Raw genomic sequence first — 115,343 nt, forward strand, 5'->3', positions numbered from 1 at the left:
CCTCAGTCCAGCTCTGCTGTACGGCGTTGAAAGAGGGCGTCAGCCCGTGGTGATGTTGCAGCAGGCAGTATTGCAGATAGAGCCGCAGGAAATGCAGGTCGCGGCACTCGAACTGCCGGTGCAGACCGCGTGCGCAACGGTTGATAAGCGCCTGTAAATTGGTGTCGTCGTAGAGCGTCCGGGCGATGCCCGCCTGTTTCAACTGTGATTTCAGCGCAGGCGTATAGTGATGGCTGATAAACGCCGGGCATAAACGCAGCGCACGGCGCAGCCAGTGCAGCAGACACAGGCGCTGGTCGAGTGGGGTGCCTTCAATCCGGTAGCAGCCGTTTTCATGTGTGGCAATGGTAAGCCGGTGATAGCGCTGGAGTTCATTATCGATGTCAGCGATATCCAGTCTGGCGGTGTCGCCATCTACATGATTCACATTGCTGATGTATTGATGGGTAATTTCCTGCCCCGGAAGCGATAACATCAGCAGCGTCTGGCAGCGGCGCTGCGGACTGGAAAGCGCAGATGGTGTATCAATCTCACTCATCATCTGTCAGATTCCAGTTAGGGTTTTTGATAAGAATAGCTAAAGGATCGACAGACGAAAGCGCAGCCGCCGGGGTTTGCGCAAGGATTGCAGGCACAGTTCACAGAATTTTTGCCGTACCAGGAGGGGAAGCCCGGCGAACAGAACGCCGCCGGGCGGAGCGATTAGCGCTTCAGCGCCTCGCTTAATTCTTCACGCATATTTGCCAGCATCGCTTTCACCACACGCGGGTTGCCTGCGACGATGTTGCCGGTGGTCATGTAGTTGTGGCCGCCGGTGAAATCACTGACGATGCCGCCCGCTTCACGCACCAGTAGTTCGCCTGCGGCAAAATCCCACGGGCGCAGACCGATTTCAAAGAAACCGTCAACACGACCGGCAGCGACGTAGGCCAGATCCAGCGCGGCGGAACCGGTGCGACGGAAATCCGCGCATTCAGTGAACAGTTTACCGACGATGTTGATGTAAGCGGGGGCGTGCTGTTTGGCTTTGAACGGGAAACCGGTCGCCAGAATGGTGCCATCCAGATCGCGGGCAGTGCTGCCGCGCAGACGGTAACCGTTCAGCTGTGCGCCCTGACCGCGGGTAGCGGTGAACAGTTCGTTACGCATTGGATCGTAAACCACCGCGACTTCGGTACGGCCTTTGATGCGTACGGCGATGGAAACTGAGAAGTGCGGCAGACGTTTGATGAAGTTGGTGGTGCCATCCAGTGGATCAATAACCCATTGCACATCCTGATCTTCGCCTGCGTGCTCACCGCTTTCTTCGGTGATAATGGTGTGTTGCGGGTAGGATTTGCGGATCGTTTCGATAATTACCGCTTCGGCGGATTTATCAACGTTGGTCACGAAATCGTTGCTGCCTTTCTGGCTCGCTTCTACAGCGTCCGGGGTTTCGTAGTTCTTGGCAATTAAATTACCCGCCTTGCGCGCAGCGCGTACGGCGATGTTCAGCATCGGATGCATCGGTTACTCTCACTGGATGTTAAAGAACGGAAAAACGGCGCACATCATAGCAGCGAATTCGGAATCTGTCTCCGCTTTATGATAATATGGACGAATAATCTTTTATCGAAGAAAACTAATGCTGCAAAATATTCGAATCGTGCTGGTTGAAACTTCCCACACCGGCAATATGGGTTCCGTCGCCCGTGCAATGAAGACGATGGGCCTCACCAATCTCTGGCTGGTCAACCCCCTTGTAAAACCCGATTCCCAGGCCATCGCGCTGGCGGCAGGGGCCAGTGATGTGATTGGCAACGCACAAATCGTCGATACGCTTGACGAGGCGCTCGCAGGTTGTAGTCTGGTCGTCGGCACCAGCGCACGTTCCCGTACGCTGCCGTGGCCGATGCTCGACCCGCGCGAATGTGGGCTGAAAAGCATCAGTGAAGCAGCGCATGCGCCAGTGGCGCTGGTGTTTGGCCGTGAACGCGTTGGCCTGACCAACGACGAGCTGCAGAAGTGTCATTATCACGTCGCTATCGCCGCGAACCCGGAATACAGCTCGCTGAATCTGGCGATGGCGGTGCAGGTGATTGCCTATGAAGTCCGGATGGCCTGGCTGGCGACGCAAGAGAGTGACCAGCCTGAACAGGCGCATGACGAGACGCCGTATCCCCTGGTGGACGATCTCGAACGCTTTTATGAGCATCTGGAAAAAACCTTGCTGGCAACCGGGTTTATCCGTGAAAGCCATCCAGGACAGGTCATGAATAAACTGCGCCGCTTGTTTACGCGCGCACGTCCTGAAAGCCAGGAACTGAACATCCTGCGCGGGATTCTGGCGTCGATTGAGCAGCAAAATCAAAATAAAGAACAGTGATGTCTGTCTGCCGGGTGACGCTGCGCTTACCCGGCCTACAAAACCGTAGGCCCGTGCAAGCACAGCGCCGCCGGGCAAAGTGGAATACGGCACAGAACGCTAAATACTTGACTAAATTAGTCAGGTAAATAGTTGACCAATTTACTCGGGAATGTCAGACTTGGCCCTGCTATGCACTATCCCCATATTAATAAAAACCCCGGGCAGGGGCGAGTTTGAGGTGAAGTAAGACATGAGACTGACATCTAAAGGGCGTTATGCCGTGACCGCGATGCTGGACGTTGCGCTCAACTCCGAAGCGGGCCCGGTTCCGTTGGCAGATATTTCAGAACGACAGGGAATTTCACTTTCCTATCTGGAGCAGTTGTTCTCCCGTTTACGTAAAAATGGTCTGGTGTCCAGCGTACGTGGACCCGGCGGCGGCTATCTGCTCGGTAAAGACGCGGGCAGCATCGCCGTAGGCGAAGTGATCAGCGCCGTTGATGAATCTGTGGATGCCACCCGTTGTCAGGGTAAAGGCGGCTGCCAGGGCGGCGATAAGTGCCTGACCCACGCGCTGTGGCGCGATCTGAGCGATCGCCTGACCGGCTTCCTGAACAATATTACTCTTGGCGAACTGGTTAACAATCAGGAAATCCTGGATGTTTCCGGCCGCCAGCAGACGCAAGAAACCCAACGCAGCAACCGCACGCAGGATTCAATCAACGTTAAACTGCGCGCCTGAAAATAATAAAGCTTTCTGAACCAGGCCGGAGCGCCATGCGCTCCGCTAACACGGTCGTACATCCAGCCGGTTGCCTGGTTCCTTGCATTGAGTGATGTACGGAGTTTAAGAGCAATGAAATTACCGATTTATCTCGACTACTCCGCAACCACGCCGGTGGACCCGCGTGTTGCCGAGAAAATGATGCAGTTTTTGACCCTGGACGGGACTTTTGGTAACCCCGCTTCCCGTTCACACCGTTTTGGCTGGCAGGCTGAAGAGGCGGTAGATATCGCCCGTAATCAGATTGCTGAGCTGGTCGGCGCTGACCCGCGTGAAATTGTTTTCACCTCCGGTGCGACCGAATCCGATAACCTGGCGATCAAAGGCGCTGCCAACTTCTATCAGAAAAAAGGCAAGCACATCATCACCAGCAAAACCGAACACAAAGCTGTGCTGGACACCTGTCGCCAGCTGGAGCGCGAAGGTTTCGAAGTGACGTACCTGGCGCCGCAGCGCAACGGGATCATCGACCTGAAAGAGCTCGAAGCGGCGATGCGTGACGACACCATCCTTGTTTCCATCATGCACGTGAATAACGAAATCGGCGTGGTGCAGGATATCGCGACCATCGGCGAAATGTGCCGTGCGCGCGGCATCATCTATCACGTGGATGCGACCCAGAGCGTCGGCAAACTGCCTATCGACCTCAGCCAACTGAAAGTTGACCTGATGTCCTTCTCTGGTCACAAAATTTATGGCCCGAAAGGCATCGGCGCGCTGTACGTGCGTCGTAAACCGCGTATCCGCATCGAAGCGCAAATGCACGGCGGCGGTCACGAGCGCGGCATGCGTTCCGGGACGTTGCCGGTGCACCAGATCGTTGGCATGGGTGAAGCATACCGTATCGCCAAAGAAGAGATGGAAACCGAGATGGCGCGTCTGCGCGGTCTGCGTAACCGTCTGTGGAACGGCATCAACGATATCGAAGAAGTTTACCTGAACGGCGATCTTGAGCAGGGCGCGCCAAACATTCTCAACGTCAGCTTTAACTACGTTGAAGGCGAGTCGCTGATCATGGCGCTGAAAGATCTGGCTGTCTCTTCCGGTTCTGCGTGTACTTCCGCAAGCCTGGAACCGTCCTACGTGCTGCGCGCGCTGGGCATGAATGACGAGCTGGCCCATAGCTCTATCCGTTTCTCTTTAGGTCGTTTTACTACCGAAGAAGAGATTGACTACACCATCGAACTGGTTCGCAAATCCATCGGTCGTCTGCGCGAGCTGTCTCCACTGTGGGACATGTTTAAGCAGGGCGTGGATCTGAACACCATCGAATGGTCACATCACTAATCGGTATCTGATAAGGAGAATTCATCATGGCATACAGCGAAAAAGTCATCGATCATTACGAGAATCCACGTAACGTGGGCTCTTTCGACAACAGCGACGAGAACGTCGGCAGCGGTATGGTGGGTGCACCGGCCTGTGGCGATGTGATGAAGTTGCAGATCAAAGTCAACAATGAAGGTATCATTGAAGACGCGCGTTTCAAGACCTATGGCTGCGGTTCCGCCATCGCGTCCAGCTCCCTCGTGACCGAATGGGTAAAAGGGAAATCTCTGGACGAAGCGCAGGCGATTAAAAACACCGATATCGCAGACGAACTGGAACTGCCGCCGGTGAAAATTCACTGCTCTATTCTGGCAGAAGACGCGATTAAAGCCGCGATTGCGGATTACAAAAGCAAACGTGAAGCCAAATAATTAGTTGAGGTCGTTGTATGTCGATTACCCTTAGCGACAGTGCTGCAGCACGAGTAAATTCCTTCCTGGCCAACCGTGGTAAAGGCTTTGGCCTGCGCTTAGGCGTGCGTACCTCCGGCTGCTCGGGCATGGCCTATGTGCTGGAGTTTGTTGACGAACCTTCGGCAGAAGATACCGTGTTCGAAGACAAGGGCGTGAAGGTTGTTATCGATGGCAAAAGCCTGCAATTCCTCAACGGCACTCAGCTGGACTTCGTCAAAGAAGGCCTCAACGAAGGGTTTAAATTCACCAACCCGAACGTGAAAGATGAGTGCGGTTGCGGCGAAAGCTTCAACGTTTAACAGCATGTCCCGATAACCCCACCGCGCCTGCGTGAGTGGGGTTTGCTTTACCACGTTAACCCTGAGATTGTTATGGATTATTTCACCCTCTTTGGGTTGCCAGCCCGCTACCAGCTCGACGCGCAACAGCTCTCCACCCGGTTTCAGGATTTGCAACGCCAGTTCCACCCGGACAAATTCGCCAGCCACTCCCAGTCTGAACAGCTTGCCGCTGTACAGCAATCCGCCACCATTAATCAGGCCTGGCAGACGCTGCGCCATCCGCTGACGCGCGCTGAATATCTGCTCTCCCTGCACGGCTTTGATCTGGCGAGTGAGCAGCATACCGTGCGCGACACGGCGTTTCTGATGGAACAACTCGAACTGCGCGAAGAGCTTGACGACATTGAGCAGGCAAAAGACGAGCGCCGTCTTGAGGCGTTTATCAAACGGGTGAAAGGCATGTTTGACACCCGCCACCAGCTGATGGTGGAGCAACTCGATAGCGAGGCGTGGGACGCGGCGGCGGATACCGTGCGTAAACTCCGCTTTCTCGATAAACTGCGAAGCAGTGCTGAACAACTCGAAGAAAAGCTGCTCGATTTTTAATTTCGGAAGCAATTATGGCCTTATTACAAATTAGTGAGCCTGGTCTGAGTGCTGCGCCGCACCAGCGTCGTCTGGCGGCGGGCATCGATTTAGGCACCACCAATTCCCTGGTGGCCACCGTACGTAGCGGTCAGGCGGAAACGCTGGCCGACGACAACGGCCGCCATCTGCTGCCGTCGGTGGTCCGGTACCAGCCAGACGCGCACCTTGTTGGCTATGAAGCCCGCGCTACTGCCGCGCAGGATCCCGCTAACACCATAAGCTCCGTCAAACGCATGATGGGCCGCTCCCTTGCCGACATTCAGGCGCGTTACCCGCACCTGCCGTACCAGTTGCAGGCGAGCGAAAACGGCCTGCCGATGATCCACACCGCGTCGGGGATGGTTAACCCGGTTCGCGTCTCCGCTGATATTCTCAAAGCGCTGGCGATGCGTGCCACTGCCACACTTGAAGGCGAACTGGACGGCGTGGTCATCACCGTTCCTGCCTATTTCGATGATGCGCAGCGCCAGGGCACCAAAGACGCCGCGCGTCTGGCCGGGCTGCACGTGTTGCGTCTGCTCAACGAACCGACCGCGGCGGCGATTGCCTATGGCCTGGATTCCGGTCAGGAAGGGGTGATTGCGGTTTACGATCTCGGCGGTGGCACGTTTGATATCTCCATTCTGCGCCTGAGCCGCGGTGTGTTCGAAGTGCTGGCGACTGGCGGTGATTCCGCGCTCGGCGGCGATGATTTCGATCACCTGCTGGCGGATCACCTGCGCGAGCAGGCGGGGATGCGTGATCGCAGTGACGCCCGTGTTGAGCGTGAATTCCTTGATGCGGCAACCGCCGCGAAAATCGCCCTCAGCGATGCCGACGAAACCACCGTGACGGTGGCGGGCTGGACGGGCACCGTCACCCGCGAACAGTTCAATGAACTCATTGCTTCCCTCGTCAAGCGCACGCTGCTGGCCTGTCGCCGCGCCCTGAAAGATGCCGGTGTTGAGGCTGACGAGGTGCTGGAAGTGGTGATGGTGGGCGGTTCGACGCGTGTGCCGCTGGTGCGTGAGCGCGTAGGCGAATTCTTTGGTCGCCAGCCGTTAACCACGATTGACCCGGATAAAGTGGTCGCCATTGGTGCGGCCATTCAGGCCGACATTCTGGTGGGTAACAAACCGGACAGCGAAATGCTGCTTCTGGACGTTATCCCGCTTTCCCTCGGCCTTGAAACGATGGGCGGTCTGGTGGAAAAAGTGATCCCGCGTAACACCACTATTCCGGTGGCGCGCGCGCAGGAATTCACCACTTTTAAAGACGGGCAGACGGCGATGTCTATCCACGTCATGCAGGGCGAGCGCGAGCTGGTGCAGGATTGCCGTTCGCTGGCGCGTTTTGCATTGCGTGGGATCCCGGCATTACCGGCGGGCGGTGCGCATATTCGCGTCACTTTCCAGGTGGACGCCGACGGTCTGCTGAGCGTCTCGGCGATGGAGAAATCCACTGGCGTCGAAGCCGCGATTCAGGTGAAACCGTCCTACGGTCTGACCGACAGCGAAATCGCCTCAATGATTCAGGATTCCATGAGCTTTGCCGGGCAGGACGTGAAAGCACGCATGCTGGTTGAGCAAAAAGTGGAGGCTGCACGCGTGCTGGAAAGCCTGCATGGCGCGCTTGCTGCCGATGCCGCGCTGTTAAGCGCCGCAGAACGTCAGATTATCGACGATGCCTCTGCGCACCTGCGCGCGGTGGCGGAGAGTGATGACACTGACGCTATCGAACAAGCCATTAAAAACGTAGACAAACAAACCCAGGAATTCGCTGCTCGCCGGATGGACAAATCTGTTCGTACCGCGCTGAAAGGCCATTCCGTGGACGAGGTTTAATATGCCAAAGATTGTTTTTCTGCCTCATCAGGACCTCTGTCCGGATGGCGCAGTTGTGGAAGCTGAGACCGGTGAATCTATCCTTGATGCGGCCCTGCGTAGCGGCATTGAGATTGAACACGCCTGCGAAAAATCCTGCGCCTGCACGACCTGCCACTGCGTTGTCCGTGAAGGTTTTGACTCCCTGGCGGAAAGCACCGAAGACGAAGACGACATGCTGGATAAAGCCTGGGGTCTGGAGCCGGAAAGCCGCTTAGGCTGCCAGGCGCGCGTTGCCGATGAAGACCTGGTGGTCGAAATCCCGCGTTATACTATCAACCACGCACGCGAGCACTAATATGGGACTGAAATGGACCGACAGCCGTGAAATCGGCGAGGCGCTGTACGATGCCAACCCGGATCTCGACCCGAAAACCGTTCGCTTCACCGACATGCATCAGTGGATTTGCGACCTGGAAGATTTCGACGACGATCCCAACGCATCCAATGAAAAAATTCTGGAAGCGATTCTGTTAGTCTGGTTAGACGAAGCAGAATGAAAATAGTGTGGGCTGCCTTTGGGCGGCCCGCTTGCTAAAGAAGGATACAACAATGACAGAAGCGATGAAGATTACGCTGTCGACCCAGCCTGCCGATGCGCGCTGGGGTGACAAAGCCAGCTACAGCATCAACAACGATGGCATTACCCTGCACCTGAATGGCAAAGATGATACCGGATTGATCCAGCGCGCAGCGCGCAAAATCGACGGCATGGGCATCAAACATGTTGCGTTGACCGGCGAAGGCTGGGACACCGATCGTTGCTGGGCGTTCTGGGCCGGGTACAAAGGGCCGAAAGGCACCCGTCAGATTGACTGGGCTGATCTCGACGACGCACAGCGTCAGGAGCTGGACAACCGTCTGCTGATTATCGACTGGGTACGCGACACCATTAACGCACCGGCCGAAGAATTAGGGCCGTCGCAACTGGCGCAGCGCGCGGTGGATCTGCTGTGCAACGTGGCCTGCGACAACGTTCATTACCGCATCACCAAAGGTGAAGATCTGCGCGAACAGAAATACATGGGGATCCACACCGTCGGACGCGGTTCCGAGCGTGCTCCGGTATTGCTGGCGCTCGATTACAACCCGACCGGCGATGAAAACGCCCCGGTGTTTGCCTGCCTCGTGGGTAAAGGCATCACCTTTGATTCCGGTGGTTACAGCCTCAAACAAAGCGCGTTCATGGATTCGATGAAATCCGACATGGGCGGCGCAGCGCTGGTGACCGGCGCGCTGGCGTTTGCCATTACCCGTGGCCTCAACAAACGCGTCAAACTCTACCTCTGCTGCGCAGACAACATGGTCAGCGGCAACGCCTTCAAACTTGGCGACATCATTCATTACCGTAACGGTAAAAACGTCGAAGTGATGAACACCGACGCCGAAGGCCGTCTGGTGCTGGCGGACGGGCTGATCGACGCGTCTGCCCAGAAACCAGAACTGCTGATCGACGCCGCGACGCTGACCGGGGCGGCGAAAACCGCGCTGGGCAACGATTATCACGCGCTGTTCAGCTTTGATGACGCGCTGGCGAACCGCCTGATGGCGAGCGCTGCGCAAGAGAACGAACCGTTCTGGCGCCTGCCGCTGGCGGAGTTCCACCGCAATCAGCTGCCGTCCAATTTTGCTGAGCTGAACAACACCGCCAGCGCGGCGTTCCCGGCTGGCGCCAGCACTGCCGCCGGTTTCCTGTCGCACTTCGTGGAGAACTATCAGCAAGGCTGGCTGCACATTGACTGCTCGGCGACCTATCGTAAAGCGGCGGTAGAGCAATGGGCGGCGGGCGCGACCGGTCTCGGCGTGCGCACCATTGCGAACCTGTTGACGGCGTAGGCCGGATAAGCGCAGGTTTTGTAGGCCGGGTAAGCGTAGCGCCACCCGGCATTTTCTGAATAGCGAAACTATGTCCGAAACCAAAAACGAATTAGAAACCCTGCTGGAACAAGCGGCCACCGAACCGGCGCATCGCCCGGCATTTTTCCGTACGCTGCTGGAATCTACTGTCTGGGTGCCTGGCACTGCGGCAGAAGGCGACGCCGTGGTGGAAGACAGCGCGCTGGATTTACAGCACTGGGAAAAAGACGATGGCGCGACGGTGATCCCGTTCTTCACCTCGCTCGACGCCTTACAACAGGCGGTAGAAGAGGAACAGGCTTTTGTTGTCATGCCGGTGCGTACTCTGTTTGAAATGACGCTTGGCGAAACCCTGTTTCTCAACGCTAAACTGCCAACCGGGAAAGAGTTCACGCCGCGGGAAATCAGCCTGTTAATTGGCGACGAAGGTCATCCGCTGCACACGCAGGAAGTGCGGGAAGGGGGAGCGTCGTTACTGTTGTCGGAAGTGGCTGAACCGCCGGCGCAGATGATCGACTCACTGACCACGCTGTTTAAAACCATCAAGCCGGTAAAACGCGCGTTTCTGTGTTCCCTCAGAGAGACTGCGGACGAGCAGCCGGTGCTGTTGATTGGCATTGAAGCAGACGGTGATATCGAAGAGATCATTCATGCCGCAGGCAGTGTGGCAACTGACACATTGCCGGGTGATGAGCCGATTGATATCTGCCAGGTGGTGAAAGGTGAGAAGGGCATCAGCCACTTTATTACCGAACACATCACACCGTTCTATGAACGCCGCTGGGGCGGCTTCCTGCGTGATTTCAAAACCAATCGCATCATCTGACGTGGATGGCGCTACGCTTATCCGGCCTGCAAAACTCGCAGGCCCGTGCAAGCGTAGCGCCGCCGGGTAAATCACTTCGCCGGTTCAACCGGGAGATCCGCCCGCGCCCCCCACTCACACCAGGAGCCGTCATACAGCGCGACTTCATCGGCTTCCAGTGTCGCCAGCGCCAGCGCTACCACGGCGGCGGTCACACCGGAACCACAACTGGTAATGATCGGACGGTGCAAATCCACACCCTGACGGGCGAAAATCGCTTCCAGCTCGTCAGTCGTTTTCAGTTCACCGTTAATCACCAGATCGCCCCACGGCACGTTTTTCGCGCCAGGAACGTGCCCGCGACGCAGCCCCGGACGAGGCTCATCTGCCTGCCCGTTGAAACGAGGTGCTGGTCGCGCATCAACAATCTGCGCAGAGCCTTCGTGGCTTGCCAGCAACACATCGGTCAACCGCATCACTTCATCGCCGGTAAAGGCGACTTCAAAATCACCTTCCGGCAGGGTAACGTCGCCTTTATCGAGCAGCAGATCATCGCGCTGCCAGCCCGCGAGCCCGCCTGCCAGAATCGACACGCGCTCAACGCCAAAAGTGCGCAGCATCCACCACGCGCGCGGCGCAGAGAAGAGATTGCCTTCGTCATACACCACCAGATGTTTGTCGTTGCTGATGCCCAGCTCGCGCATGGCGACGGCAAACGCCTCCGGGCGCGGCAGCATATGAGGAAGAGGATTGGTTCGATCGGAAAGGGCTTCAATATTGAAAAAAACCGCCCCCGGAAGATGACCCGCCCGGTACTCTGCGGCCATGTCACGGTGCTCCTGGCCCGGAGGGGCCAGACGGGCGTCAAGGATCTGAATATCTGAATCGTTAATATGCTCGGCCAGCCAGTCGGCTGCGACAAAGTATGAAGTCGTCATGGTTGCCTCCCGCAAAATATCACCCCCGAATTGTCGATGTTTTTCTGAATATCGACAAGCCTGCAACCCGCTAATTCGCTATGCGGTCACACAGATGACGTCGCCAGACTGAAAAAAGGCCGGAAATTGACAGGATTGCTGCTACTGGTAAAAGCGGGATTCACGCATAATACTGAGTTAAAACATCAAACCGGCTCAATAACCCGAGGTTACAGGATGAAACCGTTACGTTTAGCGGCGCTCTCGCTGGCGCTGATTGCCGTATTCTCTCTTTCCGGGTGTGACAACGATGATGCGCCGAAAGCGACACCATCGTCTTCGGACACGCCTGCCGCCACGCCAGCCCCGGCAGCGGAAAAACCCGCAGCGCAAACGCCCGCGAAACCCGACAGCGCGACGCTGGCGAAACTGACCGCGCAAAGTCAGGGGAAATCGCTCACCATGCTGGACGCCTCCGAAGTGCAGATGGATGGTGCCGCGACGCTGGTGCTGACCTTCTCGGTGCCGCTACAGCCGGAGCAGGATTTCTCCCGCAATGTGCATCTGGTCGATAAAACCAGCGGTAAGGTAGATGGCGCATGGGAGCTGTCGCCGAACCTGAAAGAGCTGCGTCTGCGTCACCTTGAACCGAAACGTAAGCTGTTATTGACTGTCGATCCCGGGCTGGTGGCGCTGAACAACGCCACGCTCGGCACTAGTATCGAAAAAACCATCAACACCCGGGATGTGCAACCGAGTGTGGGGTTTGCCAGCCGCGGCTCGCTGCTGCCAGGAAAAGTGGTGGAGGGGTTGCCGGTCATGGCGCTCAACGTCAATAACGTTGATGTGAATTTCTTCCGTATCAAGCCGGAGTTGCTCGCCTCGTTTATCAGCCAGTGGGAATACCGCAACGCGCTGACCAACTGGGAGTCTGATGAGCTTCTGAAAATGGCGGACCTGGTTTATACCGGCCGTTTTGACCTCAACCCGCAGCGCAATACGCGGGAAAAACTGCTGCTGCCGCTGCGTGATATCAAGCCGCTGCAACAGGCTGGCGTGTATGTCGCGGTGATGAATCAGGCCGGGCATTACAACTACAGCAATGCCGCGACGCTGTTTACGCTGAGCGATCTTGGCGTGTCGGCGCATCGCTACCATGATCGCCTCGATGTGTTTACCCAGAGCCTGGAAAACGGCGCGGCGCAGCCCGGTATTGATGTGCAGTTGCTGAACACCCGCGGTCAGACGATATCGCAGGCCACCAGCGACGCGCAGGGGCATGTCACGCTGAAGGTCGATCAGGACGCCGCTCTGCTGCTGGCCCGCAAAGACGGCCAGACCACGATGCTCGATCTCAAACTTCCGGCACTGGATCTCGCCGAGTTTTCCATCGCGGGCGCGCCGGGTTACAGCAAGCAATTCTTCATGTTTGGTCCGCGCGATCTCTACCGTCCCGGTGAAACGGTGATCCTCAACGGGTTGCTGCGTGACAGCGACGGCAAACCGCTGGCGGAACAGCCGGTCAGACTGGAAGTGGTGAAGCCGGACGGACAGGTGATCCGCACGGTAGTCAGCAAACCGGTTAATGGTCTTTATCAGTTTACGTATCCTCTCGACAGTGGGGCCGCCACGGGCATGTGGCAGATCCGTGCCAACACGGGCGATAACCGTTCACGGGCGTGGGATTTCCACGTCGAAGACTTCATGCCGGAGCGAATGGCGCTCAACCTGACGCCGCAGAAAACCCCGCTGTCTCCGGCCGATGACGTGAAATTTGAGGTCGCCGGTTACTACCTCTACGGCGCGCCCGCCAACGGCAACGCGTTGCAGGGCAAGCTGTTCCTGCGCCCGCTGCGTGAGGCCGTGCCTGCGCTGCCTGGGTTCCAGTTTGGTGATATCGCCGAGGAAAACCTCTCCCGTACGCTGGATGAAATTCAACTGAAGCTGGATGACACCGGGCGTGGCGAAGTCAGCACCGAAAGCCAGTGGAAAGAAAGCCATTCGCCGTTGCAGGTGGTACTGCAGGCGAGTCTGCTGGAGTCTGGCGGGCGTCCGGTGACGCGACGCGCTGAACAGCCCATCTGGCCGGCAACGGCGCTGCCAGGGATCCGCCCTGAATTTGCGGCCAAAGCGGTCTATGACTATCGCACCGACACCACCGTGAATCAGCCCATCGTGGATGAAGACAGCAACGCCGCGTTCGACATTGTTTATGTTGATGCGCAGGGGAAAAAGCTGGCGGTTTCGGGCCTGCAGGTGCGCCTGATTCGCGAGCGCCGTGATTACTACTGGAACTGGTCTGACAGTGACGGCTGGCAGTCGCAGTTCGATCAAAAAGATCTGGTGGAAGGCGAGCAGGCGCTGGATCTGCAAGCCGATGAAACCGGCAAAGTTTCGTTCCCGGTGGAGTGGGGGTCTTACCGTCTGGAAGTGAAAGCGCCTGACGATACTATTAGCAGCGTGCGTTTCTGGGCCGGGTACAGCTGGCAGGATAACAGCGATGGCACCGGCGCCGCCCGCCCGGATCGCGTGACCATGAAGCTCGATAAACCCGCCTATAAACCTGGCGATACCATCAAACTGAACATCGCGGCACCGGCTGCCGGTAAGGGTTACGCGATGGTGGAATCAAGCGAAGGTCCGCTGTGGTGGAAGGAGATTGACGTCCCTCAGGGGGGCATGGATCTTTCCATTCCGGTCGATAAGCGCTGGAATCGCCATGATATTTACCTCAGTACGCTGGTGATCCGCCCGGGCGACAAGTCAAAATCCGCGACGCCAAAACGCGCGGTGGGCCTGCTGCATCTGCCGCTGGGCGATGAAAACCGCCGCCTGAACATCGCGCTGGAAAGCCCGACCAAAATGCGTCCGAATCAGCCGCTGACGGTGAAAGTGAAAGCCACGGTAAAAGAGGGTGTCACGCCGAAGCAGGTTAACGTGCTGCTCTCCGCGGTGGACAGCGGGGTACTGAATATTACCGACTACGTCACGCCGGATCCGTGGAACGCTTTCTTTGGGCAGAAACGTTATGGGGCTGATATCTATGATATCTACGGTCAGGTCATCGAAGGGCAGGGGCGTCTTGCCAGCCTGCGCTTTGGTGGTGATGGCGACGAACTCAAACGTGGCGGTAAACCGCCGGTGAACCACGTGAATATCGTCGCGCAACAGGCGCAGCCGGTGATGCTTGACGACAACGGCGAAGGCACCGTAACGCTACCGATTGGCGATTTCAACGGTGAACTGCGCGTCATGGCGCAGGCGTGGAACGACGACGACTTTGGCAGCACGGAAAGCAAAGTGGTGGTTGCCGCGCCGGTGATTGCCGAGGTCAGTATGCCGCGTTTCATCGCCAGTGGCGATACGACGCGACTGGTGCTTGATATCACAAACCTTACCGATGCGCCGCAGACACTCAACGTACAGCTTACCGCTTCGGGGCTGATCGATATGGAAGGCGCGCAGCCGCAGCCAGTCGACCTGGCACCGGGCGTGCGTACCACGCTGTTTGTGCCGGTGCGGGCAAAAGAGGGTTTTGGCGACGGGGTACTCAGTGCGGTGATCACCGGCCTGAATCTGCCGGGTGAAACACTGGCACCGGTCAATAAAACGTGGAAACTGGGCGTGCGTCCGGCGTTCCCGGCTGAAACCGTCAGTTCGTGGGGCGCGCTGCAACCGGGTGAAAGCTGGACTGCGCCGCCTAACCATCTTGAGGGTTTTTCACCCACGACGCTCGAAGGACAGTTGTTATTGAGCGGTAAGCCACCGCTCAACATTGCGCGTTATATTCGTGAACTGAAGGCCTATCCTTACGGCTGTCTGGAGCAGACCACCAGCGGGCTGTTCCCGTCGCTGTACACCAACGCGGCACAACTGAAAAATCTCGGCATTGTCGGCGACAGCGACGAAAAACGTCGCGCAGCGGTGGATATCGGTATCTCGCGCTTGCTGCAAATGCAGCGTGACGACGGCGGGTTTGCCCTGTGGGACAAAGAAGGCCCGGAAGAGTACTGGCTGACGGCCTATGTGATGGATTTCCTGGTACGCGCGGGTGAGCAGGGGTACAGCGTACCCGCAGAGGCGCTGACGCAGGGCAATAACCGCCTGCTGCGCTATCTGCAGGAGCCGGGTCTGATGACCATTCGCTACAGCGACGATGTTCCGGCAAGCCGCTTTGCCGTGCAGGCCTATGCCGCGCTGGTGCTGGCGCGTCAGCAGAAAGCGCCGCTCGGCGCACTGCGTGAAATCTGGGAGCGTCACAACCAGGCGCACGCCGGTCTCCCGCTGATGCAGCTCGGTCTGGCGCTGAAAGCGATGGGTGACGGACCGCGCAGCGAAGGGGCGATCGCGCAGGCGTTAACCACCACGCGGCAGGACAAACAACACTGGATGGCCGATTACGGTAGCGCGCTGCGCGACAATGCGCTGATGCTCAATCTGCTGGAGGAAAACAAGGTCCGGCCTGACGCGCAAAATGCGTTGCTCGTGACGCTTTCCGAACAGGCCTTCGGCCAGCGCTGGCTCTCAACGCAGGAGATGAACGCCCTGTTCCTGGCGGCGAAAGGGTTGCAGGATTTCCCGGGCCACTGGCAGGCGAAAACGTCTCTTGATGCGCAGCCGCTGAGCGGTGAGAAAGCGCAAATGCGCAATCTGACCAGCGATCAACTGGCGGCACTGCAGGTGGCTAATGCTGGTACACAGCCGCTGTGGGTGCGCCTCGACAGTACCGGTTATCCGGAAAACGCGCCGCAACCTTACAGCAACGTCCTGCAGATTGAACGCCAGTTCCTCGGCACCGACGGGCAGCCGAAAACGATAGCCTCGCTGCGTAGCGGTGATCTGGTACTGGTGCATCTGCAGGTGACGGCAAACCAGAACGTGCCGGATGCGCTGGTGGTGGATTTACTGCCCGCCGGACTGGAGCTGGAAAACCAGAATCTGGCGAACAGCAGCGCCAGCCTGGAGGATAACGGTGCCGAGGTGCAGAACCTGCTTAACCAGATGCAACAGGCTGATATTCAGCATATCGAGTTCCGCGATGACCGCTTTGTCGCGGCCGTCGCCGTGAATGAAGGACAGCCTGTGACGCTGGTTTACCTGGCGCGCGCCGTTACGCCGGGCACGTATCAGGTTCCCGCCCCGCAGGTGGAATCAATGTATGTTCCGCAGTGGCGGGCGAACGGTCAGAGCAGTGGACCACTGATCGTCGCACCATAACATGCGTTTTTTGCCCGTGAAAAAGACCCGCTGGCTCTGGCTGGCGGGATTTTTGTTGATGGCCTGGCTGCTGATCGTTGCCGCCGATCGCCTGTGGCCGCTGCCGCTTAACGAAGTGGCGCCCGCGCGCGTGGTGGTAGCGGAAGACGGCACGCCGATGTGGCGTTTTGCCGACGCCGACGGGATCTGGCGTTATCCGGTCACCCTCAACGATGTCTCTCCCCGTTATCTTGACGCGCTGATCCAGTATGAAGATCGCTGGTTCTGGGATCATCCCGGCGTCAATCCGTTCGCCATTGCCCGCGCGGCCTGGCAGGATCTCACCGCCCGACGGGTGATCTCCGGTGGCAGTACGCTGACCATGCAGGTGGCGCGGCTACTCGACCCGCATCCCCGCACTTTCAGCGGTAAATTCCGCCAGTTGTGGCGCGCCCTGCAACTTGAATGGCACCTGTCGAAACCGCAGATCCTCACCCTGTACCTCAACCGCGCGCCGTTTGGCGGCACGTTGCAGGGGATCGGCGCGGCAAGCTGGTCCTATCTGGGTAAACCGCCGTCGCAGCTCAGTTATTCCGACGCAGCGCTGCTGGCGGTTCTGCCGCAGGCACCCAGCCGCTTGCGTCCTGATCGCTGGCCGCAACGCGCACAGGCGGCGCGTAACAAAGTGCTCGACCGCATGCTGACGCAGGGCGTGTGGTCAGCCACCGTGGTTAAAGAAGCGCGTGAGGAGCCGGTATGGCTCGCGCCCCGGCAGATGCCGCAGCTGGCGCCACTGTTTTCCCGCCGTGTGCTGACGAAAAGCCAGGGCACGAAAATCGTCACCACCCTCGATGCCAGTCTGCAACGCCAGCTGGAAGAGATCGCGCTGAATCAGGAAAGTCGCCTGCCGCCGCGCAGCTCGCTGGCGATTATCGTCGTTGATCATACCAGCATGAAAGTCAGGGGTTGGGTGGGCTCGGTGGATATCAACGACAACAACCGTTTTGGGCATATCGACATGGTGTCGGCGGTGCGTTCGCCAGGGTCGGTGCTGAAACCCTTTATTTACGGGCTGGCGATGGATGACGGGTTGATCCACCCGGCCTCGCTGTTGCAGGACGTGCCGCGCCGTTTCAGCGACTATCGCCCCGGCAATTTTGACAGCGGTTTTCATGGCCCGGTGAGCATGAGCGATGCGCTGGTACGTTCGTTGAATCTGCCCGCCGTGCAGGTACTGGAAGCCTACGGCCCGAAACAGTTTGCTGGTCGCCTGCGGAATGCGGGACTGCCGCTGATCCTGCCCGCCGGGGCTGAGCCGAATCTGTCGCTGATTTTAGGCGGTGCGGGCGCGCGGCTGGAAAATATCGTCGCCGCTTACAGCGCCTTTGCCCGGCACGGAAAAGCAGGGCAGCTACGCCTGCTCGCCAGCGATCCGCTGCGTGAGCGTCCGCTGCTTTCCCCCGGCTCCGCGTGGATTATTCGCCGCATTCTCGCCGGAGAAGAGCAGCCGCTGCCGGATGCCTCGCTACCAAAAACGGTTCCGCTGGCGTGGAAAACCGGTACCAGCTACGGCTACCGTGATGCGTGGGCGATTGGCGTCAATGCGCGTTATGTGATTGGCATCTGGACCGGGCGCCCGGACGGCACACCTGTCGTCGGGCAGTTCGGTTTCGCCAGCGCGGTGCCGCTACTGAATCAGGTCAATAACCTGCTGCTTTCCCGCGCGTCGGTCATCAAAGGCGGATTGCCGGAAGATCCGCGACCGTCGACCGTAAGCGCGGCCACGGTGTGCTGGCCGGGCGGGCAAACGCTGCCGGATGGCGACAGTAACTGTCGGCGTCGGTTATCCACCTGGCTGGTGGACAACAGCCAGCCACCGACGCTGTTGTTGCCGGGGCAGGAAGGAATGCGCGGGATCCATTTCCCGGTGTGGGTGAACGCGAAAGGTGAGCGGGTAGCGGCGGACTGCCCGGACGCGACAGAAAAAATGTTGCAAGTCTGGCCGTTACCGTTAGAGCCCTGGCTACCTGCGAGTGAACGGCGTGCGGCGCGATTACCTGCACCGTCGGCGGATTGCCCGCCATTGCAGCAACAAAACGTCGCGCCGCTGGTGCTGTCGGGCGTACGCAACGGCGCAGTTATCAAACGCCTGCCGGGAGCAAGCCGCGTGTCGCTGGTATTGCAGACCAGCGGCGGCGAGGGGCGACGCTGGTGGTTTGTCAACGGCGAACCGCTGGAAGAGACGGGCGTCAGTACCACGTTATTACTTGAAAACCCGGGTGATTATCAGCTGCTGGTGATGGACGAGGCGGGGCAAACTGTCACCGCCACGTTCACGCTGCAATAGACCATTTTTTGCTCTCGCGGTGTGATCTGTTGCTGAAACTCGTCTCATTTTAAAAAAATGTTATCTTAATCCATAGGCAAGGACATTTTTGCTCTTTATAATTCGCGCCAGATTTATACCGCGTCATGCGTAAAACAACAGAACATCACCAGAGGTTATCAATGGCTATTGAACGTACTTTTTCCATCATCAAACCAAACGCGGTAGCAAAAAACGTAATTGGTAATATCTTCTCTCGCTTTGAAGCAGCGGGCTTTAAAATCGTCGGCACCAAAATGCTGCACCTGAGCGTTGAGCAGGCTCGCGGTTTCTACGCTGAGCACGACGGCAAGCCGTTCTTCGACGGCCTGGTTGAGTTCATGACCTCCGGCCCGATCGTGGTTTCCGTGCTGGAAAGCGAAAACGCGGTACAGCGTCACCGTGACCTGATGGGCGCCACCAACCCGGCGAATGCCCTGGCTGGTACCCTGCGCGCGGACTACGCTGACAGCTTCACCGAAAACGGCACCCACGGTTCTGATTCTGTTGAATCTGCCGCGCGCGAAATCGCCTTCTTCTTTGGCGAAGGCGAAGTGTGCCCGCGCACTCGCTAATGTTTTTCATGATTGCCGCGTGCAGACGTGGCATTCATGCGCCATAATTTGTACAATACAGCGCCCCGAATTTTGCGGGGCGTTTCTTTTTAACCCTCCAGGGGCCATAACGTGTAATAACGAGGCCGGAATACATTATGTCTGAACAAATTGTCACGCCTGATTCTGCCGCTCTGACGGTGCCTTCCCAGGACGCCAAAATTAACCTGCTGGATTTAAACCGTCAGGAAATGCGTGAGTTTTTCAAAAATTTAGGTGAAAAACCTTTCCGCGCCGATCAGGTGATGAAATGGATTTACCATTATTGCTGCGATAACTTTGATGAAATGACTGACATCAACAAAGTGCTGCGCGGCAAACTGAAAGAGGTCGCGGAAATTCGCGCCCCGGACGTCGTCGAAGAACAGCGCTCCTCTGATGGCACCATCAAATGGGCCATCGCCGTGGGCGATCAACGCGTTGAAACGGTTTATATTCCTGAAGACGATCGCGCCACCCTGTGCGTTTCTTCACAGGTTGGTTGTGCGCTGGAGTGTAAATTCTGCTCTACGGCACAGCAGGGCTTTAACCGTAACCTGCGCGTTTCTGAAATTATTGGTCAGGTATGGCGTGCGGCGAAAATCATCGGCGCCGCCAAAGTGACGGGGACACGTCCGATTACCAACGTGGTAATGATGGGGATGGGCGAACCGCTGCTTAACCTGACGAACGTCGTACCGGCAATGGAAATCATGCTCGACGATTTCGGCTTTGGCTTGTCCAAACGCCGCGTCACGCTGTCCACCTCTGGCGTGGTTCCGGCGCTGGACAAACTCGGCGACATGATTGACGTCGCGCTGGCAATCTCCCTGCATGCGCCGAACGACGAGATCCGTGACGAAATCGTCCCGATCAACAGAAAGTATAATATTGAAACGTTCCTGGCCGCCGTGCGTCGTTATCTGGAGAAATCCAACGCCAATCAGGGCCGCGTGACCATCGAGTATGTGATGCTCGACCACGTGAATGACGGCACCGAGCATGCGCATCAACTGGCGGAACTGCTGAAAGACACGCCGTGCAAGATCAATCTGATCCCGTGGAACCCGTTCCCCGGCGCACCGTATGGCCGCAGCTCCAACAGCCGCATCGACCGTTTCTCGAAAGTATTGATGGAATATGGTTTTACCACCATCGTACGTAAAACGCGCGGCGATGACATTGATGCCGCCTGCGGTCAGCTGGCCGGAGACGTGATTGATCGTACCAAACGCACGCTGCGAAAACGCATGCAAGGTGAACCTATTGCGGTGAAAGCCGTCTGAGATCCTGAGCCGCGTGTTTCAGGATGAGGCGCGCGGTATTCGTTAAGGTGACGGATGAGGTAAATTGCATCATTAGCATTAATAATTACGGTGCGTTTCCGTCGGGATTGAGGCAGTATGTAGCGGTTCAACAACAGCTTAGGCTTGTTTAGTAATCGGGTAGATATTTCGCGGTGCGGGTTTACCGGCACCTGACTCTTAAATTTCACGTACCAGCAGTTGTAGCGAATGAATACTGAAGCCACTCACGACCAACATGAAGCACAAACCACGGGTACACGTCTGCGCAACGCCCGTGAACAACTCGGACTCAGTCAACAAGCCGTCGCGGAACGCTTGTGTCTGAAGGTTTCCACGGTTCGCGATCTTGAAGACGATAAGGCTCCTGCCGATCTGGCTTCAACATTCCTGCGTGGGTACATCCGTTCTTATGCCCGACTGGTGCATATCCCGGAAGAAGAACTGCTTCCGATCAAAGAGACGCCAGTCCGAATGACGAAAGTCGCGCCGATGCAAGGCATGACGATAGGTAAGCGCCGCAAAAGACGTGACGGCTGGCTGATGAGCTTTACCTGGCTGGTGCTGTTTGTGGTGATTGGCCTGACGGGCGCCTGGTGGTGGCAAAACCACAAAGCGCAGCAGGAAGAGATCTCCAGCATGGCCGATCAGTCCTCCGCTGAGCTGAACGCTGCCGACACCAGTTCGCAGCAGAGTATTCCGCTGGATACCAGTGCTGCGCAAACGCCGGACGCGACCGCGCAGAATACGCCTGTTGAGCAGCCAGCCCCGACGACCTCCGCTCCGGCAACCCCGGCGCCGACCACGACTGCTCCGGCGGATAACGCCCAGGCGAATGCGGTGGTGCCGCCATCACAGGCCAACGTCGACAGCACAGCCAACACTACCGCACCGGCTGCCACGGACGGCGCGCCATTGCCGACCAGTCCGGCGGATACTGCCGCGCCGACCGCAGGTACTGGCGCCATTGTGATGAATTTCAATGCCGATTGCTGGCTGGAAGTCTCTGACGCAACGGGCAAAAAACTGTTCAGCGGCCTGCAACGCAAAGATGGCACGCTTAACTTAACCGGGCAGGCGCCTTATAAGCTTAAAATTGGCGCTCCGGCAGCGGTACAGATCCAGTATCAGGGAAAACCTGTCGATCTCAGTCGCTTTATCAGAACTAACCAGGTTGCGCGTTTGACCCTCAATGCCGAACAATCAATGGCACAGTAACAGACGGGCAATGCGGGAGATTTTTCATGCATAACCAGGCTCCAATTCAACGTAGGAAGTCCACACGCATTTACGTTGGTAACGTGCCGATCGGCGATGGAGCCCCCATCGCCGTGCAGTCAATGACCAACACGCGTACGACGGATGTCGAAGCGACGGTCAATCAAATCAAAGCGCTGGAGCGCGTTGGCGCGGACATCGTCCGCGTCTCTGTTCCGACCATGGATGCCGCAGAAGCCTTCCGACTCATCAAACAGCAGGTCAATGTTCCGCTGGTGGCTGATATCCACTTCGATTACCGCATTGCGCTGAAAGTCGCCGAGTACGGCGTTGACTGCCTGCGCATCAACCCGGGCAACATTGGTAACGAAGAGCGCATCCGTCAGGTGGTGGATTGCGCGCGTGATAAAAACATCCCAATCCGTATCGGCGTTAACGCCGGTTCGCTGGAAAAAGATCTCCAGGAAAAATACGGTGAGCCAACGCCGCAGGCGCTGCTCGAATCCGCCATGCGCCACGTTGATCACCTCGATCGTCTCAATTTCGATCAATTCAAAGTCAGCGTGAAAGCTTCTGACGTGTTCCTGGCGGTGGAATCTTATCGCCTGCTGGCGAAGCAAATCGACCAACCGCTGCATCTTGGGATCACCGAAGCGGGCGGCGCTCGCAGCGGCGCGGTGAAATCAGCGATCGGCCTCGGTTTGCTGCTCTCCGAAGGGATCGGCGATACCCTGCGTGTGTCGCTGGCGGCCGATCCGGTTGAAGAGATCAAAGTCGGCTTCGACATTCTGAAATCGCTGCGTATTCGTGCGCGCGGTATCAACTTCATCGCCTGCCCGACCTGCTCGCGTCAGGAGTTTGACGTGATTGGTACGGTTAACGCGCTCGAACAGCGTCTGGAAGACATCATCACGCCGATGGACGTGTCGATTATCGGTTGCGTGGTGAACGGCCCTGGCGAAGCACTGGTGTCCACACTCGGCGTTACCGGCGGCAACCGTAAAAGCGGTCTGTACGAAGACGGCGTGCGTAAAGATCGTCTGGACAACGACGACATGATTGCGCAGCTTGAAGCGCGGATCCGTGCGAAAGCCAGCATGCTCGACGAAGCCCAACGCATCGACGTCCAGCAGGTCGACGTAAAATAATAACGTGATGGGAAGCGACGCGCTTCCCGTGTATGATTGAACCCGCGGGCGCAACAGCGCTAAGGGTTCATTTTTGTATATAGAAAGAGAATAAACGTGGCAAAGAACATTCAAGCCATTCGCGGCATGAACGATTACCTGCCGGGCGAAACCGCCATCTGGCAGCGCATTGAAGGCACACTGAAAGAGGTGCTCGGCAGCTACGGTTACAGTGAAATCCGTTTGCCGATTGTAGAGCAGACCCCGTTATTCAAACGCGCGATCGGTGAAGTCACCGACGTCGTCGAAAAAGAGATGTATACCTTCGAAGATCGTAACGGCGACAGCCTGACGCTACGCCCGGAAGGTACTGCGGGCTGTGTACGCGCCGGCATCGAACATGGTCTTCTGTACAATCAGGAACAACGTTTGTGGTACATCGGGCCGATGTTCCGCCACGAGCGTCCGCAGAAAGGGCGCTATCGCCAGTTCCATCAGATCGGTTGCGAAGTGTTTGGCCTGCAGGGTCCGGATATCGACGCCGAACTGATTATGCTGACCGCACGCTGGTGGCGCGCGCTGGGGATCTCCAATGATGTCAGCCTGGAGCTGAACTCCATCGGCTCACTGGAAGCCCGCGCGAACTACCGTGACGCGCTGGTCGCGTTTCTGGAGCAGCACACCGATAAGCTTGATGAAGACAGCAAACGCCGCATGTACAGCAACCCGCTGCGTGTACTGGATTCAAAAAGCCCTGACGTTCAGGCGCTGCTGAACGACGCGCCTGCGCTGGGCGATTACCTGGACGACGAATCGAAAGAACACTTTGCCGGGCTGTGTAAATTCCTCGACGATGCCGGTATTGCCTATACCGTGAATCAGCGTCTGGTGCGCGGCCTGGATTACTACAATCGTACGGTTTTTGAGTGGGTCACCAATAGCCTGGGTTCCCAGGGCACCGTTTGCGCCGGTGGGCGTTATGATGGTCTGGTTGAGCAGTTAGGCGGGCGCGCCACCCCAGGCGTCGGTTTTGCGATGGGGCTTGAGCGATTAGTTTTACTGGTTCAGGCCGTTAATCCGGAATTTAAAGCCGATCCTGTTGTCGATATATACCTGATCGCCTCCGGAGAAAATACTCAGTCAGCCGCTATGCGTCTGGCAGAGCAGATCCGCGATGCGAACAAAGGCGTTAAACTGATGACTAACCACGGTGGCGGTAACTTCAAGAAGCAGTTTGCCCGTGCAGACAAGTGGGGCGCTCGCGTCGCGCTGGTGCTGGGTGAATCTGAGATGGCGGAACGCAACGTTGTGGTGAAAGATTTACGCTCAGGTGAGCAAACGACTGTCGCGCAGGATAGCGTTGCGGCGTATTTGCGCACACTACTGGGCTAATCTCCCGGGAAATATCATTCAGGAGAAGGACTGCGTGGAAATTTACAATAACGAAAACGACCAGGTCGATGCACTTAAACGGTTCTTTGCGGAGAACGGTAAGGCACTGGCGGTTGGGGTGATACTCGGGGTAGGCGCGCTGGTCGGCTGGCGCTACTGGACCTCCCATCAGATCGAAACGGCCAGAGGCGCATCGCTGGCCTATGAAAATGCGGTCTCTTCGCTGAATTCCGGCAAGCCGGAAGCTATCGCGTCAGCGGAAAAATTTGCGGCTGAAACGAAAAATACTTACGGCGCGTTTGCTTCTCTGGAGCTGGCGCAACAGTATGTCGATGCAAACCAGCTCGATAAAGCAGAAAAACAGTTGCAGCAGGGTCTGGCTGCCGCCAGTGATGATAACCTTAAATCGGTTATCAACATGCGTCTTGCTCGTCTTCAGCTTCAGCTGAAACAGCCGGATGCTGCGCTGAAAACCCTTGATGGCATCAAAGGCGAAGGCTGGACGGCTATCGTCGCGGATCTGCGCGGTGAAATTCTGCTGAGCAAAGGCGATAAGCAAGGCGCGCGTACCGCGTGGGAAGCGGGCGTTAAGAGCGATGCTTCACCCGCGCTTAGCGAAATGATGCGCATGAAAATAAATAATTTGTCCATCTGAGAGGGACGCGATGCAATTGCGTAAATTACTTTTGCCAGGACTGCTTTCAGTGACTCTGCTGAGTGGTTGCTCGTTATTTAACAGCGAAGAAGACGTTGTCAAAATGTCTCCGCTGCCAACGGTTGAAAACCAGTTTACTCCGTCCACTGCCTGGGACACGTCAGTCGGCAGCGGGATTGGCGAATATTACTCCAACCTCCATCCGACCTATGCGGACAACGTGGTCTATGCCGCTGATCGCAAAGGCACCGCGAAAGCGGTGAATATGGATGATGGTCGTGAAGTCTGGTCGGTGAACCTGGCAGAAAAAGATGGCTGGTTCTCGCATGCGCCAGCACTGCTCTCCGGTGGTCTGACCGTTTCCGGCGGCCATGTGTATGTCGGCAGTGAAAAAGCGAAAGTGTATGCCCTGAATACCGGCGATGGCACCGTAGCATGGGAAACGGTAGTCGCGGGTGAAGCGCTTTCTCGTCCGGTCGTCAGCGATGGCATGGTGCTGGTACACACCAGCAACGGCCAGCTGCAGGCGCTGAACGAAAGCGACGGTGCGGTGAAATGGACCGTGAACCTTGATATGCCGTCCCTGTCTCTGCGTGGTGAATCTGCGCCTGCGACCGCGTACGGCGCCGCCATTGTGGGCGGTGATAACGGCCGCGTCAGCGCTGTGCTGATGCAGCAGGGCCAGATCATCTGGCAACAACGTATTTCCCAGGCCACTGGCGCGACCGAAATCGATCGCCTGAGCGACGTCGACACCACCCCGGTTGTGGTTGAAGGCGTGGTTTATACGCTGGCCTATAACGGCAACCTGACTGCGCTGGATCTGCGCAGCGGTCAGATCATGTGGAAACGTGAGCTGGGCTCGGTCAATGATTTTATCGTTGATGGCGACCGTATCTATATGGTCGATCAGAACGACCGCCTGCTGGCGCTGACCACTGATGGCGGCGTGACGCTGTGGACGCAGAGCGATCTGCTGCACCGTCTGCTGACCGCGCCAGTGCTGTATAATGGCAGCCTGGTCGTCGGCGACAGCGAAGGCTATATGCACTGGATCAACCCGCAGGATGGCCGCTTTGTGGCGCAACAGAAGGTCGACAGCTCCGGCTTCCTGACCGATCCTGTTGTGGCAGACGGCAAACTGTTAATCCAGGCGAAAGACGGCACGCTGTACGCAATTACGCGTTAAGTCAGTCGTAGTGAGATGTAATAAACGGCTCCTGTTCAGTCAGGGGCCGTTTTACTGTTTTTAGAATTGAAGAGGCATTTAACATGGTACCTGTGGTCGCGCTTGTCGGGCGCCCTAACGTAGGAAAATCCACGCTTTTTAACCGCCTGACGCGTACTCGTGACGCGCTGGTTGCGGATTTTCCGGGTCTGACTCGTGACCGTAAATACGGTCGTGCTGAAGTGGAAGGCCGTGAGTTTATCTGTATCGATACCGGCGGTATTGATGGCAACGAAGAGGGCGTGGAAACCCGTATGGCGGAACAGTCGCTGCTGGCGATTGAAGAAGCTGATGTGGTGCTGTTTATGGTCGATGCCCGCGCGGGCCTGATGCCTGCGGACGAAGCGATTGCCAAACACCTGCGTTCCCGCGAAAAACCCACCTTCCTCGTGGCGAATAAAACCGACGGTATCGACCCGGATCAGGCCGTTGCGGATTTCTGGTCGCTGGGGCTTGGCGAAATCCACCCGATTGCCGCGTCTCATGGTCGTGGCGTCGCCAGCCTGCTGGAGCACGTCCTGCTGCCGTGGATGGAAGATGTCGAGTCTGCGGAAGAAGTCGACGAAGACGCCGCTTACTGGGCGCAGTTCGAAGCAGAACAAAACGGCGAAGAAGCAGAAGAGCCGGAAGATGATTTTAACCCGCAGGATCTGCCGATTAAGCTGGCGATTGTGGGCCGTCCGAACGTCGGTAAGTCAACACTGACTAACCGCATTCTTGGTGAAGAACGTGTGGTGGTTTTCGACATGCCGGGCACCACCCGCGACAGCATCTATATCCCGATGGAGCGCGATGAGCGCGAATATGTGCTTATCGACACCGCCGGGGTGCGCAAGCGTGGCAAAATCACTGATGCCGTAGAAAAATTCTCGGTGATTAAAACGTTACAGGCAATCGAAGACGCCAACGTGGTGATGCTGGTGATTGACGCCCGTGAAGGCATCTCTGATCAGGATCTCTCGCTGCTGGGCTTTATCCTCAATAGTGGGCGCTCACTGGTGATTGTGGTTAACAAGTGGGACGGTCTGAGCCTGGAAGTGAAAGAGCAGGTCAAAGAGACGCTTGATTTCCGTCTGGGCTTTATTGATTTCGCCCGCGTGCACTTTATCTCCGCTCTGCACGGCAGTGGTGTGGGTAACCTGTTTGAGTCAGTGCGTGAAGCCTATGACAGCTCCACGCGTCGCGTCAGCACCGCCATGCTGACCCGCATCATGAACATGGCGGCAGACGATCACCAGCCGCCGCTGGTGCGTGGTCGTCGCGTGAAGCTGAAATACGCGCACGCGGGGGGCTATAACCCGCCGATTGTGGTGATCCACGGCAACCAGGTCAAAGATCTGCCGGATTCCTACAAGCGCTATCTGATGAACTATTTCCGTAAATCGCTGGACGTGATGGGCACGCCTATCCGCATTCAGTTCAAGGAAGGGGATAACCCGTTTGCCAACAAGCGCAACACGCTGACCCCGAATCAGATGCGTAAGCGTAAGCGTCTGATTAAGCACATCAAGAAAAGTAAGTAACCACACCCTGCCAGCCTTCTCCGTCAGGAGAGGGCTGGTGTCCAGGGAAAAGTGAGGAGTAACGATGGAACTCAACTGCCCGACCTGCCACAACCCGCTTGAGCTGAACAACGGCGCGGCGCACTGTGCCACCTGCGATAAAGACATCCCGCTCGAAGCGCGCTGCCCGGAATGCCACAAACCACTGGACGTGCTGAAAGCCTGCGGCGCGGTGGATTACTTCTGCCAGAACGGTCACGGTCTCATTTCAAAAAAACGCGTTGAATTCGTGCCGTTGAGCGCTTAATCGCACACGCAATCTTCCCCTTTTTGCCAGAGGTCCACCAGCGACGGCGGGGCCTCCTGTTCCGGAACCAGAATAATAATATCGGCGTATTGCGCCTGATTATGCTGCGTCCAGATGATCTGAATACGGAAATAACGCTGATCGCCACGCCCCGGTGATTCCGGCTGCCCCGGTGGCATGCCGCGCGGCACCGACTGCTGAAGAATATCAATTACCCGCTGGCGCTGAGCAGGCGCCAGTGAGGCGAGGGTGATCCGGCGCTGACCGCTGAGCCGGGGAATAAACGCCACGCCGCCTTCACGCGCCAGTTCTATGACCGCATCATCGGTCAGATCCGGTATCTGCATTTACATCACCCCCACGGTTTTCCACGCCTGTTCGATGGCGTCGGCTGTTTCCTTCCCGGAGCGCTTCTCGCCGTGGCTGATGGTCAGCTTCGCGAAATCGATGAAATCGGCATCCTGGGCGAGGGCGAGATCGCAGACGGTGTCGTACCAGGCGTATCCCGCTTTTTCCCATGCATAACCGCCCAGCGCGGTAGCTGCCAGGTAAAATGCCCGATTAGGAATACCGGAATTAAGATGCACGCCGCCGTTATCTTCGCGGGTTTTCACAAAGTCTTTCATATGAGCAGGCTGCGGATCTTTACCCAACAGCGGGTCATCATAGGCGGTGCCCGGCGCCGACATGGAGCGCAACCCTTTGCCGTTGATGCCTTTCGCCAGCAGCCCTTCACCGATGATCCAGTCAGCCTCGTCGGCACGCTGTTTAAGATGATACTGCTTCACCAGCGAACCGAACACGTCGGACAGCGATTCGTTCAGTGCGCCGGATTGCTCGAAATAGATCAGTCCGGCTTCGGTTTCCGTCACGCCATGACTGAGTTCATGCGCCACCACATCAATCGCGATGGTGAAGCGGTTGAAAATCTCGCCGTCACCATCGCCAAAGACCATCTGTTGCCCGTTCCAGAATGCGTTCTGGTATTCACGCCCGTAATGGACGGTACCGGTCAGAATGAGCCCTTTGTTGTCGAGTGAATCGCGCTTGTACTGTTGCCAGAAAAATTCGTGGGTGATGCCGAGGTAATTGTACGCCTCATCAACGGCAACATCGCCATTAGACGGATGCCCTTCGCTGCGCACCGGTGTGCCGGGCAGATCCTGGGTGTTTTTGGCATCGTAAATATCGCGCTCAAGTTGACCCGCCTTGCTGACGTGTGGCGCGGCAGGTTTTCCCGGCATATGCGCCATTAACGTCTGGACGTGCGTCAGGGTCTGACGTGCGCACTGCTGTTGCGGCGCGGAACCATGATCGATAATACGGCGCAGAATGTAGGGGGGAATAACGCTGTAATGATGGGTCGCTTTCATGCTGCTCTCCTTCGTTCTGGCAATGCCGAAATAAAAAAGAAACAGTGTTCAGTGTAAGCGAGTTTTACGCTTTCTTCCGCTGACGCGGTTTTGGTGCTGCTTCAACCGTGGTGACTTCGCTTTTCACCCAGCCATCGGACACGCGGGTAGTCAGTTGATCGCCGGCTTTGACTTGTTTCGTCTGCTTGATGGCTTTGCCATCCGGCGCAGTGGTCACGCTGTAGCCGCGCGCCAGCGTGGAGAGCGGGCTGACCGCTTCCAGATGTGTGACCGCATTACCAAAGCGTTCGCGTGTGGTGCTGAGGCGAGCGCGGATGTTTTCCGCCAGCCGGTATTCCAGTTGCCGGACGCGCGCCTGCGCACGGAAAATGCGCGGCTGCGGATCCTGCTGGTTCAGCCGTTGCAGCATGCGCTGTTGCTGTTGACTGGCGCGTTTCAACTGCGTTTCCAGAGCGAAATTCATGCGCTGACGCATGCGATCCAGCACTGTCTGCTGGCGTGCGAGACGCAACTGCGGATGCTGCTGTTGCAGGCGATGGTGCAGTTGGGTGAAACGACGATGACGATGGGCCAGATAGTAGTCCATCGCCATTTCCAGCCGTTGCTGGCCGGACTGGATCTGGCGCAGCAGTTCCTGCTGATTACGGCTGACGATCTCTGCGGCGGCGGACGGCGTGGGCGCGCGCAGGTCAGCGACAAAATCCGCAATGGTGACATCGGTTTCATGGCCGACGGCGCTGACGACCGGGATCAGGCTGGCGAAAATGGCGCGCGCGACGCGTTCGTCGTTGAAGCTCCACAAATCTTCCAGCGAACCGCCCCCGCGCCCGACAATCAGCACATCGCACTCCTGACGGCGATTCGCCAGTTCAATCGCGCGAACGATTTGCGCAGGCGCGTCGTCTCCCTGCACCGCGGTCGGGTAGATGATGACCGGCAGCGACGGATCGCGGCGCTGGAGGACGTGCAAAATATCATGCAACGCCGCACCGGTTCTGGAGGTGATCACCCCGACGCAGTGAGCGGGTGAGGGCAGCGCTTTTTTGAACTGCTGATCGAACAGCCCTTCGGCACTGAGCGCCGCTTTCAACTGTTCATATTTCTGCTGAAGCAAACCTTCCCCGGCGGGCTGCATGCTCTCAACAATGATTTGGTAATCGCCGCGGGGCTCGTACAGCGTAATATTCGCGCGCACCAGCACCTGCTGACCATGTTGAGGGCGAAACGTCACCCGGCGGTTGCTGTTGCGGAACATCGCACAGCGCACCTGGGCGTTGTCATCTTTTAGCGTGAAATACCAGTGACCGGAGGCGGGCTGGGTAAAATTGGAGATTTCGCCGCTGATCCACACTTGCCCCATCTCTTTTTCCAGCAGCATTCTCACCGACTGATTCAGGCGGCTGACGGTATAAATGGAGGGGGATTGAGAGGGTAACATGTGAGCGAGATCAAATTCTAAATCAGCAGGTTATTCAGTCGATAGTAACCCGCTGACAGGGGAGCGCAAGCTTTATTTGCAAAAAAGTGTGGATGCAATCGGTTACGCTCTGTATAATGCCACGGCAATATTTAATATCACCCAGGTAGAGATATTGCCCATGCTACGTATCGCCAAAGAAGCACTGACGTTTGACGACGTCCTCCTCGTTCCCGCTCACTCCACCGTTTTGCCGAATACTGCCGACCTCAGCACGCAGTTGACGAAGACGATTCGTCTGAACATCCCTATGCTTTCTGCCGCGATGGATACCGTCACGGAAGCGCGCCTGGCTATCGCGCTGGCGCAGGAAGGCGGCATCGGCTTTATCCACAAAAACATGTCCATCGAACGCCAGGCGGAAGAAGTTCGCCGCGTGAAAAAACATGAATCCGGCATCGTGACCGATCCGCAAACGGTTCTGCCAACCACCACACTACGTGAAGTGAAAGAGCTGACCGAGATTAACGGCTTCGCAGGCTATCCGGTTGTCACCGAAGATAACGAACTGGTCGGTATCATCACTGGCCGTGACGTGCGTTTCGTGACCGACCTGACACAGCCTGTCAGCGTCTACATGACGCCGAAAGAGCGTCTGGTGACGGTGCGTGAAGGCGAGACCCGCGAAGTGGTACTGGCGAAAATGCATGAGCGCCGCATCGAAAAAGCGCTGGTGGTTGATGATAACTTCCACCTGCTCGGCATGATCACCGTAAAAGATTTCCAGAAAGCAGAACGTAAACCTAACGCCTGTAAAGACGAGCATGGTCGTCTGCGCGTTGGCGCGGCGGTCGGTGCTGGTGCCGGTAACGAAGAGCGTGTTGACGCGCTGGTGGCGGCAGGCGTTGACGTGCTGCTCATCGACTCTTCACACGGTCACTCCGAAGGCGTTCTGCAACGCATCCGCGAAACCCGCGCGAAATACCCTGATCTGCAAATCATCGGCGGCAACGTTGCCACCGGCGCTGGCGCACGTGCGCTGGCTGAAGCGGGTGTGAGCGCCGTGAAAGTCGGTATCGGCCCGGGCTCCATCTGTACTACCCGCATCGTTACCGGCGTGGGCGTTCCGCAGATCACCGCCGTTTCTGACGCGGTTGAAGCGCTGGAAGGCACCGGCATTCCGGTTATCGCCGACGGTGGTATCCGTTTCTCCGGCGACATCGCCAAAGCGATTGCCGCAGGCGCCGCAGCCGTGATGGTCGGCTCCATGCTGGCGGGTACGGAAGAATCCCCGGGTGAGATCGAACTGTATCAGGGCCGCTCTTACAAATCCTACCGCGGGATGGGGTCACTCGGCGCGATGTCCAAAGGCTCTTCCGACCGTTATTTCCAGACCGACAACGCGGCTGACAAACTGGTCCCGGAAGGCATCGAAGGTCGCGTGGCCTACAAAGGTCGCCTGAAAGAGATTATTCACCAGCAGATGGGCGGTCTGCGCTCCTGTATGGGGCTGACCGGTTGTGGTACTATCGACGCGCTGCGTACCAAAGCGGAATTTGTACGCATCAGCGGAGCGGGTATCCAGGAAAGCCACGTTCACGACGTGACCATCACCAAGGAATCCCCGAACTACCGCCTCGGTTCTTAATGATTTCTGCGCCCGGTGCTTTCACCGGGCGCTTACTTTCACTCATTGCCATTTGCCCGGAACAACCGTCAATGACCGACAATATTCATAAACATCGCATTCTTATCCTCGACTTTGGCTCTCAATACACTCAGCTGGTTGCCCGCCGCGTACGCGAATTAGGCGTTTACTGCGAACTGTGGGCATGGGATGTCACCGAAGCGCAAATCCGCGACTTCAACCCCAGCGGCATCATTCTTTCCGGCGGCCCGGAAAGCACCACCGAACACAACAGCCCGCGCGCACCGGAATACGTATTCAACGCAGGCGTTCCGGTTCTCGGCGTGTGCTACGGCATGCAGACCATGGCAATGCAACTGGGCGGCCATGTTGAAGCCTCTAACGAGCGTGAATTTGGTTACGCGCAGGTTGAAGTAAAAACCGACAGTGCGTTTATCCACGGCATCGAAGACTCACTGACCGCCGAAGGCCGACCGCTGCTGGATGTATGGATGAGCCACGGCGATAAAGTCACCGCCATCCCGTCTGATTTCGTGACTGTTGCCAGCACCGAAACCTGCCCGTTCGCCATTATGGCTAACGAAGAAAAACGCTTCTACGGCGTACAGTTCCACCCGGAAGTGACCCACACCCGTCAGGGGCTGCGCATGCTGGAGCGTTTTGTTCGCGATATCTGCCAGTGTGAAGCGCTGTGGACGCCAGCAAAAATCATCGACGACGCGGTAGAACGCATTCGTCAGCAGGTGGGTGACGATAAAGTGATCCTCGGCCTGTCTGGTGGCGTGGACTCCTCCGTGACCGCCATGCTGCTGCATCGCGCCATCGGTAAAAACCTGACCTGTGTTTTCGTTGATAACGGTCTGCTGCGTCTGAACGAAGCCGAGCAGGTGATGGACATGTTTGGCGATCGTTTTGGTCTCAACATCGTTCACGTTCCGGCGGAAGAGCGTTTCCTGAGCGCGCTGGCGGGCATTGATGATCCGGAAGCGAAACGTAAAACTATCGGCCGCGTCTTTGTTGAAGTCTTCGATGAAGAAGCCTTCAGACTGGAAGACGTGAAATGGCTGGCGCAGGGCACTATCTACCCTGACGTGATTGAATCCGCCGCGTCTGCCACCGGCAAAGCGCACGTGATCAAATCTCACCACAACGTTGGCGGCCTGCCGAAAGAGATGAAGATGGGCCTTGTCGAACCGCTGAAAGAGCTGTTCAAAGACGAAGTGCGTAAAATCGGTCTGGAGCTGGGTCTGCCGTACGACATGCTGTATCGTCACCCGTTCCCGGGACCAGGCCTCGGCGTTCGCGTGCTGGGCGAAGTGAAGAAAGAGTTCTGCGACCTGCTGCGTCGCGCGGACGCCATCTTCATCGAAGAACTGCGTAAAGCGGATTTGTACGACAAAGTCAGCCAGGCGTTCACCGTCTTCCTGCCAGTCCGTTCCGTTGGCGTGATGGGCGATGGCCGTAAATACGACTGGGTCGTCTCGCTGCGCGCAGTTGAAACCATCGACTTCATGACCGCCCACTGGGCACACCTGCCGTACGATTTCCTCGGCCGCGTGTCCAACCGAATCATCAACGAAGTGAATGGTATTTCACGTGTCGTTTATGATATCAGCGGCAAGCCGCCAGCGACGATTGAGTGGGAATAAACCCGCTATTAGTTGCCTGAAATACAAAGCTCGCGTTATCGCGGGCTTTATTACTTTCAGGCCAGGTGCGACAGAATGTTCACCACCTTACCCAACGGATCGCGCACAAAGAAGCGACGCACATTCCAGGGTTCGTTAGTGATGGGATACACAATATCAAAGCCTTCGGCCTGCGCGCGTTCGTAGAGTTCATCCACGTTATCGACTTCGACGGATATTTCAGGAACCGGGGTTCCCGAACCGCCTTCACAGGCCACGCTGACTTGCGTCCGAGCCTTTGCGTCGCTGGCAAACGTCAGGATCCAGCCATGATCCATAACCATATCCATTCCCAGCAATCGTTCATAGAACGACCGCGCAATCTGAGGATCCGCAGTAGCGAGATTGGCGACGATGCGTAATACAGCCATCTTCTTTCCTTTAGTCGAGGATGATGAAAACGGGGGTATCAGAGATTTTAGTGCATCGGTAACAAAGGGGCGGCAATTAGCGCTGTTGCTGGGCTGGGGCTTCGGTAGTCAGGCTGGTTTGCTGCGCTTCTTTTTTGTCCTGATGATGATACCAGGCGCCGATGGAGGAGTAGACGAAGCGGCCAAAAAAGAAGAGGAAACTGATAAGGAGTACGATCCGCGTCATTCGACCGTTAAATCGATGTCGTTTTCGCATACTGGTGACCTGGCTGCTCACAAAGGGTTCCTTCAGATATACCCACAATTTGGGCGGTGAATATATTAAGGCACAGCGTGGCGCGAGGGTCAATCGAGGGAAGTGTAAAATTGCGTCAGCTCAAACATTAATCAATATTATATAAAATAAAAATGTATTCGCATCACCAATGGTGAGTCGGGGCCAGCGCAAGAAAAAGTCTAATAAGTGATCCCGTGCCGATAATTATTTGATTTAAGTCAACCTCCATGTCCGGTAGCTCACTAAACTCTTTCCCTCGGTCCCGCGCTGACAGTGGCTTCGCGGTAGTTATGGCCTGGTTGGATGCCGGTCTGAATATCCCTTCAGGAATATGGGTACTCTTTCGAGCATCAATGAGCTTGTATACACGCTACAAAAAATACCGGGATAAATGGTGGGCGTTGCCGCTGTTTATCCCCGTCCTGTTACTTCCAGTCATTAATATCGCTAATACATTTGCCTTACTGGATGGCCGCGACGTCGCACTTTATTATCTGCCGCTGGCGTTAATGTTAAGCCTGATGCTGTTTTTCGGCTGGGCGGCATTGCCGGGCATGATCCTCGCGCTCTGGTTGCATCTCGCCAGAAACATGCCGCCTGTCGAGTCGGTGGGGCTGATCGCCAACTTCCTGATCCCGATAATCCTCAGCTGGGGCGGTTATCGCGCCTGCGTTCCCCGGCGCCATATGGTGTCGCACGGCACGGTGCGGCTGATGGCGCCACGGATTTTCTGGCAGATGTTTTTTCCGGCGACGCTCTTTCTGGTGCTGTTTCAGTTTTCCGTTTACCTCGGCCTGCAAACGAGTCGGCTTGAGATGGAAGGCGTCAGTCCACTGAGTTTGCGGACGATCATTAACTATCAGGCGCTGCTGGTGGGCTGCTTAACCGGCGTACCGCTGTGCTATCTGCTCATTCGCCTTATTCGTCATCCGCGTCATATTCGCAGCTATGCCTCGCAACTGCGACGTCAGATAGACCCCAAAATCAGATGGCCGGAAGGCATTGTGTGGTGGGTTGCGCTGGTGGCGTTACTGTTGATGCTGCTGCGGCCGATGAACGACAACGGTTCAATATTCAGCACCAACTATACACTGTCGTTATTGTTACCGGTGATGCTCTGGGGTTCGATGCGTTTTGGTTATCGCTTCATGTCACTCATCTGGACGCCGGTGCTGATCGTCGCCATTCATTTTCATTATCGCTATTTGCCGGTCTATCCGGGTTACAGTAATCAGCTGGCGATTACGTCATCGAGCTATCTCGTCTTCACATTTATCGTCGTTTATATGGCGATGCTCTCCACGCGCCAGCGGCTGATCCATCAGCGCGCCCGCCGGATGGCTTATCTGGATCCGGTGGTGCATATGCCCAATCTTCGCGCCCTGAACCGGGCGCTGATGGCAACTCCCTGGTCCGTGCTCTGTTTCTTGCGGGTGCCTGAGCTGGAGGTGCTTGGGCGTCACTACGGCGTGATGATGCGGATCCAGTACAAGCAAAAAATCGCTGAGTGGCTGAAGGACGTTCTGCTCGCCGACGAAGTGGTGTATCAACTCTCCGGTCACGATCTCGTGGTGCGTCTGAATACCGAAGGCTATCAGCGTCGTGTTGAGGAGCTGGATGCGCGGGTAAAACAGTTCCGTTTCAACTGGGATGGCATTCCTCTCTCGCCGCCGGTTGGTATCAGCTACTGCTACGTTCGTTCGCCGGTGGCGCATCTCTCGTTGCTGTTAGGCGAGCTGGGTACGATTGCCGATCTGTCGCTGAGCACGTCGCATCCCGAAAGTCTGCAACGTCGTGGCGCGATGCATCTGCAGCAGGGGCTGAAAGATAAAGTCGCGATGATGAATCAGATCCAGCAGGCGCTGGAGCGCAATCTTTTCCGCCTGATGGTGCAGCCGATTATCGGCGTGCGTGGCGACAACTACTACGAAATCCTGTTACGCATGGAAAACGCGGACGGTCAGTTGATCGGCCCTGACGCTTTCCTGCCGGTGGCTCAGGAGTTTGGACTGTCATCGCGTATCGACTTATGGGTGCTGGAGAAAGCGCTCGATTTCATGAATGGCAATCGCATGACGCTGCCGGGTCTGCGCTTTTCGCTGAATATCACGCCTTCCACTGCCTGCGGTGCTAACTTTCCCGACGCGGTGATGAAACTGCTGGAAAAATACGCCATCGAACCGTGGCAGTTGATTTTTGAGCTGACGGAGCGCCAGCCCATTCCGCTTCCCGAACAGGCGCGACAGACGATGTGCTATCTGCGACAGCTGGGGTGTCGGGTGGCGATTGATGATTTTGGTACCGGCTACGCCAGCTATACGCGATTAAAAGATGTCGATGCCGACATGCTCAAAATCGATGGCAGTTTTATTCGCAACATCGTTGCCAGCAGCCTGGATTATCAGATCGTGGCGTCGATTTGCCAGCTGGCGCGGATGAAGAAAATGCAGGTGGTGGCTGAATTTGTGGAGAGCGATGAGATCCGCAACGCGGCGCTATCACTGGGAATTGATTATCTGCAAGGGTATGGCATTGGCAAACCAGAACGGCTGGAGGATCTGGTTGCCAGTGCGCAGAAACAGGCGGTCGCTTAAGCGGCGACCTCCGGCGAATCTTCCTCGGTGATTTTCAGCAGCCAGCCGTTGACCGCTTCCCAGTATTGCTGTTCTTTTTCAAGATCAAGCAGCACCAGCGCGTTCTGGCTGAACCAGTCGTGCGGGAAGCACAGCGTCCAGTGATGGGCTTCGGTTTTTAGCGTCAGAACCGGCGGTGTGGTCGTCGCCTGACGCTGATTATTCAGCAGCACGCCAAGACGCAACAACTGGATCATCGGCAGGAACTGTTTCTTTTTGAACAGCGTAAAGCGCGGCAGTTCGTCGAGCTTAATGGCTTTGCGGCAGCAGCGTACCAGCGTCGCCATTAACGTCTGTTGTTCCTGGTTAAAGCCGGGCAGATCGCTGTTCTGCAGGATGTAGGCCGAGTGGCGTTGCATGCCGCTGTGGTTGATGTTCAGCCCCACTTCATGGAGCATCACCGCCCACTTCAGCAGCGCGGCCAACTGCGGATTCGCCAGCTTTGGGTTTTGCGCTTCCCACTGATGGTACATATGCATGGTGGTGTCGAGTACGCGCCCGACCTGATCGCGGTCGATGTTGTACTGATTCGCCAGGCTTTGTGCTGTGCGGCTGCGAATATCCTGATGACGGAAGCGGCCTTCCATTTCATACAGTACGCCTTCACGCAGGGCGCCGTCAGAGAGGCGCAGCTCTTTGATCGCCAGTGAATCAAATACGCCGCAAAGAATCGCCAGACCCGGCACAAACACCGCTTTACGTTCGTCGGAGAGGCCCGGCAGGCTGAGTGCATCGAAGCTCTTGTACTTCAGCAACTCGTTCACCAGCATGTCCAGACGTTCCGGGGTGATAAAACCGTCTTTTTCACCCATCGCCAGAAGCACTTCGTGCGCGGCTTTAATGGTGCCGGACGCGCCCAGCGCGACATTCCAGCCGTGAATGCGGAACTGCCAGGAGAGCGTTTCCAGCTTCTGAATGGCGGAGAGGCGCGCACGCTGGAAATTCTCTTTGCTGATGACATTACCCGGGAAGTACATCTGCGCGAAACTGACGCAACCCATACGGCGACTTTCCACCAGTCGTGGCTCAAAGTCTTCGCCAATCACCAGTTCCGTCGAGCCGCCGCCGATATCGATCACCAGTTTGCGGCCTTTTTCCGGCTGCGTGTGCTCAACGCCCATAAAAATCAGTCGGGCTTCTTCGTTGCCGGGGATGATTTCAATCGGGTAGGGGATCACTTTTTCCGCGCGTTTCAGGAACTCTGCCGCATTCTGCGCCTGGCGCAGCGTATGGGTACCAACGATACAAACGCTGGAAGCAGAGAAACCCTGCAGGCGTTCAGCAAACAGCGACAGGCAGTTTAGCCCGCGCTCAATCGCTTCTTCGCTCAACATGTTATTTTCATCGAGGCCATCCGCCAGATGCACGCGCTGCTTCAGGCGGCCAATGATCTGCATTGCGCCGTCGACAACGCGGGCGATCACCATATGAAAACTGTTTGAGCCGAGGTCGACCGCAGCAAATTCCTGCGGCCGTGAGGTTTGGTCTTGTATGGACATAGATTAATCGGGTTGCTCTAGTGATTTGAGATAATCATAGATCGCCTGTTGCGCGCGAACCTTACGACGATTGCCGCGCGGCACATAGCAATTACTCAGTTCTTTATCAATATACCGCGCCTTCACCGTATCGCTGAACAGAATATCGATAATATCGAGGATCCGTTGTTTCAGTCGCGGGTCGAGAAGCGGCGCGGCAACCTCAATACGGTAATCGATGTTGCGCGTCATCCAGTCGGCGGAAGAAAGATACACGTTTTTGTCGCCGCCGTTTTCAAAAATATAGATGCGATCGTGTTCCAGGTAACGGTCGACGATACTGATCACGCGAATATTGTCACTGATGCCTTCCAGTTCCGGGATCAGCGAGCACATCCCGCGGATCAGCAGATTGACCGGTACGCCTGAGCTGGACGCCGCGTAGAGTCTGTCGACCAGCCCTTTATCCACGAGGTTATTGAGCTTCAGCGTGATGCCCGACGGCAGACCATTCTGCGCGTTGGCAATTTCTTTATCGATCATCTCATACAGCAGGCGACGCGAGTTTTGCGGCGACACCAGCAGATAATCAAAGTTAACAGGGCGATAAGGGTTCTCGATAAAGTTGAAGACCCGGCGCACTTCGTTGGTAATCCGCGCGTCAGCGGTCAGCAGCGAGTAGTCGGTATAAATCCGCGCTGTTTTCTCGTTGAAGTTACCGGTGCCGATGTGCGCGTAGCGCACCACCTCTTCGCCCTCTTTGCGGGAGACCAGGAACAGCTTGGCGTGAATTTTTAACCCTGGCGCGGAGAAAATAACGTGCACGCCAGCGGCAGTCAGACGCTTCGCCCAGAGAATGTTGGCTTCTTCGTCGAAGCGCGCCTGCAGTTCGACCACCACGGTCACTTTCTTGCCGTTGTGGGCGGCGTGGATCATCGCATCGATAATGCGCGAGTCTTTCGCCACGCGGTAGATGTTGATTTTGATCGCCAGCACGCTCGGGTCAAACGAGGCCTGACGCAGCAATTCCAGCACATGCTCGAACGTGTGATACGGGTAGTAGAGCAGTACGTCGCGTTCGCGGATGGCATCAAAGCCGTTGCGGAATTTGTCGAACCACAGATGGCGCAGACGCGGCAACGGTCGGTTGACCAGATTGGCTTTGCCGACATTCGGGAAGCCAATAAAGTCTTTAAAGTTGTGGTAACGGCCACCCGGCACAATGGAGTCGTAGCGGGAGATGGACAGTTTTTCGCGCAGCATTTCCACCATCGCGTCCGGCATGTCGCGCTGATAGACGAAACGTACCGGCTCAGCAGTCAGACGCTGTTTCAGGCTCGATGACATCAGCTCCATCAGGCTGGATTCCATCTCGTGCACCAGATCGTACTCGGAATCACGGGTCATTTTCATCGAGTAGGCGTTCAGCGCGTCGTAATCGAAGAAGCCTTTGAAAATGTCATCCAGGCAGTAACGCAGAATGTTGTCGAGCAGGATCATCGGCTTGCGGCGGCGCGGTGTTTCCGGCGGCAGGTTGACGAAGCGCGGCACTTTATCAGACGGAATTTCCAGCAACGCGTAGCGAATGGTTTCGCCGCGAATGATCTCCACGGCCAGATAGGTGTAGTCATCTTTCAGGAACTGCACCAGATTGGTTTCGCGGTTGATCAGAATAGGGGAGATGTGCTGGCGCAGATACTGCTTAAAGTAGTGACGCAGCCACTCCTGCTGGTTGACCGACAACTGACGTTCGTTGATCAGGAAGATCTGATTACGCGCCATTTCCAGCAGCAGTTCGTTGTAGAGGTTGTCGAATTCCTGATCGTCTTTCAGTACCCGGGCCTGAATTTTACCCAGCAGATGGCGTGAATGGGCGGTAATGCCTTGTTCTTCGCTGATGATGATGCGACGTTTGAGTTCCGCAAAACGGACTTTATAGAATTCATCAAGGTTATTGGAATAGATACCCAGAAAGCGCATGCGCTCGATCAGCGGGTTGCTTTTGTCGGCCGCCTCCTGGAGTACACGTTCGTTGAAGGATAACCAACTTAATTCTTTCTCGATATATAGCTTTTCCTGGCCCATTACTACTCACACTCCGGTTCATTCACGGGACGCGGCAAATCCGTCTCAACGCGTATATTGCTAGCTTTACTGTAGGATGTCCAATGTGCCAGATAAGTATGACAGTTTTCCGGCGGGACGTAGTGGCGCGGTAAAAAAAGAGAAGGTATTCAGGAAGGTAATTACAAAAAAACGCCTCCTGCCGCACCTGCGCAAGAGGCAATATCATGTTTATTCGTCTGACGCGTAACCCTGCCGGGGCAGCTTAGCGCCATCCAGCCAGGCGGCGTTGTCACGCATCTGCAGGCGACCGTCAACAAACCAGCTTACCACCAGCGGGTAGATGGCGTGCTCCTGGGCCTGAACGCGTGCTGTCACATCCGCTTCGTCATCACCGGCAAAGACCGGCACTTTGGCCTGCAAAATAACCGGGCCGCCATCCAGTTCATCGGTGACAAAATGCACGGAGGTGCCGTGCTCTTCATCGCCGTTTTCCAGTACCTGACGATGGGTATATAACCCCGGATATTTTGGCAGAAGGGAAGGGTGAATATTAAGCAAGCGGCCCTGATAATGGGCGACAAAGGCCGGGCTGAGAATGCGCATATAGCCCGCCAACACCACGACGTCCGGCGCGTAAATATCGATTTCGCGGATCAGTTCACGATCGAACGCTTCCCGGCTGGCGAACTGGCTGGCTTCCAGCGCATGGGCAGGGATGTCAGCCTCGCGGGCGCGTTCAAGGCCGAACGCATCGGCCTTATTGCTGAACACGGCACGGAGCGTGCCATTGATTTTTCCCTGCTGACAACCGTCAATGATGGCCTGCAAATTACTTCCGTTGCCGGAAATAAGGACAACGATGTTCTTCATTACTCAATGACCACACGCTGTTCTGAATCGGACTTTTTGATATACCCGATTTTCCACGCGTTTTCACCTTTCTCATTTAACAGCGTTACGGCGTTGTCAGCCTGATCCGCAGGCAGCGCAATCACCATGCCCACGCCGCAGTTGAAGGTACGGTACATTTCGTGACGGCTGACGTTGCCGCTCGTCTGCAACCAGTGGAACACTTCCGGCCACTGCCATGAGGATTCGTCGATCACCGCCTGGGTGTTATCCGGCAGTACGCGCGGGATGTTTTCCCAGAAACCGCCGCCGGTCAGGTGGGCGATGGCATGAACGTCAACCTGCTCAATCAGTTCCAGCACCGGTTTAACATAGATGCGGGTCGGCGCCAGCAGATGATCGGCCAGCGGTTTGCCGTCGAGCTGCGTGGTCTGCGGATTGCTGCCGCTCACTTCAAGAATTTTACGTACCAGCGAGTAGCCATTCGAGTGCGGCCCGCTGGAGGCCAGCGCTACTAACACATCGCCATCGGCGACTTTTGAACCGTCAATGATTTCTGATTTTTCCACCACGCCGACGCAGAAACCGGCCACGTCGTAATCATCGCCATGATACATGCCCGGCATTTCAGCAGTTTCGCCGCCGACCAGCGCACAACCGGACTGCAGACAACCTTCGGCGATGCCGTTAATCACGCTGGCGGCAGTGTCGACGTCCAGTTTGCCGGTGGCGTAGTAGTCGAGGAAAAACAACGGCTCTGCGCCCTGCACAACCAGGTCATTTACACACATCGCGACCAGATCAATGCCGATGGTGTCGTGACGTTTCAGATCCATCGCCAGACGCAGTTTGGTGCCCACGCCGTCAGTGCCGGAAACCAGTACCGGTTCGCGGTATTTCTGCGGCAGCGCACAGAGCGCGCCAAAGCCGCCGAGCCCTCCCATGACCTCCGGGCGGCGGGTTTTCTTTACCGTGCCCTTAATTCGGTCGACCAGTGCGTTACCTGCGTCAATATCAACACCGGCATCTTTGTAGCTAAGAGAGGTTTTGTCGGTCACAGCGAAATCTCCGCGCGTTTGCTTGCGATAGAAGTAAAAAACGGCGCCATTCTACCAGTCAAAGCAAACGTTTGCGAGCCTGCTTTACGTTCATTTTTTCTCAGGCGATATTTCCGCCGTTGCAGTGGCTTAACTTGATACCGTTCACGAAAATGAAACCGGGTACATTCTTATTCTTGCAACAACATAGCGGCTTGCACATCATCACTGAAACCGGTTTCTGTGATGTGAAAATGAGGGAAAGCGAATGTCTGGATTTAAAGCAGGATTCTTATGGGGTGGCGCGGTCGCGGCGCATCAACTGGAAGGTGGCTGGCAGGAAGGGGGTAAAGGCGTCAGCGTGGCGGATGTGATGACCGCAGGCGCGCATGGGGTGCCGCGCGAGATCACCAGCGGCGTGTTGCCGGGCAAAAATTACCCGAACCATGAGGCGATCGACTTTTATCATCGCTATAAAGACGACATCAAACTCTTCGCTGAACTGGGCTTCAAATGCTTCCGCACCTCCATCGCCTGGACGCGTATTTTCCCCAACGGCGACGAGCAGACGCCGAATGAAGCGGGTCTGCAATATTATGATGATCTGTTCGATGAATGCCTGAAATATGGCATCGAACCGGTCGTGACGTTATCGCACTTCGAAATGCCGTATCACCTGGTCACAGAGTACGGCGGCTGGCGCAACCGCAAAATGATCGACTTCTTTGTACGTTTTGCGAAAGTGGCGTTTGAACGCTACCAGCACAAAGTGAAGTACTGGATGACGTTCAACGAAATTAATAATCAGGCTAACTTCCACGAAGATTTCGCCCCGTTCACCAACTCCGGGCTTAAGTATCAGCCGGGTGAAGATCGCGAGCCGGTCATGTATCAGGCCGCGCATTATGAACTGGTCGCCAGTGCCCTGGCGGTGAAAGTGGCACGGGAAATTAACCCGTCATTGCAGGTTGGCTGCATGATCGCCATGTGCCCGGTTTATCCGCTGACCTGCGCGCCGGATGACATGATGATGGCAATGAATGCCATGCATCGCCGCTACTGGTTTACCGATGTGCACGTACGCGGAAAATACCCGCAGCATCTGCTGAACTACTTTGCGCGTCGTGGTTTTTCGCTGGACATCACCGATGCTGATCGCGCGGCGCTGGCGCAGGGTTGTGTGGATTACATCGGCTTCAGCTATTACATGTCTTTCGCCACCAAAGCCACGGCCGATAACCCGCGTTTCGACTATGACGAAACCACCAGTCTGGTCTCCAATCCGTACGTGCAGAAATCCGACTGGGGCTGGCAGATTGACCCGGTGGGCCTGCGCTACTCGCTGAACTGGTTCTGGGATCACTATCAATTGCCGCTGTTTATTGTCGAAAACGGCTTCGGCGCTATTGATGTGCAGGAAAGCGACGGCTCGGTGAATGACCAGTACCGTATTGATTATCTGGCCGCCCATATCCGCGAAATGAAAAAAGCGGTGGAAGAGGATGGCGTGGATCTGATGGGCTATACGCCATGGGGCTGCATCGACCTGGTTTCTGCGGGCACCGGTGAGATGAAAAAACGCTACGGCTTTATTTATGTCGATAAAGACAACGAAGGGAAGGGCACGCTGGCACGCAGTAAGAAAAAATCCTTCGCCTGGTACCAGAAGGTGATCGCCAGCAACGGCGAAACCCTCTGACTTCACCGTTAACCTTTAGAGCCTCGCAATAGCGGGGCTTATTTTTTTCTTTAATTTATAATCAGTAACAACCTGTTAAACCTTTTGCTTGATCGTCGTCAAGCATTGTGGGTATGGCATTAACGGCAAAAAGCGTTATAATCCCGCGATTTTTTTTGCGGCTGCCACTTCAGAGGAGAATGAGAATGAAGATTGTGGAAGTGAAACATCCACTCGTCAAACACAAACTGGGCCTGATGCGAGAGCATGACATCAGCACTAAGCGCTTTCGTGAACTGGCCTCTGAAGTCGGCAGCTTACTGACTTATGAAGCGACCTCCGATCTGGCAACCGAAAAAGTGACTATCGAAGGCTGGAACGGCCCGGTAGAAGTTGAGCAGATCAAAGGTAAGAAAATCACCGTTGTGCCTATCCTGCGTGCGGGTCTGGGCATGATGGAAGGCGTTCTGGAACACGTTCCGAGCGCGCGCATCAGCGTGGTAGGTATCTACCGTAATGAAGAGACGCTGGAGCCGGTACCGTACTTCCAGAAGCTGGTTTCCAACATCAACGAGCGCATGGCGCTGGTGGTTGACCCGATGCTGGCGACCGGCGGTTCGATGATCGCTACTATCGACCTGCTGAAAAAAGCAGGCTGCACCAGCATCAAGGTGCTGGTTCTGGTGGCGGCGCCGGAAGGTCTGGCCGCGCTGGAAAAAGCGCACCCGGACGTGGAGCTGTACACCGCATCGATTGACAAGGGACTTAACGAGCACGGATACATCATTCCGGGGCTCGGCGATGCCGGCGATAAGATTTTTGGTACGAAATGATGAGATAGCGATAATAAAGCCGACTTTGATAGTCGGCTTTTTTTTGAATACAACAACACATGACCTATAACAACACTCGAGGAAAACACTATGACGCGCCGTGCTATCGGGGTTAGTGAAAGACCACCGCTTTTACAGACCATCCCGCTTAGTTTGCAGCACTTGTTCGCGATGTTTGGCGCAACCGTGCTGGTGCCAATCCTGTTCCACATCAACCCGGCCACCGTGCTGCTGTTTAACGGTATCGGGACGCTGCTGTATCTCTTTATCTGTAAGGGTAAAATTCCGGCCTATCTGGGTTCGAGCTTCGCCTTTATTTCACCGGTTCTGCTGCTGTTGCCGCTGGGCTACGAAGTGGCGCTGGGCGGCTTTATTATGTGCGGCGTGCTGTTCTGCATCGTCTCTTTTATCGTTAAAAAAGCCGGTACCGGCTGGCTGGATGTGATGTTCCCACCGGCGGCGATGGGGGCGATTGTCGCGGTTATCGGTCTGGAGCTGGCGGGGGTTGCGGCGAACATGGCCGGGCTGCTACCTGCAGAAGGGCAAGCGCCGGATTCAACAACCATTATTATTTCGCTGGTAACGCTGGCGGTCACGGTGTTTGGCTCGGTACTGTTCCGTGGTTTCCTGGCGATTATCCCGATCCTCATCGGCGTGCTGGCGGGTTACGCGCTCTCCTTCGCGATGGGCGTGGTGGATACGACCCCGATTGCCCAGGCGCACTGGTTCGCGCTGCCGACGTTCTACACACCGCGTTTCGAGTGGTTCGCGATTTTCACCATTCTGCCTGCGGCGCTGGTGGTGATTGCAGAACACGTCGGTCACCTGGTGGTGACGGCGAATATCGTTAAGCGTGACCTGATCCGCGACCCGGGTCTACATCGCTCGATGTTTGCCAACGGTCTGTCGACGGTGATTTCCGGTTTCTTCGGCTCGACGCCAAACACCACGTACGGCGAAAACATCGGCGTGATGGCGATTACCCGCGTGTACAGCACCTGGGTTATCGGCGGGGCGGCGATCATTGCGATTCTGCTTTCCTGTGTTGGCAAGCTGGCGGCGGCGATCCAGATTATCCCTGTGCCGGTGATGGGCGGTGTGTCGCTGCTGCTGTACGGGGTGATCGGCGCTTCCGGTATTCGCGTACTGATTGAATCGAAAGTGGATTACAGCAAAGCGCAGAACCTGATCCTGACCTCCGTCATTCTGATCATCGGCGTCAGCGGCGCGAAAGTGCACATTGGCGCCGCTGAGCTGAAAGGCATGGCGCTGGCGACGATCGTCGGTATCTGTCTGAGCCTGATCTTCAAGCTTATCAGCGTACTGCGACCCGAAGAGGTGGTACTGGATGCGGCGGACAGCGAAGACGTGAAATCGTGATCCTGCTACCGGGCGGAGGATCCGCCCGGTTCTCTCCGTTCCGGTTACGTGCTAAACTCGTTACCGATTTTAGGTAGTATTTTGTTGAGGTCTCTCTGAACGCACCGGCACAGCTCTCTTTGCCACTCTATCTTCCTGACGATGAAACTTTTGCGAGTTTCTGGCCGGGTGATAACCCTTCTTTTCTCGCGGCGTTGCAGAACGTTTTGCGCCAGGATCACAGCGGATATCTCTATTTCTGGTCACGCGAAGGCGCGGGACGCAGCCATTTGCTGCATGCCGCCTGTGCGGAGCTCTCCCAGCGTGGCGAAGCGGTAGGTTATGTGCCGCTGGATAAGCGCACCTGGTTTGTGCCGGAAGTGCTGGAGGGAATGGAGCATTTGTCGCTGGTCTGTATCGACAACATTGAATGTGCCGCCGGGGATGAGCCCTGGGAGATGGCGATCTTCAACCTCTACAATCGCATTCTTGAATCCGGTAAAACACGGTTGCTGATCACCGGTGATCGCCCGCCGCGCCAGTTGAATCTGGGTCTGCCGGATCTCGCCTCCCGCCTCGACTGGGGGCAAATCTATAAGCTGCAGCCGTTGTCCGATGAAGACAAACTGCAGGCCTTACAGCTTCGCGCCCGCCTGCGCGGCTTTGAACTGCCGGAAGATGTGTGCCGTTTTCTGCTCAAGCGGCTGGATCGCGAAATGCGCACGCTGTTTATGACGCTGGATCAGCTCGACCGCGCGTCGATCACCGCGCAGCGCAAGCTGACCATTCCGTTCGTCAAAGAGATCCTGAAGCTGTAACTTTTGTAGGCCGGATAAGCAACGCGCCATCCGGCAATATTGCCCGGCGGCGCTTCGCTTGCACGGGCCTACCTCTGCAGGTCATTCAGTAGATGCTGTATCAGCAGCGGGATCGGCCTTCCCGATGCCACGCTTTTTCCCCCTTCACGCCACAACGCGGTACCGCTGACATCCAGATGCGCCCATGGGATGTCTGGCGCGCAGAAGTGATGCAGCAGCCATGCTGCTGAAACGCTTATCGCTGCGTTATTGGTAGGAGTATTACACAGATCGGCAATCGCGCTTTCGGTTTGTTTTTTCAGCCGTGCGTCGAGCGGCAGCGACCAGACTTCATCACCGGACTGTTTCCCGGCCGCTGTCAGCGCTGCGCGCAGCGGTTCATCCTGGGTCATCAGGCCGCTTAACTCATAACCCAGCGCTTTCACCACCGCACCCGTCAGCGTTGCCATGTCGATGATATAGCGCGTCTGCGGATGACGCTGGCTGGCCCAGGCAATAGCGTCCGCCAGTACCAGCCTGCCTTCGGCATCGGTGTTGTTAATCTCAACGGTCAGGCCATTGCAGGCGCGCGCCACGCTGCCCGGTTGCATGGCGTTGGGGCCAATGGCGTTTTCCGCCAGCGCCAGCACGCCCATCACTCTGACCGGTAATGCCAGCGCCGCGATGCTCAGCATCAGTCCGAGGACGTTTGCCGCGCCACACATGTCATATTTCATGGTGTACATGCCCGCGCCTTCTTTCAGCCACAACCCGCCGGTATCAAAAGTAATACCTTTGCCGACATAGCTGCGCACCGGGCCGGTTTCCACACCGTCATAATGGATCGCCAGCAGGCGGGGCGGGCGTTCCGAGCCTTTACCGACGGCATGCAGCAACCCCAACCCCTGTTCAGCGATGGCGTGTTCGTCCAGCACTTCACAGCGCAGGGCAGGGATGTTAGCGCACAGACGTTGCGCCTGTTCCACCACAAACTGCGGCGTACACTGCTCAGAAGGCAGGTCTGCCAGCCTGCGGGCGGCCACCATGCCGTGCGCAATGGCCTGTTGCTGGCGAAGCTGCGCTTTCAGTACAGCGGTTTGTTCCGGCTGGCACCAGATGTCGATCTGACGCAGGCGAACGGCATCCGGCTGCGGTTTGCGCAGGCCCAGATCCGTCAGGGTATGTTCAAGATTAAACAGATAACGCAGCGCAGAAGATAACCCCGGCACGTTTACCGACGCATCCAGCAGCACGCGTGTGCTGGCCGGCGCGGTGAACAGCGGACGCAGTGCCTGCGTCAGCGCATCGTGTTGTGCATCCTGCCAGACGTTCAGCGGGATCAGCGTAATACGGGCAAATGGCGCGCAGCCAAAGCAGGTGTCTGCGATGGCGTTTTCCGCGCGAGCCGCCATTTCACTCACCACAGGGCAGGCGTCAAAAAGCGGATCGGCGAGTAGCGGACTGCCGGGCCAGGTCACCAGGTGGCAGCCCACGGCGTGGTTATCCAGGTGATTGATGATGCGGTAATCCAGCATGGTTACTCCTCGATGGGGGCGCGAATGCGCGCGGCGTAGGCCTGCATCCATTCGTCGTCCACCGGTTGATAATGTGTCTTTTCACGTAGGCGCTCAGCGCGAAAGACCGTCAGCGGCTGGCTGGCCGTGGCGACCACAAAAGAGAAGGTTTTGATGTTGGTGGCAGCGCCGAATTCGCCGTTGCGGTTCATACACACCACAGACAGGTCTCCGGCACGACCAAAGCGCGACATCAGCTTATCCTCCAGTTCGCACACCACCGAATCAGCGGCCTGCTGCGGGGTCATGCCCTGCGCCATCCGGCGGACAATTTCATAACTGGCGCAGCCTTTCATCAGATCTTCGCCAACGCCGGTGGCCGTCGCCGCGCCGGTCTCGCTGTCGCAGTAAAACCCGGAGCCGATGATCGGAGAATCACCCAGTCGCCCGCGTTTTTTCATAAACAGACCGCTGGTGGAAGTCGCAACGCTCATCGAATGGTGGCGGTCCAGGCCGATAATGCCGACGGTGTCATGCCCGTCATAAGGGCTTAATCCTTTATCGAGCGTTTCCCGGCAGCGTTTACGGTAATGCTGCATGGCGCGTTCGGTGAGCATCTCTTTTGCCGCAAAGCCCTGGCTGAGCGCCCATTCGCGGGCTCCCTGACCGACCAGTACGCTGTTATAGCGCTGGCGACTCAGGGCATGAGCGACTCTCACCGGGTTGGCGATATCGACCAGATTGCCCACCGCGCCAAACGCCAGCGTGTCGCCATCCATAAAGGCGGCGTCCAGTTCTACCTCACCGTTTTCGGTGGGCAACCCGCCGTAGCCCACCGATTTATAAAACGGAAAATCTTCTACCGCCGCAACGGCGTCAACAACGGCACCCGCGGCCGCTTTCCCTGCTGCCAGCGCGGTCGCCGAGGCGGCCACGCCTTCCAGTGCCATTCGCCAGGTGGCGATAATTCCCCACATCGTTTACTCCTGTTTTGCCAGTGCATTGTCCGCCTCTGCGGATGACGTCATTTCTGCGGCGCGATACTGCTTGTCGACAATACGCATGAACGGCAGATAAAGCATGGCACCGATCAGCAGATTGAGGATCTGCATCACGCTGCCACTCAGATGCCCGGTGACGATAAAACCACTGATCACCGGCGGCAGCGTCCAGGGGATGAACACCCCGGTGGTGACCGCCACTGCGCCAATTTTCATTGCTGCGTACTGGATGGTGACCAGCACCAGCGGCACGAGGTTAAACGGGATCAGCATGATCGGGTTCATGATCACCGGCAGACCAAACAGAATCGGCTCGTTGATGTTAAAGATGGAGGCACCCGCGCCGAGCCGTGCCACTTCGCGCATGTTTTTACTGCGGGCAAAAATCAGCATGGCGATGACCAGCGACAGCGTCGCCCCGGCACCACCCATCCAGATCATGTCGAAAAATTGTTCCGTGATGATATGCGGTGGAGTGACGCCCGCCTGGATCGCGGCGATATTGTCGGTCTGATTTTCCATCCACAGCGGGCGGATGATCCCGTTAATCATCGAGCCGGAGTTGATCCCCACCGACCACAGAATGGTAATACTAAAGACCGTCATCAGTGCGCCAAAATAGGAGGTGCCGTAATGGCGCACCGGTGTGGCGACCACTTCATAAATGAACTGGTGGATAGTGGTGTAGTGGGTGTTTTCAAACGCGATACGGATGATCAGCACCAGAATCATTACCACCAGCGCCGGAATTAACGCCGCGAAGGATTCCTGCACCGCGGGCGGAACACCTTCCGGCATTTTAATGACCAGTTTTTTCCGCTTCAGCCAGCAGAACAGCTCGGTCCAGATAAGCGAGCCGATCATCGCCACAAACAACCCTTTGGTGCCGATCCACTCCACCGGGATCACAGTGATCCCGCCGTTTTCCGCCACTTTGATAAACGGCGTCAGGATCAGAAAACAGACCAGCCCCAGAATGCCGCACGAGATGCGGTCTTCGTTGTAATGCTCCGCCAGACGGAAGGCGACCAGAAAACCGATAAATAGCGACATCGTTGAGAACACCGCGTTAAACGGGATCTCGATAATCGCGCTCCAGCTCTCACCAAAGGCCTGAGACATAAACTGCTGATAGGTCTGGTTGGGAAACGAGGAGATAACCAGCAGGATTGAACCGACAATAATAAACGGCATGAAGGAAACATAGGCGCCGCGGATGGCGCCAAGATGACGCTGTTGCGCGGTTTTTGCCGCCAGCGGCATCAGTTTTGCTTCAAGAAATCCCAGAACATTGTTCATTGTGAACTCCGTACAAGATCAAGAGACGTTGTGTGTGTTATGTAAAGGGATTATCGAAGAAAGCGGCGAGTGGAAAGGTGAAACCGCTCACAATGCATTCGCGTAATTAATATAAATCTCATATGATTGGTTATATTTTTGGCAGGAAACGCTAATGGAAATTAAACTGCACGCCAATGCCACCACTACGCCACGCACGCGCAAATATCTGCAGGAATCGAGCAAAAGCGACCGGGAACTGGCGCGTGAGCTGGGAATTTCAGTCACTACCGTGCGTCGCTGGCGCAACCGCAGCCAGATTGCCGATAATCACACCACACCGCATGTGATACACAAAGCACTGAGACAAGAACAGGAAGCGCTGATTAATGCGTTGCGGGACGTGCTGCGCGCGCCGCTGGATGAACTGTTGTTTATCGTTAACGACGGGCTGGGCATTCCGGTCTCCAGGGCAACGCTGAACCGCTATCTGCGCCCGGCGCATGAAGGGCGTAAAGAGGGCGTGTTACAGGGGAAAAAAGCGCTGAAAGCGGGCGTGAAGCCGGACACGCTGGTGTTGCATTACCGCCTGCTGGCGCTGCCGATGGACGATGGCGGCGATCATCACCTGCTGTGGGCGCAGGAGCCGGTCAGCGGCTGGTGCCATGCACGGCTGTTTTCGGGGATCTCTCCGGCACTGGTGAATCACTGGCTGGATGAAGTATTAACGGCGTGTCCGGCACAGATTCAATGTGTTGAGACAAATCTCGCGAAGTGCTTCACGCTGGAGCGAAACGATGTGCTGTGCAAAACCAGTGAGCAGGCTGAACCGCAGGCCATCCAGATTAGTGTTCCGCTGGCGGAATTGATCCCCGCGCTGGATGAACCTGACAGCACGGTGCAGCGGTTGTGTCAGTTATGGAATACCGGCAGGGCGCAGAAAAAGCTGGGAGAGAAAACGCCGCAGGCTTTTCTGGAAGCGCTGCGGCAGGGGGATTAGTCGAGGATTTCTAAAACCTGCTCCGGCGGACGGCCAATGCGCGCCTTGCCGTTATGCACCACAATCGGGCGCTCGATCAATTTGGGATGTTCGACCATCGCCAGAATCAGCGCCTCTTCCGGCAGAGCCGGATCCATCAGCGCCAGTGAGGTATAGAGATCTTCTTTCTGGCGTAACAGTTCACGGGCGCTGCGCATGCCGAGCATTTTCACCAGATTACGCAGTGTCGCCGCATCCGGCGGGTTTTCAAGATAGAGCACCACCTGCGGCTCCACGCCTTTCTCCTTCAGCAGATTCAGCGTCTCACGGCTTTTGGAACAACGCGGGTTGTGATAAATCGTGACGGCGTCAGACATCATTACTCCTTACATTTTGCTGTACGGACGGAAGCGTTCCTGCAACTGGCGGAACTGGTCGATACGCGCGTCGTAGCGTGCCTGTTGCAGACTTCCGAGTTTCACCTGCGAGCTGGCGCTGCTCAGCAGGGAAATGGCTTGATCAAGACGACCCACCAGCGCCATGTTTTCAGCGCGCGCGGCCAGTTCCTGATCACGATTGCCCAGCGCCGCTTCCGCCTGCGCCAGTAAATCCCAGCCGTTGGTGTCGTCTTTATTGTTAAAAGTATAGCGGTTGAGAAGGGTCACGGCTTCAGCCGGTTGACCGCCTTCCATATACGCGTTGGCCAGGTTCAGCTGCAATACCGGATTGTTGCGCAGGTCGCGCGCGTTTTTCAGACGGTTAATGGCTTCGCCGGTTCTTTTCTGCCCGAGATCGATATCGGTCGCCAGATCGAGATACCAGGGGTTTTGCCCGTCGGCGCTCAGCAGCGGCTGCAGCAGTTTGCTTGCTTCAGCATAATTACTGGTGCCCATCGCCTGTAACGCCCGGCCATACTGGGCGGCGCGCTGTTCGCGTATATTGCCTTTCGCCCAGTTGTCGAGGAGATCGCTGGTCAGCTGGTTTTTACCGGAATTGTACATGCCGAGGGTTCTCGCTTTCGCCATGTAGAAATCTTCAGAAGATTGCACGACAACCGGGCGCATCTGGTTGGCGCGGTTACGCGCATCCGCCAGACGGCTTTCCGGCAACGGGTGCGTCAGCAGCATTTCCGGTGGACGTGTCGAGTAACGGGACTGGTCGAGCAGTTTTTCCATGAACCCTGGCATCGCCTGGGGATCGAACCCGGAGCGTTGCAGCACCTGGATGCCGATGCGATCCGCTTCTTCTTCGTTCTGACGGGTGAAGCTGATCATCCCCTGTTGTGTGCCCGCCAGCGTCCCGGTCAGCGCCGCCATCCCGGCCTGCGGGTTAGCCATCGCCAGTAAAATCGAGCCCAGCGCACCGACCCAGGTCAGTGGCGCGTTGCGCTTCTGGTCTTCCATGGCGCGCGCCAGGTGACGCTGCGTAACGTGGGAAATTTCGTGCGCCATGACCGACGCCAGCTCGCTTTCGGTATCGGCATAGCGGAACAGGGCGGAGTGCAGCACCACGTTACCGCCGAAGAAGGCGAAGGCGTTCAGTTCGTCGTTGTTAATCAGAAAAAAATGGAACGGTGTGCGTACGGAATAGGCGTGCGATACCAGTCGTGTGCCGAGGCTATTGACGTATTGCGTTAACAGCGGGTCGTTAATCAGCGGCGCACTGCCGCGCAGCTGCCGCACATAATAATCTCCCATCTGCATCTCCTGACCAATGGAGAGCGTGCTTCCTGCGGAGGTGCCCATGTCCGGCAACGTATCTGCAGAGTCTGCAAAAGCGGGCAGACATTGACCCAGCGTCAGAGACGCTATCAGCGTCGCCGCCAGTGTCTTTCTCAACTGCGTGAACATAACCTCAATCCTGTAATGTGGGATGTGCCTTTTTGACCGGTGCAAAGCGTGAATGTTCCACCGTTACTCGTCATGGGAGTGTAGCTGTCTGTTAGACGGTTGGAAATCTTCTTTCTGTGACTTTTATTGTTTGTGGCGACGACATTAAAAAGCGGAGTCTTTTTTGTGACATTTCGATACAATTCACGATCTGCAATCCCGCAACGCGTCCTAAGAAGGATTTTATGCTTGAGTTGTTAATGCAGTGGTACCGCCGCCGCTTCAGCGATCCGGAGGCGATAGCGCTGCTGGTCATTCTGCTGGCAGGGTTTGTGATCCTGTTCTTCTTTAACGGTCTTTTAGCGCCGCTGCTGGTCGCCATTGTGCTGGCGTATCTGCTGGAATGGCCAACCATCAGACTTGAGCGTATCGGTTGCTCGCGGCGCTGGGCGACATCCATCGTGCTGGTGCTGTTTGTCGGCATTCTTCTCCTGCTGGCGCTGGTGGTGGTGCCGATCGTCTGGCAGCAGGGTATTAATCTTATTCGCGATATGCCGGGTATGCTCAATCAGCTCATGAGCTATGCCGCGACGCTGCCGCGTCGTTTCCCGGCGCTGATGGACGTCGGGATTGTCGATGTGGTGGCCGAGAATATGCGCAGCCGCATGCTGACCCTCGGCGACTCGGTGGTGAAATATTCGCTGGCGTCATTAGTTGGGTTGCTCACGATCTCCGTTTACCTGGTGCTGGTGCCGCTGATGGTCTTTTTCCTCGTCAAGGATAAAGAGCAGATGCTCAATGCCGTGCGTCGTGTGTTGCCGCGGAATCGCGGTCTGGCCGGGCAGGTGTGGAATGAGATGAACCAGCAGATCACCAACTACATTCGTGGCAAAGTGTTTGAGATGATCGTGGTCAGCATCGCCACCTGGATTGGCTTTGTGCTGTTCGGGCTCAATTATTCGCTGCTGCTGGCGGTACTGGTCGGTTTTTCAGTGCTTATTCCGTACATCGGTATTTTTGTCGTGACGTTCCCGGTTGTGGGCGTGGCGCTGTTCCAGTTTGGTCTCAGCACCGAATTCTGGAGCGTATTCGCGGTATATCTGATTATTCAGGCGCTGGATGGCAACCTGCTGGTCCCGGTCCTGTTCTCGGAAGCCGTTAACCTGCATCCGCTGGTGATTATTCTGTCGGTGGTGATTTTCGGCGGGTTATGGGGATTCTGGGGCGTGTTCTTTGCGATCCCGCTGGCGACGCTCATCAAAGCCGTGGTCCACGCCTGGCCGGATGGCCCGGTGGTTGAGGAATAAAGTAAAAGGCCCGGTACTGTTTACCGGGCCTTTTATCACGCGTTCTCTTTCAGCCAGTTCAGCACTACGTCGTGGTGGTTACTGGTTTTGAAGTCATCGAAAACGTGCTCAATTTTGCCGTCTGCATCAATCAGAAAACTGATGCGGTGGATGCCATCATAGGTTTTCCCCATGAAGGACTTTTCTCCCCACACGCCAAATTGTTCGCAGACCTGATGGTCTTCATCGGAGAGCAACGTAAAGTTCAGCAGCTCTTTTTCTGCAAAGCGGGAGAGTTTTTCAGGTTTATCGGTGCTGATGCCCAGCACTTCAACGCCTGACTTTTTCAAATCATCCATATTGTCGCGCAGACCACAGGCCTGAACCGTACAACCTGGGGTCATTGCTTTTGGGTAAAAATAGACCAGAACACGCTGTCCCTGGAAGTCGGTCAAATTTACTTGCTCACCGTCCTGATCGGGCAAGCTAAATTTCGGTGCGATGTCACCGGCTTTCAGTGGGTTCATTACTCAACTCCATCTTGTTCATCATGCTGTGAATAATTGACGATGCTTATACTGCCTTGTGCATTCAGTTCTGTACATAGTGCTTTAAACGCTTGCTCGATATTTGAGACTTCCTGCGACGCAGGGCTGTGCGCTGTGATTTGAATGAATAACTGCGCGGCGCTGGCGTTCTCGCCCGGTTGTGTGCGGGAAACCAGTTCCGCAATATTGGTGTTGTACGTATCGAACAATGCCGTAAAACGCTCGATGATGTGCGGCGAATCCGGCACCTCTACCTGCACCCAGACGGTGGATGGCAATGCCTGACGCGGACTTGCGGTAGTGCGTTTCATCACGATCAGCAGGTCCAGTTCCGCGCCCTTCAACGGTAATGTTGATTCGATCAGGGTAATGGCATTCCAGCTGCCGGAAAGCAGCATAATAAAGGTGAACTCATCGCCAAGCATCGCCAGACGGCTGTCTTCAATATTGCAGCCGCAGCTGCTGACATGGCGGGTGATTGTATTCACGATACCTGGGCGGTCGGCGCCCAGTGCAGTAATCACCAGATAGTGTTGTGATGAGGCTGTCAAACCTGTTCTTCCTGTAAAAGGTGCGGTAATCATAAGGAAAGCATAAAAAAAACCGGCATACAACATTCAGAACGGCTCTGGTCGCTTGCTTTTATTACGGGACCAAACGTACCATTGAAACTCTTGTCTGCACGTCTGCTCAGAGGATGGCCCATGTTCACGGGAAGTATAGTTGCGGTTATCACGCCGATGGATGAAAAAGGTAATGTCGATCGGCTTAGCCTGAAAAAATTGATTGATTACCATGTCGCCAATGGAACCACGGCGATCGTTTCGGTGGGCACCACCGGAGAATCCGCCACATTAAGCCACGAAGAACATGGCGATGTGGTCATGATGACGCTGGATCTGGCAGACGGGCGCATTCCCGTGATTGCCGGAACGGGAGCCAATGCAACCGCAGAGGCGATCAGCCTGACTCAGCGTTTCAATAACAGCGGCATCGTTGGCTGCCTGACGGTCACGCCGTACTACAACCGTCCGACGCAGGAAGGGCTGTTCCAGCACTTCAAAACCATCGCTGAACATACTGACCTGCCGCAAATTCTGTATAATGTGCCGTCGCGTACCGGCTGCGATATGCTGCCTGAGACCGTGGGTCGCCTGGCAGAAGTAAAAAATATTGTCGGTATTAAGGAAGCCACGGGGAACTTAAGTCGTGTTCACCAGATCAAAGAGCTGGTTTCAGATGACTTTATCCTGCTGAGCGGTGATGATGCCACGGCGCTGGACTTCATGCAGTTGGGCGGTCAGGGCGTTATTTCGGTAACGACCAACGTGGCAGCGCGTGACATGGCGGAAATGTGTAAACTGGCCGCTGAAGGTAAGTTTGCTGAAGCGCGTGTCATCAATCAGCGTCTGATGCCACTGCACAATAAATTATTTGTCGAACCCAATCCGATCCCGGTGAAATGGGCCTGTAAGGAATTGGGACTTGTAGCAACCGACACGCTGCGCCTGCCGATGACGCCGATTACCGACAACGGTCGTCACATCGTCGCCAGTGCGCTTAAGCACGCCGGTCTGCTGTAAAGTTTAGGGAGATTTGATGGCTTACTCAGTACAGAAGTCGCGCCTGGCGAAGGTTGCGGGTATTTCGCTTGTTCTGCTCCTCGCGGCCTGCAGCTCTGATTCGCGCTACAAGCGTCAGGTTAGCGGTGATGAATCCTATCTGGAAGCAACACCGCTTGCTGAACTTCATGCGCCTGCCGGTATGATCCTGCCGCTTCAGAACGGCGACTATAACATTCCTGTTGCCCGCGGTAATGGCGCAGTGGGTAAAGCGCTGGACATCCGTCCGCCGGCACAGCCGTTGGCGCTGGTAAGCGGTGCCCGTACCCAATTCACCGGCGACACGGCCACGCTGTTAGTGGAAAGCGGTCGTAGCGGTTCGCTGTGGCCTCAGGTGGTGAGCATTCTTCAGGCGAAGAACTACACCATCACCAAGCGTGATGACGCCTCGCAGACGTTGAGCACGGACTGGGTTGACTGGAACCGTCTTGATGAAGACGAGCAGTACCGTGGTCGCTATCAGGTCTCTGTCAAACCACAGGGTTATCAGCAGTCGGTTGTCGTCAAACTGCTCAACCTTGAACAGGCTGGCAAACCGGTTGCCGACGCTGCCTCCATGCAGCGCTACAGCACTGAAATGCTGAACGTGATCTCTTCGGGCCTCGATCAGAACGCGACTAACGCGCAGAACGCCGCTCAGGGCCGCGATGGCGCCGCCTTTGACGTGCAGAGCGCCGCCGATGACACCGGCTTGCCGATGCTGGTCGTTCGCGCGCCGTTTAATCAGGTATGGGACCGTCTCCCGGCAACGCTGAAGAAAGTGGGCATGGAAGTGACCGATCGCACCCGTTCTCAGGGTAGCATCGCAGTCACCTACAAACCGCTCTCCGACGGCAACTGGCAGGAACTGGGCGCCCGCGATCCGGGTCTCGTCTCCGGCGACTACAAGTTGCAGGTAGGTGACCTCGATAACCGCAGCAGCCTGCAGTTCATCGACCCGAAAGGCCACACGTTGACGCAGTCTCAGAATGACGCCCTGGTGTCCGTATTCCAGGCCGCATTCAGCAAGTAATACAACAGGGCTGGCGCAATCCAGCCCTTTTTTCTGTATAGTGACGCAAACGTGTGCGTCGGCAGAAAAACGCCATTTTTATCACTTTATTTGAGTGGAGTAACAAAAGATGCAAAAGAAAGCTGAGTTGTATCGCGGCAAAGCGAAAACCGTTTACAGCACGGAAAATCCGGATCTGTTGGTGCTCGAATTCCGTAACGATACGTCAGCAGGGGATGGCGCGCGCATTGAACAGTTTGACCGCAAAGGGATGGTGAATAACAAGTTCAACCATTTCATTATGACCAAACTCGAAGAGGCGGGCATCCCGACTCAGATGGAAGCTCTGTTGTCTGATACCGAATGTCTGGTGAAAAAACTCGAGATGGTACCGGTTGAGTGCGTGGTGCGTAACCGTGCCGCAGGCTCGCTGGTGAAGCGTCTGGGCATTGAAGAGGGCATCGCGCTGAACCCGCCGTTGTTCGATATGTTCCTGAAGAACGACGCCATGCATGATCCGATGGTCAACGAGTCTTACTGCGAAACCTTTGGCTGGGTGAGCAAAGAGAATCTGGCACAGATGAAAGCGCTGACTTACAAAGCCAACGATGTGCTGAAAAAACTGTTCGATGACGCGGGTCTTATCCTGGTCGACTTCAAACTGGAGTTTGGCCTGTTTAAAGGGAAAGTCGTGCTGGGCGACGAATTTTCACCGGATGGCAGCCGTCTGTGGGACAAAGAAACGCTGGATAAAATGGACAAAGACCGTTTCCGTCAGAGCCTCGGAGGCCTGATTGAAGCGTATGAAGAAGTCGCGCATCGTCTTGGTGTGAAGCTCGACTAACCCTTCCTGCCCGAAACTCAGAGGAGAATAATCCATCCTCTGAGTTTTCTCGTTTCGTTTCCTATGGTAATCCGCCGCCGAACCGCCTACGATCTCTCTATTATCAATAAAGAGTTTGAGGTTGTTATGCGCTGGCAAGGTCGTCGCGAAAGCGACAATGTTGAAGACAGACGAAGTGATTCCGGTCCACCGATGATGGGCGGGCGCGGGTTTCGCATTCCCACTGGCAAGGGCGGGATTATTCTGCTGGTGGTGGTGCTCGTCGCGGGTTATTACGGCGTGGATCTCACCGGTCTGCTGACCGGACAGCCGATTTCCCAGCAGTCGACGCAACCCTCTATCAGCCCGAACGATGATGAAGCGGCTAAATTTACCTCGGTCATTCTGGCAACCACCGAAGACACCTGGAGCCAGATCTTCGGACAGTCAGGTAAACAGTATCAGCAGCCGCGTCTGGTGATGTATCGCGGCGCGACCCGTACCGGCTGTGGCACGGGGCAATCGGTGATGGGGCCGTTCTACTGCCCGGCAGACAGCACCGTGTATATCGATCTCTCCTTTTACGATGACATGAAAAAGAAACTGGGCGCGGAAGGTGATTTCGCTCAGGGCTATGTCATCGCGCATGAAGTGGGACACCACGTCCAGAAACTGCTCGGCATTGAGCCGAAAGTGCGGCAGATGCAGCAGGGCGCGTCACAGGCGCAGGTGAACCAGTTGTCGGTGAGAATGGAACTGCAGGCGGACTGCTTCGCGGGCGTCTGGGGCCATAACATGCAGCAGCAGGGCGTGCTCGAAGCGGGCGATCTGGAAGAAGCGCTGAATGCCGCTGAGGCCATCGGTGATGATCGTCTGCAACAGCAGAGCCAGGGGCGCGTTGTGCCGGACAGCTTTACCCACGGTACCTCGCAACAGCGCTACACCTGGTTTAAACGCGGTTATGACGGCGGTGATCCGGCGCAATGTAATACCTTCGGCAAAGGGTTCTGATCCCGCTGATGGAAGCCATTTGCGCACTGACCGCGCGCATGAAACAGGAAGGCATTCGTCGCCTGCTGGTTATCAGTGGTGAGGCGGCGTGGAGCCTGCAACAGGCGATGGCGCTGCAACAACAACTGCCTGGCGACTGGTTGAAGGTCGGGCCGCAGGCGTTGCCTGAACCCTGGTGCCCGCAAGGCGCGCTGGCAAAGCTGCTCGGGCGCGAATTTCACCATGCCATTTTTGATGCCCGCCGCGGCTTTGACGCTTCGGCATTCGCCGCGCTCGCCGGGACGCTGAAGGCAGGAAGCTGGCTGGTGCTGCTGACGCCGCCCTTTGACGTCTGGCCGCAACAACCTGATGACGATGCGCGTCGCTGGAGCGAATCCTCACAACCGCTTCCCACTCCTCATTTTGTTCACCATTTCTGCCGCACGCTGACAGATGATCCGCAGACGCTTATCTGGCGTCAGTCGCGGCCGTTACCCATTCCGGACTACCCGGCGAGAGAAACGTGGCACCCGGCAAACGGTGAGCCGGAAGCTGAACAAGCGGCGATCCTCGCGCAACTGGCAGACTGCCCGCCGGGCGTGGTCGCCGTGACGGCGGAACGCGGGCGGGGGAAATCGGCGCTGGCGGGGATGCACATTCGCCAGCTTACGGGAACGGTCATCGTCACCGCACCCGCACGTGGGGCGACAGACGTCATGGCCGCCTTTGCCGGTGAGCGGTTCCGCTTTATCGCGCCGGATGCGCTACTGGCGTCGCAAGAGCACGCTGACTGGCTGATCGTCGATGAAGCGGCGGCTATCCCCTCGCCGGTGCTGCAAAAGCTGGTAGCGCGCTTCCCACGCACGCTGCTGACGACCACGGTGCAGGGTTATGAAGGCACCGGGCGGGGTTTTCTGCTGAAGTTCTGCGCGCGCTTTACTCATCTTCGCCAGTTGACCCTTTCCCGCCCGATTCGCTGGGCGCAGGGTTGCCCGCTGGAAGCGGTCATCAGCAATGCGCTGTTGTTCACCGATGACAGTCTCACCCATCTTCCGGCAGGCGAGCTGCGTTATGACAGCGTGGAGCCCGCAGCCTGGCAAACGCAACCGGCGCTACCTGCCGCCATGTATCAATTGCTTTCCAGCGCTCATTACCGGACCTCGCCGCTGGATTTACGCCGCATGATGGACGCTCCCGGGCAACATTTTGCCTGCGCCCGCAGCGACGCGGGGCTGGCGGGTGCGCTGTGGCTGGTTGATGAAGGCGGGCTGAGCGATGACCTCAGCCGCGCCGTCTGGGCCGGGTATCGTCGTCCGCGCGGCAACCTGGTGGCGCAGTCGCTGGCAGCGCATGGCGGAAGCCCACTGGCCGCGACGCTTATCGGACGACGCATTACGCGCATTGCGGTGCATCCGTCCCGCCAGCGTGAAGGTATCGGTCAGGCGCTGGTGGCGCGCGCCAGAGCGGCGGCGCAGGGCTGCGACTATCTCTCCGTCAGCTTTGGCTACACCACGGAGTTGTGGCGTTTCTGGCAACGCTGTGGTTTTACGCTGGTTCGCATGGGCGCGCATCGTGAAGCGAGCAGCGGCTGTTACACGGCAATGGCGCTCCTGCCACTCACGGAAGCAGGCGAACGGCTCACTACCCACGAACATCAGCGTTTGCGCCGCGACGGGCAGTGGCTCGCTCCCTGGATCGACGAAAAGCTGCCGCTGCCTGCGTCATCCGACACTATGCTTAGTGATAATGAGCTTAGTGATGATGACCGGGATGAGCTGGCGAGTTTCGCCTGGGCGCACCGGCCATTCATCTCTGCCGTCGGCAGTCTGCATCGCCTGGCGCTGGCGGTCGATTTGCCGATTCCGCTGTTGCGGGGGCGATTGCAGCGACAGAGCGAAGAGCAGCTGTGTTCCGCTGCCGGGCTGAGCGGACGTAAAGCGCTGCTGGTGCAGCTACGTCATGAAACAGCGCAGGCGCTGATGGCGCTTGATGCGCAGCGGGCCAGTCAGTTACAACGCCAGGTGCAGCAACTGCAATTTTTTTAACGAACTCATTCAGTTAAATGGCATGGTCATTTTTCGGCTGAGTTCTACAATGGCAGGCACTAAGGAGACCGTTATGAAACACGAACATTTTGTCGTCCAGAGTCCTGCTAAACCCGCGCAACAACTGCTGCTGTTGTTTCACGGCGTGGGTGATAACCCGGTTTCGATGGGCGAGATTGGCAGCTGGTTTGCGCCGTTATTCCCGGATGCGTTGATCGTCAGTATTGGCGGCGCAGAGCCGGGCGGCGTTGCGCCGGGGCGTCAGTGGTTTTCGGTACAGGGGATAACGGAAGAGAGTCGTCAGGCGCGCGTGGATGCCATCATGCCGACCTTTATCGATGTCGTGCGTTACTGGCAGAAACAGAGCGGCGTCGGGCCGCTGGCAACGGCGCTGATCGGCTTCTCACAAGGGGCGATCATGGCACTGGAAGGGGTGAAAGCCGAGCCGAATCTGGCCTCGCGGGTGATCGCCTTTAATGGCCGTTTCGCGACTCTGCCGACGGCTGCCACCACTGCCACGACGGTGCATTTGATCCACGGCGGTGAAGACCGGGTGATTGAGCTGTCACACGCGGTCGCGGCTCAGGACGCGTTGCTGAACGCCGGTGGCGACGTCACGCTGGATATCGTCGACGATCTTGGTCACGCCATTGATGATCGCAGCATGCAACTGGCGCTCGACCATCTGCGCTATACCGTGCCGAAGCACTATTTCGATGAAGCGCTGAGCGGCGGTAAGCCCAACGACGACGATATTATTGAACTGTTATGATTGTTTTGCCCGGCAGGCGAAGCGCCGCCGGGCAACATTCACTTCTTCGGCTGGTCTTTGTCCGGCCAGTCGTCGTCGTCATCCCACTTGTCGTTAAAATCACGATGCGGGGGAAGCTCCGGTTTGTTGGCAAGAAACTTCTTGTGGTCGACCCGGCTGAGATCTTTAATCACGTTAATGATGACCCCCACCAGAAACACCAGCACCAGTATCCACCAGTATTTTGCCAGCCATTCCATGTGCGTTACCTCTTAAGTCAAAATTATTAAGCGACGAGCTGTTCCATGATGCGCTGATACATGCGGGCAAGTAGCTGAAGATCGGCGGCGTTAACGCATTCATTAATTTTATGAATGGTCGCGTTCACCGGCCCAAGCTCAACCACCTGCGCGCCCATCCGCGCGATGAAACGTCCGTCGGATGTTCCGCCCGTGGTCAGCAACTGTGGCTTAATTTCATTATAGTGCTCAATGGCATTGACCACCGCATCCACCAGTTTTCCGCGTTCAGTCAGGAACGGTTGACCGGAAAGCCACCAGTCAACAGTGTAGCGCAGCTGATATTTTTCCAGCAGGGCGACGACCTGTGCTTTGATCATCTCATCGGTCAGCTCGGTACTGAAACGGAAGTTGAACTGGACGAACAGATCGCCAGGGATCACGTTGTTGCTGCCGGTACCGGCCTGAATATTAGCAATCTGCATGCTGGTCGGCGGGAAGAATTCATTACCATGATCCCACTCAATGCCCACCAGCTCGGTCAGCCACGGCGCGGCGCGGTGTACCGGGTTATCGGCGAGATGCGGATAGGCCACGTGACCCTGCACGCCGTGAATCGTCAGGTTACAGGTCAGAGAGCCGCGACGACCATTTTTGACCACATCGCCAACCACCGCAGTGCTGGACGGCTCGCCCACCAGGCAATAGTCAAGACGCTCGCGGCGCTCCATCAGTGCTTCAACCACTTTCACCGTGCCGTTTTTCGCCGAGGCTTCTTCATCAGAGGTGATAAGAAACGCCAGACGACCATTGTGGTTCGGATGCTGGGCGACGAAACGTTCGGCGGCAACCACCATCGCCGCCAGCGAACCTTTCATGTCAGCGGCGCCGCGGCCAAACAGCATGCCGTCGCGGATCGTCGGTTCAAACGGCGGGTTGATCCAACGGTCGGCATCACCCGCCGGGACGACATCAGTGTGACCGGCAAATGCCAGCGTTTCGCCTTTTCCGCGCCAGGCCCAGAAGTTCTGGGTATCGCCAAAGTCGAGATGTTCGACGGTAAAGCCAATATTACGCAGGCGTTCAATCAGTAACGCCTGACACCCCGCATCATCGGGGCTGAGAGAGGGGCGGCGAATAAGCTGTTGGGCCAGCTCGATGACCGGGCACGACATAGACTACACCTCATATAAAAAAGTCATCATTCTTCAGGAATGATTCTGAAAATGGGTCTGGTAACTGGAATCGCTGAAACCCAGCAGCATAGGCTGACCGGGCGCGCAGAGCAATGGGCGTTTGATGATTGCTGGCATTTCGAGCATTAACGCCGCGGCTGCATCGGCGTTGTCAATCCCGGCGCGTACGGATTCGTCCAGTTTTCGCCAGGTGGTGCCGCGAGTGTTCAGCAGCGCTTCCCAGCCTGATTCTGCGATAAAACTGCGTAATAATGCATCATCCAACCCGTCAACGCGGTAGTCGTGGAAGCGGTAATCTATCTGATGCGCTTCCAGCCAGCGGCGGGCTTTTTTTATGGTGTCGCAGTTTTTGATGCCGTACATGACGATCATGGTTAATCCTTTTGTGTTTAAGCAGGTGAATTTGTCAGATTATTCGAATAGTAAGGACGCGAAGAATAATACCTGAAAGTATTATCAGGGCATAATTTCTGATTAAGCGTTGCATGATAATGCAGCATTAAAAATAGGTACAAGTGTACGCTGAAAAAAGTCGGATATTTTGCCGGGACAGTATTTCAAAATATTGCTGCAAGTCACAACAAATTTAGCCTGCTCAGGTCATATTTAGCTCACACCAGCACCCGTCGCTGGTTTCGGTAATCACAGTGATTGGTTCAATGATCTTCACATTCACAATCAATTTACGTAGACTACTGAGAATTATAAGAGAGGTCGTTATGATTGAACGTGAACTGGGGAACTGGAAAGACTTTATTGAAGTTATGCTTCGTAAATGATTCCGGAAAGAAAAGCAATAGTACAGAATATGTAAAAAATTCTGACTTAAATCGAATTCGATAAAAGGCGACCCGTTAAAGGTCGCCTTTTTTGATATATATTCTGAATAATAAAAGAAGGCGACCCGAAAGTCGCCTGGTGTTTATTTTTGCCGTTCACGTAACGGGAAGCGTCGCCGTACCAGCACGAAGAACAACGGCACGAAGAAGATGGCCAGAATGGTCGCGGAAATCATCCCGCCCATTACGCCAGTGCCCACCGCATGCTGACTGCCGGAACCGGCGCCGGTACTGGTCGCCATTGGCAGCACGCCGAAGATAAAGGCCAGCGAGGTCATCAGAATCGGGCGCAGACGCTGACGGCAGGCTTCCAGCGTGGCGGTCAACAGATCTTCCCCTTTCTCATTCCTTTCGTTAGCGAATTCCACAATCAAAATGGCGTTCTTCGCCGACAGGCCGATAACCGTCAATAACCCAACCTGGAAATAGACGTCGTTTTCCAGCCCGCGCATCCAGGTCGCCAGCAGCGCACCGATAACCCCCAGCGGCACCACCAGCATGACGGAGAACGGTACCGACCAGCTCTCATACAGCGCCGCCAGGCAGAGAAAAACCACCAGCAGGGAAAGGGCATACAGCGCCGGTGCCTGTGCGCCGGACAAACGTTCCTGATAGGACATCGCAGTCCATTCGAGGCCGAAACCGCCCGGAAGCTGGCGAACCAGGTTTTCCATAATATCCATCGCGGTACCGGTACTGACGCCTGTCGCCGCTTCACCCACCACTTCGACCGCCGAATAACCGTTGTAACGCTCAAGACGCGGTGAGCCGGTTTCCCAGTGCGAGGTGGCAAAGGAAGAGAAGGGCACCATGGTGCCGCTGGCGTTACGCACATACCAGCGACCAATATCGTCAGGCAGCATGCGGTATTTGGCGGCAGACTGCACATAGACTTTCTTCACGCGACCGCGATCCATAAAGTCGTTCACATAGCTCGACCCCCACGCAGTTTGCAGTGTGTCGTTGATATCATCAATGGACACCCCAAGCGCCTGCGCTTTGCGCTGATCGATATCGATCTGCAACTGCGGGCTGTCATCCAGACCGTTGTGCCGCACGCGCGTCAGACGGTCATCTTTGGCGGCCAGTTCCAGAAGCTGGTCACGCGCGGCCATCAGCGCGTCATGCCCGGCTCCGGCATGATCCTGAAGCTCCATATCAAAGCCCGCCGAACTGCCCAGCCCGCTGATCGCCGGTGGGTTGTTGGCAAAGACGCGCGCTTCGTTGATCTGCGCGAAGGCTTTTGTTGCCCGTTCGATGATGGCAAACGAGGTGCCGGTTTTGCTGTCACGCTCGTCCCAGTCTTTCAGGCGGATAAACATACGTGCGACGTTCTGGCCGTTACCACCAGGGCCGGAACCGACGGTGGCGAAAATCGAGTTCACATTGTCTTTTTCATGGCTGAAGAAATAGTCCTCAACTTTTTCCACCACTTTCAGCGTCTGCTGCTGCGTCGAACCGCTTGGCAACTGAATAGAGGTGAGGAACATACCGCGGTCTTCCTGTGGCAGGAAAGAGGTCGGCAGGCGCAGGAACAGCACCACCATGGCGGCCAGCAGCAGAACGTAAATCAGCATCCAGCGCAGGCTACGGTGCAGAATTTTACCGACGTACGTTTCGTAACGGCGCGCGTTGGCGTTGAAATGGCGGTTGAACCAGCCGAAGAAACCGCGCTGACCGTGATGCTCGCCCTTGTGAAGCGGTTTGAGCAGCGTGGCGCAGAGCGCTGGCGTCAGGATCATCGCCACCAGCACCGACAGCACCATCGCGGAAACAATGGTGACCGAGAACTGGCGGTAAATTGCCCCGGTAGTGCCGCCAAAGAAAGCCATCGGAATGAATACCGCCGACAGCACCATCGCAATCCCCACCAGTGCGCCCTGGATCTGGCCCATCGATTTCCGCGTGGCATCGCGCGGCGACAGGCCTTCCTCACTCATAATACGTTCCACGTTTTCCACCACCACGATCGCGTCGTCCACCAGCAGGCCGATGGCGAGCACCGTGGCGAACATGGTGAGGGTGTTAATGCTGTAGCCGAAGGCATAGAGAATGGCGAACGTCCCCAGTAGCACCACCGGAACGGCGATGGTCGGGATAAGCGTGGCGCGGAAGTTTTGCAGGAACAGGTACATCACCAGGAAGACCAGCAAAATCGCTTCCAGTAGGGTTTTCACCACATCGGTAATCGACGCTTTGACGAACGAAGTGGTTTCATAGGCGATTTTGTATTCCAGCCCATGGGGGAAATACTCTGACAGCTCGTTAAGCCGCGAGATAACGCGCTCCGCCGTCGCCATTTCGTTGGCGCCGGAGGCGAGCTTAACCCCCAGCCCGGACGCCGCGTTGCGGTTGTAGCGGCTCAGGTAGTCATATTTCTCCGCCCCCATCTCGACAGTAGCGACATCGCCGAGCGTCACGACAGAGCCGTCCTGATTCACCCGCAGGGTGATGTCGCGGAACTGCTGCGGCGTCTGCAACAGCGACTGCGAGTTGATCGTCGCGTTCAGCGCCTGTTTGTCCACTGACGGCGTACCGCCTAACTGACCAACGGCGATCTGTGCATTCTGAGAAGAGATAGCGTCGGTGACGTCCTGTGTCGTCATCTGCACGCTGTTGAGTTTGGTTGGATCGAGCCAGATCCGCATGGAGTACTGCGAGCCATAAGCGTCGATGTCGCCGACGCCGTTAACGCGGCTCAGCGGATCCTGAATGTTACTGGCGACATAGTCGGCGATATCCTGCTTATCCATACTGCCGTCCGTCGACACGAAGGCGATGGTCAGGATGTTGGTATCACCGGTTTTACGTACGGTGACCCCTTGCGTCTGCACCGCCTGCGGGAGTTTACGCATCGCCGACTGCAACTGGTTTTGTACCTGCTGTACGGCCTCATCCGGATCGGTCCCTGCGGCGAAGTTCAGCGTAACACTCGCCTGACCCGTAGAGCTGCTCTGTGACGACATGTACATCAGGTTATCGAGACCGGTCATGTTCTGCTCGATCACCTGTGTCACGGTATTTTCCAGTGTCTGTGCGGAAGCGCCCGGGTAGTTGGCGTTGATGCGTACGTTAGGCGGCGCAAGGTCGGGATATTGCTCCACCGGTAACGAGAAAATGGCCAGCGTGCCGGTTAAGCACAACAGAATGGCCAGAACCCAGGCAAAAATGGGGCGATCAATAAAGAAATTCGCCATTGCAATCAGGACCTCATAATGCGTGTTTTATTGTTATCACGTTGGTCGTCACACTGTAGCCGCAAGGGCTGAAGCAATCGTGGAGAAAAAAAGGAGATAGTGTAAATAATCATGCGTCTTTACCGCGTGTCCATACAAAACTGATCTTCTCCACGAAAACCCCTTGTAGCATGGTGACTGAAACGTAGTTTCATTGAAGCGGAAATTTTTTGATCTGCCACAGGTAACCGGGAATTAATGCCCTTTTATGGGCAAATGAACATTGTCGGCCCTGCGATCGTCGGTTAATACAATAGCCTTATCAGGTGAAGGCTAAATGTCAGGGATACTATGAACCGATTTATTGTGGCAGACAGCCAGAAATGCATTGGATGCCGCGCATGTGAAGTGGCCTGCGTGATGGCGCATAACGGTGAAGCGCATGTTTTGACGCCAGCGCGTTTCCGGCCACGGATCACCGTGGTTAAAAATGAAACGCAGCGCAGTGCGGTCACCTGCCATCATTGTGAAGACGCGCCCTGCGCGCGTAGCTGCCCGAATGGCGCCATCAGTCTGCACAATGACAGCGTGCAGGTGAATCAGGAAAAGTGCATTGGCTGCAAATCCTGCGTGGTGGCCTGCCCGTTCGGCACGATGCAGGTGGTGGTGACGCCAGTCGCTGCCGGAAAAGTAAAAGCCAGCGCGCACAAGTGCGATCTCTGTATTGATCGCGAAAATGGCCCGGCCTGCGTGGAGAATTGCCCGGCGGATGCCCTGCAGGTATTCAGCCATGACGCCCTGACCACGCTCTCCCGCCAGCGCCGTTTGCGGACGGTGCGCCAGGAAACGCAGTCCTGGCATGCCGCGGCACCCGCTGTTGCTCCCATCACGCTCGCTGAAAAAATGGCGAAAACGGCTCCCCGTTTTGAGCCGGACAAGCTCGACCTGGCGTCGCGGAAAACCAGTTTTGCCGAGATTTATCTGCCGTTTCGCGATGAGCAGGCCCGGCAGGCGTCGCTGCGCTGCCTGAAATGCGGCGAACACAGCGTCTGCGAATGGACGTGCCCGCTGCATAACCATACTCCCCAGTGGGTTGAACGCGTGAAGGCCGGTGATATCGACGGCGCGGTGGTGCTCTCTCATCAGACCAACTGCCTGCCGGAGATTACCGGGCGCGTCTGCCCACAGGACCGGCTCTGCGAAGGCGCCTGTACGCTGCGCGATACGCATGGCGCGGTGTCGATCGGCAACATCGAACGTTACATTTCTGATCAGGCGCTGGCGAAAGGCTGGCGGCCCGATCTTTCGCACGTCACCGCGACAGGTAAACGGGTGGCGATTATTGGCGCGGGACCGGCGGGGCTGGCCTGTGCTGATTTGCTGGTGCGCCACGGTATCGAGCCGGTGGTGTTTGATCGCCACCCGGAAATCGGCGGGTTGCTGACTTTTGGCATTCCGGCCTTTAAACTCGACAAATCCCTGCTGGCGCGTCGTCGCGAGATTTTCAGCCAGATGGGTGTGCGCTTTGAGCTGAACTGCGAAATTGGCCGTGACATCCCGCTTCAGACGCTGCTGGACGACTACGACGCGGTGTTTGTCGGCACTGGTACCTATCGCTCGATGAAAGCGGATCTGCCGAACGAAGACGCGCCCGGTGTCTACGACGCGCTGCCGTTCCTGATCGCCAACACCAAACGGGTGATGGGGCTCGAGGCGCTGCCGGACGAACCGTACATCAACACTGCGGGTCTGAATGTGGTGGTGCTGGGCGGGGGCGATACGGCGATGGACTGCGTGCGTACCGCATTGCGTCACGGTGCCAGTAAAGTGACCTGCGCCTACCGCCGCGACGAAGCCAATATGCCTGGCTCGAAAAAAGAGGTGAAGAACGCCCGCGAAGAGGGGGCGGAATTTGAATTCAACGTGCAGCCCGTGACGCTCGAACTGGACGACGCCGGGCAGGTGTGTGGCGTGAAATTGCGGCGTACCCGCATGGGCGAGCCGGATGTAAAAGGGCGTCGTCGCCCGGTGCCCATCGACGGCAGCGAGTTTGTGATGCCAGCCGATGCGGTGATCATGGCGTTTGGTTTCCATCCTCACGGTATGCCGTGGCTGGAACGGCAGGGTGTGCAGGTTGATGACTGGGGGCGCATTGCGGCAAATGTCGAAAGTCGTTATCCCTATCAGACGACTAATCCGAAAATTTTCGCCGGTGGCGATGCGGTGCGCGGCGCGGATCTGGTCGTGACAGCCATGGCGGAGGGGCGTCACGCGGCGCACGGTATCCTCGACTGGCTGGAGGTGAAATTCTCTCACCTGCATTGACGACAAAGGGGTTCCACGGCGTAGTATGGTGATACCTGTTACTGCTGTGGAACCGTTATGTCGCTCACCATTAACGTCATCAAAGATAAAATCCTTTCTGAAAACTATTTCATCCTGCGCAATATCACCTATGAATTAACCCCGGCTTATGGCGAGACCGTACGTCATAAGCGCGAAGTGTACGATCGCGGCAACGGCGCCACTATCCTGCTCTATAACCGTGAAAAGCAAACCGTGGTGCTGGTGCGCCAGTTTCGTGTCGCCACCTGGGTAAACGGCAACGAAGACGGCATGTTGATTGAGACCTGCGCGGGCCTGCTGGACGATGACGAGCCGGAAGTCTGCATTCGCAAAGAGGCCATCGAAGAGACCGGTTTTGCCGTCGGCGAGGTACAGAAACTGTTTGAGCTGTATATGTCGCCCGGCGGCGTGACGGAACTCATCCATTTTTACATTGCGGAATATCACGATGGTCAGCGGGCGAATGCCGGTGGCGGTGTTGAAGACGAAGCCATCGAGGTGCTGGAAATCCCGTTTGCTCAGGCATTGCAGATGGTGAAGCACGGTGAAATCCGTGATGGCAAGGCCGTGATCTTGCTGCAATATTTGCAAAATTCATCATTAATGTCTTGATTTTGTTATAGAAAATAGCCCTGTTTTTATATGGATCTATCCGATAAATCTGATTGAGTGCCACCGCTTCGCCAGTGAAGATACCGTCTCAGTATGTTGATGCTTTTTTCTCCTGGGGTCGTGCCGTTCATGCGCCATCGCGTTTTCCTCTTTTTGCTTTTCGGTTTGCTGCCGACGTCATTGACGTGGGCGGCGCCAGCGCAGCAGGTCTTTACCGACTGGCTGGTGACCTGTAATAACCAGAATTTCTGCGTGGCGCGCAATATCGGATTACACCACGGGCTGGTCATGACCCTGAGCCGCAGCGCGGGAGCGCGCACCGACGCGGCGCTGCGTATCGAACTGGGCGGGCTCGATGAACCGCCCGCCAGTGTTTCTGCCATCGCTTCCCGGCTCATGCTGGACGGTAAACCGCTCAAACCGGGCGGCGAACACTGGCAAATGTCGCCCTGGCAACTCACCACTGGCGATAGCGCCACCATCAACGCCTTTCTTCAGCAGGTGCAGGACGGGCAGGCGATCACCTTAGACAAAGGCTTACAGGCCATTTCCCTGCAAGGGCTGAAGGCCGCGCTGTTGTTCATCGACAGTCAACAAAAGCGCGTGGGCAGCGAAACCGCCTGGATCCGCAAAGGTGATGATCCACCGCTCAGCGTCCCTCCTGCGCCCGCGCTGAAAAGCGTGGCGATAGTCAACCCCACGCCGACGCCGCTCACTCGCGAAGAGAGTAACGATCTGATGGATTACGGTAGCTGGCGGATGAACAACAGCCAGTGTTCGCTTGATCCGATGCGGCGCGAAGTGTGGGTGACGGCGCTGACCGATGACAAAGCGCTGATGATGCTAAGCTGCGAATCCGGCGCTTATAACACCATCTACCGCGCGTGGTTCGTCTCCCGCCAGAAACCCTTTGCGGCACAACCGGTCCGGCTGCGACTGCCGTTCCAGCCTGCCAGTGAGACGCGCGACGTTGAACTGGTCAACGCCTCGTTTGATATCAAAAGCCGTGAGCTGGTGACGCTGGATAAAGCACGCGGGCTGGGCGACTGCGGCGTGACGACACGCTGGCGCTATGATGGTCAGCGTTTCCGTCTGGTCCGCTATGCCGAACAGCCCGAGTGTGATGAGTGGCAGGGGCCAGATGCCTGGCCCACGTTGTGGATCACCCGTTAAGCACTTTTTTCGCTTTCGCGACCACGTTGTCCACGGTAAAGCCGAAGAAGGGGAAGAGCTTATCGGCAGGTGCCGATTCGCCATAACCCGTCATCCCGACAATCGCGCCTTTCAGGCCGACATATTTGTACCAGTAATCGACAATACCCGCCTCAACCGCGACACGTGCGCTGACGTTTGACGGCAATACCGACTCACGGTACGCCTCGTCCTGCGCATCAAACACATTGGTTGAGGGGAGCGATACCACGCGCACGTTCACCCCTTCCGCACGCAATTTTTCGGCCGCCAGCACGGTGATCTCCACTTCCGAACCGGTGGCAATCAGAATGATGTCCGGCTTGCCACCTGCGTCTTTCAGCACATAACCGCCTCGCGTAATCTCCTTCACCTGTTGCGGCGTGCGCTCCATCTGGGTGAGGTTTTGCCGCGACAGGATCAGCGCCGTAGGGCCGTCGTGCCGCTCCACTGCCGCTTTCCACGCCACTGCCGTTTCAACCTGATCGCAGGGGCGCCAGGTACTGAAATTCGGTGTCAGGCGCAGGCTGGCGAGCTGTTCTACCGCCTGGTGCGTCGGACCATCTTCGCCGAGCCCGATGGAATCATGGGTATACACCATAATCTGCCGCGCTTTCATCAGCGCTGCCATTCGGGCGGCGTTACGGGCGTATTCCACGAACATCAGGAACGTCGCGGTATAAGGGACAAAACCGCCGTGATGGGCGATACCGTTGGCGATGGCCGTCATCCCGAACTCGCGCACGCCATAGTGGATGTAGTTGCCCGCCGGATCGTCCTTCAGCGAGACGGAATTTTTCCAGATGGTCAGGTTGCTGGGCGCCAGATCCGCCGAGCCGCCAAGCAGTTCCGGCAACAGCGGGCCGTAGGTATTGAGGGCGTTTTGCGACGCTTTGCGGCTGGCGATTTTCGCCGGTTCCGACTGCATTTTCTCAATGTACGCCTGCACCGTCTGCGACCAGTTTTCCGGCAGACCGCCGCTCATGCGACGCGTAAATTCCGCAGCCAGTTCCGGGTGCGCTTTTTCGTAGGCCGCCAGTTTCTCTTTCCACGCCTGTTGGGCTTTTTCGCCTTTTTCCTGCGCGTTCCAGCCCTGATAAATCTCTTTTGGAATTTCAAACGCCGGGTGTTTCCAGCCCAGTTTCTGCCGTGCCAGTGCGACCTCTTCTTCACCGAGCGCCGCGCCGTGCGCCTCTTCCTTACCGGCTTTATTCGGCGCGCCAAAGCCGATGACGGTGCGGCAGATAATCAGCGAAGGCTTATCTTTCACGCTCTGCGCTTCCAGAATCGCTTTTTTCACCGCCTCCGGATCATGGCCGTCAACATCGTTGACTACATGCCAGTGATAAGCCTCAAAACGTTTTGCCGTGTCGTCGGTAAACCAGCCTTTGGTTTCGCCATCAATCGAAATACCGTTGCTGTCGTAAAAGCCGATGAGCTTACCCAACCCCAGCGTACCGGCGAGGGAACTGACTTCATGGGAAATGCCTTCCATCAGGCAACCATCGCCCATAAAGACCCAGGTGTAGTGATCGACAATGTCATGACCCGGACGGTTGAACTGCGCCGCCAGCGTACGTTCGGCGATAGCCAGCCCGACAGCGTTCGCCAGCCCCTGTCCGAGCGGACCGGTGGTGGTTTCGACGCCCGGGGTATAACCCAGTTCCGGGTGACCCGGCGTTTTTGAATGCAACTGGCGGAAGTTTTTCAGTTCTTCCATCGGCAGGTCATAGCCGGCCAGATGCAGCAGACTGTACAGCAGCATCGAGGCGTGGCCGTTGGAAAGAATAAAGCGGTCACGGTCGTACCAGTGGGGATCGGTGGGATTGTGTTTGAGAAAGTCGTTCCACAGGACTTCGGCGATATCTGCCATGCCCATCGGTGCGCCCGGGTGGCCGGAATTGGCTTTCTGGACGGCATCCATACTTAAGGCGCGAATCGCGTTTGCAAGCTCTCTTCGGGACATAATTCACTCCGTCGCGTTGGTTTAAATTAGCGGTAAACCAGACAAAAAGCATAGCAGACGGGGCTGGCAATGCGGCGAAGACCCGGTAACATAGATAATCAAAATTAATAACAAGCAAACGTTTCTTTCAACAAGTATGGCGGCCATCAAAGTTTACGAATCCGGCAGGAGAGATACTCGGACGTCAGTCGAGGAGACGTAACAGCGCATTTCCAACCAAGAAAACGATACGTGAAAGGAAAATCTAATGGATGACCAGTTGAAACAAAGTGCCCTTGATTTCCACGAGTTTCCGGTTCCGGGGAAAATTCAGGTCTCGCCGACCAAACCCCTCGCCACGCAGCGCGATCTGGCGCTGGCCTATTCGCCGGGTGTGGCAGCACCGTGTCTGGAAATCGAAAAAGATCCGCTGAAAGCTTACAAATATACAGCGCGCGGCAATCTGGTTGCGGTCGTGTCCAACGGCACGGCAGTCCTGGGTCTCGGTAACATCGGCGCGCTCGCGGGTAAGCCGGTCATGGAAGGAAAGGGTGTCCTGTTCAAGAAATTTGCCGGTATCGACGTCTTCGATATCGAAGTTGATGAACTGGATCCTGACAAGTTTATTAACGTTGTTGCTGCCCTCGAGCCAACCTTCGGCGGGATTAACCTCGAAGACATCAAAGCGCCAGAATGTTTTTACATTGAACAGAAGTTGCGCGAGCGCATGAATATTCCGGTGTTCCATGACGATCAGCATGGGACCGCGATCATCAGCACCGCCGCCATTCTTAACGGCCTGCGGGTGATTGAGAAAAAACTCTCCGACGTCCGTATGGTGGTGTCCGGCGCAGGTGCGGCGGCCATCGCCTGTATGAACCTGCTGGTGGCGCTGGGCATGCAGAAACACAACATTGTGGTCTGCGACTCCAAAGGCGTGATTTACAAGAACCGCGAACCGAATATGGCCGAAACCAAAGCGGCTTATGCGGTGGAAGATAACGGTAAACGTACCCTCGACGACGTTATCGAAAATGCGGACATCTTCCTCGGCTGCTCCGGCCCGCGCGTACTGACACCGGAAATGGTCAAGAAAATGGCCCGTGCGCCGCTGATTCTGGCGCTGGCAAACCCGGAGCCGGAAATCCTGCCGCATCTGGCGAAAGAAGTCCGTCCTGACGCTATTATCTGCACCGGCCGTTCTGACTACCCGAACCAGGTCAACAACGTGCTGTGCTTCCCGTTCATCTTCCGTGGCGCGCTGGACGTTGGCGCAACGGCGATCAACGAAGAGATGAAGCTGGCGGCGGTTCATGCTATCGCCGATCTGGCTCATGCCGAGCAGAGCGAAGTGGTGGCCTCAGCGTATGCAGACCAGGATCTGAGCTTCGGCCCGGAATACCTGATCCCGAAACCGTTCGACCCGCGTTTGATTGTCAAAATTGCACCGGCAGTGGCGAAAGCGGCGATGGATTCCGGCGTGGCAACGCGTCCGATTGCGGACTTCGACGTTTACATCGATAAGCTCAGTGAATTCGTCTACAAAACCAACCTGTTCATGAAACCGATTTTCTCGCTGGCGCGCAAAGATCCGAAGCGTGTGGTGCTGGCAGAAGGGGAAGACAGCCGCGTGCTGCATGCCACGCAGGAGCTGATTACCCTCGGCCTGGCGAAACCGATCCTTATCGGTCGCCCGAGCGTGATCGAAATGCGTATTCAGAAACTCGGTCTGCAGATCAAACCGGGCGTTGATTTTGAAATCGTCAACAATGAGTCCGACCCGCGTTTCAAAGAGTACTGGAGCGAGTATTACCAGCTGACGAAACGCCGCGGTGTCTCTCAGGAGCAGGCGCAGCGGGCGGTGATCAGCAACACCACGGTAATTGGCGCGCTGATGGTATTGCGTGGCGAAGCCGATTCGCTGATCTGCGGCACCATCGGGGACTATCACGAGCACTTCAGCGTGATCCAACAGCTGTTTGGCTATCGTGACGGAATTCATACCGCGGGTGCGATGAACGCACTGCTGCTGCCGAGCGGCAACACCTTCATTGCTGATACCTACGTCAACGACGATCCGACGCCGGAACAGCTGGCGGAAATCGCGCTGATGGCGGCGGAAACCGTGCGTCGCTTTGGTATTGAACCGCGCGTGGCGTTGCTGTCGCACTCAAACTTCGGTACCTCAGATTGCCCGGCGGCGCTGAAAATGCGTAAAACGCTGGCGCTGGTGCGTGAGCGTGCGCCGGATCTGATGATCGACGGTGAAATGCATGGTGACGCGGCGCTGGTCGAAAGCATCCGCAACGAACGCATGCCGGACAGCACCCTGAAAGGCTCTGCCAACATTCTGGTGATGCCAAACATGGAAGCGGCGCGTATCAGCTATAACCTGTTACGCGTCTCCAGTTCAGAAGGGGTGACCATCGGGCCGGTACTGATGGGTGTGGCGAAACCGGTGCATGTGCTGACGCCGATTGCCTCGGTTCGCCGTATCGTGAATATGGTGGCACTGGCGGTGGTTGAAGCGCAGACCCAGCCGCTGTAATTCGCGGCGTCAGATCCAGTCGCGAACTTTCAGAAACTCACACAAGGCAGCCTCCGGGCTGCCTTTTTCGGGTTCGTAATTGTACTCCCAGCGCACCAGCGGCGGCATCGACATTAAAATCGATTCCGTGCGGCCCCCGGTTTGCAGACCGAACAGCGTGCCTCTGTCCCATACCAGGTTAAATTCAACGTAGCGCCCGCGGCGGTAAAGCTGGAATTCGCGTTCACGCTCGCCAAAAGGCATCAATTTTCGACGTTCAACGATCGGCAGATACGCGTCGGCAAAGCCGTTGCCCACCGCCTGCATAAACGCGAAACACGAGTCGAAGTCCGGCGTGTTGAGATCGTCAAAAAACAGCCCGCCAATGCCGCGCTGCTCGTCGCGATGCTTCAGGTAAAAGTAATCGTCGCACCACGTTTTGTAGCGCGGATAGACCTCGTCGCCAAACGGCAGGCAGAGATCGCGGGCAACAGTGTGCCAGTGAACGGCGTCCTCTTCGAAACCGTAAAACGGGGTCAGATCGAACCCTCCGCCAAACCACCAGACCGGCTCCGCGCCCGGTTTCTCGGCGATGAAGAAGCGCACGTTGGCATGGCTGGTGGGGACATACGGATTATGCGGATGCACGACCAGCGACACGCCCATCGCTTCAAAGCTGCGCCCCGCAAGCTCAGGACGATGCGCGGTGGCGGAAGCGGGCATCGCGTCGCCGTGAACATGAGAGAAATTGACGCCAGCCTGTTCGAACACGCCGCCGTTACGCAACACACGACTACGCCCGCCGCCGCCCGCGGTGCGCTGCCAGAGATCTTCAGTAAACCCGTTGCCGTCTGTCGCTGAAAGCTGCTGACAGAGCCTGTCCTGCAGCGTCAGCAACACCGTTTTTACCTGTTGGGCGTCTGGTTTCATTATCATCTCTTCACATGGGCTTTCTGGTTATCAAACCAGTGAAAATAGCTGATGATGCCTGAGGCGATGGCATTAGCAATTTTCTGGCGAAACGCCGTGGTGCCCAGTAACTTTTCTTCATTCGGGTTGGTGATGAACGAGGTCTCTACCAGCACGGACGGCACAGAGGGGGATTTCAGCACCACAAAAGCCGCCTGTTCCGTGTTGCGGCTGTGCAACCGGTGTACTGGCTTAATCTTCTTCAGTATATGCGAGCCAAGCGTCAGGCTGTTTTTAATCGTATCGGTTTGTACCAGATCGAACAGCACTTGCTGCAACAGATGATCCTTATCGAGCGCTTTTTTGCCCGCCAGTTGGTCAACGGCGTTCTCACGTTCGGAAAGGTATTTCGCCATCGCGCTACTGGCGCCGCGGTTGGAAAGGGCGAAAACCGACGCCCCGGCCGCGCTGGGGTTGGTAAAGCCATCGGCATGAATCGACATAAACAGATCCGCGCCGTGCTTATGGGCAATCTCAACACGATCGTACAATGGAATGAATGTATCACCAGTACGCGTTAAGCGGGCGTCGATACCATTGTTGCGCAGGATGGAACGCACGTTTTTGGCAATCGCCAGTACGACATGCTTCTCTTTTGAGCCATTATGCCCGATAGCGCCGGTATCAATGCCGCCGTGTCCGGGATCAAGCACGACAATGCGCTTTGCCCCGGCTTTTTTGGCGGCGGGTTTACTGTGACTGTTGCTGGTTTTCAGTGGCGCTTCTTTCGCGGCGACGGCGTTAGCGATCCCTGATAACGTTAATGCGGCCAGCCCGGCTTTCAGCACCTGGCGGCGCGAAGCGAGTGTTTTTAAAGGTTTAAAAGTGCTCATGCTGCCTGAGTTGTGAAAATTACAGTCCTGATGTTATATCGTATCGCGTATTCCGTTACGACTGTTCATAATGAGAATTGTTTTACTTTTCATTTCAATACGTGACAAACGGCCTATTATGCCATTTTTTTGCGCGGCTGGCGCTGGATATTGGCTGTTTCGGCTGTTCGCGCCATAATCACAGTTTTTAGACCATAAAAGGGCAGGTAAAACCATGGAGATACGGGTTTTTCGCCAGGAAGATTTCGAAGAGGTCATCACCCTGTGGGAGCGCTGCGATCTCCTGCGTCCGTGGAACGATCCTGAAATGGATATCGAACGTAAAGTGAATCACGACGTCAGCCTGTTTCTGGTCGCCGAAGTGAACGGCGAAGTGGTGGGCAGCATTATGGGCGGTTATGACGGCCATCGTGGTTCGGCCTATTATCTCGGCGTGCACCCGGAATATCGTGGACGTGGTATCGCCAACGCACTGCTGAATCGCCTTGAGAAAAAACTCATTGCCCGCGGTTGCCCGAAAATTCAGATCATGGTTCGTGACGATAACGACATGGTGCTGGGAATGTATGAGCGTCTCGGGTATGAGCACGGCGACGTGGAGGTTCTGGGCAAGCGCCTGATTGAAGATGAAGAGTATTGATTTTCTGCCCTCTGATTACGACAGCCACGGTCGTCTGCGGCTGCCGGTGTTGTTCTGGGGCATTCTGCTTCTCCAGGCGCGCACCTGGGTGCTGTTCGTGATGGCCGGGGCATCGCGCCAGCAGGGGGATACGTTGCTGAACCTGTTCTACCCTGACCATGACAATTTCTGGCTGGGGCTTCTGCCCGGCATTCCTGCGGTGCTCGCTTTTCTGCTCAGCGGTCGCCGTCATCAGTTTCCCCGGTTATGGCGGGGGCTCCACGGGCTGTTGATCATCGCCCAACTGGCGCTGCTGCTCTGGCAACCGTTGCTGTGGTGGCAGGGCGACGCGCTGTCCGGCGTTGGTCTGACACTGGTGATCCTCGATGGTTTTTCGCTGTGGTGGCTGCTTTCCAGCCGCCGTTTACGCGCCTGTATTGCTGCTAACGGCACTTTTTAACGTTTAGGGACTCCAACAGACGTTGAACTGACAAGAAAGGATTTGTGAATGAAATCATTACGTTTACTGCTCTGTGTATTTCCCCTGGCGCTGACCGGGTGCTCCACGCTCGGTTCCGTGAACTGGTCGGCGGCTTATCCATGGAACTGGTTCGGTTCTTCCATGGCGGTGACGGGCGAGGGCGTCGGTGAACTGACGGCGGTGACACCGCTGGACGAAAAGGCCGTCAGCGAGGCGCTGGGTGGCGATTACCGTGTGCGCAGCGGAATGAAAACCGCCAACGGCGGCATCGTGCGTTATTTCGAAGCGCTGAAAGATGACAAGGTGGCGCTGGTGATCAATGGCGACTCCGGCACTGTCAGCCGCATTGACGTCCTGGACCGCGACATCGCGTCGGCAGAAGGCGTTAAGGTCGGGACACCATTTAGCGATGTGTTCGATAAAGCCTACGGCAACTGCCAGAAAGCGACCGGCGACGACAGTACGAGCGTTGAGTGTAAAGCCAAAAGCAGCCCGCATATCAGCTATCTCTTTAGCGGTAACTGGAGCGGCCCGGAGAATTTGATGCCGTCTGATGACACGCTGAAAAACTGGCAGGTCAGCAAAATAATCTGGCGTCGTTAAATTGATCTGAACGATCCGCCTGGGCGGCAAAAACAGGTACAATAGCCGCCAACAATGCCACGCTGTCGTGGCATCTTTATTTCAGGAGGAGCGATGTCTCAGGTTCAGAGCGGCATTTTGCCGGAACATTGTCGCGCGGCGATTTGGATTGAAGCCAACGTCAAAGGGGATGTCAACGCCCTGCGCGAGAGCAGCAAACGGTTTGCAGATCAACTGGCGACGTTTCAGGCTAAATTTCCTGATGCGCATCTCGGTGCGGTCGTCGCCTTTGGTCACGACACCTGGCGTACGCTCAGTGGCGGCGTGGGCGCTGAAGAGCTGAAAGATTTCATCCCTTACGGCAAAGGCCTGGCACCCGCGACGCAGTATGACCTGCTGATCCACATCCTTTCCCTGCGCCATGACGTGAACTTCTCTGTCGCACAAGCCGCCGTCGCGGCGTTTGGCGACGCTATCGACGTGAAAGAAGAAATCCACGGTTTCCGTTGGGTCGAAGAGCGTGATCTGAGCGGCTTTGTCGATGGCACAGAAAACCCGGCGGGTGAAGAGACGCGCCGCGAAGTGGCCGTCATCAACGACGGCATTGATGCGGGCGGCAGCTACGTGTTTGTTCAGCGTTGGGAGCATAATCTCAACCAGCTCAACCGCATGAGCATTCATGATCAGGAAATGATGATTGGCCGCACCAAAGAAGCCAATGAAGAGATTGACGGCGACGACCGCCCGGTGACGTCGCACCTGACCCGTGTGGATCTCAAAGAAGACGGCAAAGGGCTGAAAATCGTCCGCCAGAGCCTGCCTTACGGCACCGCCAGCGGCACACATGGCCTGTACTTCTGCGCCTATTGCGCGCGCCTGTATAACATCGAACAGCAATTGCTGAGCATGTTTGGCGATACCGACGGCAAGCGCGACGCGATGCTGCGTTTCACTAAACCGGTAACCGGCGGCTACTACTTCGCCCCGTCGTTAGACCGACTGCTGGCGCTGTAAATACTAAGGGGTTGCCGGTCTGGCAGCCCCTTTTACTGTCACAGCCATCCCTTATCCTGAAACGTCTGCCGCGTGGCGACGTTAAGATCGTAGTGACCCAGCGCTTCCGGTTTCACCCACGCGATCGCCTGAAACTCTTCATTAAACGTCACTTCGCGGTTGCTGCTGACGCAGTCAAACATCAGATACACCATGTAAATCTCTTCCTTACTGCCGTCGGCGTAAGTTTTGATTCGTACATCATCGCGGAAAGTCCACGGGGTGATGTGGGTAATCTCCAGCGCGTCGCCCAGCTCTTCGCGGATCTCACGTCGCAGCGCCTCTTCTATCGTCTCGCCCGGCTCCGTCCCTCCACCGGACAGCGCCCACTGACCGGGAAACACACCGCGATCGGCCGCCATCTGGCACAGCAAATACTCACCGTTATTTTCGATAATCGGACAGACAATAATTCGTTGGCGCATACTTTCCTCGTATGTCATCTTGTTGAGTTAATTCTTGTTATACCACCGGGCAGGACATAAATAATGGATTCTTTCTTTTCTCCGACCGCAAATTGTCGTGTTCGCTGGCAGGATCTCCCCGGCAGCGGCGTTCCGTTGGTTTTTGTGCATGGCCTGGGATGCGCCTCGTCATGTGAGTATCCCCGCGTGGTGGTGGACAGGGCGTTTGGCGGCAGAAGGGCAATCCTGCTGGACTTACCGGGTTGCGGATACAGTGAAAAACCGCAGGACTACCGCTATTCCATTGCTGAACAGGCCTACGTGGTGGCTGAACTGGTGGCGCATCTGGGACTGGAAAGCTGTTTTTTGTATGGTCACAGCATGGGCGGGAGCATCAGCATTGAAGCGGCGGCGTTGCTGGGTGATAAAGTGGCTGGTCTGATCGTCTCAGAACCGAATTTTCACCCTGGCGGTGGTTTCTTTAGCCGTCAGATCTGCAGCTACAGCGAAGCGGAGTTTATCGAGGTCATTTGCCAGCAACTTGTCGCGCAGGATGACAGTCCCTGGGCCGGAAGTCTGGCGGTTGATGCCCCCTGGGCCGTATGGCGCGGTGCGGCGAGCCTGGTGGCCGGTAACGACTGGTTCACCCGGTTTGTCGATTTACCAAAACCCAAACAGCTAATTTTCGGCGAACACTCCCTGCCGGATGACGATTTCTCACGCCTCGACGCTCTCGGCATCTCCACAGTGGTATTGCCGGAATGCGGGCATTCGATGTCATGGGAAAACCCGGCAGCGCTTGCCGCGGCGCTGACAGAATTTTGTGAACAATGATTCGACGGTGATTACACGCTTTTTAGCGCCTCGATAAAACGCGGTTCTTTCTCAAGCAGGTTTAATACCTTAAGCGCGATGCCGGTGGGCACGCGACGGTGGAGTTCCCACGACTGCACCAGGCTAACGCTCGCGCCGACCGCCTGCGCAAATTCAGACTGTTTCATTCCCATGCTGGTACGTAGTTTTTTCACATCCGGAATAGCATGGCGGTGAACATGTTCAGGTGCAGGCTCACACTCACCGTTTTCAATGGCTACCATCTCGTTAACACTGGTGAGCAGATCGTCAAAAAGCCTTTTTTCCATTAATTTATCTCCGTATGGAAAGCGTAAATTGCCGCAGGTAATTCACTTCATCAAAAGAATGGCTTTTGCAATGGCCTGTTTTTCTTTCTCGGTTAAATCATCTTTAACGTTTTTAGGGTATACCATCAGCAGATAGATCCTTGCGCTGCTCAGTTTCAAATAGTAGATAATGCGGACACCGCCACGCTTTCCCGCCACGTTTTTGCGGCTCCACCTGACTTTCTGGCAGCCGCCTGTACCGGCTATGGTATCGCCCTGGTCGTGGTGCTCCAGCAACCAGGTCTGAAACTCGCGAAATTCATCATCCATCATGATGGCGCTTCGAGCCCTGCTGAATGACGGTGTCTCGATAAAAGACAGATACTTCATCATGCGCTTCCATCTCATGACATAACGACTGTAATACGTACCCTGTACGCACACAAGCATTCTGTGAACAATATGTGCGTGGGTTTATACCAGTGCATGCAAGGCATCAAAATGGAATTTATGGCGCGGAGCGTTTTTTCTCTTTGATTTACGAGGCGCTTTCCAGAATGGAGCGGACCACACTGTCGGTGGGCAGGTGTCATATGTTGCACGTTGAGTCTAAGCCGCCTGCTCCCTTATTCTCTTTTCAACTTCTAAATCACCAAACGGTATATAAAACCGTTACAGCTTTAACCCTGGTTATAAATATGATGATCATAGAGTCGTCACATTTCGATAAGGGTGCGCAATGGTCGTTGTTAAATCACTGAAAAAAGGATATCTGGCGCTGGGCGCGTTGGTGCTGCTGGCAGCACAGGCGCAGGCGACGGAGTTGCTCAACAGCTCCTACGATGTTTCACGCGAGCTGTTTGCGGCCCTCAACCCGCCGTTTGAACAGCAGTGGGCGAAAGACAATGGCGGCGACAAGCTGACTATCAAACAATCCCATGCGGGATCTTCAAAGCAGGCGCTGGCGATTCTGCAGGGCTTAAAAGCAGACGTTGTAACTTATAACCAGGTGACTGATGTGCAGATCCTGCACGATAAAGGCAACCTGATCCCGGCTGACTGGCAGACCCGTTTGCCGAACAACAGCTCACCGTTCTACTCCACCATGGCGTTCCTGGTGCGCAAAGGCAACCCGAAGAACATCCACGACTGGAACGATCTGGTGCGTCCGGATGTGAAGCTGATTTTCCCGAACCCGAAAACCTCCGGCAATGCGCGCTATACGTATCTGGCAGCGTGGGGCGCGGCGAACAAAGCGGATGGTGGCGACAAAGCCAAAACCGAACAGTTCATGACTCAGTTCCTGAAAAATGTGGAAGTGTTTGATACCGGCGGTCGCGGCTCGACAACTACGTTCGTTGAGCGTGGGCTGGGCGATGTGCTGATCACCTTCGAATCCGAAGTGAACAACATCCGTAAGCAGTACGAAGAGCAGGGTTTCGAAGTCGTGGTGCCGAAAGTGAATATCCTCGCCGAGTTCCCGGTGGCGTGGGTGGATAAAAATGTCAAAGCCAACGGTACTGAGAAAGCAGCGAAAGCGTACCTGAACTGGCTTTACAGCCCGCAGGCGCAGACCATCGTCACCGATTATTACTACCGTGTGAACAACCCGGAAGTGATGAACAAGCTGAAAGATAAATTCCCGCAGACCGAACTGTTCCGCGTGGAAGACCAGTTTGGCGCCTGGCCTGAGGTGATGAAAACCCATTTTGCCAGTGGCGGCGAGCTGGACAAGCTGCTGGCGGCGGGGCGTAAGTAATGTTTGCAGTCTCATCCCGGCGTGTGCTGCCGGGCTTTACCTTAAGCCTCGGCACCAGTCTGCTGTATGTCTGCCTGATCCTGTTATTGCCGCTGAGCGCGCTGGTGATGCAGCTGGCGCAGATGAGCTGGGCGCAGTACTGGGAAGTCATCAGCAACCCGCAGGTGGTCGCGGCCTATAAGGTCACGTTGCTGTCGGCGTTTGTGGCTTCGCTGTTTAACGGGGTGTTCGGCCTGCTGATGGCGTGGATCTTAACTCGCTACCGCTTTCCGGGGCGTACGCTGCTGGATGCGCTGATGGATCTGCCGTTTGCGCTGCCGACAGCCGTGGCAGGTCTGACGCTGGCATCGCTATTCTCCGTTAACGGTTTTTACGGTGAATGGCTGGCGAAATTCGATATCAAAGTGACCTACACCTGGCTCGGCATCGCGGTGGCGATGGCCTTTACCAGCATCCCTTTTGTGGTGCGTACCGTCCAGCCGGTGCTGGAAGAGCTGGGGCCCGAATACGAAGAAGCGGCGGAAACGCTCGGCGCCACGCGACTGCAGAGTTTCCGCAAAGTGGTGTTGCCGGAACTGTCACCGGCGTTGCTGGCGGGTGTGGCGCTGTCGTTTACCCGCAGTCTCGGCGAGTTTGGCGCGGTGATTTTCATCGCCGGGAATATCGCGTGGAAGACGGAAGTCACCTCGCTGATGATTTTTGTCCGCTTGCAGGAGTTTGATTACCCGGCGGCGAGCGCGATTGCTTCGGTGATCCTCGGCGCCTCATTACTGCTGCTGTTTTCCATCAACACCCTGCAAAGTCGTTTTGGTCAACGCGTGGTAGGTCACTAATGGCGGAAGTTACGCAATTGAAACGCTATGACACTCCCCGCATCAACTGGGGGAAATGGTTTCTGATTGGCTCCGGGGTGCTGGTTTCGGCCCTCATCCTGCTGGTGCCGATGATCTATATCTTTGTGCAGGCGTTCAGCAAAGGGCTGATGCCGGTGCTGCAGAATCTGGCTGACCCGGACATGCTGCACGCCATCTGGCTGACAGTGCTGATCGCACTGATTACCGTGCCGGTCAACCTGGTGTTTGGCACGCTGCTGGCCTGGCTGGTGACGCGCTTTAACTTTCCGGGCCGCCAGTTACTGCTGACGCTGCTGGACATTCCGTTTGCTGTATCGCCGGTGGTGGCGGGGCTGGTCTATCTGCTGTTTTACGGCTCCAACGGCCCGCTGGGCGGCTGGCTCGACGAACATAATCTGCAAATCATGTTTGCCTGGCCGGGTATGGCGCTGGCGACGATTTTTGTCACCTGTCCGTTTGTGGTGCGCGAGCTGGTGCCGGTGATGCTGAGCCAGGGCAGTAACGAAGACGAAGCCGCGGTGCTGCTGGGCGCGTCTGGCTGGCAGATGTTCCGCCGCGTGACGTTGCCGAACATCCGCTGGGCGCTGCTGTATGGCGTGGTGCTGACCAATGCGCGCGCTATCGGCGAGTTTGGCGCGGTGTCGGTGGTTTCCGGCTCGATTCGCGGTGAAACGCTGTCGCTGCCGCTACAGATTGAATTACTTGAGCAGGATTACAACACCGTTGGCTCGTTTACCGCCGCGGCCCTGCTGACGTTGATGGCTATTTTGACCCTGTTTTTGAAGAGTATGTTGCAGTGGCGCCTGGAAAATCAGGAAAAGCGCGCGCAACAGGAGAAACATCATGAGCATTGAGATTGCCAGTATTAAAAAATCTTTTGGTCGCACCCAGGTGCTGAATGATATCTCCCTCGATATTCCGTCGGGTCAGATGGTGGCGCTGCTCGGGCCGTCCGGCTCCGGCAAAACCACACTGCTACGTATTATTGCCGGGCTGGAGCACCAGACCAGCGGGCAGATCCGTTTTCACGGCACGGATGTCAGCCGTCTGCATGCGCGTGATCGCAAAGTGGGATTTGTATTCCAGCACTACGCCCTGTTCCGCCACATGACGGTATTCGACAATATCGCGTTCGGCCTGACGGTACTGCCGCGTCGTGAACGCCCGAATGCGGCGACGATCAAAGCTAAAGTGAACAAGCTGCTGGAGATGGTGCAACTGTCGCATCTCGCGGATCGGTATCCGGCCCAGCTTTCCGGCGGGCAAAAGCAGCGCGTGGCGCTGGCCCGTGCGCTGGCGGTGGAACCGCAAATCCTGCTGCTCGACGAGCCTTTTGGCGCGCTGGATGCACAGGTGCGTAAAGAGCTGCGTCGCTGGCTGCGTCAGTTGCATGAAGAGCTGAAATTCACCAGCGTATTCGTTACCCACGATCAGGAAGAAGCGCTGGAAGTGGCGAATCGTGTGGTGGTGATGAGCCAGGGGAATATCGAGCAGGTTGATGTGCCGGATCAGGTCTGGCGTGAACCGGCGACCCGTTTCGTGCTGGAATTTATGGGCGAGGTTAATCGCCTGAAAGGTATTGTACGCGGCGGGCAGTTCCACGTCGGCGCGCACCGCTGGCCGCTGGGTTACACGCCCGCATATCAGGGACCGGTGGATCTGTTCCTGCGTCCCTGGGAGATAGACATCAGCCGTCGCACGAATCTCGATTCGCCGTTGCCGGTCCATGTGCTGGAAGCCAGCCCGAAAGGGCATTACATCCAGCTGGTGGTGCAGCCGCTCGGCTGGTATCCGGATCCGCTGACCGTGGTGATGCAGGACGATGAGGTCCCGCAGCGCGGGGATCGCCTGTTTGTTGGTCTGCAAAACGCGCGCCTTTATAACGGCAATGAGCGTATCGAAAATCGCGCGGATCTTGCTCTGGCTGAATCTGCCTGATAGGTTAGGGTTACGTAGTTTTGCCGGGTGGCGCTGCGCTTACCCGGCCAACATACAATTTCTGCAGGCCCGGTAAGCGAAGCGCACCGGGCTTTTTATTGGGCAAAAAGCGTGAATACATTAGAAGACACCATCGGCAATACCCCTCTGGTCAGACTGCAGCGGATGGGGCCGGATAACGGCAGCGAAATTTGGGTCAAACTGGAAGGCAACAATCCGGCCGGGTCGGTAAAAGACAGGGCCGCGTTGTCGATGATCGTTGAGGCGGAAAAGCGTGGCGAGATTAAACCCGGCGACGTGTTGATCGAAGCGACCAGCGGAAATACCGGCATTGCGCTGGCGATGATTGCCGCCCTGAAAGGCTATCGCATGAAGCTGCTGATGCCAGACAACATGAGCCAGGAGCGTCGTTCTGCGATGCGTGCCTATGGTGCTGAGCTGATTCTGGTCTCAAAAGAGCAGGGTATGGAAGGCGCCCGCGATCTGGCGCAGGCGATGGCTGATCGTGGCGAAGGCAGGCTGCTGGATCAGTTCAACAATCCCGATAATCCCTACGCGCATTACACCACCACCGGGCCGGAGATCTGGCAGCAAACCGGTGGTCGCATCAGCCATTTTGTTTCCAGCATGGGCACGACCGGCACCATTACCGGTGTTTCACGTTTTCTGCGCGAGCAGGCAAAACCCGTCACTATTGTTGGCCTGCAACCGGAAGAGGGGAGCAGTATTCCGGGGATCCGCCGCTGGCCACAAGCCTACATGCCTGGCATCTTCAATGCCGCACTTGTGGACCAGGTACTGGATATTCACCAGCGGGAAGCAGAAAATACCATGCGCGAGCTGGCGGTACGCGAAGGGATCTTCTGCGGCGTCAGCTCAGGCGGCGCGGTCGCCGGGGCGCTGAGAGTAGCGACAGCACATCCCGGTGCGGTGGTAGTAGCGATTATTTGCGATCGGGGCGATCGCTACCTTTCCACCGGCGTATTTGGAGAAGAAAGCTACAGCCAGGGGGCAGGAATTTAGACACATGGAAATGATTTTATTTCGCGACAAGACCCGCGCGCAGCAGGCAGATATTGTCGCCGTGCAGTCTCAGGTGGTTTATGGCAGTGTCGGTAACAGCGTCGCCGTACCGAACATTAAGCTGCATCAGTTGAATGTGCTGGCGGTGCCGACGGTACTGTTCAGCAACACACCGCATTACGATACGTTTTATGGCGGGGTGATCCCGGATGAGTGGTTCAGCGGCTATCTGGCGGCGCTGGACGAGCGCGATGCGCTGCGTCATCTGCAGGCGGTCACAACCGGTTATATGGGCACCGCCAGCCAGATAGCGATTCTGGCGACGTGGCTGGCAGCGCAGCGGGAGAAGCACCCGCATTTGCTGGTTATGGTCGACCCGGTGATTGGCGATACCGACAGCGGGATTTACGTCAAACCCGAATTGCCGGACGCCTACCGTCAACTGCTGTTGCCGCTGGCGCAGGGCATTACGCCGAACGTGTTTGAACTGGAAGTGTTAACCGGCAAGCCGTGTCGGGATCTCGATTCCGCTATCGCGGCGGCCAAAGGGCTGTTATCTGACACGCTGAAATGGGTTGCCATCACCAGCGCACCGGTTAACGACGGCAGCGATCGCGTTCATGTGGTGTTGGTTTCGTCCAGTGGCGTTGCGGTGAGTCATTACCCGCGCGTGGCGGCGGAACTTAAAGGCACGGGCGATCTGTTCTGTTCGGAGCTGGTGAGCAACATCGTGCAGGGCAAACCGCTGGCAGAAGCCGTACAGGCCGCGGGAGACAGGGTAGTGGATGTGATGCGCTACACCCTCGAAAAGGGCTATGACGAGCTGATTTTACCGGCGCTGTAATGCGAAAATGGCGCCCGGAGGCGCCATTTTTATTGCTGTGCAGCAAGAAGCAAAATTTATTTCTTGATGCGGATAACCGGCGTTTCGCCCACGGTTACGCTACCGGACAGTTTGATCAGCTCTTTGATCTCGTCCATGTTAGAGATCACAACCGGTGTCAGGGTTGATTTCGCTTTTTCTTCCAGCAGCGGCAGATCAAATTCGATAACCGGATCGCCAACTTTCACGCGCTGACCCTCTTCAGCAATACGCTTGAAGCCTTCGCCTTTCAGTTCAACGGTATCGATACCGAAGTGGACGAACAGCTCAATGCCGCTATCAGATTCAATAGAAAACGCATGGTTGGTTTCAAAAATTTTACCGATGGTGCCGTCTACAGGCGCAACCATCTTGTTGCCAGTTGGTTTGATAGCGATGCCATCACCAACGATTTTCTCAGCAAAAACAACATCCGGCACATCTTCGATGTTGACGATTTCGCCAGAGAGCGGTGCAACAATCTCAATGGTTCCGGTGTCTTTTTTGTCATCAGAAACCAGAGATTTTAGTTTATCGAACAAACCCATGATCTTCTCCTAAGCAGTAAATTGGGCCGCATCTCGTGGATTAGCAGATTGTTTTTTCTTCAATGAACTTGTTAACCAGCGTCATTAACTCGTCCGTTGTCGGTTGAGCAAGAGCCTGCTCTGCTAACACCTTCGCATCTTCGAAGTTCGTGTTCCGAATAATCTTCTTAATGCGCGGGATGGAAATGGCGCTCATAGAGAATTCGTCCAGACCCATACCCAGCAACAGAAGTGTAGCACGTTCGTCACCTGCAAGCTCACCACACATGCCAGTCCATTTACCTTCTGCATGAGAAGCATCAATAACTTGCTTGATCAAGTTCAGTACGGACGGTGACATCGGCTGGTAGAGATGTGAAATCATATCATTACCACGGTCAACTGCCAGAGTGTACTGCGTTAAATCATTGGTACCAATACTAAAGAAGTCGACTTCTTTGGCCAGATGACGTGCAATGGTCGCCGCTGCGGGGGTTTCCACCATTACGCCGATCTCAATGCTTTCGTCAAAGGCTTTACTTTCATCGCGCAGTTCCTGCTTGTAAATCTCAATCTCTTTCTTCAGTGCGCGCACTTCTTCAACAGAGATGATCATCGGGAACATAATGCGCAGTTTTCCGAAAGCGGATGCGCGGAGAATAGCGCGAACCTGGTCACGCAGGATCTCTTTGCGATCCATGGCGATGCGCACAGCGCGCCAGCCCAGGAACGGGTTCTCTTCTTTCGGGAAATTCATGTACGGCAGTTCTTTATCACCGCCGATGTCCATGGTACGAACGATCACGGCCTGAGAGCCACAGGCTTCAGCCACCGCTTTGTAGGCCGCAAACTGCTCTTCTTCTGTCGGCAGCGCGTCACGGTCCATGAACAGGAATTCGGTACGATACAGACCAACGCCTTCTGCGCCGTTGCGCTCTGCGCCTTCGACGTCACGCACGGTACCGATGTTGGCGCAAACTTCGACCTGATGACCATCCAGCGTAATGGCTGGCAGATCTTTCAGTTTCGCCAGTTCGGCTTTTTCAGTCGCTACCTGCTCCTGAACAGCGCGCAGTTTGTCGATCTCTTCGTTGGTCGGGTTGACGTAAACCTTGTTGTTTACGGCATCCAGAATCAGATAATCGTCGTTTTTCACCTGAGAGGTGACACCGCCAGTACCCACGATGGCAGGCAGTTCCAGAGAACGCGCCATGATGGAGGTGTGCGAGGTACGGCCACCAGCGTCAGTGATGAAACCCAGCACCTTTTTCAGGTTCAGCTGTGCGGTTTCGGACGGGGTCAGGTCAGCGGCAACCAGGATAACTTCATCCTGAATCGCGCTCAGGTCGATGATTGCCAGACCGAGAATATTGCGCAGCAGACGTTTACCGATGTCACGCACGTCAGCCGCACGTTCTTTCAGGTATTCGTCATCGAGTTCTTCCAGCGCAGTGGCCTGACCTTCAATAACTTCATGAGCCGCTGCATCAGCAGTCATGTGTTTATCTTTAATCAGGGCTATGATTTCCTGCTCCAGCTCCTCATCTTCAAGCAGCATGATATGCCCCTCGAAGATGGCTTCTTTTTCTTCACCGAAAGTTTCACCAGCTTTGGTTTTGATCGCTTCCAGTTGCGCAGATGCCTTAGCACGCCCGTTCAGAAAACGCTCAACTTCCTGGTCAGCCTTGTCGGCAGAAATCTTTTTCCGGTCAATGACGATTTCGTCTTCTTTCAGCAGAAGTGCTTTGCCGAAAGCGATACCCGGGGATGCTAAAATGCCTGAAATCATAACCCTACCTTTACTTGTGACTGATATTTAAAAGAACTCCAGAACTTACTCGAGTTCCGCCATCAGTTTTACCAGATGCTGTACTGCTTTTTGTTCGTCGTCACCTTCTGCGGCGATAGTAACAACAGTGCCCTGGGTCAGACCCAGAGTTTGTAGTTTGAACAGGCTTTTTGCGCTGGCGCTTTTGCCGTTGGAGGTCACAGTGATCTCAGAGGTGAAGCCTTTCGCTTCTTTAACAAACTGAGCAGCAGGGCGGGTGTGCAGACCGTTCGGAGCGGTAATAGTAACTTCTTGCTGGAACATTATATTTCCCCAACTTATAGGTTTAGTGTTGTGGAACTAAAGTCTAGCCTGGCGGCTTGACTTTAGCCTGTATTGTTAGCGCCGACGTTTTCGATCGCGACTCAGAAAATTATCCGCAATCCTGACGGGCACTTTTGGCCACTGACGTTTAGCTCGTCATTAAACATTATGCCGCGAAAGCGGGACTTGAACCAAATCATAAAATCGATTCAGCAAGCGGAAATCCTGTAATGAATAATTTCGCGCTTCAAAATAAATGTGATGGTTAAATACCAGACCCGACGAGGTGAAGCAATGGCAGGGGGGGTAAAAATTTGAAGTACGCCACAAAAAAGCACCCGGACGGGTGCTTTTTTACGCAGCATCTTCAACCTGGCATCACTGTTGCAGTTCTTTCTCAGTGAAGAGATCAGCGAACAGTGCGGTGCTCAGATAACGCTCACCCGAAGACGGTAGGATAACCACAATATTCTTATTGGTAAAGGTTTCATCTTCCTGGAGCTTCAGCGCTGCCGCGACGGCGGCTCCGGAGGAGATCCCTGCCAGAATACCTTCTTCTTCCATCAGCTGACGCGCCGTGGAAATGGCTTCTTCGTTGGTGATGGGAACGACTTTGTCGATAAGCTTCAGATCCAGGTTACCTGGAATGAAGCCCGCGCCGATACCCTGAATTTTGTGCGGACCGGGTTTGATTTCTTCACCCGCCAGCGCCTGCGCGATGACCGGTGAATCTGCCGGTTCAACCGCCACGGTAATCAGGTCCGTTTTGCCTTTGGTGCCTTTGATGTAGCGAGTGACGCCAGTCAGCGTACCACCGGTACCTACACCCGAGATAAACACGTCGACCTGGCCGTCAGTGTCTTCCCAGATTTCCGGGCCGGTGGTTTTCTCGTGAATTTCCGGGTTGGCCGGGTTACTGAACTGCTGCAGCAGCAGGTATTTTTCCGGATCGCTTGCAACAATTTCTTCCGCTTTCTGAATCGCGCCTTTCATGCCTTTTGCGCCTTCCGTCAGCACCAGATTGGCGCCCAGCGCTTTAAGCAGCTTACGGCGTTCAATACTCATGGTTTCTGGCATGGTCAGCGTCAGCTTGTAACCGCGCGCGGCGGCAACGTAGGCCAGCGCAATCCCGGTGTTACCGCTGGTCGGCTCAACGAGCTCGACGCCAGGCTTCAGTACGCCACGCTTTTCGGCATCCCAAATCATATTGGCACCGATACGGCATTTGACGCTAAAGCTTGGGTTACGGGATTCTACCTTCGCGAGAATGCGTCCGTTACCGATTCGGTTCAGTCGAACCAGCGGCGTATGACCGATTGTCAGCGAATTATCTTCAAAAATCTTGCTCATAGCCCGTCCTTAACTGTTTGAAATTGGGAACCGCCCTCAGCATACCTGCTCAGGCAATATGCGGAAGTACGGATTTCGCATATCTATATGCAGATGTGAAATAAAGATGATCGGTATGGAATAAGGGTGGCATAAGCCACCCGTTTTTTCAGATTATTTCCACATCGCGTGTTTGTCGCGATAGCAGTCGACCCACATGGCGGTGGCGCCGCAGATAGCTACTGGCAGGATCACCAGGTTGAGCACCGGGATCATCGTGAACAGGCTGGTCAACGCGCCAAACTGCATGTTGATGGTTTTGCGGGTGCGTAGCGATTCGCGCATGGTAGCGAAAGGTACTTTATGGTTGTCGAATGGATAATCGCAATACTGAATCGCCATCATCCAGGCGCTGAACAGGAACCACAACACTGGCGCCACGGTCTGGCCGATACCGGGAATGAAATAGAGGATCAGCAGCACCACAGCACGCGGCAGATACCACGCCAGCTTTTGCCATTCACGTTTCAAAATACGTGGTATATCCTTCATGATGCCGAAAACACCGACATCGGGCGGCGTCGCGCCGGTCAGTCGCGCTTCAAGCTGTTCTGCCAGCAGACCGCTGAAGGGAGCGGCAATCCAGTTGGCAATCGTTGAGAAAAAATAGCCGAAAACCAGCAGCACGGAAATGATGGCGACAGGCCACAGCAGATAGCTCAGCCATTGCAGCCAGTCAGGCACACGGCTCATCAGTGACGGGATCCAACTGTCGAGTTGCGTAAACAGCCACCAGAATGCGCTTCCCATCAGCACAATGTTGACCAGCAACGGCAGGATCACAAAACGGCGAATACCCGGTAAACGGATCAGTTTCCAGCCCTGGGAAAAGTAATAGACACCGCTACGCGGGGCAGTTGCAGAAGATGAAACCATGGTCAGGTGATGCTCCTTTTATAACAGCCTGATGAAATGCCCATCTATCTTATCGGGTTGTCCGTGAATAACCAGTTCAGAAATGTTCGAAAAAGCAGCAAAAAGCACGATTTAGTTCATCTTTATGGGGGGAAATCCACCCACGCACTTGCACTTGAGGTCAACGGCAAATACTCTTAGTGAGTAAATGTTTGCCGTGGTGGCAAGGTGTTAGAACAACAGAGAATATAATGATGCAGGATTTGCGTCTGATATTAATCATAGTTGGCGCGATCGCCATACTTGCACTGCTGGTTCATGGTTTCTGGACCAGTCGCAAAGAACGTTCTTCCATGTTCCGCGATCGCCCGCTGAAACGCATGAAGTCGCAGCGTGATGACGACGAGTCTGATGATGACGGCTTTGATGACGAAGGTGTAGGTGAAGTGCGCGTTCACCGGGTGACCCCTGCCCAGAATGCACCGCACGGGGAGCAAGACGCTTCTCGCCAGTCGCCGCAACACCAGTACCAGCCGCCGTACGAGCGCCAGGTTCAGCAACCGGCTCGCCAGGAGCCATCGGCGCACCAGCCACCGCAATCGCATTCTGCTCCGCGTTCTCAGCCTCAGCCTGTTCAGCCGCCTCATGTGCAGCAACCGGAGCAACAACCGCATCAGCCTGCTCAGCAGCAACTGCAGTTTGAGCCTGTTACGACGCCGTCACCACAACAATCCGCACCGCAGCAGCCAGAACCGGCTCCGGTTGAACCCGCACAGCCAGCACCAGCGCCTGAACCGCAGGCAGTGGAAGCGGCACCCGCTCCGGCGCCTGAGCCGGAGAAGAAAGAGCGTAAAGAAGCGGTGATCGTGATGAACGTCGCGGCGCATCATGGCTCGCAGATCAACGGCGAACTGCTTCTTAACAGCATTCAACAGGCCGGGTTTAAATTTGGCGATATGAATATTTTCCACCGCCATCTCAGCCCGGACGGCAGCGGCCCGGCACTCTTCAGCCTGGCGAACATGGTAAAACCGGGGACGTTTGATCCGGAAAGCATGGTCGACATGGCGACCCCGGGGATCACCATCTTCATGCAGGTGCCGTCCTACGGTGACGAACTGCAAAACTTTAAGCTGATGCTGCAATCCGCACAGTACATTGCAGACGAAGTCGGCGGCGTGGTGCTGGACGATCAGCGCCGGATGATGACCCCGCAAAAACTGCGCGAGTATCAGGATCGCATTCGCGAAGTCAGAGACGCCAACGCCTGATCGCTGGTGTCTCGCAATCTATCCTGAACCCCCGCCTGTCGGGGGTTTTTTATCATTGATGGTGTGATATGGACTCTATTGAACAACAACTAACAGAACTGCGAACCACGCTTCGCCATCATGAGTATCTCTATCATGTGATGGATGCCCCTGAAGTCCCGGATGCGGAATATGACCGCCTGATGCGCGAACTGCGCGAGCTGGAAACTCAGCATCCTGACCTGATCACCCCGGATTCCCCCACGCAGCGCGTGGGTGCGGCACCGCTGACAGCCTTCAGCCAGATCCGCCATGAAATTCCCATGCTGTCGCTGGATAACGTTTTTGATGAAGAGAGTTTTCTCGCTTTCAACAAGCGCGTGCAGGATCGCCTGAAAAGTGCGGACGCATTGACCTACTGCTGTGAGCTGAAGCTGGACGGGCTGGCGGTCAGCATCCTGTATGAAAATGGTGTACTGACGCAGGCGGCAACGCGTGGCGACGGCACCACCGGTGAGGACATCACCACCAATGTGCGCACCATCCGCGCGATTCCGCTCAAACTTCGCGGCGACAATATTCCTGCACGCCTTGAAGTGCGCGGCGAAGTGTTCCTGCCGCAGGCCGGGTTTGAAAAAATCAACGACGAGGCCCGTCGTACTGGCAGCAAGGTATTTGCTAACCCGCGCAATGCCGCGGCAGGCTCTCTGCGCCAGCTCGACCCGCGCATCACCGCGAAGCGACCACTTACTTTCTTTTGCTATGGCATCGGCATTCTTGAAGGGGGTGAACTGCCGGATACCCATCTGGGGCGTTTGCTGCAGTTTAAAGAGTGGGGGCTTCCGGTCAGCGACCGGGTAACGCTGTGCGATTCCCCCGAAGCCGTGCTGGCGTTCTATCATAAAGTGGAAGCAGATCGGCCCACGCTCGGGTTTGACATCGACGGCGTGGTGATCAAAGTCAACTCGCTGGCATTGCAGGAACAGCTGGGTTTCGTGGCGCGCGCACCGCGCTGGGCAGTGGCCTTTAAGTTCCCGGCGCAGGAGCAGATGACGGTAGTGCGCGACGTCGAATTTCAGGTCGGGCGTACTGGTGCTATTACGCCTGTGGCGCGCCTCGAACCGGTGCAGGTGGCGGGCGTGCTGGTCAGCAACGCCACCCTGCATAATGCCGATGAAATCGAGCGTCTCGGGCTGCGGATTGGTGACAAGGTGGTGATCCGCCGTGCCGGTGACGTTATCCCGCAGGTGGTTAACGTTATTCTTTCAGAGCGCCCGGACGATACCCGTCCTGTCGAATTCCCGACCCGTTGTCCGGTGTGTGGTTCTGACGTGGAGCGCGTCGAGGGCGAAGCCGTCACCCGCTGCACGGGCGGGCTTATCTGCGGTGCACAGCGCAAAGAATCGCTGAAGCATTTTGTCTCGCGCCGGGCGATGGACGTCGATGGCATGGGTGACAAAATCATCGACCAGTTGGTGGAAAAAGAGTACGTCCACACACCAGCAGATTTGTTCAAACTGACGGCGGGTGTGCTGACCGGGCTGGATCGCATGGGACCGAAATCGGCACAAAACGTGGTGGATGCGCTGGAAAAATCGAAAGAAACCACTTTTGCCCGTTTTCTGTATGCGCTTGGCATCCGCGAAGTGGGTGAGGCGACGGCAGCCGGGTTAGCCGCGTATTTTGGCTCTATTGAGGCGCTGGCGGCGGCGTCCATTGAAGAACTGCAAAAAGTACAGGATGTCGGCATTGTGGTCGCCACGCACGTCTTTAACTTCTTTGCTGAAGAGAGTAACCGCGACGTCATTCAGCAGCTTCGCGATCAGGGCGTACACTGGCCTGCGCCAGTGGTCATCAACGCTGAAGAGATAGACAGTCCGTTTGCCGGGAAAACCATCGTGCTGACCGGCAGCCTGAGCCAGCTCTCTCGTGACGAGGCCAAAGCGCGACTCACTGAGTTGGGCGCAAAAGTGGCGGGCAGCGTGTCGAAGAAAACCGATCTGGTGATTGCTGGTGAAGCGGCAGGCTCTAAGCTTGCCAAAGCGCAGGAACTGGGGATTGATGTGATCGACGAAGCCGAAATGTTGCGGCTGCTGGGGGCGTAATGTGGACAGCGAGCAGCTTATCGAGATAGCCAACACCGAAATGCCGTTCGGTAAATACAAAGGCCGCAGGCTGATTGATTTGCCGGAAGAGTATTTGCTGTGGTTTGCCCGCAAGGATGAGTTTCCTGCCGGGCATCTGGGTCAGTTGATGGCGTTTACGTTGCTCATCAAAACCGAGGGGCTGACGCATCTGGTTCAGCCCCTGAAGAAGCCGCGCTAAGCGCTGGCCTGTTTCTGCTGCAGTTTTTCGGTGGCGCGTTTGTAGCGACGCGCCAGCACAGCGCAGACCATCAGCTGGATCTGATGGAAGATCATCAGCGGCAGCACCATCATCCCAATCATTGATGTCGGGAAGAGAATATTGGCCATCGGAATGCCGTTGGCCAGGCTCTTTTTCGAACCGCAAAAAACAATCGTGATTTCGTCTGCTTTGCTGAAACCGAATTTGCGCGCCACCACCACGTTGACCACAATGACCAGCGCCAGCAGCACCAGGCTGACGACCACGATAAACAGCAGCGAACCCATACCGACTTTATGCCAGATGCCGTTCACCACCGCTTCGCTAAAGGCGGAGTAAACGACTAACAGAATCGATGTTTGATCGGTTTTGGCGATCCACTTTTTATTGCGGCTGACCCACTCGCCAATCCACGGGCGGGACAGGTGGCCAAGCACGAAGGGCAGCAGCAGTTGCAGCATGATTTTGCCGACCTGCTCCAGGCTGCCTTCCGCACCATGAATATTCATCACCAGCCCAACCAGCAACGGTGACAGGAAAATCCCTAACAGGCTCGACGCCGAGGCGGAGCAGACCGCTGCTGCGACGTTACCGCCCGCCAGCGATGTAAAAGCAATGGCGGATTGCACCGTCGCGGGCAGAATGCACAGATACAAAAAACCGGTATACAGCGCCGGATCGACATCCACCGGCGCCCATTTCGCAAACAGCACCCCTAAAACAGGAAATAGCACAAACGTGCTGCACATTACCCACAGATGCAGCCGCCAGTGACTTCCCCCGGCGATAATCGCGTCACGCGACAGCTTTGCCCCGTGCATAAAGAACAGCAGCGCGATGGCCGCCGTCGTCAGACCTTCGAAAAAGGGAACAAAATTGCCCTGAGCGGGGAAGAATGAAGCCAGCAGTACAGTGATGATCAGTGTGAGCGTAAAGGGATCCAGAATGCGAAACAGTTTCATAAACACTCCTCAAATTCGATAACACTATTGTGCGTTGTCTGGTTTGAGAAATAAAACAGTATTCTGCATTCTTCATGCCGGGAGAGCAGGGGAGCTCAATGGCGAGCAGGCAAAAAGGCTGTCGGCTGCTCGCACAGGAGGCGGTGGAATCAGACGTAAACGTCGATCTGGTACTGACTGGTTGCGCTGGTCTCGTCGGTCGTTTTGACCTCTTGTTGCTGCTGTTTCTGCTGCGCTTCTTCGGCTTGCTTGCGTTGTAGCTGGGCAAGTTGTGCCTGCAGCATTTTGATTTGCGCTTCAATCAGGTCCTGCTGCTTTTTCTTATCTTCGGCACTGGCGCTGGAATTCGGGATATCCTTCAGTTGCTGTGTCAGATCGCTAATCTTTTTCGTAATGCTCGAAATTTGCGCTGCCGTATCGTCACCTTGCGGCGCACTTCTCGTACTCTGCGTGCTGCTTTGTATTGATGGTGTTGATGTCAGAATGGTCGTCATAACAAACCCCTTTTATCGCCCTAAAACAGCAATATCGGCAGTTTGTTCAGGAACTTGATGGATTTATCGCAGACAGCAAAAAAGCGCCTTTAGGGCATTTTTTTACATTGGTGGGTCAGAATGAAATCGCAGATAGCAAAAAAGGCGCCTTTAGGGCGCCTTTTTACATTGGTGGGTCGTGCAGGATTCGAACCTGCGACCAATTGATTAAAAGTCAACTGCTCTACCAACTGAGCTAACGACCCGAAGTGGTGGGTGATGACGGGATCGAACCGCCGACCCCCTCCTTGTAAGGGAGGTGCTCTCCCAGCTGAGCTAATCACCCACTTCGGTACTTCAATGATAAGAATTCGCTGGCGAGAAAGTGGTGGGTGATGACGGGATCGAACCGCCGACCCCCTCCTTGTAAGGGAGGTGCTCTCCCAGCTGAGCTAATCACCCACTTCTCATTCTTATCTACACGGCGGAGACTACCTAAGTAGTGGTGGGTGATGACGGGATCGAACCGCCGACCCCCTCCTTGTAAGGGAGGTGCTCTCCCAGCTGAGCTAATCACCCCCGCTGTGTGGAGTCGCATTATAGGGAGAGTTGAAAATGAGTCAACGCATTTTCAAAAGAAATTGTCCGTTCGTCGTAAATTTAAACAAAACTATCAATGCGCCCTCCGCATGGCCTGATTTATAAACAAAAAAGCCAAAGCGAAGCGTCCTGACGGGAACAACATTGAGGAATCAGACCACAGTGATAGAATACCCCCCTGTTTTTCTATTCCAGGATTTGCCGGTTGTCGGCATCTATACCAACGTAAGGCCTTTTCATGAAAATCAAAACTCGCTTCGCGCCAAGCCCGACAGGCTATCTGCACGTCGGCGGTGCACGAACTGCTCTCTATTCCTGGCTTTTTGCTCGTCATCACGGCGGTGAGTTTGTGCTGCGTATCGAAGACACCGATCTCGAACGTTCCACGCCGGAAGCTATTGAAGCCATTATGGATGGTATGAACTGGCTGAGCCTGGAATGGGACGAAGGTCCGTACTTCCAGACCAAACGTTTCGACCGCTACAACGCGGTGATTGATGAGATGCTGGAAGCGGGCACCGCCTATAAATGCTATTGCTCCAAAGAGCGCCTTGAAGCGCTGCGCGAGCAGCAGATGGCAAACGGTGAGAAACCACGTTATGACGGTCGTTGCCGCCATAACCATGAACATCATGCTGATGATGAGCCTTGCGTGGTGCGTTTTGCTAACCCGCTGGACGGTTCCGTGGTGTTCGACGATCAGATCCGCGGGCCGATCGAGTTCAGTAACCTCGAGCTGGATGACCTGATTATCCGCCGTACCGATGGTTCTCCGACTTACAACTTCTGCGTTGTGGTTGATGACTGGGATATGGAGATCACCCACGTGATCCGCGGTGAAGACCATATCAACAACACCCCGCGCCAGATCAACATCCTGAAAGCGCTGAATGCGCCAGTACCGATGTACGCGCACGTTTCCATGATCAATGGCGATGACGGCAAAAAACTCTCCAAGCGTCATGGCGCAGTGAGCGTGATGCAGTATCGCGATGACGGCTACCTGCCGGAAGCGCTGCTCAACTATCTGGTGCGTCTGGGCTGGTCGAGCGGCGATCAGGAAATCTTCACCCGCGAAGAGATGATCACGTTGTTCAGCCTCGGCGCGGTCAGCAAATCCGCCAGTGCGTTCAACACGGAAAAACTACAGTGGCTGAACCATCACTACATTAATACGCTGGCGCCGGAGTATGTAGCGACGCACCTGCAATGGCACATCGAGCAGGAAAATATCGACACCCGTAACGGTCCGCAACTGGCTGAGCTGGTGAAACTGCTGGGTGAACGCTGCAAAACGCTGAAAGAAATGGCGGCGAGCTGCCGTTATTTCTACGAAGATTTTGCAGAATTTGATGCTGACGCGGCGAAGAAACACCTGCGCCCGGTCGCGCGCCAGCCGCTGGAAGTGGTTCGTGATAAGCTGTCCGCCATTACCGACTGGACGGCTGAAAATGTGCATCACGCGATTCAGGCAACCGCGGATGAACTGGATGTCGGCATGGGCAAAGTGGGCATGCCGCTGCGCGTTGCCGTCACCGGTGCGGGTCAGTCACCAGCACTGGACGTCACCGTTCATGCGATCGGGAAAACCCGCAGCATTGAGCGCATCAACAAAGCGCTCGCTTTTATTGCGGAACGCGAATCCCAGCAGTAAGCGACAGGCGACAATAACGGCAGGGCAGACCTGCCGTTATGATGACGCTTCATCGGCGTCGGCAATGCCCAGACGCGCCATAAATCCGCTAATGCCTTCCCGCGACAGCAACATCACCAGCCGCTGTTTTTCCGCGTCGGTCATCACCTGTAAGATGTCGACAATCTGCCGCAGAGCGGGATCGGCTTCCTTCACAACATAATTCTGCACTGGCTCAGCAAGCTGATACTGGGTTGATCCGCGGCGCAACGCCGGTGTGTTCGCCAGATATTCCCTGACGCCATGATCGATATGAACCAGTCGTGCGCGTCCACCTTTTACACCCGGAATCGTTTCTGTCTGCCAGCCCTGCTCGCGGATCCATCTGTTGACGGTTTGTTTTGCGATGCCGAGGCACTGGGCCAGCTCTTCCGTGGTCATTTTGCTATGTAATATTTTCATAGATGTTGTTAGCTTCGAATGCCAAGACGTTGTAATAACCCGGAGATGCCCTCGCGCAGCAGAAGTGACATAAGATGCTGGCGTTCCGCATCAGTCATCTCTTTGGCGAGAGTCAGAAGAAGTGAGTCAAAGCTGTTACTGGCAGGATGCACCGTGGCCGCACCGTTAGCTGCTCTTTGCGCGCTGCGGATAAACTCTCTCACTTTGTCATTAACATGCACCAGGCGTGCTTTGCCGCCCTGGACACCGGGGCGAGGCGAGGTTTCCCAACCTTCTTTTCTCACCCATTTGTTAATGGTTTGCCGGCTGTAACCGGTCAGATGAGCAATTTCCTCCGGCGTCATTCGTTCCTTGAGCATAGTATGTCCTGACTGGAAGTGTGGGAATTAGTGGTTCCTGTTATAGCATCATTTTAGTGGAAAATGTGACAGCTTTTCGTACTGACTGCGAAGCGGCTCGCAATGTCATTCATTTGTCTGCTTTTTCAGCGATTGAAATGGGGGGAGAGATTTTGCCGTTGACACCTGGCAATGGAATTCATATTATGCCGCCCGTCAACACGACAGCTTTACGTGTCGGGGCTATAGCTCAGCTGGGAGAGCGCTTGCATGGCATGCAAGAGGTCAGCGGTTCGATCCCGCTTAGCTCCACCAAATCCTGCTCCCATCAGGTTTGGTACGTAAAATACCCGTGGGGCTATAGCTCAGCTGGGAGAGCGCTTGCATGGCATGCAAGAGGTCAGCGGTTCGATCCCGCTTAGCTCCACCAAATTTAAGAACCCTCGCTCAGGCGAGGGTTTTTTTTTCTGTTATTCTTATTACTCAGAAGTCATATATTCAATCGTCTGATCTCCGGCTGCCGTTAAAACCAGGAATTTTTCGCATGCGTGTAAACTTGATTCGCGCTATTTCTGAATTTACTATCTGGGCCGCTAATCCCGCACGGCCCAGGAACGTTTGTTAACCATCATGCGCATCACATTAAATCCTCCCGCCAGGAAGTTTATTCTTGCGCTGATCCTTTGCCTGATCTTTATTCCGCTTTCGCGTTTTATCTCGCCACGGGCCATTGTCGACGGTAACAGTATCTACCTGGCCTGGATGCCACTCAGCGTGATGTTGGCAATCATGATGTTATTTGGCCGGCACTCGGTGCTGCCGCTGATCATCGGACTGGCATTGAGTAATGACTGGATGCTGAATCTGCCGTATCCCCATTCGCTGGTATTGATTGCCTGTCAGCTTTCCGGCGTATTCGTGACCAGCGCGTGCCTCCGCCTGCTGGTAGGGCGGCGCTGGCGATTTGGTCTGCCGGGCAAAAACGTCGGCGTACGGATTTTCTGGTTCGGATTCATTTCACCCGCGATAATAAAATGCTCGATGTATTTGTCAGGGGAATATATGGACTTCCCGCTGACCGTCTCCAGCTATTTTGAATCATCGTCAGTGATCTATTCGATCGTTGATGTGCAGAGTCTTGTCTGTGCAGTGCTGATTTTCACCATGCTGTTTTATTATCCGATGCGTATGATCCTCAACCCGCGCTATGCCCGGACCTTCTGGATACGCAATGTACGGCCCAGCATCACGCGCCCGCGCCTGTTTTTTACTGTCAACTGGTCGCTGGCGCTGGTGGTGATGTTAATCATCCTTTGCGCACCTTACGAGTCTGATTATATTGCCGGTTATCTCGTCCCGGTTATTTTCATTCTTTATTTCCACGCGGTGAGCCGGATGAGCTGGCCCTTTATCAACCTGACGTGGGCGGCTTCCGTTTTCTTGCTGGTGGCCTATAACAAAAACTTTCTGCACGGTGTGGATACCGAGTATTCGCTGGCGTTTATCCTCTCCGTTCTGATCTCCTTTACGATTTGTATTCTGTTCATGTCGCAAATCTATTTCCGCAACGACATACTGAAACACAAATGGCAAAGCCAGGCGATGCAGGATCCGCTCACCGGTTTACCTAACCTGCGCGCGCTCGAAAACTTTTTAGCCTCGCATCAGAAGGTCAGTATCTGTTGTCTGCGAATGGGCAATCTGGATTTTCTCAGCCGCCACTACGGCATGATGATGCGGGTTCATTGCAAGCGCACCATTATCAGCGAATTGCAGCCGTTGCTCAGCGCGGAAGAGAAACTGTATCAGTTGCCGGGGAGTGAGCTGTTTCTGGTGCTGGAAGGGCCGGAAACCATGTCGCGTCTGACGCATATCGTCGATTTCCTCAACAGCCGCCCGATCTACTGGAATAATGCCCGGCTGGAGTTGCAGTTCGGTGCCTCCTGGGGCGTGGTGGACGAGCAGGGTGAAGAGTTAAATCATACGCTGGGGCAACTCAGCTGGCTGGCCGAAGAGGCCTGCCATACCCAGAATGTGCTGGCGCTGGACAGCAGCCTGTCGACGGTCTCTGACCAGACGACCGAGCGCGTCCTGCTGTTCAATCGCATTAAACGCGCGCTGGAAGGCGACGGCGTCGTTCTCTATGCGCAGCCGATCGTCAATGCGCAAGGGGAGGGGTATCACGAGATCCTGACCCGTCTGGTCTGTGACGGAGAAACCATCACGCCCGATCTTTTCATTCCGGTTGTGGCGCAGTTCAACCTGAGCAAGCTGTTTGATATGCAGGTGCTGGAGACGCTGTTTACCTCGATGCATGCGCATCCCGGACAGCATTTCTCGGTCAATTTGCTGCCTTTCACGCTGATGCAAAAAGAGTGCGCCTCGGAAATCATCGCTTTGTTTAAGCGGCACCGCGTGGACGCGAAGACCATCACCATTGAAATTACCGAAGAACAGGCGTTTTCCAACTCGGAAATCAGCGTTAAAAACATTCAGCGACTGCATGAGTTCGGTTGCAAGATAGCGATTGACGATTTTGGTACTGGCTATGCCAACTACGAACGGCTGAAAACCCTGCAGGCGGACATCATCAAAATTGATGGCTGCTTTGTGCGCGACATCATGACGGATTCGATGGACAGCATGATTGTGAAATCGATTTGCGACATGGCGAAGGTGAAGAACCTGACGACGGTCGCTGAATATGTCGAAACTGCGGAACAGAGAGCGCTGTTGCTGAAACTCGGTGTTGATTATCTGCAGGGCTATTTGCTGGGGAAACCCCGACCGCTCAGCGAATTAGAGGCGTAAAAAAAACCGGCACGAATGCCGGTTTTTTTTATTTATTGCAGCGACTTACAGCACCAGCGCGGCAATAGAGGCAGACAGCACGCTCACCAGTGTAGAGCCGTAGACCAGTTTCAGACCGAAACGGGACACGACGTTACCCTGCTCTTCGTTCAGGCCTTTAATCGCACCCGCGATAATACCGATAGAAGAGAAGTTAGCGAAGGAAACCAGGAAGATAGACAGGATGCCTTCCGCACGCGGAGATAACGCGCCAGCCACTTTCTGCAGATCCATCATTGCTACGAATTCGTTGGAAACCAGCTTGGTCGCCATGATACTGCCGACCTGCAACGCTTCGCTCGCCGGAACACCCATCACCCAGGCAATCGGGTAGAAGATGTAGCCGAGGATGCCCTGGAAGGAGATACCCAGCACCGCTGCGAACAGCGCGTTCAGACCAGAGATCAGCGCGATAAAGCCGATCAGCATCGCCGCGACGATAATCGCTACTTTAAAACCTGCCAGGATGTATTCACCGAGCATTTCGAAAAAGCTCTGACCTTCATGCAGATTAGACATCTGCAGGTTCTCTTCACTCTCTTCGACGCGATACGGGTTTACCAGCGACAGAACGATAAAGGTACTGAACATGTTAAGCACCAGCGCGGCAACCACATATTTCGGCTGCAGCATGGTCATGTACGCACCAACGATAGACATCGACACGGTAGACATCGCCGTTGCCGCCATGGTGTACATGCGGTTGCGGGACATCTTGCCGAGAATGTCTTTATAGGCAATGAAGTTTTCTGACTGACCCAGAATAAGGGAGCTGACCGCGTTGAAAGATTCCAGTTTCCCCATACCATTGACTTTGGACAGCACGGTCCCGATCGCACGAATGACAATCGGCAGAACGCGAATGTGCTGCAAAATACCAATCAGAGCAGAGATAAAGACGATCGGGCACAGGACTCTCAGGAAGAAGAATGCCAGGCCTTCGTCGTTCATTTTGCCAAAGACGAAATTTGTCCCTTCGTTGGCGAATCCGAGCAGTTTTTCAAACATTTCGGAAAAGCCTTTTACAAATCCAAGGCCGATATCAGAGTTCAGGAAGAACCAGGCCAGTAAAACTTCAATTACAAGTAATTGCGCAACGTAACGGATGCGAATTTGTTTACGGTCATGGCTGACCAGCAACGCAAGAATCGCTACCACAACAAGCGCGAGGACAAAGTGCAAAACGCGGTCCATATTTGCTCCAAATATGAGGCAGGTTAAATTTCCGTGCACATTCTATGCAACAAGCTAAAAGAAAACGAGATCCAGGCCGCATTATAATAACAGCCTGTGAGTAAACTCTGAAAATAGTGATCAGGCATACACTTTTGTTATGTTTGGTAAATGTATTAAAAGTTTTTTTTTTGTTCTAATCTTGATAACAAGGTAGCATGTGACAGAGCACCTTGCCCGCACCTCATTTATTCAGTTCAGCTTATCGTTCATAGCTATCAGAGAAATCATTATCACCTTGCTAAATGATCTTGATAATCATTCTCATTTTAGTAATATGAAACATAGCAAAGGCTATATTTCAGAGGCAGAATATTTCAGAGGCAGAAAATGACAAACAGTCGCGTTGAGAACAGTCGTGGTCGTGCAGCGCGCCGAATGAGGCTGGCGCTGATGGGGCCGGCATTCATTGCTGCCATTGGGTATATCGATCCGGGTAACTTTGCGACCAACATTCAGGCGGGCGCCAGCTTCGGCTATCAGTTGCTGTGGGTGGTGGTGTGGGCAAACCTGATGGCTATGCTGATCCAGGTGCTGTCCGCAAAGCTCGGTATTGCTACCGGAAAAAACCTCGCTGAACAAATTCGTGACCACTATCCGCGTCCGCTGGTCTGGTTTTACTGGGTGCAGGCGGAAATCATCGCGATGGCGACCGATCTTGCAGAATTTATCGGTGCCGCTATCGGATTTAAGCTCATTTTAGGTATTTCACTTTTGCAGGGGGCCGTGCTGACCGGCATCGCGACCTATCTGATTTTGATGCTGCAACGGCGCGGTCAGAAACCACTGGAAAAAGTGATTGGTGGCCTGCTGTTGTTTGTCGCCGCGGCGTACATCGTGGAACTGATTTTTTCTCAGCCCAGACTGGCGCAGCTCGCCAAAGGGATGGTTATCCCGTCATTACCCACCAGTGAAGCGGTCTTCCTGGCCGCCGGGGTGTTAGGGGCGACCATCATGCCGCACGTCATCTATTTACACTCTTCGCTGACGCAACACCTTCACGGCGGGACGCGTAAGGAGCGTTACAATGCCACCCGCTGGGACGTGGCGATTGCCATGACCATCGCCGGTTTTGTCAACCTGGCGATGATGGCGACGGCCGCGGCGGCTTTCCACTTTAACGGCCACACCGGTATCGCCGATCTTGACGAAGCTTATCTGACGCTGGAGCCGTTGCTCAGCCACGCGGCGGCAACGATATTCGGCCTCAGTCTTATCGCCGCGGGTCTCTCCTCGACGGTGGTTGGTACGCTGGCGGGGCAGGTGGTGATGCAGGGGTTCATCCGCTTCCACATCCCGCTGTGGTTCCGTCGCGTCGTCACAATGCTGCCCTCATTTATTGTGATTTTAATGGGGCTTGATCCGACGCGTATTCTGGTCATGAGTCAGGTTTTGCTCAGTTTCGGTATTGCCCTGGCACTGGTTCCGTTGCTGATTTTCACCAGTAATAAGACGTTAATGGGTGATCTGGTTAATTCAGAATTAGTGAAACGTGTCGGCTGGACCATCGTCTTTCTGGTGGTTGCGCTGAACGCCTGGCTGCTGATAGGAACCGCACTCGGACTGTAAGAAAGTCCTCAAATCTCTGGCTTTTCGGCCTGCCTGGTAACGTGAAACCCGCGTGCCAGGCGACTCTTAAATGCTTTACAACCATTTTGTGATCTTCTTATATAAGACCATTTCACTGCGTCCGGCGTGATCTCGCTGGCATTCTGTACTGACTAAAGTTCATCCGTGGTCCCGTAACAGCGACCGCTAACATTAAACAGTACAGACAATATGAAAAACATTTATATCGCAACCGAAAATGCATTCTTACGTTCAGGCCTGATTGAACTGGCGCAGGAATCCAATATCACGCTTCAGCCAGCAAAAATTGATGAGCCAGGTTTCATCGATTCTCTTGATAAAGACGATGCGGTCATCGTCCACATCGACAGAAACACACCGGCTGGGTACTTTGATTACACCGCGCGGATTAACGAAAAATGCCGCCTGATGCTTGTCCTCAACAACCCGAACCTGATTTACATCTGCGTTGCGAGCGTGATCACCTCTTCCAGAAGTTCACTGAAAGAGCTGATGCGTGCTGTGGGTATGCTGATGAGCAATAAGAAACTGGAAAACCAGTTGCGCGTGAACCTGACGGCGAAAGAGAAAATCATTCTGCGTGAAACGATGAATGGCCAGAAAGTCGACCAGATTGCGAAGGTACTGAATATGTCGCCGAAGACGGTTTATACGCACCGGGCGAATGTCTTCAGTAAGCTGGGGGGCAGCAGCGTAAACGCTATCTACTCCCTGAAAAACAGAATTATGAAAGAAATGACAGTCTGATTGGCACAAAAGCGGTAGTAGACCCATTGCCAGAGTCCAGTTTCCTTCGGACTCTGGCTTTTTTTATGCCTTAATGGCGATGCCCATGACCGCGGCCACGACCACGATGGTCATCACGATCACGCCAGCCTTCGCGATAACCGCGTTCATACGCGTTGCGTTTATCCCAGCCGCGATGGAGACCGTTGTCATGTCTCCACCAGCCTCTGTCACGCCATTCATAGTGACGATGCCAGTAATCCCGGTCGCGCCAGCGTCCGCCGTCCCAGTAGTTACCGTAATTGTCACGATCGCCAATTTGTAATTTTATCGATGGCAACAGGGTGATTTCGCCAGCGCTGGCAATCAGCGGCGCTGATGAAGCCAGCAATACTGCTGCAAGAATCATTGACCTGAACATACTCTTCTCCTTCACGATCGGGGCCATGCGCGGCCTGTTACCGCAATATTACGGGGTGGTAAAGTCCCTTATCATCGGCAACACTCTGAAACATGCAGTGAGAGCACTTTTTGCTAAAGAAAAATCTATATTTCCCCGGCGAGGATTGTCTCAATCGCGGCACGCTCCTCCGCCGTAAACTGCCGGTTCGCCAGCATGCCCACCGCATCATCCAGTTGCGCGGTTTTGCTGGCGCCAATCAATACGGAAGTGATTTTCTCATCGCGCAGCACCCACGCCAGCGCCATCTGCGAGAGTTTCTGCCCACGTTGCGCCGCCAGCGCGTTCAACTGACGCACTTTTTGCAATTTCTCTTCCGTGATCTGATCGGGATTAAGAAAGCGGCTGCTGCTGGCGGCACGCGAATCTGCGGGGATCCCGTTCAGATAGCGGTCAGTCAGTTGCCCGCCCGCCAGCGGTGAAAACGCAATGCTGCCGACGCCTTTCTCCTGCAGGGTATTCAGCAGTTCCTCTTCCACCCAGCGCTCAAACATTGAGTATTTCGGCTGGTGAATCAGACAGGGCGTTCCCAGGTCGTCAAGGATCTCAATCGCTTCCCGCGCCAGCGCCGCCGGGTAATTCGACAGGCCGACATACAGCGCTTTGCCCTGACGAACGACATGATCCAGCGCGCGCATGGTCTCTTTCAGCGGCATCTGCGGGTCCGGGCGGTGGTGATAAAAAATATCGACATACTCCAGGCCCATCCGTTTGAGGCTCTGATCGAGGCTGGCGATCAGGTATTTTCGCGAGCCCCAGTCGCCGTAGGGGCCGTCCCACATGGTATATCCCGCTTTCGTCGAGATGATGAGCTCATCGCGCCAGGGCTGAAAATCTTCCCGCAAAATGCGGCCGAAATTGCTCTCCGCCGAGCCGGGCGGCGGGCCATAGTTGTTGGCTAAATCGAAATGGGTGATGCCGAGATCGAACGCATGGCGCAACAGCTGGCGGCTGTTCTCCACCTGCGTTACATCGCCGAAGTTATGCCATAGCCCAAGAGAGATGGCCGGAAGCTTCAGTCCGCTATGTCCGCAGCGGCGGTAGTCCATAGTCTGATACCGCGCACTGTTTGCCTGGTAAATCATCCTCGTCTCCACAAATCGTCAGGGTGGGTAAGCACTTACACTAATGAATGTTCAGTCCTGAGTACACTCCTGTTATTCGTAAAGCTGACGTTCCACGGGCTTTCTCCGATACATCCTGGACAGCATTAGCGCTTCTCCAATACTCAAATTTATCTTAACGGAGGAGGTAGTGACGCTATGCAACTGACTTATACCATTGGTGATTATTTACTGGATCGTCTCTCTGCGCTGGGCATCGACCATCTGTTTGGCGTCCCTGGCGATTACAATTTGCAATTCCTCGATCATGTCATTGCCCATGATTCTGTGTGTTGGGTTGGTTGTGCAAACGAACTGAACGCCGCCTACGCGGCCGACGGCTATGCCCGTATTCAGGGGGCTGGCGCGCTGTTAACCACTTATGGCGTTGGTGAACTGAGCGCCATCAACGGTACCGCAGGCAGCTTTGCCGAGTATGTTCCGGTGCTGCATATCGTCGGCGCGCCGCGGACGGCGTCACAACAGCGCGGTGAATTACTGCACCATACGCTCGGCGACGGAAACTTTAGCCATTTTTATGAAATGAGCGGGCCGGTGAGTTGCGCTCAGGCACAACTTACCGTCGATAATGCCTGCCGGGAAATCGACAGGGTGTTACAGGAGATGATCGCCCACCGGCGTCCTGCCTATCTGATGCTGCCTGCTGACGTCGCCAACGCGCCGACGTCACCGCCGGGGTGTCCATTGGCCGTTGAGTCATCAACGGTGGATGACAATCAACTGGCCGAATTTAAAGCACAGGCTCACCGCCTGTTAAGCAACAGCCGCCGCGTTGTTCTGCTGGCCGATTTCCTTGCCCAGCGTTTTGGTCTGCAACCACAACTGCAGGCTTGGGTGGAATCGCAGCCGTTGCCGCATGCCACCATGCTGATGGGCAAAGGGCTCTTTAACGAGCAGCATCCGGCATTTATTGGCACTTACAGTGGTGTTGCCAGCGACAAACAAACCCGTGAGATCGTGGAAAGCGCCGAAACGCTGATCTGCGTCGGCACCCGTTTCACCGATACGCTGACGGTCGGTTTTACGCATCAAATCAATACCGAAAAAACCATCGATCTGCAGCCGTTTGCCGCGCGGATTGGCAATCGCTGGTTCAGCGGTCTGCCGATGCACCAGGCGCTACCGGCGCTGATTGAGGTCACTGCCTCACTGGCGTCTCAATGGGTATCGCCGCACTATTCCAGCCGCCCGATCACCAAAGAGAAGCAGGGCGACCTGACGCAGAAAAATTTCTGGAGCACGCTACAGGAGCAACTGCAACCGGGAGACATCGTGCTGGCCGATCAGGGAACCTCGGCGTTTGGGGTAGGGGCGCTGAAGCTTCCCCGGGATGTGACGCTGATTGTCCAGCCGCTGTGGGGCTCGATTGGCTTCACGCTGCCAGCCGCTTTTGGCGCGCAGACCGCCGCGCCGGACCGCCGGGTGGTATTGATCATCGGCGATGGCGCCGCGCAACTGACGATTCAGGAGATCGGCTCGATGATGCGCGACGACCAGCGACTGGTGATCCTGCTGCTGAACAACGAAGGCTACACGGTTGAACGCGCCATTCACGGGCCGGAAGAGCGCTACAACGACATTTCGCTGTGGAACTGGACGCAACTGCCGCAGGCGCTCAATCTCGACAGTCAGGCGCAGTGCTGGCGCGTCACGCAGGCGGTGCAACTGAAAGAAGTGTTAACCCTCAGCGAACAGCGCGACCGGTTAACGCTGGTGGAGGTAATGCTGCCGCGGATGGATATCCCGGATTTCCTGCGCGTACTCACGCAGTCCATCGAAGCGCGCAACCAGACTGCCTGATCACTCGCGCCGCTGCGCCATCATCATCGGTTTTCCTGCCAGCAGCAGCCAGGCTGGCAGCATCACGATGCACAGTAGCGGCAGCAGGGTGGAGTCAGGCACCACGACGGCGGCCATAAATAAACTGAGCCAGCCGTCGCGCGTCACCACCAGCACCAGTCCCAGAATCGCACAGGAGACGGTGATCGCCGCCGGAACCGCGTCCACATGGGCATGCAGCATCAGTCCAAGGGCGACGGCGACAAACACTGCCGGGAAAATGCGCCCACCGCGAAAACCGCTGGCGGCGGCAATCACCAGCGCCGCCAGTTTCACTATCGCAATAAGCATGAAATCGGACGCCGTCAGCGTCTGGCTGAATGCCAGTTGCTGCATTTCATCCAGCCCCTTAAACAGCGTGATATGCCCGCCCACCACGCCCAGCAGGCCAAGCAAAAAACCACCCAGCGTGAGGATCAGGATCGGGTTTTTCAGCCGGTGCATCAGCATATGCAGGCGCGGCAGACACCAGACGGCGACCATCCCGACGGCAATCGCAATAATCGCGACGATCGCCCCGCTGAAAATATCCACGATGCGCATCTGCCCGTAATGGGGGATCGGCAGTGAAAAGTGGGGCTGGAAAAAGAGGCTGGTGGTCAGTGCGCCAGCCGCCGCGGCGATCAGTGGCGCAAACAGACGATCCCACAGCGGGGCGTCACCGTTACTGCTCAGGGTTTGTGAAAAGACCAGCGCAGCGGCGACTGGAGTGCCAAACAGCGCGCCGATGGTGCCTGCCGCCGCGAGGATCGTCCAGTCGAGGGCATTGACACGCGGGAATACGCGCGCGCCAATGGCGACCGCCAGCGCAATATTCACTGACATAATCGGATGTTCCGGCCCAAGACTGACGCCGCCCGCCAGCCCGAGTATCAGCGCGAGGATCAAGCCCGGCAGCGGCCCGGTGCCGGTCGGCGCGCCAATCAGCGGCTCCAGCGCCGGATCCGATCCCGCATGCCCCGGGCTGTAGCGGATCACCAGTCCCACCGCCAGCCCGGTCAGTGTCAGCATCACCACGATCCAGACGCGTGAATCCAGACCAATGCCGAGACTCAACGGTAGCGACTGCCAGAGGATCGCTTGCGCCAGTGCGGCAACTTTCATCACCGCGACTAAAATCAGGCTGGATGCGATACCAATAATTAATGCCGGCAGGGAGAGCAGCAACATGGTACGGGCTCGCGGATGGAGCATGGTGATTTCCTTTTAGTTTCAGTCAACAGCACAATGCACCCGTTTACGGGAGGCGTCAGTGCAAATGGTGCTGAAACGATAAACGTAATCTGTGACGCAGATCGATAATCCTTTGGCGCTTATGCGGCGGGCGTTGTCGTTCTGGCGTCATGAATTTACAGTGTTTGCAGAAAAGTATTCTGACTTTAGCGGAGCAGTAACAGAATGACAAAGTTTGCGTTAGTGGGTGATGTTGGCGGTACCAATGCGCGTCTGGCTCTGTGCGATATGGCCAGTGGTGAGATTTCGCGGGCTAAAACCTATTCCGGGCTGGATTACCCCAGCCTTGAGGCGGTCGTCCGTGTGTATCTGAAAGAGCACGATGTGGATGTCGAAGATGGCTGTATCGCCATTGCCTGCCCCATCACCAGCGACTGGGTGGCGATGACCAACCATACCTGGGCTTTTTCTATCGCAGAAATGAAAAAAAATCTGGGTTTCTCTCACCTTGAAATCATCAACGATTTCACGGCGGTATCGATGGCCATCCCGATGCTGAAAAAAGAGAATCTGATCCAGTTCGGCGGCGCAGAACCGGTTGACGGAAAACCTGTCGTGGTGTTTGGCGCAGGAACCGGGCTGGGCGTTTCGCATCTGGTGCATGTCGATAAACGCTGGGTCAGTCTGCCGGGCGAAGGCGGTCATGTGGATTTTGCGCCGAACAGCGAAGAAGAGGGAATTATCCTTGAACAGCTGCGCGCAGAGCTCGGCCACGTTTCCGCTGAGCGGGTACTTTCCGGGCCGGGGCTGGTCAATCTCTACCGGGCGATTGTGAAATCAGACGGGCGTCTGCCGGAAAACCTGCAACCGAAAGATGTCACCGAGCGGGCGCTGGAAGACAGCTGCATCGATTGTCGTCGCGCGCTGTCACTGTTCTGCGTGATTATGGGGCGGTTCGGCGGCAACCTGGCGTTGACAATGGGCACCTTTGGCGGCGTGTACATCGCGGGCGGGATTGTGCCGCGCTTCCTGGAGTTCTTCAAAGCCTCGGGTTTTCGCGGCGCGTTTGAAGACAAAGGGCGCTTTAAGTCCTACGTGGAGGACATCCCGGTTTATCTGATCGTCCATGAAAACCCGGGCCTTCTCGGTTCCGGCGCCCATCTGCGCCAGATCCTCGGGCAGTACCTCTGAGTTTTATGCCCGGCAGACGCACGCCTGCCGGGTTTCTCACAGATGCATCAGTTGGCGAAACGCTTTCACTTTGCTGCGGCTGACCGGCACCTGAAAATCAAGATCCCGCAGACGCAGAATATAGGTGTTGTTAAACCACGGTTCGATTTCGCGGATCTTATTCAGGTTCACGCAATACGAGCGGTGGCAGCGGAAAAAGTGTGACGGCGGCAGTTTGCCGCAAAATTCAGTGATATTCATCGGCATCACGAAGGATTCGCGCTTGGTATAGACAAACGTCATTTTCTCGTGCGCTTCAGCGTAATAAATATCGTTGATGCTGGTGACGATAATCTTCTCGTCTTTGATCAGATTGATGGTGTCGTTTTC

105 protein-coding genes and 6 tRNA genes (2 of these 111 cut by a window edge) are annotated in these 115,343 nt (G+C 55.9%); 64 read left to right on the forward strand and 47 right to left on the reverse strand.

Translation table 11 applies throughout. From position 1 onward, the window contains the following. Together csiE and suhB are read right to left on the reverse strand one after the other, a co-directional pair. Positions 1–541, reverse strand: the start of a protein-coding gene (gene csiE / locus AOY23_RS14080) for a stationary phase inducible protein CsiE (protein WP_054179408.1). The gene continues 737 nt to the left of window position 1, outside the view; 541 of the gene's 1,278 nt are visible here — the first part of the coding sequence; the start codon lies at positions 539–541; its stop codon lies beyond the left edge, outside the window. 161 nt (positions 542–702) lie between these two features. Then, positions 703–1,506: an inositol-1-monophosphatase gene (gene suhB, locus AOY23_RS14085; RefSeq protein WP_038157094.1), complete on the reverse strand. Its 804-nt coding sequence runs from the start codon at positions 1,504–1,506 to the stop codon at positions 703–705. Positions 1,507–1,624: 118 nt separating this feature from the next. Between suhB and trmJ the strand changes: the two genes are divergently transcribed. From trmJ to sseB, 11 genes are all read left to right on the forward strand, one after another. Further along, positions 1,625–2,365, forward strand: a complete 741-nt coding sequence (gene trmJ, locus AOY23_RS14090; RefSeq protein WP_054179409.1) for a tRNA (cytosine(32)/uridine(32)-2'-O)-methyltransferase TrmJ — start codon at positions 1,625–1,627, stop codon at positions 2,363–2,365. 232 nt (positions 2,366–2,597) lie between these two features. Then, a complete protein-coding gene (iscR, locus tag AOY23_RS14095) occupies positions 2,598–3,089 on the forward strand; it encodes a Fe-S cluster assembly transcriptional regulator IscR (protein WP_054179410.1) in 492 nt (163 codons plus the stop codon). A gap of 114 nt (positions 3,090–3,203) precedes the next feature. Further along, positions 3,204–4,418, forward strand: a complete 1,215-nt coding sequence (iscS, locus tag AOY23_RS14100) for a cysteine desulfurase (protein WP_038157086.1) — start codon at positions 3,204–3,206, stop codon at positions 4,416–4,418. Between the two features lie 26 nt (positions 4,419–4,444). Then, a complete protein-coding gene (iscU, locus tag AOY23_RS14105; protein WP_002913991.1) occupies positions 4,445–4,831 on the forward strand; it encodes a Fe-S cluster assembly scaffold IscU in 387 nt (128 codons plus the stop codon). 17 nt (positions 4,832–4,848) lie between these two features. Beyond that, positions 4,849–5,172 (forward strand): iron-sulfur cluster assembly protein IscA, encoded by a 324-nt coding sequence (gene iscA, locus AOY23_RS14110; RefSeq protein ID WP_054179411.1) that lies wholly within the window; start codon positions 4,849–4,851, stop codon positions 5,170–5,172. 72 nt (positions 5,173–5,244) lie between these two features. Then, positions 5,245–5,760 carry a co-chaperone HscB gene (hscB, locus tag AOY23_RS14115; RefSeq protein WP_054179412.1) on the forward strand — a complete coding sequence of 172 codons (516 nt, stop codon included), beginning with the start codon at positions 5,245–5,247 and terminating at the stop codon, positions 5,758–5,760. A 14-nt stretch (positions 5,761–5,774) separates the two neighbouring features. After that, positions 5,775–7,625, forward strand: coding sequence for a Fe-S protein assembly chaperone HscA (gene hscA / locus AOY23_RS14120; protein ID WP_054179413.1), 1,851 nt, complete (start codon positions 5,775–5,777; stop codon positions 7,623–7,625). Position 7,626: 1 nt separating this feature from the next. Continuing rightward, a complete protein-coding gene (fdx, locus tag AOY23_RS14125; RefSeq protein ID WP_038157075.1) occupies positions 7,627–7,962 on the forward strand; it encodes an ISC system 2Fe-2S type ferredoxin in 336 nt (111 codons plus the stop codon). Between the two features lies 1 nt (position 7,963). After that, positions 7,964–8,164, forward strand: coding sequence for a Fe-S cluster assembly protein IscX (gene iscX / locus AOY23_RS14130; protein WP_003860650.1), 201 nt, complete (start codon positions 7,964–7,966; stop codon positions 8,162–8,164). A 52-nt stretch (positions 8,165–8,216) separates the two neighbouring features. Next, complete coding sequence (gene pepB, locus AOY23_RS14135; RefSeq protein WP_054179414.1) at positions 8,217–9,500, forward strand: aminopeptidase PepB; 1,284 nt, start codon at positions 8,217–8,219, stop codon at positions 9,498–9,500. 70 nt (positions 9,501–9,570) lie between these two features. Next, positions 9,571–10,347, forward strand: a complete 777-nt coding sequence (sseB, locus tag AOY23_RS14140; RefSeq protein WP_054179415.1) for an enhanced serine sensitivity protein SseB — start codon at positions 9,571–9,573, stop codon at positions 10,345–10,347. A 71-nt stretch (positions 10,348–10,418) separates the two neighbouring features. Here the strand turns inward: sseB and sseA are convergent, their stop codons facing one another. After that, positions 10,419–11,264, reverse strand: coding sequence for a 3-mercaptopyruvate sulfurtransferase (gene sseA / locus AOY23_RS14145; RefSeq protein ID WP_038157068.1), 846 nt, complete (start codon positions 11,262–11,264; stop codon positions 10,419–10,421). Positions 11,265–11,480: 216 nt separating this feature from the next. Between sseA and AOY23_RS14150 the strand changes: the two genes are divergently transcribed. The 11 genes from AOY23_RS14150 to AOY23_RS14200 all read left to right on the forward strand — a co-directional run bounded on the left by AOY23_RS14150 (position 11,481) and on the right by AOY23_RS14200 (position 28,130). Further along, entirely contained in the window at positions 11,481–16,460 is a 4,980-nt protein-coding gene (locus AOY23_RS14150) for an alpha-2-macroglobulin family protein (RefSeq protein WP_054179416.1), read from the forward strand. A gap of 1 nt (position 16,461) precedes the next feature. Then, positions 16,462–18,786: a peptidoglycan glycosyltransferase PbpC gene (gene pbpC / locus AOY23_RS14155; RefSeq protein WP_054179417.1), complete on the forward strand. Its 2,325-nt coding sequence runs from the start codon at positions 16,462–16,464 to the stop codon at positions 18,784–18,786. A 161-nt stretch (positions 18,787–18,947) separates the two neighbouring features. Further along, positions 18,948–19,379, forward strand: a complete 432-nt coding sequence (gene ndk, locus AOY23_RS14160; protein WP_054179418.1) for a nucleoside-diphosphate kinase — start codon at positions 18,948–18,950, stop codon at positions 19,377–19,379. A 137-nt stretch (positions 19,380–19,516) separates the two neighbouring features. Beyond that, positions 19,517–20,683: a dual-specificity RNA methyltransferase RlmN gene (gene rlmN, locus AOY23_RS14165; protein ID WP_054179419.1), complete on the forward strand. Its 1,167-nt coding sequence runs from the start codon at positions 19,517–19,519 to the stop codon at positions 20,681–20,683. Between the two features lie 228 nt (positions 20,684–20,911). Further along, positions 20,912–21,919: a cytoskeleton protein RodZ gene (gene rodZ, locus AOY23_RS14170; RefSeq protein WP_054179420.1), complete on the forward strand. Its 1,008-nt coding sequence runs from the start codon at positions 20,912–20,914 to the stop codon at positions 21,917–21,919. A gap of 26 nt (positions 21,920–21,945) precedes the next feature. After that, positions 21,946–23,067: a flavodoxin-dependent (E)-4-hydroxy-3-methylbut-2-enyl-diphosphate synthase gene (gene ispG / locus AOY23_RS14175; protein ID WP_054179421.1), complete on the forward strand. Its 1,122-nt coding sequence runs from the start codon at positions 21,946–21,948 to the stop codon at positions 23,065–23,067. A gap of 96 nt (positions 23,068–23,163) precedes the next feature. Beyond that, positions 23,164–24,438 carry a histidine--tRNA ligase gene (gene hisS / locus AOY23_RS14180; protein ID WP_054179422.1) on the forward strand — a complete coding sequence of 425 codons (1,275 nt, stop codon included), beginning with the start codon at positions 23,164–23,166 and terminating at the stop codon, positions 24,436–24,438. Between the two features lie 34 nt (positions 24,439–24,472). Continuing rightward, complete coding sequence (locus tag AOY23_RS14185; RefSeq protein WP_054179423.1) at positions 24,473–25,093, forward strand: YfgM family protein; 621 nt, start codon at positions 24,473–24,475, stop codon at positions 25,091–25,093. 10 nt (positions 25,094–25,103) lie between these two features. Beyond that, positions 25,104–26,282: an outer membrane protein assembly factor BamB gene (bamB, locus tag AOY23_RS14190; protein ID WP_054179424.1), complete on the forward strand. Its 1,179-nt coding sequence runs from the start codon at positions 25,104–25,106 to the stop codon at positions 26,280–26,282. Positions 26,283–26,365: 83 nt separating this feature from the next. Beyond that, positions 26,366–27,844: a ribosome biogenesis GTPase Der gene (der, locus tag AOY23_RS14195; protein ID WP_054179425.1), complete on the forward strand. Its 1,479-nt coding sequence runs from the start codon at positions 26,366–26,368 to the stop codon at positions 27,842–27,844. A gap of 64 nt (positions 27,845–27,908) precedes the next feature. Further along, complete coding sequence (locus AOY23_RS14200) at positions 27,909–28,130, forward strand: zinc ribbon domain-containing protein (protein WP_054179426.1); 222 nt, start codon at positions 27,909–27,911, stop codon at positions 28,128–28,130. Here AOY23_RS14200 and AOY23_RS14205 read toward each other — a convergent pair. The 3 genes from AOY23_RS14205 to xseA all read right to left on the reverse strand — a co-directional run bounded on the left by AOY23_RS14205 (position 28,127) and on the right by xseA (position 30,941). After that, complete coding sequence (locus AOY23_RS14205; RefSeq protein WP_054179427.1) at positions 28,127–28,477, reverse strand: protealysin inhibitor emfourin; 351 nt, start codon at positions 28,475–28,477, stop codon at positions 28,127–28,129. The two genes, AOY23_RS14200 and AOY23_RS14205, sit on opposite strands and share 4 nt — an antisense overlap. Continuing rightward, positions 28,478–29,503, reverse strand: coding sequence for a M4 family metallopeptidase (locus AOY23_RS14210; RefSeq protein WP_054179428.1), 1,026 nt, complete (start codon positions 29,501–29,503; stop codon positions 28,478–28,480). A 64-nt stretch (positions 29,504–29,567) separates the two neighbouring features. Then, complete coding sequence (gene xseA, locus AOY23_RS14215) at positions 29,568–30,941, reverse strand: exodeoxyribonuclease VII large subunit (protein ID WP_054179429.1); 1,374 nt, start codon at positions 30,939–30,941, stop codon at positions 29,568–29,570. 160 nt (positions 30,942–31,101) lie between these two features. On the opposite strand from xseA, the gene guaB reads away from it, so the two are divergent. Together guaB and guaA are read left to right on the forward strand one after the other, a co-directional pair. Continuing rightward, on the forward strand, positions 31,102–32,568 hold the full coding sequence (gene guaB, locus AOY23_RS14220; protein WP_054179430.1) for an IMP dehydrogenase: 1,467 nt from the start codon (positions 31,102–31,104) through the stop codon (positions 32,566–32,568). A gap of 71 nt (positions 32,569–32,639) precedes the next feature. Then, entirely contained in the window at positions 32,640–34,217 is a 1,578-nt protein-coding gene (guaA, locus tag AOY23_RS14225; RefSeq protein WP_054179590.1) for a glutamine-hydrolyzing GMP synthase, read from the forward strand. A 56-nt stretch (positions 34,218–34,273) separates the two neighbouring features. Here guaA and AOY23_RS14230 read toward each other — a convergent pair whose 3' ends face one another. Continuing rightward, positions 34,274–34,627 (reverse strand): VOC family protein, encoded by a 354-nt coding sequence (locus AOY23_RS14230; protein ID WP_054179431.1) that lies wholly within the window; start codon positions 34,625–34,627, stop codon positions 34,274–34,276. 76 nt (positions 34,628–34,703) lie between these two features. Continuing rightward, positions 34,704–34,883, reverse strand: coding sequence for a YfgG family protein (locus AOY23_RS14235; protein ID WP_054179591.1), 180 nt, complete (start codon positions 34,881–34,883; stop codon positions 34,704–34,706). A gap of 374 nt (positions 34,884–35,257) precedes the next feature. Here AOY23_RS14235 and AOY23_RS14240 point away from each other — a divergent pair, with 374 nt between their 5' ends. After that, the gene (locus AOY23_RS14240) at positions 35,258–37,498 is read left to right on the forward strand and encodes an EAL domain-containing protein (protein WP_054179432.1); all 2,241 of its coding nucleotides are present in this window, start codon (positions 35,258–35,260) and stop codon (positions 37,496–37,498) included. Here the strand turns inward: AOY23_RS14240 and ppx are convergent. From ppx to purM, 4 genes are all read right to left on the reverse strand, one after another. Next, entirely contained in the window at positions 37,495–39,036 is a 1,542-nt protein-coding gene (gene ppx, locus AOY23_RS14245; RefSeq protein WP_054179433.1) for an exopolyphosphatase, read from the reverse strand. The two genes, AOY23_RS14240 and ppx, sit on opposite strands and share 4 nt — an antisense overlap. A 3-nt stretch (positions 39,037–39,039) precedes the next feature. Next, complete coding sequence (ppk1, locus tag AOY23_RS14250) at positions 39,040–41,100, reverse strand: polyphosphate kinase 1 (RefSeq protein WP_054179434.1); 2,061 nt, start codon at positions 41,098–41,100, stop codon at positions 39,040–39,042. Between the two features lie 210 nt (positions 41,101–41,310). Continuing rightward, on the reverse strand, positions 41,311–41,952 hold the full coding sequence (purN, locus tag AOY23_RS14255) for a phosphoribosylglycinamide formyltransferase (protein WP_054179435.1): 642 nt from the start codon (positions 41,950–41,952) through the stop codon (positions 41,311–41,313). After that, positions 41,952–42,989, reverse strand: coding sequence for a phosphoribosylformylglycinamidine cyclo-ligase (gene purM / locus AOY23_RS14260; protein WP_054179436.1), 1,038 nt, complete (start codon positions 42,987–42,989; stop codon positions 41,952–41,954). Before purM ends, purN begins: the two co-directional genes overlap by 1 nt. Positions 42,990–43,236: 247 nt before the next feature. Between purM and AOY23_RS14265 the strand changes: the two genes are divergently transcribed. The 4 genes from AOY23_RS14265 (at position 43,237) to AOY23_RS14280 (ending at position 47,656) form a co-directional block, all read left to right on the forward strand. Further along, positions 43,237–44,667 carry a 6-phospho-beta-glucosidase gene (locus AOY23_RS14265; RefSeq protein WP_054179437.1) on the forward strand — a complete coding sequence of 477 codons (1,431 nt, stop codon included), beginning with the start codon at positions 43,237–43,239 and terminating at the stop codon, positions 44,665–44,667. A gap of 185 nt (positions 44,668–44,852) precedes the next feature. Next, complete coding sequence (upp, locus tag AOY23_RS14270) at positions 44,853–45,479, forward strand: uracil phosphoribosyltransferase (RefSeq protein WP_054179438.1); 627 nt, start codon at positions 44,853–44,855, stop codon at positions 45,477–45,479. Between the two features lie 90 nt (positions 45,480–45,569). Then, complete coding sequence (uraA, locus tag AOY23_RS14275; RefSeq protein WP_054179439.1) at positions 45,570–46,859, forward strand: uracil permease; 1,290 nt, start codon at positions 45,570–45,572, stop codon at positions 46,857–46,859. Positions 46,860–46,954: 95 nt separating this feature from the next. Then, entirely contained in the window at positions 46,955–47,656 is a 702-nt protein-coding gene (locus AOY23_RS14280) for a DnaA inactivator Hda (RefSeq protein ID WP_072011962.1), read from the forward strand. A 68-nt stretch (positions 47,657–47,724) separates the two neighbouring features. Here AOY23_RS14280 and AOY23_RS14285 read toward each other — a convergent pair whose 3' ends face one another. The 3 genes from AOY23_RS14285 to celB are packed head-to-tail and all read right to left on the reverse strand — an operon-like array spanning position 47,725 to position 51,449. Then, positions 47,725–49,170 carry a leucyl aminopeptidase family protein gene (locus AOY23_RS14285; RefSeq protein ID WP_054179440.1) on the reverse strand — a complete coding sequence of 482 codons (1,446 nt, stop codon included), beginning with the start codon at positions 49,168–49,170 and terminating at the stop codon, positions 47,725–47,727. Between the two features lie 2 nt (positions 49,171–49,172). Then, positions 49,173–50,126, reverse strand: coding sequence for a glycosylasparaginase (locus tag AOY23_RS14290; RefSeq protein ID WP_054179441.1), 954 nt, complete (start codon positions 50,124–50,126; stop codon positions 49,173–49,175). Positions 50,127–50,129: 3 nt separating this feature from the next. Continuing rightward, positions 50,130–51,449 carry a PTS cellobiose transporter subunit IIC gene (gene celB, locus AOY23_RS14295; RefSeq protein WP_054179442.1) on the reverse strand — a complete coding sequence of 440 codons (1,320 nt, stop codon included), beginning with the start codon at positions 51,447–51,449 and terminating at the stop codon, positions 50,130–50,132. Between the two features lie 154 nt (positions 51,450–51,603). Between celB and AOY23_RS14300 the strand changes: the two genes are divergently transcribed. Next, entirely contained in the window at positions 51,604–52,428 is an 825-nt protein-coding gene (locus tag AOY23_RS14300; RefSeq protein ID WP_054179443.1) for a helix-turn-helix domain-containing protein, read from the forward strand. Here the strand turns inward: AOY23_RS14300 and arsC are convergent. Together arsC and bepA are read right to left on the reverse strand one after the other, a co-directional pair. Further along, positions 52,425–52,784 (reverse strand): arsenate reductase (glutaredoxin), encoded by a 360-nt coding sequence (gene arsC, locus AOY23_RS14305; RefSeq protein WP_054179444.1) that lies wholly within the window; start codon positions 52,782–52,784, stop codon positions 52,425–52,427. The two genes, AOY23_RS14300 and arsC, sit on opposite strands and share 4 nt — an antisense overlap. Before the next feature lie 9 nt (positions 52,785–52,793). After that, positions 52,794–54,257 (reverse strand): beta-barrel assembly-enhancing protease, encoded by a 1,464-nt coding sequence (bepA, locus tag AOY23_RS14310; RefSeq protein ID WP_054179445.1) that lies wholly within the window; start codon positions 54,255–54,257, stop codon positions 52,794–52,796. Between the two features lie 224 nt (positions 54,258–54,481). On the opposite strand from bepA, the gene AOY23_RS14315 reads away from it, so the two are divergent. Beyond that, complete coding sequence (locus AOY23_RS14315; RefSeq protein ID WP_054179446.1) at positions 54,482–55,543, forward strand: AI-2E family transporter; 1,062 nt, start codon at positions 54,482–54,484, stop codon at positions 55,541–55,543. Between the two features lie 35 nt (positions 55,544–55,578). Here the strand turns inward: AOY23_RS14315 and bcp are convergent, their stop codons facing one another. Continuing rightward, entirely contained in the window at positions 55,579–56,049 is a 471-nt protein-coding gene (bcp, locus tag AOY23_RS14320) for a thioredoxin-dependent thiol peroxidase (RefSeq protein ID WP_038156982.1), read from the reverse strand. Next, complete coding sequence (locus tag AOY23_RS14325) at positions 56,049–56,621, reverse strand: glycine cleavage system transcriptional repressor (RefSeq protein ID WP_054179447.1); 573 nt, start codon at positions 56,619–56,621, stop codon at positions 56,049–56,051. The genes bcp and AOY23_RS14325 overlap by 1 nt, the downstream gene beginning before the upstream one ends. 153 nt (positions 56,622–56,774) lie before the next feature. On the opposite strand from AOY23_RS14325, the gene dapA reads away from it, so the two are divergent. From dapA to ypfH, 6 genes are all read left to right on the forward strand, one after another. Beyond that, complete coding sequence (dapA, locus tag AOY23_RS14330) at positions 56,775–57,653, forward strand: 4-hydroxy-tetrahydrodipicolinate synthase (protein WP_054179448.1); 879 nt, start codon at positions 56,775–56,777, stop codon at positions 57,651–57,653. A 16-nt stretch (positions 57,654–57,669) separates the two neighbouring features. Then, on the forward strand, positions 57,670–58,704 hold the full coding sequence (gene bamC / locus AOY23_RS14335; RefSeq protein WP_054179449.1) for an outer membrane protein assembly factor BamC: 1,035 nt from the start codon (positions 57,670–57,672) through the stop codon (positions 58,702–58,704). A 109-nt stretch (positions 58,705–58,813) separates the two neighbouring features. Then, a complete protein-coding gene (gene purC / locus AOY23_RS14340) occupies positions 58,814–59,527 on the forward strand; it encodes a phosphoribosylaminoimidazolesuccinocarboxamide synthase (RefSeq protein ID WP_054179450.1) in 714 nt (237 codons plus the stop codon). A 126-nt stretch (positions 59,528–59,653) separates the two neighbouring features. Further along, complete coding sequence (ypfJ, locus tag AOY23_RS14345; RefSeq protein WP_054179592.1) at positions 59,654–60,517, forward strand: KPN_02809 family neutral zinc metallopeptidase; 864 nt, start codon at positions 59,654–59,656, stop codon at positions 60,515–60,517. Between the two features lie 8 nt (positions 60,518–60,525). Then, positions 60,526–62,541: a tRNA(Met) cytidine acetyltransferase TmcA gene (locus AOY23_RS14350; RefSeq protein ID WP_054179451.1), complete on the forward strand. Its 2,016-nt coding sequence runs from the start codon at positions 60,526–60,528 to the stop codon at positions 62,539–62,541. Positions 62,542–62,614: 73 nt separating this feature from the next. After that, positions 62,615–63,313 carry an esterase gene (gene ypfH / locus AOY23_RS14355; protein WP_054179452.1) on the forward strand — a complete coding sequence of 233 codons (699 nt, stop codon included), beginning with the start codon at positions 62,615–62,617 and terminating at the stop codon, positions 63,311–63,313. 38 nt (positions 63,314–63,351) lie between these two features. Here the strand turns inward: ypfH and AOY23_RS14360 are convergent, their stop codons facing one another. The 3 genes from AOY23_RS14360 to AOY23_RS14370 are packed head-to-tail and all read right to left on the reverse strand — an operon-like array spanning position 63,352 to position 65,099. Then, positions 63,352–63,552: a YpfN family protein gene (locus AOY23_RS14360; RefSeq protein WP_054179453.1), complete on the reverse strand. Its 201-nt coding sequence runs from the start codon at positions 63,550–63,552 to the stop codon at positions 63,352–63,354. Between the two features lie 26 nt (positions 63,553–63,578). Beyond that, a complete protein-coding gene (gene dapE, locus AOY23_RS14365) occupies positions 63,579–64,706 on the reverse strand; it encodes a succinyl-diaminopimelate desuccinylase (protein ID WP_054179454.1) in 1,128 nt (375 codons plus the stop codon). Positions 64,707–64,739: 33 nt separating this feature from the next. After that, positions 64,740–65,099 carry an ArsC family reductase gene (locus tag AOY23_RS14370; protein ID WP_054179455.1) on the reverse strand — a complete coding sequence of 120 codons (360 nt, stop codon included), beginning with the start codon at positions 65,097–65,099 and terminating at the stop codon, positions 64,740–64,742. Between the two features lie 347 nt (positions 65,100–65,446). Here AOY23_RS14370 and ypfM point away from each other — a divergent pair, with 347 nt between their 5' ends. Further along, positions 65,447–65,506, forward strand: coding sequence for a protein YpfM (gene ypfM / locus AOY23_RS22615; protein WP_001386977.1), 60 nt, complete (start codon positions 65,447–65,449; stop codon positions 65,504–65,506). A gap of 143 nt (positions 65,507–65,649) precedes the next feature. Here ypfM and acrD read toward each other — a convergent pair whose 3' ends face one another. Further along, a complete protein-coding gene (gene acrD / locus AOY23_RS14375) occupies positions 65,650–68,763 on the reverse strand; it encodes a multidrug efflux RND transporter permease AcrD (RefSeq protein WP_054179456.1) in 3,114 nt (1,037 codons plus the stop codon). Between the two features lie 330 nt (positions 68,764–69,093). Between acrD and aegA the strand changes: the two genes are divergently transcribed. The 3 genes from aegA to AOY23_RS14390 all read left to right on the forward strand — a co-directional run bounded on the left by aegA (position 69,094) and on the right by AOY23_RS14390 (position 72,873). Further along, positions 69,094–71,067: a formate-dependent uric acid utilization protein AegA gene (aegA, locus tag AOY23_RS14380; protein ID WP_054179457.1), complete on the forward strand. Its 1,974-nt coding sequence runs from the start codon at positions 69,094–69,096 to the stop codon at positions 71,065–71,067. A gap of 57 nt (positions 71,068–71,124) precedes the next feature. Continuing rightward, a complete protein-coding gene (gene nudK / locus AOY23_RS14385; RefSeq protein WP_054179458.1) occupies positions 71,125–71,700 on the forward strand; it encodes a GDP-mannose pyrophosphatase NudK in 576 nt (191 codons plus the stop codon). Between the two features lie 129 nt (positions 71,701–71,829). Then, on the forward strand, positions 71,830–72,873 hold the full coding sequence (locus AOY23_RS14390) for a DUF1176 domain-containing protein (RefSeq protein WP_054179459.1): 1,044 nt from the start codon (positions 71,830–71,832) through the stop codon (positions 72,871–72,873). On the opposite strand, the gene tkt is transcribed toward AOY23_RS14390, so the two are convergent. Beyond that, entirely contained in the window at positions 72,863–74,857 is a 1,995-nt protein-coding gene (tkt, locus tag AOY23_RS14395; protein WP_054179460.1) for a transketolase, read from the reverse strand. The two genes, AOY23_RS14390 and tkt, sit on opposite strands and share 11 nt — an antisense overlap. A 247-nt stretch (positions 74,858–75,104) precedes the next feature. On the opposite strand from tkt, the gene maeB reads away from it, so the two are divergent. After that, positions 75,105–77,384, forward strand: coding sequence for an NADP-dependent oxaloacetate-decarboxylating malate dehydrogenase (gene maeB / locus AOY23_RS14400; RefSeq protein ID WP_054179461.1), 2,280 nt, complete (start codon positions 75,105–75,107; stop codon positions 77,382–77,384). A 9-nt stretch (positions 77,385–77,393) separates the two neighbouring features. Here maeB and hemF read toward each other — a convergent pair whose 3' ends face one another. Together hemF and amiA are read right to left on the reverse strand one after the other, a co-directional pair. Next, a complete protein-coding gene (gene hemF / locus AOY23_RS14405; protein ID WP_054179462.1) occupies positions 77,394–78,293 on the reverse strand; it encodes an oxygen-dependent coproporphyrinogen oxidase in 900 nt (299 codons plus the stop codon). Between the two features lie 2 nt (positions 78,294–78,295). Further along, on the reverse strand, positions 78,296–79,165 hold the full coding sequence (gene amiA / locus AOY23_RS14410) for an N-acetylmuramoyl-L-alanine amidase AmiA (protein ID WP_054179463.1): 870 nt from the start codon (positions 79,163–79,165) through the stop codon (positions 78,296–78,298). Positions 79,166–79,379: 214 nt separating this feature from the next. Between amiA and AOY23_RS14415 the strand changes: the two genes are divergently transcribed. The 4 genes from AOY23_RS14415 (at position 79,380) to AOY23_RS14430 (ending at position 81,861) form a co-directional block, all read left to right on the forward strand. Continuing rightward, positions 79,380–79,805 (forward strand): GNAT family acetyltransferase, encoded by a 426-nt coding sequence (locus AOY23_RS14415; protein WP_038156938.1) that lies wholly within the window; start codon positions 79,380–79,382, stop codon positions 79,803–79,805. Continuing rightward, positions 79,792–80,244 (forward strand): DUF2919 domain-containing protein, encoded by a 453-nt coding sequence (locus tag AOY23_RS14420; protein ID WP_054179464.1) that lies wholly within the window; start codon positions 79,792–79,794, stop codon positions 80,242–80,244. Before AOY23_RS14415 ends, AOY23_RS14420 begins: the two co-directional genes overlap by 14 nt. A 48-nt stretch (positions 80,245–80,292) precedes the next feature. Then, the gene (locus AOY23_RS14425) at positions 80,293–80,868 is read left to right on the forward strand and encodes an RpoE-regulated lipoprotein (RefSeq protein WP_054179465.1); all 576 of its coding nucleotides are present in this window, start codon (positions 80,293–80,295) and stop codon (positions 80,866–80,868) included. Positions 80,869–80,961: 93 nt separating this feature from the next. After that, positions 80,962–81,861, forward strand: coding sequence for a Dyp-type peroxidase (locus AOY23_RS14430; RefSeq protein WP_054179466.1), 900 nt, complete (start codon positions 80,962–80,964; stop codon positions 81,859–81,861). A gap of 38 nt (positions 81,862–81,899) precedes the next feature. Here AOY23_RS14430 and nudI read toward each other — a convergent pair whose 3' ends face one another. Next, entirely contained in the window at positions 81,900–82,325 is a 426-nt protein-coding gene (gene nudI / locus AOY23_RS14435) for a nucleoside triphosphatase NudI (protein WP_054179467.1), read from the reverse strand. Between the two features lie 63 nt (positions 82,326–82,388). On the opposite strand from nudI, the gene AOY23_RS14440 reads away from it, so the two are divergent. Next, complete coding sequence (locus tag AOY23_RS14440) at positions 82,389–83,138, forward strand: alpha/beta fold hydrolase (RefSeq protein WP_054179468.1); 750 nt, start codon at positions 82,389–82,391, stop codon at positions 83,136–83,138. 11 nt (positions 83,139–83,149) lie between these two features. Here AOY23_RS14440 and nadS read toward each other — a convergent pair whose 3' ends face one another. Both nadS and AOY23_RS14450 read right to left on the reverse strand, forming a co-directional pair. Then, positions 83,150–83,446, reverse strand: a complete 297-nt coding sequence (gene nadS / locus AOY23_RS14445) for a NadS family protein (RefSeq protein ID WP_054179469.1) — start codon at positions 83,444–83,446, stop codon at positions 83,150–83,152. A 42-nt stretch (positions 83,447–83,488) separates the two neighbouring features. Then, on the reverse strand, positions 83,489–83,815 hold the full coding sequence (locus tag AOY23_RS14450) for a hypothetical protein (protein ID WP_054179470.1): 327 nt from the start codon (positions 83,813–83,815) through the stop codon (positions 83,489–83,491). A gap of 349 nt (positions 83,816–84,164) precedes the next feature. Here AOY23_RS14450 and AOY23_RS14455 point away from each other — a divergent pair, with 349 nt between their 5' ends. The 6 genes from AOY23_RS14455 (at position 84,165) to pdxK (ending at position 89,843) form a co-directional block, all read left to right on the forward strand. Then, positions 84,165–85,184: a sulfate ABC transporter substrate-binding protein gene (locus AOY23_RS14455; RefSeq protein WP_054179471.1), complete on the forward strand. Its 1,020-nt coding sequence runs from the start codon at positions 84,165–84,167 to the stop codon at positions 85,182–85,184. Next, on the forward strand, positions 85,184–86,017 hold the full coding sequence (gene cysT, locus AOY23_RS14460) for a sulfate/thiosulfate ABC transporter permease CysT (RefSeq protein WP_054179472.1): 834 nt from the start codon (positions 85,184–85,186) through the stop codon (positions 86,015–86,017). Before AOY23_RS14455 ends, cysT begins: the two co-directional genes overlap by 1 nt. Next, on the forward strand, positions 86,017–86,892 hold the full coding sequence (gene cysW / locus AOY23_RS14465) for a sulfate/thiosulfate ABC transporter permease CysW (protein ID WP_054179473.1): 876 nt from the start codon (positions 86,017–86,019) through the stop codon (positions 86,890–86,892). Before cysT ends, cysW begins: the two co-directional genes overlap by 1 nt. Next, positions 86,882–87,976, forward strand: a complete 1,095-nt coding sequence (gene cysA, locus AOY23_RS14470) for a sulfate/thiosulfate ABC transporter ATP-binding protein CysA (RefSeq protein ID WP_054179474.1) — start codon at positions 86,882–86,884, stop codon at positions 87,974–87,976. Before cysW ends, cysA begins: the two co-directional genes overlap by 11 nt. Before the next feature lie 111 nt (positions 87,977–88,087). Further along, on the forward strand, positions 88,088–88,999 hold the full coding sequence (gene cysM / locus AOY23_RS14475; RefSeq protein WP_054179593.1) for a cysteine synthase CysM: 912 nt from the start codon (positions 88,088–88,090) through the stop codon (positions 88,997–88,999). A gap of 4 nt (positions 89,000–89,003) precedes the next feature. Then, positions 89,004–89,843 (forward strand): pyridoxine/pyridoxal/pyridoxamine kinase, encoded by an 840-nt coding sequence (gene pdxK, locus AOY23_RS14480; RefSeq protein WP_054179475.1) that lies wholly within the window; start codon positions 89,004–89,006, stop codon positions 89,841–89,843. A gap of 56 nt (positions 89,844–89,899) precedes the next feature. Here pdxK and crr read toward each other — a convergent pair whose 3' ends face one another. The 5 genes from crr to cysZ all read right to left on the reverse strand — a co-directional run bounded on the left by crr (position 89,900) and on the right by cysZ (position 94,745). Beyond that, positions 89,900–90,409 carry a PTS glucose transporter subunit IIA gene (crr, locus tag AOY23_RS14485; protein WP_000522253.1) on the reverse strand — a complete coding sequence of 170 codons (510 nt, stop codon included), beginning with the start codon at positions 90,407–90,409 and terminating at the stop codon, positions 89,900–89,902. 40 nt (positions 90,410–90,449) lie between these two features. Continuing rightward, positions 90,450–92,177 (reverse strand): phosphoenolpyruvate-protein phosphotransferase PtsI, encoded by a 1,728-nt coding sequence (ptsI, locus tag AOY23_RS14490; RefSeq protein ID WP_054179476.1) that lies wholly within the window; start codon positions 92,175–92,177, stop codon positions 90,450–90,452. A gap of 45 nt (positions 92,178–92,222) precedes the next feature. Further along, entirely contained in the window at positions 92,223–92,480 is a 258-nt protein-coding gene (ptsH, locus tag AOY23_RS14495) for a phosphocarrier protein Hpr (protein ID WP_038156906.1), read from the reverse strand. A 378-nt stretch (positions 92,481–92,858) separates the two neighbouring features. After that, positions 92,859–93,830, reverse strand: a complete 972-nt coding sequence (cysK, locus tag AOY23_RS14500) for a cysteine synthase A (protein ID WP_054179477.1) — start codon at positions 93,828–93,830, stop codon at positions 92,859–92,861. A 153-nt stretch (positions 93,831–93,983) separates the two neighbouring features. Beyond that, positions 93,984–94,745 carry a sulfate transporter CysZ gene (gene cysZ, locus AOY23_RS14505; protein ID WP_054179478.1) on the reverse strand — a complete coding sequence of 254 codons (762 nt, stop codon included), beginning with the start codon at positions 94,743–94,745 and terminating at the stop codon, positions 93,984–93,986. A gap of 230 nt (positions 94,746–94,975) precedes the next feature. Between cysZ and zipA the strand changes: the two genes are divergently transcribed. From zipA to AOY23_RS14520, 3 genes are all read left to right on the forward strand, one after another. Then, positions 94,976–95,995 (forward strand): cell division protein ZipA, encoded by a 1,020-nt coding sequence (zipA, locus tag AOY23_RS14510; protein WP_054179479.1) that lies wholly within the window; start codon positions 94,976–94,978, stop codon positions 95,993–95,995. 68 nt (positions 95,996–96,063) lie between these two features. Further along, complete coding sequence (ligA, locus tag AOY23_RS14515) at positions 96,064–98,079, forward strand: NAD-dependent DNA ligase LigA (RefSeq protein ID WP_054179480.1); 2,016 nt, start codon at positions 96,064–96,066, stop codon at positions 98,077–98,079. A gap of 1 nt (position 98,080) precedes the next feature. Continuing rightward, on the forward strand, positions 98,081–98,299 hold the full coding sequence (locus AOY23_RS14520; RefSeq protein ID WP_054179481.1) for a DUF3820 family protein: 219 nt from the start codon (positions 98,081–98,083) through the stop codon (positions 98,297–98,299). On the opposite strand, the gene AOY23_RS14525 is transcribed toward AOY23_RS14520, so the two are convergent. The 6 genes from AOY23_RS14525 to AOY23_RS14550 all read right to left on the reverse strand — a co-directional run bounded on the left by AOY23_RS14525 (position 98,296) and on the right by AOY23_RS14550 (position 100,334). Then, positions 98,296–99,282, reverse strand: coding sequence for a bile acid:sodium symporter family protein (locus AOY23_RS14525; protein WP_054179482.1), 987 nt, complete (start codon positions 99,280–99,282; stop codon positions 98,296–98,298). The two genes, AOY23_RS14520 and AOY23_RS14525, sit on opposite strands and share 4 nt — an antisense overlap. A gap of 149 nt (positions 99,283–99,431) precedes the next feature. Next, positions 99,432–99,776, reverse strand: a complete 345-nt coding sequence (locus AOY23_RS14530; RefSeq protein ID WP_054179483.1) for a FlxA-like family protein — start codon at positions 99,774–99,776, stop codon at positions 99,432–99,434. Between the two features lie 169 nt (positions 99,777–99,945). Further along, positions 99,946–100,021, reverse strand: a tRNA-Lys gene (locus AOY23_RS14535). Positions 100,022–100,025: 4 nt separating this feature from the next. After that, positions 100,026–100,101: transfer RNA gene (locus AOY23_RS14540), tRNA-Val, on the reverse strand. 40 nt (positions 100,102–100,141) lie between these two features. After that, positions 100,142–100,217 (reverse strand) — tRNA-Val (locus AOY23_RS14545). A 41-nt stretch (positions 100,218–100,258) separates the two neighbouring features. Beyond that, positions 100,259–100,334: transfer RNA gene (locus AOY23_RS14550), tRNA-Val, on the reverse strand. Between the two features lie 259 nt (positions 100,335–100,593). On the opposite strand from AOY23_RS14550, the gene gltX reads away from it, so the two are divergent. Beyond that, entirely contained in the window at positions 100,594–102,009 is a 1,416-nt protein-coding gene (gene gltX, locus AOY23_RS14555; RefSeq protein ID WP_054179484.1) for a glutamate--tRNA ligase, read from the forward strand. Between the two features lie 36 nt (positions 102,010–102,045). Here the strand turns inward: gltX and AOY23_RS14560 are convergent, their stop codons facing one another. Both AOY23_RS14560 and AOY23_RS14565 read right to left on the reverse strand, forming a co-directional pair. After that, the gene (locus tag AOY23_RS14560; protein ID WP_054179485.1) at positions 102,046–102,450 is read right to left on the reverse strand and encodes a YfeC-like transcriptional regulator; all 405 of its coding nucleotides are present in this window, start codon (positions 102,448–102,450) and stop codon (positions 102,046–102,048) included. An 8-nt stretch (positions 102,451–102,458) separates the two neighbouring features. Continuing rightward, positions 102,459–102,809: a YfeC-like transcriptional regulator gene (locus AOY23_RS14565; protein ID WP_054179486.1), complete on the reverse strand. Its 351-nt coding sequence runs from the start codon at positions 102,807–102,809 to the stop codon at positions 102,459–102,461. A gap of 218 nt (positions 102,810–103,027) precedes the next feature. Here AOY23_RS14565 and AOY23_RS14570 point away from each other — a divergent pair. From AOY23_RS14570 to AOY23_RS14580, 3 genes are all read left to right on the forward strand, one after another. Next, positions 103,028–103,103 (forward strand) — tRNA-Ala (locus AOY23_RS14570). A gap of 39 nt (positions 103,104–103,142) precedes the next feature. Continuing rightward, positions 103,143–103,218: transfer RNA gene (locus AOY23_RS14575), tRNA-Ala, on the forward strand. Between the two features lie 200 nt (positions 103,219–103,418). Then, positions 103,419–105,599, forward strand: coding sequence for an EAL domain-containing protein (locus AOY23_RS14580; protein ID WP_054179487.1), 2,181 nt, complete (start codon positions 103,419–103,421; stop codon positions 105,597–105,599). A 45-nt stretch (positions 105,600–105,644) separates the two neighbouring features. On the opposite strand, the gene AOY23_RS14585 is transcribed toward AOY23_RS14580, so the two are convergent. Beyond that, positions 105,645–106,832 carry a NupC/NupG family nucleoside CNT transporter gene (locus AOY23_RS14585; protein WP_054179488.1) on the reverse strand — a complete coding sequence of 396 codons (1,188 nt, stop codon included), beginning with the start codon at positions 106,830–106,832 and terminating at the stop codon, positions 105,645–105,647. Positions 106,833–107,201: 369 nt separating this feature from the next. Here AOY23_RS14585 and AOY23_RS14590 point away from each other — a divergent pair, with 369 nt between their 5' ends. Continuing rightward, entirely contained in the window at positions 107,202–108,440 is a 1,239-nt protein-coding gene (locus tag AOY23_RS14590; RefSeq protein ID WP_054179489.1) for an Nramp family divalent metal transporter, read from the forward strand. Between the two features lie 210 nt (positions 108,441–108,650). Next, a complete protein-coding gene (locus AOY23_RS14595; protein ID WP_054179490.1) occupies positions 108,651–109,208 on the forward strand; it encodes a helix-turn-helix domain-containing protein in 558 nt (185 codons plus the stop codon). A 70-nt stretch (positions 109,209–109,278) separates the two neighbouring features. Here the strand turns inward: AOY23_RS14595 and ypeC are convergent, their stop codons facing one another. Next, entirely contained in the window at positions 109,279–109,608 is a 330-nt protein-coding gene (ypeC, locus tag AOY23_RS14600; protein ID WP_054179491.1) for a DUF2502 domain-containing protein YpeC, read from the reverse strand. A gap of 125 nt (positions 109,609–109,733) precedes the next feature. Beyond that, entirely contained in the window at positions 109,734–110,732 is a 999-nt protein-coding gene (mgrA, locus tag AOY23_RS14605) for an L-glyceraldehyde 3-phosphate reductase (RefSeq protein ID WP_054179492.1), read from the reverse strand. Between the two features lie 177 nt (positions 110,733–110,909). Between mgrA and AOY23_RS14610 the strand changes: the two genes are divergently transcribed. Then, positions 110,910–112,571: an alpha-keto acid decarboxylase family protein gene (locus AOY23_RS14610; RefSeq protein ID WP_054179493.1), complete on the forward strand. Its 1,662-nt coding sequence runs from the start codon at positions 110,910–110,912 to the stop codon at positions 112,569–112,571. Here AOY23_RS14610 and AOY23_RS14615 read toward each other — a convergent pair whose 3' ends face one another. Continuing rightward, the gene (locus AOY23_RS14615; protein ID WP_054179494.1) at positions 112,572–113,804 is read right to left on the reverse strand and encodes an ion channel protein; all 1,233 of its coding nucleotides are present in this window, start codon (positions 113,802–113,804) and stop codon (positions 112,572–112,574) included. It abuts the gene before it with no gap. Between the two features lie 204 nt (positions 113,805–114,008). Between AOY23_RS14615 and glk the strand changes: the two genes are divergently transcribed. Further along, positions 114,009–114,974 (forward strand): glucokinase, encoded by a 966-nt coding sequence (glk, locus tag AOY23_RS14620; RefSeq protein WP_054179495.1) that lies wholly within the window; start codon positions 114,009–114,011, stop codon positions 114,972–114,974. A 36-nt stretch (positions 114,975–115,010) separates the two neighbouring features. Here the strand turns inward: glk and AOY23_RS14625 are convergent, their stop codons facing one another. After that, positions 115,011–115,343: the final stretch of a LytR/AlgR family response regulator transcription factor gene (locus AOY23_RS14625; protein WP_054179496.1), read on the reverse strand. 396 nt of this gene lie beyond the right edge of the window; only the last 333 of its 729 coding nucleotides appear in the window; its start codon lies beyond the right edge, outside the window; it ends in the stop codon at positions 115,011–115,013.

Origin of the sequence: Trabulsiella odontotermitis (assembly GCF_001297775.1) — a bacterium.
Classification (GTDB): domain Bacteria; phylum Pseudomonadota; class Gammaproteobacteria; order Enterobacterales; family Enterobacteriaceae; genus Trabulsiella; species Trabulsiella odontotermitis.

What these genes read in the sequence shown, in the direction of transcription:
- bcp (WP_038156982.1), bottom strand. Translation starts at nt 56,049, where the DNA reads ATGAACCCACTGAAAGCCGGTGACATCGCACCGAAATTTAGCTTGCCC.
- AOY23_RS14595 (WP_054179490.1), top strand. Translation starts at nt 108,651, where the DNA reads ATGAAAAACATTTATATCGCAACCGAAAATGCATTCTTACGTTCAGGC.
- cysT (WP_054179472.1), top strand. Translation starts at nt 85,184, where the DNA reads ATGTTTGCAGTCTCATCCCGGCGTGTGCTGCCGGGCTTTACCTTAAGC.
- dapA (WP_054179448.1), top strand. Translation starts at nt 56,775, where the DNA reads ATGTTCACGGGAAGTATAGTTGCGGTTATCACGCCGATGGATGAAAAA.
- AOY23_RS14200 (WP_054179426.1), top strand. Translation starts at nt 27,909, where the DNA reads ATGGAACTCAACTGCCCGACCTGCCACAACCCGCTTGAGCTGAACAAC.
- ligA (WP_054179480.1), top strand. Translation starts at nt 96,064, where the DNA reads ATGGACTCTATTGAACAACAACTAACAGAACTGCGAACCACGCTTCGC.
- AOY23_RS14450 (WP_054179470.1), bottom strand. Translation starts at nt 83,815, where the DNA reads ATGAAGTATCTGTCTTTTATCGAGACACCGTCATTCAGCAGGGCTCGA.
- mgrA (WP_054179492.1), bottom strand. Translation starts at nt 110,732, where the DNA reads ATGATTTACCAGGCAAACAGTGCGCGGTATCAGACTATGGACTACCGC.
- hemF (WP_054179462.1), bottom strand. Translation starts at nt 78,293, where the DNA reads ATGAAACCAGACGCCCAACAGGTAAAAACGGTGTTGCTGACGCTGCAG.
- AOY23_RS14430 (WP_054179466.1), top strand. Translation starts at nt 80,962, where the DNA reads ATGTCTCAGGTTCAGAGCGGCATTTTGCCGGAACATTGTCGCGCGGCG.
- AOY23_RS14235 (WP_054179591.1), bottom strand. Translation starts at nt 34,883, where the DNA reads ATGCGAAAACGACATCGATTTAACGGTCGAATGACGCGGATCGTACTC.
- glk (WP_054179495.1), top strand. Translation starts at nt 114,009, where the DNA reads ATGACAAAGTTTGCGTTAGTGGGTGATGTTGGCGGTACCAATGCGCGT.
- AOY23_RS14530 (WP_054179483.1), bottom strand. Translation starts at nt 99,776, where the DNA reads ATGACGACCATTCTGACATCAACACCATCAATACAAAGCAGCACGCAG.
- AOY23_RS14300 (WP_054179443.1), top strand. Translation starts at nt 51,604, where the DNA reads ATGGAAATTAAACTGCACGCCAATGCCACCACTACGCCACGCACGCGC.
- pdxK (WP_054179475.1), top strand. Translation starts at nt 89,004, where the DNA reads ATGGAAATGATTTTATTTCGCGACAAGACCCGCGCGCAGCAGGCAGAT.
- fdx (WP_038157075.1), top strand. Translation starts at nt 7,627, where the DNA reads ATGCCAAAGATTGTTTTTCTGCCTCATCAGGACCTCTGTCCGGATGGC.
- sseB (WP_054179415.1), top strand. Translation starts at nt 9,571, where the DNA reads ATGTCCGAAACCAAAAACGAATTAGAAACCCTGCTGGAACAAGCGGCC.
- rodZ (WP_054179420.1), top strand. Translation starts at nt 20,912, where the DNA reads ATGAATACTGAAGCCACTCACGACCAACATGAAGCACAAACCACGGGT.
- AOY23_RS14210 (WP_054179428.1), bottom strand. Translation starts at nt 29,503, where the DNA reads ATGAAAGCGACCCATCATTACAGCGTTATTCCCCCCTACATTCTGCGC.
- celB (WP_054179442.1), bottom strand. Translation starts at nt 51,449, where the DNA reads ATGAACAATGTTCTGGGATTTCTTGAAGCAAAACTGATGCCGCTGGCG.
- ypfH (WP_054179452.1), top strand. Translation starts at nt 62,615, where the DNA reads ATGAAACACGAACATTTTGTCGTCCAGAGTCCTGCTAAACCCGCGCAA.
- AOY23_RS14315 (WP_054179446.1), top strand. Translation starts at nt 54,482, where the DNA reads ATGCTTGAGTTGTTAATGCAGTGGTACCGCCGCCGCTTCAGCGATCCG.
- xseA (WP_054179429.1), bottom strand. Translation starts at nt 30,941, where the DNA reads ATGTTACCCTCTCAATCCCCCTCCATTTATACCGTCAGCCGCCTGAAT.
- zipA (WP_054179479.1), top strand. Translation starts at nt 94,976, where the DNA reads ATGATGCAGGATTTGCGTCTGATATTAATCATAGTTGGCGCGATCGCC.
- AOY23_RS14525 (WP_054179482.1), bottom strand. Translation starts at nt 99,282, where the DNA reads ATGAAACTGTTTCGCATTCTGGATCCCTTTACGCTCACACTGATCATC.
- ppx (WP_054179433.1), bottom strand. Translation starts at nt 39,036, where the DNA reads ATGTCCATACAAGACCAAACCTCACGGCCGCAGGAATTTGCTGCGGTC.
- suhB (WP_038157094.1), bottom strand. Translation starts at nt 1,506, where the DNA reads ATGCATCCGATGCTGAACATCGCCGTACGCGCTGCGCGCAAGGCGGGT.
- sseA (WP_038157068.1), bottom strand. Translation starts at nt 11,264, where the DNA reads ATGACGACTTCATACTTTGTCGCAGCCGACTGGCTGGCCGAGCATATT.
- nudK (WP_054179458.1), top strand. Translation starts at nt 71,125, where the DNA reads ATGTCGCTCACCATTAACGTCATCAAAGATAAAATCCTTTCTGAAAAC.
- aegA (WP_054179457.1), top strand. Translation starts at nt 69,094, where the DNA reads ATGAACCGATTTATTGTGGCAGACAGCCAGAAATGCATTGGATGCCGC.
- bamB (WP_054179424.1), top strand. Translation starts at nt 25,104, where the DNA reads ATGCAATTGCGTAAATTACTTTTGCCAGGACTGCTTTCAGTGACTCTG.
- gltX (WP_054179484.1), top strand. Translation starts at nt 100,594, where the DNA reads ATGAAAATCAAAACTCGCTTCGCGCCAAGCCCGACAGGCTATCTGCAC.
- cysK (WP_054179477.1), bottom strand. Translation starts at nt 93,830, where the DNA reads ATGAGCAAGATTTTTGAAGATAATTCGCTGACAATCGGTCATACGCCG.
- iscS (WP_038157086.1), top strand. Translation starts at nt 3,204, where the DNA reads ATGAAATTACCGATTTATCTCGACTACTCCGCAACCACGCCGGTGGAC.
- pepB (WP_054179414.1), top strand. Translation starts at nt 8,217, where the DNA reads ATGACAGAAGCGATGAAGATTACGCTGTCGACCCAGCCTGCCGATGCG.
- guaA (WP_054179590.1), top strand. Translation starts at nt 32,640, where the DNA reads ATGACCGACAATATTCATAAACATCGCATTCTTATCCTCGACTTTGGC.
- bepA (WP_054179445.1), bottom strand. Translation starts at nt 54,257, where the DNA reads ATGTTCACGCAGTTGAGAAAGACACTGGCGGCGACGCTGATAGCGTCT.
- dapE (WP_054179454.1), bottom strand. Translation starts at nt 64,706, where the DNA reads ATGTCGTGCCCGGTCATCGAGCTGGCCCAACAGCTTATTCGCCGCCCC.
- AOY23_RS14230 (WP_054179431.1), bottom strand. Translation starts at nt 34,627, where the DNA reads ATGGCTGTATTACGCATCGTCGCCAATCTCGCTACTGCGGATCCTCAG.
- AOY23_RS14560 (WP_054179485.1), bottom strand. Translation starts at nt 102,450, where the DNA reads ATGAAAATATTACATAGCAAAATGACCACGGAAGAGCTGGCCCAGTGC.
- AOY23_RS14350 (WP_054179451.1), top strand. Translation starts at nt 60,526, where the DNA reads ATGGAAGCCATTTGCGCACTGACCGCGCGCATGAAACAGGAAGGCATT.
- AOY23_RS14585 (WP_054179488.1), bottom strand. Translation starts at nt 106,832, where the DNA reads ATGGACCGCGTTTTGCACTTTGTCCTCGCGCTTGTTGTGGTAGCGATT.
- hscA (WP_054179413.1), top strand. Translation starts at nt 5,775, where the DNA reads ATGGCCTTATTACAAATTAGTGAGCCTGGTCTGAGTGCTGCGCCGCAC.
- crr (WP_000522253.1), bottom strand. Translation starts at nt 90,409, where the DNA reads ATGGGTTTGTTCGATAAACTAAAATCTCTGGTTTCTGATGACAAAAAA.
- rlmN (WP_054179419.1), top strand. Translation starts at nt 19,517, where the DNA reads ATGTCTGAACAAATTGTCACGCCTGATTCTGCCGCTCTGACGGTGCCT.
- guaB (WP_054179430.1), top strand. Translation starts at nt 31,102, where the DNA reads ATGCTACGTATCGCCAAAGAAGCACTGACGTTTGACGACGTCCTCCTC.
- AOY23_RS14590 (WP_054179489.1), top strand. Translation starts at nt 107,202, where the DNA reads ATGACAAACAGTCGCGTTGAGAACAGTCGTGGTCGTGCAGCGCGCCGA.
- AOY23_RS14265 (WP_054179437.1), top strand. Translation starts at nt 43,237, where the DNA reads ATGTCTGGATTTAAAGCAGGATTCTTATGGGGTGGCGCGGTCGCGGCG.
- AOY23_RS14290 (WP_054179441.1), bottom strand. Translation starts at nt 50,126, where the DNA reads ATGTGGGGAATTATCGCCACCTGGCGAATGGCACTGGAAGGCGTGGCC.
- purC (WP_054179450.1), top strand. Translation starts at nt 58,814, where the DNA reads ATGCAAAAGAAAGCTGAGTTGTATCGCGGCAAAGCGAAAACCGTTTAC.
- ypeC (WP_054179491.1), bottom strand. Translation starts at nt 109,608, where the DNA reads ATGTTCAGGTCAATGATTCTTGCAGCAGTATTGCTGGCTTCATCAGCG.
- cysZ (WP_054179478.1), bottom strand. Translation starts at nt 94,745, where the DNA reads ATGGTTTCATCTTCTGCAACTGCCCCGCGTAGCGGTGTCTATTACTTT.
- AOY23_RS14390 (WP_054179459.1), top strand. Translation starts at nt 71,830, where the DNA reads ATGCGCCATCGCGTTTTCCTCTTTTTGCTTTTCGGTTTGCTGCCGACG.
- AOY23_RS14150 (WP_054179416.1), top strand. Translation starts at nt 11,481, where the DNA reads ATGAAACCGTTACGTTTAGCGGCGCTCTCGCTGGCGCTGATTGCCGTA.
- ptsH (WP_038156906.1), bottom strand. Translation starts at nt 92,480, where the DNA reads ATGTTCCAGCAAGAAGTTACTATTACCGCTCCGAACGGTCTGCACACC.
- AOY23_RS14425 (WP_054179465.1), top strand. Translation starts at nt 80,293, where the DNA reads ATGAAATCATTACGTTTACTGCTCTGTGTATTTCCCCTGGCGCTGACC.
- iscX (WP_003860650.1), top strand. Translation starts at nt 7,964, where the DNA reads ATGGGACTGAAATGGACCGACAGCCGTGAAATCGGCGAGGCGCTGTAC.
- iscA (WP_054179411.1), top strand. Translation starts at nt 4,849, where the DNA reads ATGTCGATTACCCTTAGCGACAGTGCTGCAGCACGAGTAAATTCCTTC.
- AOY23_RS14420 (WP_054179464.1), top strand. Translation starts at nt 79,792, where the DNA reads ATGAAGAGTATTGATTTTCTGCCCTCTGATTACGACAGCCACGGTCGT.
- nudI (WP_054179467.1), bottom strand. Translation starts at nt 82,325, where the DNA reads ATGCGCCAACGAATTATTGTCTGTCCGATTATCGAAAATAACGGTGAG.
- trmJ (WP_054179409.1), top strand. Translation starts at nt 1,625, where the DNA reads ATGCTGCAAAATATTCGAATCGTGCTGGTTGAAACTTCCCACACCGGC.
- cysW (WP_054179473.1), top strand. Translation starts at nt 86,017, where the DNA reads ATGGCGGAAGTTACGCAATTGAAACGCTATGACACTCCCCGCATCAAC.
- purN (WP_054179435.1), bottom strand. Translation starts at nt 41,952, where the DNA reads ATGAAGAACATCGTTGTCCTTATTTCCGGCAACGGAAGTAATTTGCAG.
- ptsI (WP_054179476.1), bottom strand. Translation starts at nt 92,177, where the DNA reads ATGATTTCAGGCATTTTAGCATCCCCGGGTATCGCTTTCGGCAAAGCA.
- upp (WP_054179438.1), top strand. Translation starts at nt 44,853, where the DNA reads ATGAAGATTGTGGAAGTGAAACATCCACTCGTCAAACACAAACTGGGC.
- bamC (WP_054179449.1), top strand. Translation starts at nt 57,670, where the DNA reads ATGGCTTACTCAGTACAGAAGTCGCGCCTGGCGAAGGTTGCGGGTATT.
- AOY23_RS14565 (WP_054179486.1), bottom strand. Translation starts at nt 102,809, where the DNA reads ATGCTCAAGGAACGAATGACGCCGGAGGAAATTGCTCATCTGACCGGT.
- AOY23_RS14205 (WP_054179427.1), bottom strand. Translation starts at nt 28,477, where the DNA reads ATGCAGATACCGGATCTGACCGATGATGCGGTCATAGAACTGGCGCGT.
- AOY23_RS14240 (WP_054179432.1), top strand. Translation starts at nt 35,258, where the DNA reads ATGAGCTTGTATACACGCTACAAAAAATACCGGGATAAATGGTGGGCG.
- AOY23_RS14370 (WP_054179455.1), bottom strand. Translation starts at nt 65,099, where the DNA reads ATGATCGTCATGTACGGCATCAAAAACTGCGACACCATAAAAAAAGCC.
- amiA (WP_054179463.1), bottom strand. Translation starts at nt 79,165, where the DNA reads ATGAGCACTTTTAAACCTTTAAAAACACTCGCTTCGCGCCGCCAGGTG.
- acrD (WP_054179456.1), bottom strand. Translation starts at nt 68,763, where the DNA reads ATGGCGAATTTCTTTATTGATCGCCCCATTTTTGCCTGGGTTCTGGCC.
- tkt (WP_054179460.1), bottom strand. Translation starts at nt 74,857, where the DNA reads ATGTCCCGAAGAGAGCTTGCAAACGCGATTCGCGCCTTAAGTATGGAT.
- iscR (WP_054179410.1), top strand. Translation starts at nt 2,598, where the DNA reads ATGAGACTGACATCTAAAGGGCGTTATGCCGTGACCGCGATGCTGGAC.
- uraA (WP_054179439.1), top strand. Translation starts at nt 45,570, where the DNA reads ATGACGCGCCGTGCTATCGGGGTTAGTGAAAGACCACCGCTTTTACAG.
- ispG (WP_054179421.1), top strand. Translation starts at nt 21,946, where the DNA reads ATGCATAACCAGGCTCCAATTCAACGTAGGAAGTCCACACGCATTTAC.
- pbpC (WP_054179417.1), top strand. Translation starts at nt 16,462, where the DNA reads ATGCGTTTTTTGCCCGTGAAAAAGACCCGCTGGCTCTGGCTGGCGGGA.
- AOY23_RS14285 (WP_054179440.1), bottom strand. Translation starts at nt 49,170, where the DNA reads ATGCTGGATTACCGCATCATCAATCACCTGGATAACCACGCCGTGGGC.
- ypfJ (WP_054179592.1), top strand. Translation starts at nt 59,654, where the DNA reads ATGCGCTGGCAAGGTCGTCGCGAAAGCGACAATGTTGAAGACAGACGA.
- arsC (WP_054179444.1), bottom strand. Translation starts at nt 52,784, where the DNA reads ATGTCTGACGCCGTCACGATTTATCACAACCCGCGTTGTTCCAAAAGC.
- ndk (WP_054179418.1), top strand. Translation starts at nt 18,948, where the DNA reads ATGGCTATTGAACGTACTTTTTCCATCATCAAACCAAACGCGGTAGCA.
- AOY23_RS14610 (WP_054179493.1), top strand. Translation starts at nt 110,910, where the DNA reads ATGCAACTGACTTATACCATTGGTGATTATTTACTGGATCGTCTCTCT.
- cysA (WP_054179474.1), top strand. Translation starts at nt 86,882, where the DNA reads ATGAGCATTGAGATTGCCAGTATTAAAAAATCTTTTGGTCGCACCCAG.
- nadS (WP_054179469.1), bottom strand. Translation starts at nt 83,446, where the DNA reads ATGGAAAAAAGGCTTTTTGACGATCTGCTCACCAGTGTTAACGAGATG.
- AOY23_RS14455 (WP_054179471.1), top strand. Translation starts at nt 84,165, where the DNA reads ATGGTCGTTGTTAAATCACTGAAAAAAGGATATCTGGCGCTGGGCGCG.
- AOY23_RS14360 (WP_054179453.1), bottom strand. Translation starts at nt 63,552, where the DNA reads ATGGAATGGCTGGCAAAATACTGGTGGATACTGGTGCTGGTGTTTCTG.
- iscU (WP_002913991.1), top strand. Translation starts at nt 4,445, where the DNA reads ATGGCATACAGCGAAAAAGTCATCGATCATTACGAGAATCCACGTAAC.
- AOY23_RS14440 (WP_054179468.1), top strand. Translation starts at nt 82,389, where the DNA reads ATGGATTCTTTCTTTTCTCCGACCGCAAATTGTCGTGTTCGCTGGCAG.
- hscB (WP_054179412.1), top strand. Translation starts at nt 5,245, where the DNA reads ATGGATTATTTCACCCTCTTTGGGTTGCCAGCCCGCTACCAGCTCGAC.
- ppk1 (WP_054179434.1), bottom strand. Translation starts at nt 41,100, where the DNA reads ATGGGCCAGGAAAAGCTATATATCGAGAAAGAATTAAGTTGGTTATCC.
- AOY23_RS14615 (WP_054179494.1), bottom strand. Translation starts at nt 113,804, where the DNA reads ATGCTCCATCCGCGAGCCCGTACCATGTTGCTGCTCTCCCTGCCGGCA.
- maeB (WP_054179461.1), top strand. Translation starts at nt 75,105, where the DNA reads ATGGATGACCAGTTGAAACAAAGTGCCCTTGATTTCCACGAGTTTCCG.
- AOY23_RS14415 (WP_038156938.1), top strand. Translation starts at nt 79,380, where the DNA reads ATGGAGATACGGGTTTTTCGCCAGGAAGATTTCGAAGAGGTCATCACC.
- AOY23_RS14580 (WP_054179487.1), top strand. Translation starts at nt 103,419, where the DNA reads ATGCGCATCACATTAAATCCTCCCGCCAGGAAGTTTATTCTTGCGCTG.
- der (WP_054179425.1), top strand. Translation starts at nt 26,366, where the DNA reads ATGGTACCTGTGGTCGCGCTTGTCGGGCGCCCTAACGTAGGAAAATCC.